The 97,095-nt window shown below is 63.6% G+C and carries 80 protein-coding genes, 2 tRNA genes and 1 riboswitch (1 of these 83 running past the window's edge); of the genes, 34 read left to right on the forward strand and 48 right to left on the reverse strand.

The window, feature by feature from the left end; all coding sequences use genetic code 11:
- The 3 genes from IQ25_RS16895 to IQ25_RS16905 form a co-directional block, all read left to right on the forward strand.
- Positions 1 to 139 carry the 3' end of a phosphoserine transaminase gene (locus IQ25_RS16895; protein WP_144907446.1) on the forward strand. It extends 1,001 nt beyond the left edge of the window, so the window shows 139 of its 1,140 coding nt (coding positions 1,002–1,140); the start codon falls outside the window, past its left edge; it ends in the stop codon at positions 137 to 139.
- Positions 140 to 253: 114 nt separating this feature from the next.
- Entirely contained in the window at positions 254 to 1,840 is a 1,587-nt protein-coding gene (serA, locus tag IQ25_RS16900) for a phosphoglycerate dehydrogenase (RefSeq protein ID WP_144907447.1), read from the forward strand.
- Positions 1,841 to 2,087: 247 nt separating this feature from the next.
- On the forward strand, positions 2,088 to 3,206 hold the full coding sequence (locus IQ25_RS16905) for an ATP phosphoribosyltransferase regulatory subunit (protein ID WP_144907448.1): 1,119 nt from the start codon (positions 2,088 to 2,090) through the stop codon (positions 3,204 to 3,206).
- Between the two features lie 577 nt (positions 3,207 to 3,783).
- Here IQ25_RS16905 and IQ25_RS16910 read toward each other — a convergent pair.
- The 14 genes from IQ25_RS16910 to IQ25_RS16975 form a co-directional block, all read right to left on the reverse strand.
- Entirely contained in the window at positions 3,784 to 4,728 is a 945-nt protein-coding gene (locus tag IQ25_RS16910; protein WP_144907449.1) for an alpha/beta hydrolase, read from the reverse strand.
- A gap of 72 nt (positions 4,729 to 4,800) precedes the next feature.
- On the reverse strand, positions 4,801 to 6,915 hold the full coding sequence (locus tag IQ25_RS16915) for a TonB-dependent receptor domain-containing protein (protein ID WP_144907450.1): 2,115 nt from the start codon (positions 6,913 to 6,915) through the stop codon (positions 4,801 to 4,803).
- A 152-nt stretch (positions 6,916 to 7,067) separates the two neighbouring features.
- Positions 7,068 to 7,871, reverse strand: coding sequence for a class I mannose-6-phosphate isomerase (locus IQ25_RS16920; RefSeq protein WP_258537059.1), 804 nt, complete (start codon positions 7,869 to 7,871; stop codon positions 7,068 to 7,070).
- Positions 7,868 to 8,908 carry a mannose-1-phosphate guanylyltransferase gene (locus IQ25_RS16925; RefSeq protein ID WP_144907451.1) on the reverse strand — a complete coding sequence of 347 codons (1,041 nt, stop codon included), beginning with the start codon at positions 8,906 to 8,908 and terminating at the stop codon, positions 7,868 to 7,870. Before IQ25_RS16925 ends, IQ25_RS16920 begins: the two co-directional genes overlap by 4 nt.
- Before the next feature lie 44 nt (positions 8,909 to 8,952).
- Entirely contained in the window at positions 8,953 to 10,245 is a 1,293-nt protein-coding gene (locus tag IQ25_RS16930; protein WP_144907523.1) for a glycoside hydrolase family 130 protein, read from the reverse strand.
- Entirely contained in the window at positions 10,232 to 12,595 is a 2,364-nt protein-coding gene (locus IQ25_RS16935) for a glycosyltransferase family 4 protein (protein WP_144907452.1), read from the reverse strand. Before IQ25_RS16935 ends, IQ25_RS16930 begins: the two co-directional genes overlap by 14 nt.
- 210 nt (positions 12,596 to 12,805) lie before the next feature.
- On the reverse strand, positions 12,806 to 13,549 hold the full coding sequence (locus IQ25_RS16940) for a TonB family protein (RefSeq protein WP_144907453.1): 744 nt from the start codon (positions 13,547 to 13,549) through the stop codon (positions 12,806 to 12,808).
- A gap of 84 nt (positions 13,550 to 13,633) precedes the next feature.
- Positions 13,634 to 14,419, reverse strand: coding sequence for a formate dehydrogenase accessory sulfurtransferase FdhD (gene fdhD / locus IQ25_RS16945; RefSeq protein ID WP_144907454.1), 786 nt, complete (start codon positions 14,417 to 14,419; stop codon positions 13,634 to 13,636).
- A complete protein-coding gene (locus tag IQ25_RS16950; protein ID WP_144907455.1) occupies positions 14,409 to 14,675 on the reverse strand; it encodes a formate dehydrogenase subunit delta in 267 nt (88 codons plus the stop codon). Before IQ25_RS16950 ends, fdhD begins: the two co-directional genes overlap by 11 nt.
- A complete protein-coding gene (gene fdhF, locus IQ25_RS16955) occupies positions 14,672 to 17,530 on the reverse strand; it encodes a formate dehydrogenase subunit alpha (protein ID WP_144907456.1) in 2,859 nt (952 codons plus the stop codon). The genes IQ25_RS16950 and fdhF overlap by 4 nt, the downstream gene beginning before the upstream one ends.
- Positions 17,520 to 18,053 (reverse strand): molybdenum cofactor guanylyltransferase, encoded by a 534-nt coding sequence (gene mobA / locus IQ25_RS16960; RefSeq protein WP_144907457.1) that lies wholly within the window; start codon positions 18,051 to 18,053, stop codon positions 17,520 to 17,522. Before mobA ends, fdhF begins: the two co-directional genes overlap by 11 nt.
- Complete coding sequence (locus IQ25_RS16965; RefSeq protein WP_144907524.1) at positions 18,050 to 19,588, reverse strand: NADH-ubiquinone oxidoreductase-F iron-sulfur binding region domain-containing protein; 1,539 nt, start codon at positions 19,586 to 19,588, stop codon at positions 18,050 to 18,052. The genes mobA and IQ25_RS16965 overlap by 4 nt, the downstream gene beginning before the upstream one ends.
- 8 nt (positions 19,589 to 19,596) lie before the next feature.
- Positions 19,597 to 20,010: an NAD(P)H-dependent oxidoreductase subunit E gene (locus IQ25_RS16970; protein ID WP_144907458.1), complete on the reverse strand. Its 414-nt coding sequence runs from the start codon at positions 20,008 to 20,010 to the stop codon at positions 19,597 to 19,599.
- 72 nt (positions 20,011 to 20,082) lie between these two features.
- Positions 20,083 to 20,970 (reverse strand): LysR family transcriptional regulator, encoded by an 888-nt coding sequence (locus tag IQ25_RS16975; protein ID WP_144907459.1) that lies wholly within the window; start codon positions 20,968 to 20,970, stop codon positions 20,083 to 20,085.
- Between the two features lie 237 nt (positions 20,971 to 21,207).
- On the opposite strand from IQ25_RS16975, the gene bioB reads away from it, so the two are divergent.
- The 3 genes from bioB to bioD are packed head-to-tail and all read left to right on the forward strand — an operon-like array spanning position 21,208 to position 24,055.
- Positions 21,208 to 22,290: a biotin synthase BioB gene (gene bioB / locus IQ25_RS16980; protein WP_144907460.1), complete on the forward strand. Its 1,083-nt coding sequence runs from the start codon at positions 21,208 to 21,210 to the stop codon at positions 22,288 to 22,290.
- Positions 22,290 to 23,438: an 8-amino-7-oxononanoate synthase gene (locus IQ25_RS16985; RefSeq protein ID WP_144907461.1), complete on the forward strand. Its 1,149-nt coding sequence runs from the start codon at positions 22,290 to 22,292 to the stop codon at positions 23,436 to 23,438. The genes bioB and IQ25_RS16985 overlap by 1 nt, the downstream gene beginning before the upstream one ends.
- The gene (gene bioD, locus IQ25_RS16990; protein WP_144907462.1) at positions 23,435 to 24,055 is read left to right on the forward strand and encodes a dethiobiotin synthase; all 621 of its coding nucleotides are present in this window, start codon (positions 23,435 to 23,437) and stop codon (positions 24,053 to 24,055) included. The genes IQ25_RS16985 and bioD overlap by 4 nt, the downstream gene beginning before the upstream one ends.
- A gap of 3 nt (positions 24,056 to 24,058) precedes the next feature.
- On the opposite strand, the gene IQ25_RS16995 is transcribed toward bioD, so the two are convergent.
- The 4 genes from IQ25_RS16995 to IQ25_RS17010 are packed head-to-tail and all read right to left on the reverse strand — an operon-like array spanning position 24,059 to position 28,065.
- Positions 24,059 to 24,850, reverse strand: a complete 792-nt coding sequence (locus IQ25_RS16995) for a cyclase family protein (RefSeq protein WP_144907463.1) — start codon at positions 24,848 to 24,850, stop codon at positions 24,059 to 24,061.
- Positions 24,847 to 26,004: an alpha/beta hydrolase family protein gene (locus tag IQ25_RS17000; RefSeq protein ID WP_144907464.1), complete on the reverse strand. Its 1,158-nt coding sequence runs from the start codon at positions 26,002 to 26,004 to the stop codon at positions 24,847 to 24,849. Before IQ25_RS17000 ends, IQ25_RS16995 begins: the two co-directional genes overlap by 4 nt.
- Positions 26,005 to 26,007: 3 nt before the next feature.
- A complete protein-coding gene (locus IQ25_RS17005) occupies positions 26,008 to 26,922 on the reverse strand; it encodes a VOC family protein (protein WP_144907465.1) in 915 nt (304 codons plus the stop codon).
- Between the two features lie 27 nt (positions 26,923 to 26,949).
- Positions 26,950 to 28,065 (reverse strand): FAD-dependent oxidoreductase, encoded by a 1,116-nt coding sequence (locus tag IQ25_RS17010; RefSeq protein ID WP_144907466.1) that lies wholly within the window; start codon positions 28,063 to 28,065, stop codon positions 26,950 to 26,952.
- Positions 28,066 to 28,306: 241 nt separating this feature from the next.
- Here IQ25_RS17010 and IQ25_RS17015 point away from each other — a divergent pair, with 241 nt between their 5' ends.
- A complete protein-coding gene (locus IQ25_RS17015; RefSeq protein WP_144907467.1) occupies positions 28,307 to 29,506 on the forward strand; it encodes an MFS transporter in 1,200 nt (399 codons plus the stop codon).
- Positions 29,507 to 29,514: 8 nt separating this feature from the next.
- On the opposite strand, the gene IQ25_RS17020 is transcribed toward IQ25_RS17015, so the two are convergent.
- Entirely contained in the window at positions 29,515 to 29,979 is a 465-nt protein-coding gene (locus IQ25_RS17020) for an Lrp/AsnC family transcriptional regulator (protein ID WP_144907468.1), read from the reverse strand.
- Positions 29,980 to 30,087: 108 nt separating this feature from the next.
- Between IQ25_RS17020 and putA the strand changes: the two genes are divergently transcribed.
- From putA to IQ25_RS17035, 3 genes are all read left to right on the forward strand, one after another.
- Positions 30,088 to 33,531, forward strand: coding sequence for a bifunctional proline dehydrogenase/L-glutamate gamma-semialdehyde dehydrogenase PutA (gene putA / locus IQ25_RS17025; protein ID WP_144907469.1), 3,444 nt, complete (start codon positions 30,088 to 30,090; stop codon positions 33,529 to 33,531).
- Positions 33,532 to 33,609: 78 nt separating this feature from the next.
- The gene (locus IQ25_RS17030; protein WP_144907470.1) at positions 33,610 to 34,515 is read left to right on the forward strand and encodes an SDR family oxidoreductase; all 906 of its coding nucleotides are present in this window, start codon (positions 33,610 to 33,612) and stop codon (positions 34,513 to 34,515) included.
- A 477-nt stretch (positions 34,516 to 34,992) separates the two neighbouring features.
- Positions 34,993 to 36,117: an AIM24 family protein gene (locus IQ25_RS17035; RefSeq protein ID WP_246415465.1), complete on the forward strand. Its 1,125-nt coding sequence runs from the start codon at positions 34,993 to 34,995 to the stop codon at positions 36,115 to 36,117.
- Between the two features lie 503 nt (positions 36,118 to 36,620).
- Here the strand turns inward: IQ25_RS17035 and IQ25_RS17040 are convergent.
- Positions 36,621 to 36,707, reverse strand: a tRNA-Leu gene (locus IQ25_RS17040).
- A gap of 131 nt (positions 36,708 to 36,838) precedes the next feature.
- Positions 36,839 to 37,678: an MJ0042-type zinc finger domain-containing protein gene (locus IQ25_RS17045; protein ID WP_144907471.1), complete on the reverse strand. Its 840-nt coding sequence runs from the start codon at positions 37,676 to 37,678 to the stop codon at positions 36,839 to 36,841.
- Between the two features lie 147 nt (positions 37,679 to 37,825).
- Here IQ25_RS17045 and ftsE point away from each other — a divergent pair, with 147 nt between their 5' ends.
- From ftsE to IQ25_RS17070, 5 genes are read left to right on the forward strand one after another with little or no spacing between them, the layout of a single operon-like run.
- Positions 37,826 to 38,575 (forward strand): cell division ATP-binding protein FtsE, encoded by a 750-nt coding sequence (ftsE, locus tag IQ25_RS17050; protein WP_144907472.1) that lies wholly within the window; start codon positions 37,826 to 37,828, stop codon positions 38,573 to 38,575.
- The gene (locus tag IQ25_RS17055; protein ID WP_144907473.1) at positions 38,572 to 39,507 is read left to right on the forward strand and encodes a cell division protein FtsX; all 936 of its coding nucleotides are present in this window, start codon (positions 38,572 to 38,574) and stop codon (positions 39,505 to 39,507) included. Before ftsE ends, IQ25_RS17055 begins: the two co-directional genes overlap by 4 nt.
- Positions 39,504 to 40,064: a YdcF family protein gene (locus IQ25_RS17060; protein WP_144907474.1), complete on the forward strand. Its 561-nt coding sequence runs from the start codon at positions 39,504 to 39,506 to the stop codon at positions 40,062 to 40,064. The genes IQ25_RS17055 and IQ25_RS17060 overlap by 4 nt, the downstream gene beginning before the upstream one ends.
- 2 nt (positions 40,065 to 40,066) lie before the next feature.
- Complete coding sequence (locus IQ25_RS17065) at positions 40,067 to 40,759, forward strand: lysophospholipid acyltransferase family protein (RefSeq protein WP_246415464.1); 693 nt, start codon at positions 40,067 to 40,069, stop codon at positions 40,757 to 40,759.
- Positions 40,756 to 42,039: an NRAMP family divalent metal transporter gene (locus IQ25_RS17070; RefSeq protein WP_144907475.1), complete on the forward strand. Its 1,284-nt coding sequence runs from the start codon at positions 40,756 to 40,758 to the stop codon at positions 42,037 to 42,039. Before IQ25_RS17065 ends, IQ25_RS17070 begins: the two co-directional genes overlap by 4 nt.
- Here IQ25_RS17070 and IQ25_RS17075 read toward each other — a convergent pair.
- From IQ25_RS17075 to IQ25_RS17110, 8 genes are all read right to left on the reverse strand, one after another.
- Positions 42,022 to 42,963 carry a prephenate/arogenate dehydrogenase family protein gene (locus IQ25_RS17075; protein ID WP_144907476.1) on the reverse strand — a complete coding sequence of 314 codons (942 nt, stop codon included), beginning with the start codon at positions 42,961 to 42,963 and terminating at the stop codon, positions 42,022 to 42,024. The two genes, IQ25_RS17070 and IQ25_RS17075, sit on opposite strands and share 18 nt — an antisense overlap.
- Positions 42,960 to 44,060: a pyridoxal phosphate-dependent aminotransferase gene (locus IQ25_RS17080; RefSeq protein WP_144907477.1), complete on the reverse strand. Its 1,101-nt coding sequence runs from the start codon at positions 44,058 to 44,060 to the stop codon at positions 42,960 to 42,962. The genes IQ25_RS17075 and IQ25_RS17080 overlap by 4 nt, the downstream gene beginning before the upstream one ends.
- Before the next feature lie 183 nt (positions 44,061 to 44,243).
- A complete protein-coding gene (locus IQ25_RS17085) occupies positions 44,244 to 45,662 on the reverse strand; it encodes an ammonium transporter (RefSeq protein WP_144907478.1) in 1,419 nt (472 codons plus the stop codon).
- Positions 45,663 to 45,697: 35 nt separating this feature from the next.
- The gene (locus IQ25_RS17090) at positions 45,698 to 46,036 is read right to left on the reverse strand and encodes a P-II family nitrogen regulator (protein WP_011444354.1); all 339 of its coding nucleotides are present in this window, start codon (positions 46,034 to 46,036) and stop codon (positions 45,698 to 45,700) included.
- Positions 46,037 to 46,262: 226 nt separating this feature from the next.
- Positions 46,263 to 46,976: an endonuclease/exonuclease/phosphatase family protein gene (locus IQ25_RS17095; protein ID WP_144907479.1), complete on the reverse strand. Its 714-nt coding sequence runs from the start codon at positions 46,974 to 46,976 to the stop codon at positions 46,263 to 46,265.
- A 7-nt stretch (positions 46,977 to 46,983) separates the two neighbouring features.
- Complete coding sequence (locus IQ25_RS17100; protein WP_144907480.1) at positions 46,984 to 47,538, reverse strand: pyridoxamine 5'-phosphate oxidase family protein; 555 nt, start codon at positions 47,536 to 47,538, stop codon at positions 46,984 to 46,986.
- Complete coding sequence (locus IQ25_RS17105; protein ID WP_144907481.1) at positions 47,538 to 48,410, reverse strand: alpha/beta fold hydrolase; 873 nt, start codon at positions 48,408 to 48,410, stop codon at positions 47,538 to 47,540. Before IQ25_RS17105 ends, IQ25_RS17100 begins: the two co-directional genes overlap by 1 nt.
- Before the next feature lie 59 nt (positions 48,411 to 48,469).
- Positions 48,470 to 49,990, reverse strand: a complete 1,521-nt coding sequence (locus IQ25_RS17110; RefSeq protein ID WP_144907482.1) for a peptide chain release factor 3 — start codon at positions 49,988 to 49,990, stop codon at positions 48,470 to 48,472.
- A 78-nt stretch (positions 49,991 to 50,068) separates the two neighbouring features.
- Here IQ25_RS17110 and IQ25_RS17115 point away from each other — a divergent pair, with 78 nt between their 5' ends.
- Entirely contained in the window at positions 50,069 to 51,613 is a 1,545-nt protein-coding gene (locus IQ25_RS17115) for a tryptophan halogenase family protein (RefSeq protein ID WP_144907483.1), read from the forward strand.
- Here the strand turns inward: IQ25_RS17115 and IQ25_RS17120 are convergent.
- From IQ25_RS17120 to IQ25_RS17150, 7 genes are all read right to left on the reverse strand, one after another.
- On the reverse strand, positions 51,610 to 52,494 hold the full coding sequence (locus tag IQ25_RS17120) for an aldose 1-epimerase family protein (protein WP_144907484.1): 885 nt from the start codon (positions 52,492 to 52,494) through the stop codon (positions 51,610 to 51,612). The genes IQ25_RS17115 and IQ25_RS17120 overlap by 4 nt on opposite strands.
- The gene (gene pheT / locus IQ25_RS17125) at positions 52,491 to 54,881 is read right to left on the reverse strand and encodes a phenylalanine--tRNA ligase subunit beta (protein ID WP_144907485.1); all 2,391 of its coding nucleotides are present in this window, start codon (positions 54,879 to 54,881) and stop codon (positions 52,491 to 52,493) included. The genes IQ25_RS17120 and pheT overlap by 4 nt, the downstream gene beginning before the upstream one ends.
- Complete coding sequence (gene pheS / locus IQ25_RS17130) at positions 54,878 to 55,978, reverse strand: phenylalanine--tRNA ligase subunit alpha (RefSeq protein ID WP_144907486.1); 1,101 nt, start codon at positions 55,976 to 55,978, stop codon at positions 54,878 to 54,880. Before pheS ends, pheT begins: the two co-directional genes overlap by 4 nt.
- Positions 55,979 to 56,049: 71 nt before the next feature.
- Entirely contained in the window at positions 56,050 to 56,898 is an 849-nt protein-coding gene (locus tag IQ25_RS17135) for an AraC family transcriptional regulator (protein WP_144907487.1), read from the reverse strand.
- A gap of 186 nt (positions 56,899 to 57,084) precedes the next feature.
- Entirely contained in the window at positions 57,085 to 57,447 is a 363-nt protein-coding gene (gene rplT / locus IQ25_RS17140; RefSeq protein ID WP_039333676.1) for a 50S ribosomal protein L20, read from the reverse strand.
- Between the two features lie 13 nt (positions 57,448 to 57,460).
- Entirely contained in the window at positions 57,461 to 57,664 is a 204-nt protein-coding gene (rpmI, locus tag IQ25_RS17145) for a 50S ribosomal protein L35 (protein WP_039333769.1), read from the reverse strand.
- A 122-nt stretch (positions 57,665 to 57,786) separates the two neighbouring features.
- Positions 57,787 to 58,695, reverse strand: coding sequence for a homoserine O-succinyltransferase (locus IQ25_RS17150; RefSeq protein WP_144907488.1), 909 nt, complete (start codon positions 58,693 to 58,695; stop codon positions 57,787 to 57,789).
- A gap of 49 nt (positions 58,696 to 58,744) precedes the next feature.
- A riboswitch (SAM-I-IV-variant riboswitch) is annotated at positions 58,745 to 58,861 on the reverse strand.
- Between the two features lie 128 nt (positions 58,862 to 58,989).
- On the opposite strand from IQ25_RS17150, the gene IQ25_RS17155 reads away from it, so the two are divergent.
- Both IQ25_RS17155 and bfr read left to right on the forward strand, forming a co-directional pair.
- Positions 58,990 to 59,166 (forward strand): (2Fe-2S)-binding protein, encoded by a 177-nt coding sequence (locus IQ25_RS17155; protein ID WP_144907489.1) that lies wholly within the window; start codon positions 58,990 to 58,992, stop codon positions 59,164 to 59,166.
- A gap of 111 nt (positions 59,167 to 59,277) precedes the next feature.
- Complete coding sequence (gene bfr, locus IQ25_RS17160) at positions 59,278 to 59,757, forward strand: bacterioferritin (RefSeq protein WP_144907490.1); 480 nt, start codon at positions 59,278 to 59,280, stop codon at positions 59,755 to 59,757.
- Between the two features lie 4 nt (positions 59,758 to 59,761).
- Here the strand turns inward: bfr and IQ25_RS17165 are convergent, their stop codons facing one another.
- Genes IQ25_RS17165 through IQ25_RS17175 form a run of 3 tightly spaced genes read right to left on the reverse strand, consistent with a single transcriptional unit; the run spans position 59,762 to position 64,866 of the window.
- Positions 59,762 to 60,322, reverse strand: a complete 561-nt coding sequence (locus IQ25_RS17165) for a YqgE/AlgH family protein (protein WP_144907491.1) — start codon at positions 60,320 to 60,322, stop codon at positions 59,762 to 59,764.
- Positions 60,323 to 60,369: 47 nt separating this feature from the next.
- Positions 60,370 to 63,114, reverse strand: coding sequence for a [protein-PII] uridylyltransferase (locus tag IQ25_RS17170; protein ID WP_144907492.1), 2,745 nt, complete (start codon positions 63,112 to 63,114; stop codon positions 60,370 to 60,372).
- 48 nt (positions 63,115 to 63,162) lie between these two features.
- Positions 63,163 to 64,866 carry a class I adenylate-forming enzyme family protein gene (locus tag IQ25_RS17175; RefSeq protein ID WP_144907493.1) on the reverse strand — a complete coding sequence of 568 codons (1,704 nt, stop codon included), beginning with the start codon at positions 64,864 to 64,866 and terminating at the stop codon, positions 63,163 to 63,165.
- A 154-nt stretch (positions 64,867 to 65,020) separates the two neighbouring features.
- Between IQ25_RS17175 and lgt the strand changes: the two genes are divergently transcribed.
- The 7 genes from lgt to IQ25_RS17210 all read left to right on the forward strand — a co-directional run bounded on the left by lgt (position 65,021) and on the right by IQ25_RS17210 (position 71,282).
- Complete coding sequence (gene lgt / locus IQ25_RS17180) at positions 65,021 to 65,920, forward strand: prolipoprotein diacylglyceryl transferase (protein WP_144907494.1); 900 nt, start codon at positions 65,021 to 65,023, stop codon at positions 65,918 to 65,920.
- Positions 65,921 to 65,976: 56 nt separating this feature from the next.
- The gene (locus tag IQ25_RS17185; RefSeq protein ID WP_181447269.1) at positions 65,977 to 66,972 is read left to right on the forward strand and encodes a class I SAM-dependent methyltransferase; all 996 of its coding nucleotides are present in this window, start codon (positions 65,977 to 65,979) and stop codon (positions 66,970 to 66,972) included.
- A 289-nt stretch (positions 66,973 to 67,261) separates the two neighbouring features.
- Positions 67,262 to 67,825 (forward strand): ubiquinol-cytochrome c reductase iron-sulfur subunit, encoded by a 564-nt coding sequence (gene petA, locus IQ25_RS17190; protein WP_144907496.1) that lies wholly within the window; start codon positions 67,262 to 67,264, stop codon positions 67,823 to 67,825.
- Positions 67,826 to 67,836: 11 nt separating this feature from the next.
- Positions 67,837 to 69,126, forward strand: a complete 1,290-nt coding sequence (locus tag IQ25_RS17195) for a cytochrome b (RefSeq protein WP_144907497.1) — start codon at positions 67,837 to 67,839, stop codon at positions 69,124 to 69,126.
- 31 nt (positions 69,127 to 69,157) lie between these two features.
- Positions 69,158 to 69,973, forward strand: coding sequence for a cytochrome c1 (locus tag IQ25_RS17200; RefSeq protein WP_144907498.1), 816 nt, complete (start codon positions 69,158 to 69,160; stop codon positions 69,971 to 69,973).
- 93 nt (positions 69,974 to 70,066) lie between these two features.
- On the forward strand, positions 70,067 to 70,603 hold the full coding sequence (locus IQ25_RS17205; protein ID WP_144907499.1) for an adenine phosphoribosyltransferase: 537 nt from the start codon (positions 70,067 to 70,069) through the stop codon (positions 70,601 to 70,603).
- A gap of 7 nt (positions 70,604 to 70,610) precedes the next feature.
- Positions 70,611 to 71,282 (forward strand): phytanoyl-CoA dioxygenase family protein, encoded by a 672-nt coding sequence (locus IQ25_RS17210; RefSeq protein WP_258537060.1) that lies wholly within the window; start codon positions 70,611 to 70,613, stop codon positions 71,280 to 71,282.
- Between the two features lie 57 nt (positions 71,283 to 71,339).
- On the opposite strand, the gene IQ25_RS17215 is transcribed toward IQ25_RS17210, so the two are convergent.
- The 3 genes from IQ25_RS17215 to IQ25_RS17225 all read right to left on the reverse strand — a co-directional run bounded on the left by IQ25_RS17215 (position 71,340) and on the right by IQ25_RS17225 (position 74,853).
- The gene (locus tag IQ25_RS17215) at positions 71,340 to 73,460 is read right to left on the reverse strand and encodes an acetate--CoA ligase family protein (protein ID WP_144907500.1); all 2,121 of its coding nucleotides are present in this window, start codon (positions 73,458 to 73,460) and stop codon (positions 71,340 to 71,342) included.
- A 62-nt stretch (positions 73,461 to 73,522) separates the two neighbouring features.
- Positions 73,523 to 74,467 carry a fumarylacetoacetate hydrolase family protein gene (locus IQ25_RS17220; RefSeq protein ID WP_144907501.1) on the reverse strand — a complete coding sequence of 315 codons (945 nt, stop codon included), beginning with the start codon at positions 74,465 to 74,467 and terminating at the stop codon, positions 73,523 to 73,525.
- A 95-nt stretch (positions 74,468 to 74,562) separates the two neighbouring features.
- Complete coding sequence (locus IQ25_RS17225) at positions 74,563 to 74,853, reverse strand: DUF2218 domain-containing protein (RefSeq protein WP_144907502.1); 291 nt, start codon at positions 74,851 to 74,853, stop codon at positions 74,563 to 74,565.
- 167 nt (positions 74,854 to 75,020) lie between these two features.
- Here IQ25_RS17225 and IQ25_RS17230 point away from each other — a divergent pair.
- Positions 75,021 to 75,094 (forward strand) — tRNA-Gly (locus tag IQ25_RS17230).
- A 261-nt stretch (positions 75,095 to 75,355) separates the two neighbouring features.
- Here IQ25_RS17230 and IQ25_RS17235 read toward each other — a convergent pair.
- Both IQ25_RS17235 and IQ25_RS17240 read right to left on the reverse strand, forming a co-directional pair.
- On the reverse strand, positions 75,356 to 76,666 hold the full coding sequence (locus IQ25_RS17235; RefSeq protein WP_338113538.1) for a sigma-54-dependent transcriptional regulator: 1,311 nt from the start codon (positions 76,664 to 76,666) through the stop codon (positions 75,356 to 75,358).
- Positions 76,663 to 78,348 (reverse strand): sensor histidine kinase, encoded by a 1,686-nt coding sequence (locus IQ25_RS17240; protein ID WP_246415463.1) that lies wholly within the window; start codon positions 78,346 to 78,348, stop codon positions 76,663 to 76,665. The genes IQ25_RS17235 and IQ25_RS17240 overlap by 4 nt, the downstream gene beginning before the upstream one ends.
- A 251-nt stretch (positions 78,349 to 78,599) precedes the next feature.
- Here IQ25_RS17240 and IQ25_RS17245 point away from each other — a divergent pair, with 251 nt between their 5' ends.
- The 5 genes from IQ25_RS17245 (at position 78,600) to IQ25_RS17265 (ending at position 86,379) form a co-directional block, all read left to right on the forward strand.
- Complete coding sequence (locus IQ25_RS17245) at positions 78,600 to 79,949, forward strand: dicarboxylate/amino acid:cation symporter (RefSeq protein ID WP_144907504.1); 1,350 nt, start codon at positions 78,600 to 78,602, stop codon at positions 79,947 to 79,949.
- A gap of 37 nt (positions 79,950 to 79,986) precedes the next feature.
- Positions 79,987 to 82,572: a TonB-dependent receptor plug domain-containing protein gene (locus IQ25_RS17250; RefSeq protein ID WP_144907505.1), complete on the forward strand. Its 2,586-nt coding sequence runs from the start codon at positions 79,987 to 79,989 to the stop codon at positions 82,570 to 82,572.
- Between the two features lie 87 nt (positions 82,573 to 82,659).
- The gene (locus tag IQ25_RS17255; protein WP_246415462.1) at positions 82,660 to 84,285 is read left to right on the forward strand and encodes an NAD-dependent malic enzyme; all 1,626 of its coding nucleotides are present in this window, start codon (positions 82,660 to 82,662) and stop codon (positions 84,283 to 84,285) included.
- 72 nt (positions 84,286 to 84,357) lie between these two features.
- On the forward strand, positions 84,358 to 85,104 hold the full coding sequence (locus IQ25_RS17260) for a sulfite exporter TauE/SafE family protein (protein WP_158637783.1): 747 nt from the start codon (positions 84,358 to 84,360) through the stop codon (positions 85,102 to 85,104).
- Positions 85,105 to 85,332: 228 nt separating this feature from the next.
- Positions 85,333 to 86,379: a LacI family DNA-binding transcriptional regulator gene (locus IQ25_RS17265; protein WP_144907508.1), complete on the forward strand. Its 1,047-nt coding sequence runs from the start codon at positions 85,333 to 85,335 to the stop codon at positions 86,377 to 86,379.
- Between the two features lie 57 nt (positions 86,380 to 86,436).
- Here IQ25_RS17265 and IQ25_RS17270 read toward each other — a convergent pair whose 3' ends face one another.
- Positions 86,437 to 88,704, reverse strand: a complete 2,268-nt coding sequence (locus IQ25_RS17270) for a TonB-dependent receptor (protein WP_258537061.1) — start codon at positions 88,702 to 88,704, stop codon at positions 86,437 to 86,439.
- Between the two features lie 354 nt (positions 88,705 to 89,058).
- On the opposite strand from IQ25_RS17270, the gene IQ25_RS17275 reads away from it, so the two are divergent.
- Together IQ25_RS17275 and IQ25_RS17280 are read left to right on the forward strand one after the other, a co-directional pair.
- Positions 89,059 to 91,215 carry a beta-glucosidase family protein gene (locus IQ25_RS17275; RefSeq protein ID WP_246415461.1) on the forward strand — a complete coding sequence of 719 codons (2,157 nt, stop codon included), beginning with the start codon at positions 89,059 to 89,061 and terminating at the stop codon, positions 91,213 to 91,215.
- Positions 91,215 to 92,579, forward strand: a complete 1,365-nt coding sequence (locus IQ25_RS17280) for an MFS transporter (protein ID WP_144907510.1) — start codon at positions 91,215 to 91,217, stop codon at positions 92,577 to 92,579. Before IQ25_RS17275 ends, IQ25_RS17280 begins: the two co-directional genes overlap by 1 nt.
- A gap of 9 nt (positions 92,580 to 92,588) precedes the next feature.
- Here IQ25_RS17280 and IQ25_RS17285 read toward each other — a convergent pair whose 3' ends face one another.
- From IQ25_RS17285 to IQ25_RS17295, 3 genes are read right to left on the reverse strand one after another with little or no spacing between them, the layout of a single operon-like run.
- Complete coding sequence (locus tag IQ25_RS17285) at positions 92,589 to 93,089, reverse strand: MarR family winged helix-turn-helix transcriptional regulator (protein ID WP_144907511.1); 501 nt, start codon at positions 93,087 to 93,089, stop codon at positions 92,589 to 92,591.
- A gap of 60 nt (positions 93,090 to 93,149) precedes the next feature.
- Entirely contained in the window at positions 93,150 to 94,853 is a 1,704-nt protein-coding gene (locus IQ25_RS17290) for a thiamine pyrophosphate-requiring protein (protein WP_144907512.1), read from the reverse strand.
- A gap of 32 nt (positions 94,854 to 94,885) precedes the next feature.
- Positions 94,886 to 95,806: a ketopantoate reductase family protein gene (locus IQ25_RS17295; RefSeq protein WP_144907513.1), complete on the reverse strand. Its 921-nt coding sequence runs from the start codon at positions 95,804 to 95,806 to the stop codon at positions 94,886 to 94,888.
- 134 nt (positions 95,807 to 95,940) lie between these two features.
- On the opposite strand from IQ25_RS17295, the gene IQ25_RS17300 reads away from it, so the two are divergent.
- Positions 95,941 to 97,095, forward strand: a 1,155-nt coding sequence (locus IQ25_RS17300) for an aldehyde dehydrogenase family protein (protein ID WP_144907514.1), incomplete at its 3' end; no start/stop codon positions are given.

The raw sequence follows: 97,095 nt of genomic DNA on the forward strand, positions 1-97,095 counted from the left end.
CATCGCCGGTTACCGCGATGCTCCGGCTGGTCTGCGCATCTGGTGCGGAGCGACCGTCAACGCCGAGGACATCGCCGACCTCGGCCCGTGGCTCGACTGGGCCTACGAGACGACCAAGGCGGAACTCGCCGCGGCCTGATTTTCCGGGAGTTGCGCCCCCGCGAAGGCGGGGGCCTCCCTCGGCACGCAATTACCCCCGCGTAACAACATCAAGGTCCCCGCCTTCGCGGGGACGCACGGATTGGATCGAAACATGACCAAGCCCAAGGTTCTCATTTCCGACAAGATGGACCCCAACGCCGCCCGCATCTTCACCGAGATGGGCTGCGACGTCGACGTGATCACCGGCGAGACGCCGGAACAGCTGATCGCGCGCATCGGCGAATACGATGGCCTTGCCATCCGTTCCTCGACCAAGGTGACCAAGGCGATTCTCGATGCCGCCACCAACCTCAAGGTCATCGGCCGCGCCGGCATCGGCGTCGACAACGTCGACATCCCTTACGCCTCCTCGAAGGGCGTGGTGGTGATGAACACCCCGTTCGGCAACTCGATCACCACCGCCGAACACGCCATCGCGATGATCTTCGCGCTCGCTCGCCAGATCCCCGAAGCCAACGCACAGACCCAGGCGGGCCTGTGGCCGAAGAATGGCTTCATGGGCGTTGAAGTCACCGGCAAGACGCTCGGCCTGATCGGCGCGGGCAACATCGGCTCGATCGTTGCCAGCCGTGCGCTTGGCCTCAAGATGAAGGTCGTCGCCTTCGACCCGTTCCTGACGCCCGAGCGCGCCGTGGAAATGGGCGTGGAAAAGGCCGATCTCGACACGCTGCTGGCCAAGGCGGACTTCATCACGCTGCACACGCCGCTGACCGACCAGACCCGCAACATCCTCTCGGCCGAGAACATCGCCAAGTGCAAGAAGGGCGTGCGCATCGTAAACTGCGCGCGTGGCGGCCTGATCGATGAAGCAGCGCTCAAGGCTGCGCTGGATTCGGGCCAGGTGGCCGGCGCCGCGCTCGACGTGTTCGAGACCGAGCCTGCCAAGGAATCGCCGCTGTTCGGCACGCCGAACTTCATCTGCACCCCGCACCTCGGCGCGAGCACGACCGAAGCGCAGGTCAACGTCGCCCTTCAGGTGGCAGAGCAGATGGCCGACTTCCTCGTGACGGGTGGCGTCACCAACGCGCTCAACATGCCTTCACTTTCGGCCGAAGAAGCACCGAAGCTCAAGCCCTACATGGCGCTGGCCGAAAAGCTCGGCAAGCTGGTGGGCCAGCTGGCGCACGACAACCTGACCAAGATCGCCATCGAGGTTGAAGGTGCCGCCGCGCAGCTCAACCAGAAGCCGATCACCGCTGCCGTGCTCGCAGGCCTGATGAGCCAGTATTCGCAGAGCGTGAACATGGTCAACGCGCCGTTCCTGGCCAAGGAGCGCGGGCTTGACGTGCGCGAAGTGCGCCATGATCGCGAAGGTGAATATCGCACGCTGGTGCGCGTCACCGTCAGCACCAGCCAAGGCGAACGCTCGGTTGCAGGCACGCTGTTCGGCAACGGCCAGCCGCGCCTTGTCGAGATCTTCGGCATCGGCATCGAAGCCGACCTCGACGGCGACATGCTCTACATCGTCAACTCCGACGCGCCGGGCTTCATCGGCCGCATCGGCACGCTGCTCGGCCAGTCGGACATCAACATCGGCACCTTCCACCTCGGCCGTCGCGAAGCCGGTGGCGAGGCCGTGCTGCTGCTCTCGCTCGACAACCCGGTGCCGCAGGACGTGCTCAAGCAGGCCTGCGACATCCAGGGCGTCCGCGTGGTCAAGGCGCTGAACTTCGTCTGATCCGACGTTCGTGTGAAATCAAAGGGCGGGTGCAGCGATGCGCCCGCCTTTTTGGTTTTCCCACTCTTCGTCATTGCGAGCGAAGCGAAGCAATCCAGAACGGTTTGCTGTGACGCTCTGGATTGCTTCGTCGGCTTCGCCTCCTCGCAATGACGAGGGCCGGTTCCAAAGTGGGGAGGAAGGCGACAACCAGCGAGGCGCCACAGGGGTTCGACATTTCCCTGCCTAGCCGCTAAGCGCCGCAACCATGACCGACGTCGATTCCAGCTTGCTGCCCGAGGGGCTTGAGGACCGCCTGCCTGCAGAGGCGGCGACCACCACGCGCGTGATGCGCAGCATTCAGGACGTGATGCACGGCCACGGCTATGACCGCGTGCTGCCGCCGATGATCGAGTTCGAAAAGAGCCTCGCCGCGCGCATGGCGGGTATCCAGTCGCGGCGCATGTTCCGCTTCACCGATCCGTCGAGCCTGCGGATGATGGGCCTGCGTTCCGACCACACCCCGCAGATCGGCCGCATCGCGCAGACGCGGCTGGCCGAAGCGGCGCGCCCCCTTCGGCTGATGTATGCAGGGCAAGTGCTGACCATCAAGAGCGACGGGCTGAACCCGGCGCGCGAGAAGCTGCAGTGCGGTGCCGAACTCGTTGGCGCGGACAATCTGGCGGCGGCGACCGAGATCGTCTCCATCGCGGTCGAGGCCCTGCAGGCGGCAGGCGCGCGCGGAGTCAGCGTCGATTTCACCCTGCCTGATCTGGTCGATACGCTCGCCGCCAAGGCCTTTCCGCTGGAAGCGGGGCAGATCGAGGCGGTGCGGCGCGAACTCGACACCAAAGATGCGGGCGGCCTGCGCGATGTGGGCGGCGAGGCCTATGTGCCGCTGCTCTACGCCACTGGCGAGTTCGACAGCGCCATCGAGAAGCTTTGCGAGATCGATGCTGGCGGCGCGCTCGCCTCACGCATCGCGTCGCTCAGGCAGATCGCCGCCAGCCTCAACGGCGCGGCGCGGCTGACGCTGGACCCGAGCGAGCGCCACGGCTTCGAATACCAGACCTGGTTCGGCTTCACCCTCTACGCCGAAGGCGCGCGTGGGCCAGTGGGCCGCGGCGGCACCTATCGCATCGCGGGCAACGGCAAGGACGAGGCCGCCACCGGCTTCTCGCTCTACCCCGACGCGCTGATCGACCTGCTCTCGGCCAGCGAAACGCCGGAGGACCGCGTGTTCCTGCCGCTTGGGCACAATCGGGACGAAGCGGCGCGGCTGCGCTCGATCGGCTGGCGCACGGTTGCGGCGCTCAGCGATGCGGACAGTGCGCAGGGGTTGGGCTGCACGCATGTGTTGGGGAAGGGTGGGCCGGAGAAGGTTTGAAAAAAGACGAACGGCAGCTTTTGCTTCATTTACACTGAAGCTACTGGTCCGGATACGCTGCCGTTGCGGAAGCTTTCTGAACCTGCAAATATCATCAGATGATACAGCATCGCTGGGAATTTGCCCTCTGGGCTCTCGTGATCCTCTCAAGCTTGGCAGGCATCGGGCTACTTCGCGCAGAAGCGCCAAGCTGGATTATCGATCTGGCGGTATGTATCGCATTTGCCGCATGCCTTCCTGGGATGTTCTTTGCTCTCCGCCGACACTGGCGAGGACTTTGAGCAGCAGCTGACCACCCAATTTCTTCGTTCAAAGCAGGGACGTCGCAAACCCAAAAACCTGTCTTCCCAGACTTGATCCGGGACTTGGCTTTTCTTCTTCAGCGCTCGGCTGCGAGGGGAAGCCAAGCCCCGTGTCGAGCACGGAGCGACGACCCAATCCTCCCTGTTTTTGCGAAGGACAAACGGGGAGGTGGCATTCGCGGCAGCGAATGACGGAGGGGCTTCTTTTCCCCTCCACCACCCTTCGGGCGGTCCCCCTCCCCATTTGTGCTTCGCAAAAACGGGGAGGATTTCGACTACCCCCCAAACACCCCCTTCAACCAGGCGTCCATCACCGGTGTTGCGGGATAATCTGGTTCGCCCAGCTTGCGGTTGATTTCGGCGTGGCCTTGCAGGCCGGTGCCGGGGAAGCTGCCGTATTCGACGTTCACGCCTGCCTTCGTCAGCGCTGCGCCGAGTTCCTGCGCCTGTGCCACGCCGTCCTTGCGCTGGACGTGGAGGAGGAGGAAGCGCGGGGCGTTGGGCGCGGCGGCGTGGTAGGTGGGGGATAGCGCCTTCTGCCGCGCGGGGTCGGTGCCGAAGGCCTGTTTGTAGGTATCGGCCATCATGCGGCCGGCCTGCTCCATCTGCTGGGGCACGTCATAGGCCGCGCCGTCGTTGGGCATCACGCCGTCGATGTCGGCGAACGAAAGCCCCGCCTTGCGCAGGTATTGCTCGTCAGTGCCGACCAGCGCGACGAGGTGTGCGCCCGCGCTGTGGCCGGTGATGACGACCTTGCTGCGGTCGATGTTCAGCTTGTCCGCCCGCGCCAGCAGGTAGGCCAGCGCCTGCGCCACGTCGCTCGCCTGCTGTTCGACCGTCGCATTGGGCACGAGGCGGTAGTTGATCGAGGCGAAGGCATAGCCCTGGTCGCGCAAGTGGCCGGGCAGGGCATTGCCCATCGCGGTGTCCTTGCTCCCGCGCTTCCATCCGCCACCGTGGACATAGAGGACAAGCGGAACCTTGGGCTTGGGGGCGATGTCGATGGTGACAGGCGCCCAGAAGTCCATGACCTGCAGGGGATCGGTGCCGTAGGAGAACGTCTGTGCGCCGGGGGCTCGGTCGCGCTTGGCCGATCCTTCGGCGCGCTGTTCCATGCGCTTGGCAATGCGTTCGCGCAAACGCTCGCCGGGGCGGGCTTCCGCCAGTCCTGCTCCGAGAATGACCAGCGCCGCCGCGCCTGCGAGTCCTATCCGCTTCATGCCGTGACCTCACCGTTTCCCTGAGCGGGAAAACTGATGGGCCACGGCTTTATCTGCGATGAACCGTTGGGATTAGAAGCTCACCCTCGCGCTGATACGTATGTCGCGGCCAGCCAGCGGGGCGAAGTCCTTGAGGACGGAGGCGTGGCGGCGGGCGTCGACATCGAAGATGTTGTTGGCCGAAAGCGCGAACGAGAGCGGGCGCGCGTTGCCCCATGGGCGGAAGTTCACCTCGGCATTGACCATGGTGAAGCTGGCGGTCGGCGTTTCGAAATTGGCGAGGCGCGGCTGGCTGTCGCTCCATTCCACTTCGCCGCGCAGGTCCAGCTTCTCGCCCTTCAGCCCGAGGCCGCCGAGGAGGCGCAAGGGGGGGATGCGCGGTGCCGGGCCGACGCCCTCGATCTGCGCATGGACATAGTCGGCCACGCCATCGGCGACGAGATCGAAGTCTCCCACCTTGGCGAGATTGACTGTGCCCTGCAGTTCGAAGCCATAGTAGCGCGCCTTGGCCTGGCTGAACTGGAACACCGGCAAACCGTCTTCCACCTCACCTGTCAGGCCCTCGTAGATGAAGTCGTCGAACCAGTTGTGATAGACCGAGGCTTCGAGCGTGTAGCCGGGGCCGGACCCGCGCAGCACGCCTTCGAGGCCCCAGGCACGCTCGGTCCGGAAGTCCGGGTTGCCGACTTCGAAGGCCTGCGTGCCGGCATGCGGGCCATTGGCGAAAAGCTCCTCCGCCGAAGGTGCGCGCACGGTGCGGCTGAGGTTGACGCCGAAGCGCCAGCCATCGGCAAAGCCATAGGACGCGCCTGCCGAGCCGGAGACGGTATCGAAAGTGCGCTTGCCGTTGAAGAACTGCGGCTGATCTGGCAGCGGCTTGGCTTCGAGCACGGTATGTTCGTACCGCGCGCCGCCTTCCAGCTTCAGCGCGCCGAGGTCGATCTGCTGCAGGGTGAACAGCCCGAGCTGCTGGGTGGAGCTCTTGGGCAGGAAGGCTTCATCGCCGATCACGTTGAAATCGCGCGAGAAGTACTGGACGCCGCTGGCGCCCTTCCACGCGCCGCGATCAGCCTGCACCAGTTCGACGCGGCCTTCGAGGCCCTTGTTGTAGAAGGCGGTGCCGATGCCGCCATCGGGCTCAAGCTCGAAGTGGCGATAGGAGGCAAACCCGGCGCGGGCCTTGATCGACTTGAGGAAGCCTCCGCCGGTCTCGACCTCGGCGCGCAGGTCCACGCGATCCTGCGAGACGTCGAGGCGGGGGGCCTCCTGCTCCTCGCCGGGGCGGATCGCATAGCGGGTGGGGACTCCATAGAGGCTGTCGTAGTGGCTGTAGGAAATGCCGAGGTTGCCGGTATCGGTGATCAGCGCCGCGCCGACGCCTGCGGTCCAGGTCTCGGCAGCGGAGTTGGGCAGACGGCCCTTTAGGGCGGCGTTGGCGGCGAAGTCGATGCCCTCGTCGATCTGGTCATCGGTTTCCGTCCCGGCATTGGCAAGCGCCACCGCGCGGGCCGAGGGGGCCAGCACATAGTCGCCCACGCGCAGGTTTCCGGTCTTGAGATAGCTGCCGTCGGCATGGACGACGAACTGCTTGCCCACCGGCACGTCTACCGCCGCGCCGATCGAACGCTCGTTCGCCGCCGAGCCATAGGTCGCCATGGCATCGACGTGCGCGATCTCGTCGGGCACGACGCGCGGAATGCGCTTGTCGATCACGTTGACGACGCCGCCGATGGCCGAGGAGCCGAACAGCAGCGTGGCGGGGCCGCGCAGCACTTCGATGCGCTCTGCCAGCAGCGGGTCGATCACCACGGCATGGTCGGCGCTGGTGTTCGAGACGTCGAAGGCGCCGATGCCGTCGGTCAGGATGCGCACGCGCTCGCCCTGCAGGCCGCGCAGCACCGGGCGCGAGGCGTTGGGGCCGAAGGAGGTGGCCGAGACCCCGGGCGTGCGATCGAGCGTTTCGCCGATGGTCGGGCGGATCGACTGGGCGAGTTCCTGCCCCTGGAGGACCGAGACGCCGGAGATGATGTCCGCCCGGTCGCGGTTGAACGCGGCGGTCACGACGATCTGCGGCGGGGTCTGCGCGTGAGTGTCACCTTGATCATCGGCTGCTGGCGCGGGGGCCTGCTGGGCCAGGGCGGGAGCAGAGAGGAATGCGGCGCCGAGGAGAAGAGCGGTAAGACGCATGGATAGTCCTTGCTGGATTGCGACCTGCCACCGGCCTTGTTGGTCGTGCGGCACTCGCGGCTCCATACAACCGCCATTCGGATGTTACAACATAACATTACATGAATCTGCCACCCTTTTTCAGGTACGTGGCCGGGATCGCGAGGCAGGAGTCAGGCGGGTCGGACGAGCAGGCAGGTGCCGGAGGACGAGAAGTCCACGCACTGAGCATCGGCGGCGAGCGCACACTGGCCTACGTCAACACTTTCGCTCGCAACTGTGATCGGAGCGTCCACCGGAATCACGAAGCATGGACCATCGTAGGCAGCACGCACATCAGGCGCAGGCTGGCCAACAACGCAATCGGCGGTGAAGTACTTGCCCGATGCGAGCATCCCGGGCTTTGCCAGCACATCATGACGGCGCAGCGACGGGTCATGCGGCTCTCCCTTGGCCACTGCCACGCTCTTGTCGAGATGCAGTTCGCGCGGGCGACCATAGTCGTAAAGGCGGTAGGTAATGTCGCTGTTCTGCTGGATCTCGATCAGGCTGACGCCCGCGCCGATCGCGTGGACGGTGCCTGCCGGGATATAGAAGAAGTCTCCGCGCTTGACCGGATACCAGTCCATCAGGCCTTCGATGCTGCCGTCGAGGGCTGCTGCGCGCATCGTTTCTGCGTCGAGCGCTCGGCCGAAACCGATGCCCAGCTTGGCGTTAGGCTCCGCGTCGAGGATCAGCCAGCATTCCTCCTTGCCGCGATCATTCTCGCCAAGCTCCTTGGCCTGCTCGTCGCTGGGATGGACCTGAACCGAAAGCTTCTCAGACGTGAAGATGTACTTGATCAGGATCGAAGGAAGTTCCGGCGGCGGTTCGAACCAGATCTCGCCAATGCTCTTGCCCGAGAAGGATTGGAAAGGCGGGGGCAGATCGTTCTTCCCCCACGGTTTCTCGACCATCCGCCTCGGCAGCAATTTCACTGGTTGGCAGCTCCGGAAAGTTTGCCCACGGCCTGCGCACCTTCCGGCGTGCAGACAAGGACCTCATCGCCATCGACGACAATCACGAGGTTCGACGCGCCCACCACCGAAACGCGGGGGCCGTCACTCATGACCAGTACGTTGCTGCAATCCTTCAGTTCCGCCCTTCCGTGGACGGCATTGCCCGCTTCGTCACGGTCCTGCGCTTCGTGGAGCGCCTGCCAGTTGCCGATATCGGACCAAGCCATGGTCGCCGGGACCATCGCGGCCCGGTCGGTGTTTTCCATGACGGCATAGTCGACAGATTCGCTCGGCACCTTGGCGAAGGCGGCGCCATCGGGATGAAAGCGCATGCCGTCGGCAGTGCCCTTGTCCACGGCTTCGCGAACGGCAGCGAGGATCTGCGGACGATGACGGCCAAGCTCTTCGAGGAAGGTCCCGACCTGGAACGCGAAAATGCCGCCGTTCCAGGCGTATTCGCCGCTGGTGAGAAACTCCATCGCACGCGCCAGATCGGGCTTCTCGACAAAGCGTTCGACCTGTCTGCCACCAGAACCTTCGATCACAAGGCCCCGCTTGAGATAGCCGAAGCCGGTCTCCGGCGCGGTAGGGACGATACCGAACGAAACAAGCCAGCCGGCGCGCGCCAGAGTTGCAGCTTCATGCGCGGCGGCGCGAAAGGCATCGCAATCGCCGATATGATGGTCGCTTGGGCAGACGAGCATCACCGCGTCTTCGGGCAGGGTCAGCGCGGCAAGCGCAATTGCTGCAGCCGTGTTGCGGGCCTCTGGCTCGACGATGATGCGGCTGTGCGCAACATCGGGGAGCTGCTCCTCGACATGGCCGAGATGGGCAGCTCCGGTGACCACCACGGGATCGCCAAAGCCATCCGCAGGTGGGCAGCGCAGCACGGTGGCCCGGAACAGGGTATCTTCGCCGACCAGCGGCAGAAAGGGCTTGGGTCTGGATTTGCGGGAGCGGGGCCATAGGCGGGTTCCACTGCCACCGCACAATATCACAGGAACTGTCTGGTTCATCGAGAGCCTTCAAATGCCGTGCTGCACCGCAGCGCGAACCTTTACTAACGGGTCGAGTCCATCCTTGCCAGCAATTCCCGAACTGAGGTCGTCGCAAAGCCAACCGCGCTGTCGGAGATGCCGTAAGGCACAAGCAACTGGTCCTCCACCAGCAGAGCGCCGCAGGTATAGACGACGTTCGGGACATAGCCGAACCGATCGGCGTCGATCGCGGTGAGCAATGGCTTGCTCGAACGGGCAATGACCTTGGACGGATCGTCCCGGTCGAGCAGAGCGCATCCGAGTGCATACTTGCGCATCGCACCGACACCGTGGGTGAGCAGGAGCCAGCCCTCATCGGTCAGGATGGGACTGCCGCAATTGCCGATCTGAACGAACTCCCATGGAAACTCAGGCTCCATCAGCAGCACGCCGTCGTCGTCCCAGCGATCGAGGCTGTCCGAGCGCAGCAGGAACAGGTTCTTCCCGTCCTGCCGCCCCACCATGCAGTACTGCCCGCCAATCTTTTGCGGGAACAGCGCCATGCCCTTGTTGCGCCCTGCCCTGCCGAAGATGGGCTCAAGCACGATGGAGCGGAAATCGCGGGTGCGCAGCAATTCCGAACGGATCGCCGAGCCCGAATAGGCAGTATAGGTCCCGATCCATTCGTAGTCACCGCCGCCGTGATCGAACCGCACAAGGCGCAAATCCTCGAGGCCGCCGCGCTGCTGCTCTGTCACCGGGAAGATCACGCTGTTCGAAAGCGTGCTTTCCATGTGGCGGTGGAGCGTGACCGCACAGTCTTCGCCTTCGCACACGGTCAGGCTGTCATCGGGAAGCATGGCCGTGGCGAAGTGGCTTTGCGGCCAGAGATCGAACGCGCCATCCGGCAAGGCAATGCCTTCGCGAAACACGATGGAACTGATGTGGCCCTCGCCCACGGCGCGCAGGCTCATGACAAAACGCACAGCACCGCCACTCATTCCCGTTTGATCGGGATGGGGCACGATGCTGGGATTCATCAGCGCTGCAGCGGCATAAGTGTATTCGTGGCAGAAGTAGGCCCCGATCAACCGCTTGCGCCGTATCGACAGGGCTGAGCCATCAAGGTTCAGCATCGACTCGATCTGGCGATAGCGCTCTTCGAACAGCTGCTCGGTTTGCCAGTGACGCTCCTCGAAATCGTGAAGGACGCGCGCATACTCCTCGTCAGCCTCCTCTGACGTCAGCGAGACGACATCGGACACGAGCTTTCGCGCCCGGGCACCGGAGCCGCCCGGCCCCTGCCACCCAAGATGAAACGGACGAAGCACGACCCGCGAAGGATCGGCGTGAAGCCTCTGTTCAAGCACCCGCAAGCTGTTGCGCACCCTTGCTGTTGATTTTCAAGGCAATGGTATCTGAAGCATTCGGTTCCTGAGTGCCAGGCATTGTTCTTGGACGACGCGCGATTGCGGCCAGCGCATAGTGCGCCAACTGGAACGCGAGGATCGATTCCGCTCCGCAGTTGAGGTTGACGCCCTGCGGGGTCACGCCATCTCGGCAGCGCCCGGTGGAGATGTCGCCAAGGACCTCGCCGCGATCGTTTCCTCCGAGGAACCAGCGATAGGCGGTCTCGGCATGGCGCAACCATCCCTCGTCGCCTGTAACCGCAAATGCCGCCGCCGCAGCGTCGACCGCAGCCCAAGCTTCCAGCGGTTGCTGGTCGAACGGCAGGTTCTGGTAGGGCTTGCCAAATGTTTCGGAACCGACCGCGCGGAAATGGCCCTGCGCCGAAATCTGCTGGCGCGCGATGAAACGCAGCGAGGAAAGACCGCTTTCGATCCAGTCGTCGCGGTTCATCACACGCCCGGCACCGATCAGCGCCTGGGACAGGCGGGGGTTGTCGTAACCGAGAACCGCTTCGAACCAGGCCCAGTCGGGACGTCGCCCGGCATCAAGCAGGTTTGCCAGCAGTTCGCCGCCGTGACGCAGGCTTTCGCGCGCGCCCGAATGGCCAGGATTGATCCGCAAGGCCTCGATGCAGCCAAGCATGACGAATGCCACGGTGCGAGGTGACTCCATCGCCGCGACGGGGGCCAGCGCGATATCGAACCATTGCGTAGCCCAATGGCGCAGGCCTTCGTCAGGCGCATTGTTCATCGCGCCACCCAGGGCCCAGACTGTCCGGCCGTTGCTGTCACCCGAGCCGACGGGCTCGCACCACGTCCGGTCGAAGTTCATGAAGTTTCGGAAGGCACGCCGGTCCGGATTCCAGGCATGCTGGATGAACGAGGCATAGACCGTGGCCCAACGCTGCCGCTCAGCCAGTGGAACGGCATCGGCCACGCCCATCAACATAAGCGCGCGCACGTTGTCGTCTAGGCAGTAGCCATGGCGGCGGTCGGGCACGGTGCCGATCGCATGCTGGAAGATACCGGTGCTGTCGCTCATCGCGGTGACGCCGAAGAACCCGGGTGTCGCGAGCAGCGGCATGTTACGGACGGGGCGGACCACGACGCTCTCAACCAGCGACCGCGCTGCTGCAGCAAAGCGTGGCCAGATCGTCTCGCGTCCCTTGGTCCAAGCGCGCTGCTGCACGGCGCGCAGCTCTTCGGGATCGTCGAGCAGGCGGTTGACGGCAGCGGCGATGACGTCTGCCTGACGGGGTTCGACCAACACGCCGACGCCCTCTGCCAACAGCTCGCGGGCGTGGACATAAGGCGTGGAGACCACGGCCTTGCCGAGTGCCACCGCATAGCTCAGCGTGCCTGAGGTCGACTGCTGCATGTTCGGATAGGGCGTCAGGTAGATGTCGCAGGCCTCGATCTGGTCGAGCAGTTCATCGAGATCGAGAAAGCGGTTGTCCCACTGAACGTTGGCCCCGACGCCAAGGTTCTCGGCAAGTGCAGCGAGGCCCTCGCGATAGCTTTCACCCTCGGTTGCGACAAGATTGGGGTGGGTTGCGCCGACGATGCGATAGACCACGTCTGGATGGTTCTCGACGATGGCAGGCAGCGCCTCGATCACCGTTTCCAGCCCCTTGCCCGGCCCCAAAAGGCCGAAGGTCATCATCACGCGACGACCTTCGAGGCCCAGACGCGCCTTGCGGTCAGACGTATTGCGCAACGGGCGGTCAGGTGCCCCGTGCGGTATCACCACGATCCGCTCCGACGGCACATGATAGAGGTCTTGCAGCAGTCCCATCGAATGCTGGGACATCACCATGACACGCGAAGCCCGACGGAGGAGATGTTCGATGACCTCGCGCTGGCGGTCCGATGGTTTGGCGAGCACGGTGTGCAGGGTAACGATCAACGGCGCTGCCACCCGGTCCACCAGTTCGAGCACCATATCGCCAGCCTCGCCGCCGAAGATGCCATATTCGTGCTGCAGCCAGACGGCATCGACGCCGTCCTCATTCATGCGGCGCGCGGCTGCGCGGTAATCATCGACGCGATCGGCGCGGATCACGCTGCGGGCACGCTCGTAAGTCAGAGGTGAGCGGGGATCGTCGATGACGTGAAGATCGACCGATACTTCACTGTGATGCGCCGCCAGTTGCTCGTAGATGTCGGTGGTGAATGTCGCGATGCCGCACTTGCGCGGCGCAAATCCGCCGATGAGAGCAACCCTGCAGGCAGGCGCACCCTGTGAGCGGCGCAAGAAGGACAGGACGCCGGGAGCCGAAGTTTCACCGGGTCCGGACGCGAAGTCGATGGTGGTCATGGCGTGCTGGTCTTCCGAATAGCTGAAGCAACCGCGAAGGCGCGGAAACTTTACTCTCGATGAACCAACGCAGTGGGGGCGATACGGTTGCATTGCGATGCAACAAGAATCTGGTCCGAATTGCGCAGCTTGCCTCAAAAGCCTGCCATTTCATCACTATCGCCGATTTAAACCAGGTTTTGGCGTGAATGCAGCGCAGCAAAAGCGTATTCAGGGCGCAAACCAGCGCTGCTCCCAGCCATATGTCGAGGCGACAGGTCGACCATCCGAATCTGTTGCTGGACGGAAGCGGAAGCGCTCGCTGGCAAGGCGGCAGGTCACCGCGTCAGCCTCGGGCACGCCGCTGGCCCGCCAGACCCGGCAACCCGTCACCCGCCCCTCGGCGCTGACATCAAGCAGAATGACGACGCGCTTGCCGATGCGCTCCTGCTGGCTCTTTGCCGGATAATCGCGGGTGGAGCGGATATCGCCGGCAATCTTCTCGGCCCTGCGGGCCAGACCTCCGCCCGAGCCGTTGCCACTGGCCCCGCTCCCCGTACCCATCCCCTCGCCACCGCCGCCGGTGCCTTGCCCCTGCGCCGCAGCGCCCGAACGGACATCATTGCCGGTGGACGCGACTGGCGGCGCGGGCTCGGGACGCGATGGGAGCCGCGAGCGGGCGACGACGGGCTTGGCTTTTGCCTTTCGGCCTTCCTCTCCCGATGCGCCCGCGGGCTCCGGCGTGGTTGGCGTAGGGCTGGGCGAGGGTTTTTCGAGAGGTACGTCAAACGTGCGCGTAGTGAAGGGATCGGCCTCGGCTCCGGTCTTCGCAGGCACGCCGCCAAAACCATGGATAACACCCCACAGCACGAGCAGATGCAGGCAAAGCGCAAACGTTGCAGGCAACGCCCGGTCACGCCCGCTCTTGCGGCGGACGGCAAAGCTTCGCGAGTCCGGCGCAGCGATGTGTTCCATAGCCCCCGAAAACCTACGACCCCGGCGTTCGATCCCGGGTCGCTCGCTTGTTAGACGTTTTGTCCGGCAGCGGAAAGGCAAGGCTCAGGATTGGAGCAGACTGTCTTTACGGGCCAATGTAACCAGACCGAGGCCGTGGGCAGCAGCCTGTTCCACGGCAAGCGTGGAGGCGGCCGAAATCGTGACAAGCAGGGGCACGCCTGCGATCACGGCCTTCTGCACCAGCTCGAAACTGCACCGCGCGGTCAGAAGGACGAAATGCGCCGAAGCGTCGAGGCCAGCACGGGCCGCTGCGCCCAGCAACTTGTCGAGCGCGTTGTGGCGACCGACGTCCTCACGCACGAGCACGATCATGCCGTCGGGCGTGCAAAGCGCGGCGGCATGGGCTGCGCCGGTTGCCCGCCCCAGCACCTGATGCTCTCGCAGCGCAGACGTGGCGCGAAACATCGCATCCGGAGCAACCTCTAGCCGCGCGGTGACCGGCGAGAGAGGTCGCATGACCTGCTCCAGGCTTTCGATGCCGCACAACCCGCAACTGCCTTCGGCCAGGCGCAGGCGGGCGCGTTCGAGCAAGGGCGCTGCGCCTGAAGCGGCGAGTTGCACGCGCAGCATCCACCCACCGGCTTCGACCGGCGCGGCATGCGCAGAAAGGAATTCGGCAGGCGATGCGATCAGCTGTTCCGAAAGACAGAAGCCCAGCGCGTAGTCTTCAAGGTCTGTCGGTGTTGCCATCATCACCGCATAGCCGATGCCGTTGATCTCTACGGCAACGGGGGCTTCGTCGATGACCGGGCGCGTGATCGTGCGCGAGGGGCTGCGATCGGCGAAGTGCTCGCGAAAGCTGACCTCGCGCGCACCGTCAACCGGCATCGGAACCGTGGACCGCCGGATCAGTTGCGCGCGTCTGAGGCGGCGGGATGCGTCCGTCCGCCACCCGCGCCATGGCCTCTACCGCCACGGGATCAAGCCCGGCAGAGCCTTGCGCGATCAGCATGTCGATCATGCGCGGCGTCCAGAACGAAACGATGTGGTCCGCCACCGCCATCACTGGCTTGTCATCATGCACCAAATTGCGCGCGATCTGGTTGGCCATGTAGGCGAGCTTCTCGACCGTATGCCCGCTCATTCGGCTGGCTCCATCGCGCCTTCATGGCCGACGATACGGCGGGAGAGCGTGGCCTGCGCTTCGTAATCCTCCTGCCAATCGGTCGGGCCGTTGGACGGCGTGATCTGCACGGCCGTTACCTTGTATTCCGGGCAGTTGGTGGCCCAGTCCGAATAGTCGGTGGTGACGACATTGGCCTGCGTGGCAGGGTGGTGGAACGTGGTATAGACCACGCCCGGCGCCACACGATCGGTCACCAATGCGCGCAGCGTGGTTTCGCCCGAACGGCTGGCGAGCTTGACCCAATCGCCCGACTTCAGGCCACGGTTTTCGGCATCGGTGGGGTGGATTTCGAGCAGGTCCTCCTCATGCCACACGACATTCGCCGTGCGCCGGGTCTGCGCGCCAACGTTGTATTGCGACAGGATGCGCCCCGTCGTCAGCAACAGCGGGAAGCGCGGGCCGGTGCGCTCGTCGGTTGGCACATAGTCGGTCACCACGAACTTGCCCTTGCCGCGGACGAAACCTTCGATGTGCATGATCGGCGAGCCATCGGGCGCCTTGTCGTTCACCGGCCACTGCAGCGAACCTTCGGCATCCAGCCGCTTGTAGTTCACGCCCGTGAAGGTCGGCGTCAGCCGTGCGATCTCGTCCATGATCTCGGATGGATGGGTGTAGTTCCAGTCAAGCCCGATGGCGCGGGCCAGTTCCTGCGTGACCTGCCAGTCCTCGTATCCGTTGAGCGGTTCCATCACCTTGCGCACCGGCTGGATGCGGCGTTCGGCATTGGTGAAGGTGCCGTTCTTCTCAAGGAAGGTCGACCCCGGCAGGAAGACGTGGGCGTAGTTCGCGGTCTCGTTCAGGAAAAGGTCGTGGACGATCACGCATTCCATCGCGGCAAGGCCCGCCGCCACGTGCTTCGTGTCCGGGTCCGACTGGAGGATGTCCTCGCCCTGGATATAGATCGCCTTGAACTGCCCGTCGGTTGCGGCATCTAACATGTTGGGGATGCGCAGGCCCGGTTCGGGATCGATCTTCACGCCCCATTCCGCCTCGAACAGATCGCGTGTCGCCTTGTCCGAGACATGGCGATAGCCCGAAAGCTCGTGCGGGAATGAACCCATATCGCACGCGCCCTGCACGTTGTTCTGCCCGCGCAGCGGATTCACGCCGACACCGCGGCGGCCGATGTTGCCGGTCGCCATAGCAAGGTTGGCGATGGCCATGACGGTGGACGAGCCTTGTGAGTGCTCGGTAACGCCAAGGCCATAGTAGATCGCGCCGTTGCCACCCGTGGCATAGAGGCGTGCCGCGCCGCGAATGGCTTCGGGATCAACACCTATAACCGGCGCGAGGAACTCGGGGCTGTTGCGCTCTGCCGAGACGAATTCGGCCCAGTGCTGGTATTCGTCCCAGTCGCAGCGTTCACGGATGAACGCTTCGTTGGCGAGGCTTTCCGTCACGATCACGTGGGCAATCGCCGTGAGGATCGCCACATTGGTGCCAGGGCGCAGCGGCAGGTGGTAGTCCGCCGCGATATGGGGGCTGCGCACCAGATCGGTGCGGCGCGGATCGATCACGATCAGCCTGGCACCCTGACGCAGGCGGCGCTTCATGCGGCTGGCGAAGACCGGGTGCCCATCGGTCGGGTTCGCGCCGATCACGAGGATCACGTCGCTGTCCTCGACGCTGTCGAAGTCCTGCGTGCCCGCCGATGTGCCGAACGTGGTCTTGAGGCCATAGCCGGTGGGCGAATGGCAGACCCGCGCGCAAGTATCGACGTTGTTGGTGCCGAAGCCCGCGCGGATCAGCTTCTGGACGAGGAAGGTTTCCTCGTTGGTGCAGCGGCTGGAAGTGATGCCGCCCAAGGCGTTGCGGCCGTAAGTCTCACGGATGCGGTTGATCTGGCCCGCCGCATAGGTCAGCGCCTCTTCCCACGAAACCTCGCGCCATGGCTGGTCGATGGATTCGCGGATCATGGGCGAGAGTATGCGCTCCTGATGCTGGGCATAGCCCCAGGCGAAGCGGCCCTTGACGCAGGAATGCCCGCGATTGGCCTTGCCATCCTTCCACGGCACCATGCGCACCAGCTGTTCGCCACGCATTTCGGCGCGGAAGGTGCAGCCGACGCCGCAATAGGCGCATGTCGTCACAACAGCGCGCTCGGGCTTGCCGATTTCCTTGACCGCCTTTTCCTGCAAGGTCGCCGTCGGGCAGGCCTGCACGCAGGCACCGCAGGATACGCATTCGGACGACAGGAAGCTGTCCGAGGCAAGGCCCGCCGAAACCTTGCTGCCAAACCCGCGCCCGTCGATCGTCAGCGCCAGCGTGCCCTGCACTTCGTCGCAGGCGCGCACGCAGCGCGAACACACGATGCACTTCGATGGATCGAAATCGAAATAGGGGTTCGATATGTCGGGCATCGCGCCCAGATGGTTCTCGCCCTCATAGCCATAGCGCACATCGCGCAGGCCCACGGCGGCGGCCTGATCCTGAAGCTCGCAATCGTTGTTGGCGCTGCAGGTCAGGCAATCGAGCGGGTGATCCGAGATGTAAAGCTCCATCACACCCTTGCGCAGCTTCTGCAGGTGCGGTGTCTGGGTGTGGACCTTCATCCCTTCGGCAACCGGGGTGGTGCATGAAGCAGGCGTGCCACGCATCCCGTCGATCTCGACAAGGCACAGGCGGCACGATCCGAACTGCTTGAGGTTGTCGGTCGCGCAGAGCTTGGGGATCGAACCGCCGGTGAGCGCGGCGGCGCGCATGACAGTGGTGCCAACGGGCACGATAACTTCGCGCCCGTCGATGGAGCAGGTTACCTGCGTGTCCGACCGGACTTCCGGGGTGCCGAAATCAGCCTGGCGTTCATAACCCATGGGATTGCTCCTCGGCGGCCATCAGATCCGCCGGTGTATTGATATTAGCAGGATTTTCGGAAAGGCGCACCGCCCGCGCGCCGACCAGTTCGGCAAAAGCGCGCATCGAATGACGGGCATCGCTGGTCAGCAGCGCATCGAGCTTGGCCGAGACGCTGGCAGGCCACAGCCCGATCACTGGCTGGCTTTCGCAATAGGCGGGCGCTGGCTGAAGTTGCGCTACCAGATCATCTCCCAGCCCCAAGCTGTCGACCGAACAGGTCAGCACTTCATCGTAACCCGCATCGCGCGCATGGTGGAGCGCAGCGGCAATTCCACCGAGCGGTCCCATGTCAGCGCGCGGCCAGTCTGGCAGCGTAGGCGCAGGCGCTTCCTCTCGCCCCACCACGACCACCGCATCGCACTGCGCCGCCAGCGCGTCCACCGCCCGCGCCAGCAGCGTGCGTCCGCCCAGCTCGGCCAGCGCCTTGTCGCTGCCAAACCGCGTGGACCTGCCACCGGCAAGGACGGCTCCCAGGATCACTCCGCCGCTTCCTTCGCCGGAACTGCGCCAAAATCTTCGGGGAAATTGCGGAGTGCCGAGAGCACCGGATAGGGTGTGAAGCCGCCGAGTGCGCAGAGCGAGCCGAACTTCATCGTCTCGCACAGGTCTTCAAGCAGCACGATCTCGTCCGCCAGCGAACGCTCCACCTTGCGGGCGTTATGCATCTGCGGCAGCGCCTCGACCTTGTCGGGACCACGCCCAGACCGTGCCCGAATGCGGTCAATCAGTTCCACTCCACGCGTCGAGCCGATGCGGCAGGGCGTGCACTTGCCGCACGATTCCGCCGCACAGAATTCCATGGCGAAGCGCGCCTGGCGGCTCATGTCTGCCGTATCGTCGAACACGGTGATCCCGGCGTGGCCGATCAGGCCATCTGCGGCAGCAAAGGCTTCGTAATCGAACGGCAGGTGGAAATCGGACGGCGCGTGATAGGCGCCGAGCGGCCCGCCCACCTGCACTGCGCGCACCGGACGACCCGAAGCCGTGCCGCCACCCACAGTCATAACCAGCTCGCCGAGCGTCACGCCAAAGCCCACCTCGAACAGCCCGCCATGCTTCACATTGCCCGCGATCTGGATCGGCATCGTGCCCTTGGACCGGCCGAAGCCAACCGCCGCATAGGCTGCCGCGCCATTTGCCATGATCCACGGCACCGCCGCCAGCGTCAGCACGTTGTTGACCACGGTTGGCTTGCCGAACAGGCCTTCCAGCGCGGGGAGAGGCGGCTTGGCCCGCACTTCGCCGCGCTTGCCTTCAAGGCTGTTAAGCAACGAGGTTTCCTCGCCGCAGACATAGGCGCCCGCGCCCACGCGCACTTCCAGTTCGAACGGGGCGACAAGATCTGCGGACGCGCGCACCGCCGCCTGCATCTTGGCAATCGCGTGCGGGTATTCGCTGCGGATATAGACGTAGCCCTTGTGTGCACCGACGGCATGGGCGGCAATGGCCATACCCTCGACCAGCATGAAGGGATCGCCCTCCATGACCATGCGGTCGGCAAACGTCGCGCTGTCGCCCTCGTCGGCGTTGCAAACGATGTATTTGCGATCGGCCTGAGCCTTGGCCACGGTCGTCCACTTGATCCCAGCCGGGAAGCCTGCCCCACCACGCCCGCGCAGGCCGGATTCGGTCACTTGCGCAATCGTTGCCTCAGGCCCGATCTCGCGCGCCTTGGCCAGGCCCTGCCAGCCGCCATTTGCGGCATAGTCTTCGAGGCTGAGGGGCCGTGTCTTGCCAGCGCGCGCGAAGGTAAAGCGCTGCTGCTTGGCAATAAAGGGATGATCCTCGATGCGACCGATGGCTTTGCCAGACGTGCCGGCAAGCACTGCCGCAACATCGCCAGGCTCCAGCGGCCCGAACCCCAGTCCATCGATCTCGGCCAACGGCTCCAGCCATTGCATGCCCCAAGAGGACACGCGCTCGACCGTGCATCCCGCTGCCTCGAACGCCGCCGCGACCTCATCTGCGCCGCAAGCCAGCGCCAGCGCATCGTCGCTGATCCTAATGATCGTCACGCCCCCGGTCATGCCAATGCCTCCACCAGCGCGCCAAGCTTGGCCGCATCAAGCCGCGCGTGGACCTTGCTGCCAACCATCGCATTCGGCCCGACCGAGCACAGACCGAGGCAATAGACGGTCTCGACCTTCACCCGCGGATTTTCCGGCAGGCCCGCCGCCAGCGCTTCGACACCGCGCGCCTGGCAGGCCTCGGCGCGGCAAAGCTTCAGCACGGGACGCGCATCGGGCTCGGCATGAAAATCATGATAGAAGCTGACCACGCCATGCACTTCGGCCCGGCTGAGATTCAGCGCGAGCGCAATCGCGCGGATCGCCTCTTCCGATACGTGACCGAATTCGGCCTGCACGTCATGCAGGATCGGCAGGAGCGGCCCTTCGGCAGATGCGTGGGCGGCGATGATCTGTTGCAGTCGTTCCATTGCAGCAAATGCCTTGATCCGATGGGAGCGAAGGTCAAATCAAAAGTTCCGAAGCTTAATAGAAGAATTCTATCAAACTTCCGCCAGCCCCCGCGCCACTTCGAGCGCTGCGCCCGCCATCGGGCTAAGCGGTACGCGGTTGACGACGACAAGCCCGATCCGCCGCGTCTCTCCGGGATCGTCAAGCGGGCTGAACCTTGCCCAGTCGAGTCCTGCCAGCAAGGTAGCATAAGTGTCGGGAACGATAGTGCAGAAACCGCCTGACCGCACCAGTTCGAACAGCGTCACGTAGCTGTCCGCCACCGCGCGCGGCGTGATGGCGATGCCCGCCGCGGCCATCCGTCCGTCAAGGATGCGCCGGAACTGCATGCCCTGGTGCAGAAGGCACAGTGGCAGCTTCGCAGCGTCCTCCCAACTGGTCGGCGTGGCTGCATCAAAGCCGGAACCGGTGCGCGCAACGAAGAGGTAACGCTCGGCATGAAGGCCGACCGAGAGCACATTGCCCGGCGGCTCGTGGTCGAGATAGGTCAAACCGGCATCGCATTCGAAGGCATTCAGCGACCGCTCGATCTCGCGCGATGTTGCCGAGCGCACCGACAGCGTCACACCTGGATGACGCGACAGCAGGGCCTCGCCGAACAGGCCGACAAGGGGCAGCGCGGCCGGGATGGCGGCAAGCGAGAACTCACCGGTCAACGCCGCCGAACTCGCCGCGACCGAGCTCGTCATGCTGGCCACCGCTCCCAGGATTTGCTCCGCCCACGGCAGCATCGCCAAACCATGGCTGGTAAGCCCGAGAAACCTGCGATCACGCTCGACCAGCCGGTGCCCCACCTCCTGCTCCAGCGCCGAAAGCCCGGCAGAAAGCGTCGGCTGCGAAACGCCGCATTCTGCCGCCGCATTGGCGAAGTGGCGCAAGCGGGCGATGGCCACGAAGTATCGCAACTGGCGTAGATGCATGCTTTCACCGATGGCGTAATAGGGTGGGTCTATCAACTCGGCGTAAGAGCGCCTGTCAATCGAACACTCGTCAGCGCACGTCGCCCAGACCTCAGGCTGGGGAGCCCCGTCGCGCCGACAGCGTTGCGCTTGGTGAAATGCAAAATACCTGTTTGCAGCTTTGCTAATTCACTTGAGCATGTTGCACTGAAATGGGCTAAGGGCGCCCGAGATCAAGACTCCGAAGGGATTCCAGCCGTGCAAGACACTCTCACCCGCCAGCGCGAAACGACTGCTTCAGCCAGCGCCGTCCGCACCGACTGGACACGGGAAGAGATCGCGGCACTGTTCGATCTGCCGTTCACCGAACTGGTGTTCCGTGCAGCAGAAGTCCATCGTGCCCACCATCGCGCAGGCGAAGTGCAGCTATGCACGCTGCTTTCGATCAAGACCGGCGGCTGTCCCGAGGATTGCGGCTATTGCTCGCAGTCGGTCAAGGCCGATAGCGGGGTCGAGGCGACCAAGCTGATGGAAGTGCAGAAGGTGCTGCAGTCCGCCGCGCAGGCCAAGGACAACGGCTCCAAGCGCTTCTGCATGGGCGCTGCCTGGCGCAATCCCAAGGACCGCGACATGCCGGCGATCATTGCCATGATCAAGGGCGTGCGCGAGATGGGCATGGAAACCTGCATGACGCTGGGCATGCTCACGCCTTCGCAGGCCGAGCAATTGGCCGAAGCTGGCCTCGATTACTACAACCACAACATCGACACCTCGCCCGAACGCTACGAGGAAGTCATCACCACCCGCACTTTCGCGGATCGACTGCAGACGCTCGACAACGTGCGCAATGCCGGGATCAACGTCTGCTCGGGCGGCATCGTCGGGCTGGGCGAGACGCGCGCCGACCGCGTCGGCTTCGTCCATGCCCTCGCCACGCTTGAACAGCATCCGGAAAGCGTGCCGGTCAACGCGCTCGTGCCGATCAAGGGCACCGTGCTTGGCGACATGCTGGCCGACACCCCGCTCGCCAAGATCGACGATATCGAGTTCGTCCGCACCGTTGCGGTTGCGCGCATCACCATGCCGCTGTCGATGGTCCGCCTGTCCGCCGGTCGCGAATCTATGTCCGAAGCAACGCAGGCGCTGTGCTTCATGGCCGGGGCAAATTCGATCTTCACAGGTGACAAGCTGCTTACCGCCGCCAACGCGGGCGACGACGCAGACGCCGCGATGTTCGCCCGCCTGGGCCTCAAGCCCATGGAAGGCGAAGAGCCGATGCGGGCCCAGAGGTCCGAAAATCTCAAGGCCGTCGGAGGCTGCTCGGGAGGCTGCGCGGCCTGATGGCTGGGAGCACGACCCGCACCGGCTCGCTCTGGTCGGCGCATACCGCCGATCTTGCAGCGCTCGGCGAAAAGGCCCGCCTGCGCAGTCTTGCGCCTCGGCGTGGGATCGATTTCGCTTCGAACGACTATCTGGCGATGTCGTCCTCGCCCCGTCTGGCTGCGGCAGTGCAGGAAGCCATCGCGCGCGGGGTTCCGCTCGGCTCGGGCGGATCGCGCCTGCTACGCGGCAACGACCCCGAGCATGAATTGCTCGAGGAAGAAGCCGCACGCTTCTTCGGCACTGAATCAGCGCTGTTCTTCTCGGCGGGCTATGCCGCCAATGTTGCCCTGCTTTCCACCCTGCCGCAGCGCGGTGACCTGATCGTCTACGACGAACTCGTTCACGCATCGATGCACGAAGGCCTGCGCCTGACTCGCGCCACGGCGGTCAGTGCCGCGCACAACGATGCGCAGAGCTTCGACGATGCCGCGCGCGCATGGCGCGGCAAGGGCAACACCGGCCGCATCTGGCTCGCCTTCGAGACGCTCTATTCGATGGATGGCGACATGGCCCCGGTGGCCGAGATGGCCCGCGTTGCCGAGCGCCATGATGCGATCATGCTGATCGACGAGGCCCATGCCACCGGCGTGTTCGGCCCCGATGGACGCGGCCTTGCTGCCAGCCTCGACGGCCGTTCGGACACGATCGTCCTGCGCACCTGCGGAAAGGCGATGGGCTGCGAGGGCGCGCTCGTACTCGGTCCCAAGGTCGTGCGCGATTTCCTCGTCAACCGCGGCCGTCCCTTCATCTTCTCAACCGCGCCATCGCCGCTGGTATGCGCCGCCGTTCGCGAGGCGATCCGGATCATGGCAGACGAACCCCACCGCCGCGAATCCCTGCGCGCGCTTGTCGCCCACGCCGAGCGGGTGCTTGCACCGCATGGCGCGACGCCATCGGGGTCGCAGATCCTGCCGCTGATCCTGCACGAGGATGCCCGGACCATGGCCGTTGCTTCCGCGCTTCAGGCCAAGGGGTTTGACGTGCGCGGCATCCGGCCGCCCACTGTTCCGCAAGGCACCAGCCGCCTGCGCATCTCGCTCACCCTAAATGCCACAAGCGATGACGTCGATGCACTGGGCAGCGCACTTGCCGAGGCTCTGCGATGAGCGCCTTCGTCGTTACCGGCACGGATACCGGCATCGGCAAGACAATCTTTTCCGCCGCGCTCACCGGGGCGCTGCAAGCGCATTACTGGAAGCCGGTGCAGGCGGGGCTGGATGACGGTGCCGATCGCGATCACGTGGCGCGGCTGGCGGGCGTGCCGCCGGAACATGTGCTGCCCGAAGCCTATCGCCTGAACACGCCCTGTTCGCCGCATCGTGCGGCAGAGATCGATGGCGTGGTGATCGACCTTGCGCAGCTATCCTTGCCGGAAGTGCGTCCGCTGATGGTCGAAGGTGCGGGCGGTGCACTTGTACCTGTCACCCGCAATACGACTTACGCCGATGTCTTTGCATGGTGGAATGTGCCGGTGATCGTCGTCGCCCGCACGGCGCTGGGCACGATCAACCATTCGTTGTTGACGTTCGAAGCGCTGCGGGCGCGGGGGGTGTCCATCCACGGCGTAGCCTTCGTTGGCGACGCCAACGAGGACAGCGAAGCCACGATCTGCACGATGGGCGAGGTGAAGCGGCTGGGCCGACTGCCAATGCTCGAAAGGCTTGATGCCGAGACGCTGTCACGGGCATTCGCCGAGGCTTTCGACCTCGGCGACTTTACCTGACCTTCAATCCTCGAAGATTGCCACGGCACGGGTCCAGCCGGCCGAAGCGCCCTTGATCTTGTGGGGAAAACAGCTGACCATGAAGCCATCGGGCGGCAGCACTTCAAGGTTGTGCAGCTTTTCAAGGTGGCAATAGCCGATGTCGCGCCCGGCCTTGTGACCTTCCCAGATCAGCGATGTGTCGCCGGTTTCCTTGACCTTCTCGGCCGTGTGGACAAACGGCGCGTCCCAGCTCCAGGCGTCGGTCCCGGTCACGCGGATGCCGCGTGAGGTGAGGTACATCGTCGCCTCGTAGCCCATGCCGCAACCGATGCTGACATAGTTGGGATCGCCAACCGCCTTGCCGGCGGCGGTGTTGACCACAACGATCTCCAGCGGCTTCAGCTCATGCCCGATGCGCCTGAGTTCGTCCTCCACATCCTGCGCGGTGACGACATAGCCATCGGGAAAGTGGCGGAAGTCCAGCTTCACGCCCGGCTGGAAACACCACTCGAGGGGCACTTCATCGATCGTCATCGAAGGCACGGGTTTGCCGTCCTTGCCATCCATCGTCGGGTGGAAGTGCCATGGCGCGTCGAGATGCGTGCCGTTGTGCGTGGTCAGCGTGACGTTCTCGACCGCTGCGAAGCCCGCACCGTCCGGCGTCTCCTCGGGAGTTACACCGGGAAAGAAGAAGCCCAGCTCCGGCATGGTCTCGCCATGCTTCTGGTATTCGATCTTCGGGCGCAGGAACGGCGGATCGGTGATCACGTCGTTCTCGAGGTAGATCGAAAGATCGACAAAACGCCGAGTCATGCGGTCACTCCACCCAAGGTCTCGGCAAACCAGTCGGCAATCAGGTCGCGGCCATAGGACATGTTGTCCGCACCGACATGTTCGACGCCGCCTTCGCGCGCGGTGAAGATCACCTTCTCGCGGCGGGGCGAATTGACGAGCTGGTCATAAAGGTCGTCGGCGTAGGACACGCTGATCTGGCGATCGTGTGCCCCGTGAGTGACGAGGAACGGCACCTTGATGCGGTCCATGTGCCCGTTGAGGTTCATGTCGGTCGACTTGGCGAGAAATTCGTCCATGTCGTTTGCGCCGAACGCCCACATCACGTGCGCCCAATAGTGCGGAACCGGGTTTTCGCCCTCGCGCTTCATGCGCTTGTCCTGCACTTCGCGCCAGTTGTGGTTGGCACCCCACACCGCACCGCTGGCAAAGCGTGGCTCGTAGGCGACTGCACGCGGAGCGAAATGTCCGCCGAGCGAAATGCCGGTCATGCCGATGCGCTTGGGATCGACATCCGCCTGCTGCTCCAGCCAATCGACCGCCTTGCTGGCCCAGCTCTCCGAATGCGGATCGACAGGCAGATCCTGCAGTCGCAAGGTTTCGCCGGATCCCGGTTGATCCACGCACAGCGTCGAAACGCCACGGCGTGCCAGCGCTTCAGGCAGACGGCTCCAGTAGAGCAGTTCCTTGCAGCTATCGAGGCCGTTGCAATAGACCACCACCGGATGCGGACCCGGCCCTTCGGCACGGGTATAGAGCGCAGGCATTGTTCCCTGCTCGAGGGGAATTTCCACGCGCTCGCGGTTGATCTTGCCCAATTCGGTCGACCTGGCAAAGGCATCGAGCGCCTTGGCATAAGTCTCCTTGCGACCCGGCGCGCCATGGCCCTGCATGCGCTCTGCCACCAGCAGGTAGAGCGATGCGCGCTCCAGCTTGTTGGACGCAGAGAACGCACGCCCCTTGGCCTCGTCCTCGGCGGCAAGCTCGATCAGCTTGTCGCCATAGGCGGCCCACTGCTTCATGAACATCGGCGTGCCGGCATCACCGCCATTGGCCGCCGCCTCGATGATCGGCTGGCACATGTCGACGATTTCGCCGATCTGTCCGCCGCTCTCCATCGCGATCGAGACGGAGAGGTTCCAGATGTAGTTCGGAAACGGTTCGTACAATGCCATGGATCAGGCCTCGCCAGCGAGTTCGGGCGTCTTGAACAGACCCGGATTGACGTGAGGATGGGGCATGGTCTGCGGGCCGCCAACGCCGATGCCCCACTGGTCCATGACCATGGGCGCAGGCTTGTGCACCTTGAACTCGTGCATATCGAAATCAACTTCCTCGAGCTCAGAAGTGTACTCGGTGACGAAGCCCCCGGGCGTGACGAAATAGCTGAAGGTGTTGTTGCCCGCCGTGTGGCGACCGGGGCCCCAGCTGATGTCGATGCCCTTGATCTTGAGACGGTGCGCGCCGCGCATCATGTCGTCCACCGAAAGCATGTCATAGGCCACGTGGTTGAGGCAGGCAGGCCCCGGCAGGATAGCAATGCGGTGGTGCGCCGAATTGCATCGCAGGAAGCACATGAAGTCGCCCAGCCAGTCCGAAACCTTGAAGCCCAGCACGTCGCAGAAGAATTTCACCGCTTCCTGATGGTTGGGCGAGTGCAGCACGATGTGACTGATCTTGACCGGCACGCCTTCCCAGTGGGCCAGCTCGCGCTTGCTGCCCTTGGCAACGTCGCTCGACACTTCGAACAGGAGTCCGTCGGGCGAGAAGAAACGGAAGCCATATCCGCCACCGGGCGAGGTAAGATCAGCAGGTTCGCTGGCGATCTGGCACCCGGCGTCGGCGACCCTGGCGCGCAGGGAATCGACATCGGCGCGGCTGTCAGCGGCCAGTGCGATCACGTCGACACGGTTTTCATCGGCACGTCGCAGCTGGACGACATGGTGCTCGTCATGCCCCTGCGCCTTGAACCAGGCGTTGTTCTGGTCCTCGCCCACCGGCTCGAGGCCCCAGACTTCGGAGTAGTAGGTCTTTTCGGCGTCGAATTCCTTCACGCCATATCCGACATAACGGATCTCGGTAACGCGGCTCATCGGGATCTTCCTTGAAAAACGTGCAAATCAGATTGGCTGCGAGACGACTGCGAACATCTCTGCAGTGGCCTTGTGATTGTCGACCGCGGGCCCCACGCCCAACTGGCCATGGCAGATGGCAAGGCTGCTCTCGACGATATAGCGGCAGCGCTCGAAACGGCGGTCACGATAGGCCTTGAGCGCCGTTTCCACGTCGTCGTGGCGCTCCAGTTCCTCGGCGATGACGATGGCATCCTCGATCGCCATGCCCGCTCCCTGCCCCAGATGCGGCGTCGTGGCGTGCACGGCATCGCCGAGCAGCCCGACACGCCCCTTGCTCCAGTCACCCCGCACCAGCATGCCTTCCAGCGGACGGTAGACCACGCCCTCGTCATCGGTGATCTGCTCGCCCAGTTCACGGATCTGCGGACTGCAGTTCGCGAGCTTGGCGCGCATGGCCGCAGCAAGGCCCTGGGTCGGATAGCGCGGGTTGCCGGGCTCAGGCGTGGTCACGTACATGTACATCACATCCGCGCTCATCGGCACGAGGCCCACGCCCGTCGGCCCGTTGTAAACCTGCAGGGCATCAAGACCCTCGGGCCGCGGGAAGTTGTAGCGCCACACCGACTGCCCGGTGAAAACCGGCTTCTCGGCCTCTGGCAGGATCGCGGCGCGTGTTTGCGAGAACACACCGTCAGCACCGATCACCGCATCATAGATGCCCGACGAGCCATCAGAAAAGGTCACGGCCACCTGCTCGCCATCATCAACCATGTCTTCAGCGGTGATGCCCAGACGAATCTCGGTTCCGAGTTCCTTCGCGCTGTCGCCCAGCACCTTCTGGAGCGCACGACGGCTGATACCGACGTTGGCAGGACGACCTTCGACAAGTCTCGGACTGGGGACACGCGCAACCTTGGTGCCATCGGGCAGGAAGATCTCGACCGCGTCAAAACCGCATGCGGCATCCATGAATCTGTCCAGCACCCCAAGCTGGTCCATCGCGCGCAGCACGTTCGACTGCTGGATGATGCCCACGCCATAGACCGACCAGTTTGGATCACGCTCGATCGCGGTCACCGAGTGCCCCTTTCGCGCGAGTGCAATCGCTGCGGAAAGTCCACCGATCCCGGCCCCAATTATCAGGATGTTCAAATTTTTCATTGCCTTAAGCTAGCTCAACGACACCGGGTCGCCAGCCCCTCTCGTTTTCATGATTGCGGTCAGTGGTCGATTTAGATTGCGCCGAACAATACACCAAGCAAGTAATTTTTATGCCGATCCATGCTCAAAATCTATTAATCCACATCAAGTCCATTAGCTTGACTTGGCCAGACCGGAGAGGATACCGTTTGAGAATAACGGTTCTAGAATGTGGCATCGCGAAATGCCGCCGGGAGATTCGATGACCAGTCCTGCAGCGCGCCAACCGGGGATTCCCCAAGGCCTCACCATCGTCCTCACCGGCTTCCTGCCGATCGTCGCGATCGTCTCGATGTTCCCGGCGGTCCCCCGGATGATCGCGCATTTCGCGGCCGATCCTTCGGCCTCGACCAAGGTGCCAGCGATGGTATCGGCCCCCGGTCTTACCGTGGCGATCCTTGCGCTGTTCGCTGGCCTGATGGTCGACAAGTTCGGTCGTCGTCGCCTGCTGCTGTGGTCTACCGGCCTCTATGGCTTCGTCGGCATGGCCCCGATGTTCCTCGACAACCTCGATCAGATCTACGCCTCGCGCCTGCTCCTCGGCGTGACCGAAGCGGCGATCCTGACGACTGCGAACACCCTTATCGGCGACTACTGGGACGAGAAGGGTCGCAGCAAGTGGCTCTCTCTGCAGGGAATCATCGGGCCATTCTTCGGCAGCGCGGTGATTTTCACCTCCGGCTACCTCGCATCGATGAGCTGGAACTCGGTGTTCATGATTTATGGCATCGGCTTCCTCGCCTTCATCGCCATGCTCGGCTTCATCTACGAGCCGCAGAACGATGATACCGCACGCAAGATGCTCGGCATCGGTGCCGAAGCAAGCACGCCTTTCCCGTGGGCCGGAGTGCTGACCTTCGGCCTCGTCACCCTGTTCGGCGGCGCGCTGTACTATGTCTTCATCATCAACGGCGGGATCGTCTGGCAGGAACTGGGTGTTTCCGACCCTTCCGAGATCGGACGCCTGACCACCATCCCCAGCCTCTTCGTGATCGTCGGCGCGGTGATCTTCTGGCTCACCGGAAGGTTCGGACCCCGCATCCAGCTGACGGTATTTCTGACCCTGCTCGGCTCGGGATTGGCCGTGATCGGCTCGGCCAGCGACTGGAAGGGCATGGTCGCAGGCATGGCCCTGCAACAGACCGGCGCGGGCATGGCCGTGCCGACGCTGATCGCCTGGGCGCAGGGCTACCTGCCGTTCGAGCACCGCGGACGCGGCATGGGCGTGTGGACCTCGACCTTCTTCCTCGGCCAGTTCGTCTCGCCCCTTCTCGTCAGCCTGGCGCGCACCTCCAGCGGCTCGATGCAGGGCGCATTCCTCATTGCGGGCCTGCTCGGCATCGGGATCGCGCTCGCCACCTGGTTCATCGTCGCACCCAAACAGACGCAAACCGCAGTCTGATCCCGGCTTCAGGCCCTGACCGACTGTTCCTTGACCGGCTCCATCACCACGAAAGTGCTGGTGTTGGAGACATGCGGCAGGGTCGAGATCTTTTCGCCGAGCACGATGCGGAAGCGGCGGATGTCTGCAGTGCGGACCTTGAGCAGATAGTCGAAGTTGCCCGCGATCATGTGCGCTTCCTCGATCTCGGGAATGGCCATCACGCCACGGTTGAAATCGGCCAGCGCCTGCTCGCGCGTATCGGACAGCTTCACTTCGGTGAAGGCAACGTGATCGAGACCGAGCCGCGCCATGTTCACCACCGCGCGAAATCCCCGGATAACCCCGTCGTCGACCAGTCGCTTCAACCGGGTCTGGCACGGCGTCTTCGACAGCCCGACCTTCTCCGCCAGTTCCGTCACCGGCATGCGCCCGTCGCGCGAAAGGATGTCGATGATCCGGCGATCGAACTGGTCAAGTTGCCTGTCTTCCATGCGTTTCAGCTTACAACAGGTGACTATTTCGCGCAATTGAAGACGATTTTCTCTAATTTGACTTAGTGATAAGTCAGAACGCCCAAGCGCTGACTGATATCATGGGCCATGAGCACGCCCCTTCCCTTCGCCCAGTTCGCTCCCCGCCTTGCCGAGCACTCGGACCTGCGCCGCGCGATCACCGCAGCCACCCGCAGGCCCGAGCGCGAGTGCATCGCCGACCTTCTCCCGCTCGCCACGCTGCCCGCGCAAGCGCGCAGCTCCGCACAGGCCCTTGCGCGCAAGCTGGTAGAAACCCTTCGCGCGAAGCCCCGCGGCAATGGCGTTGATCAATTGGTGCAGGAATATGCCCTGTCCACGCAGGAAGGCGTCGCGCTGATGTGCCTGGCCGAAGCCCTGCTACGTATCCCGGACAACGACACCCGCGACGACCTGATCCGCGACAAGATTTCAGGCGGCGACTGGCTCGCACACCTCGGCAGCGACCGCTCGCTCTTCGTCAACGCCGCCACCTGGGGTCTCGTCGTCACCGGCAAGCTCACGTCAAGCGTGGACGACACAGGCCTTGGCAGCGCGCTCACCCGGCTGATCGCCCGCGCTGGCGAGCCGGTCATCCGGCGCGGCGTCGACCTTGCCATGCGCATGATGGGCGAGCAGTTCGTGACCGGCGAAACCATTGCCGAAGCCCTCAAGCGCGCCCGCCCGCTGGAGGAACGTGGCTTCCGTAACAGCTACGACATGCTCGGCGAAGCGGCGATGACCGCAAAGGACGCCGCCCGCTACTTCGCGGACTACGAGAACGCGATCCACGCCATCGGCAAGGCCGCCGCCGGGCGGGGCATCTATGACGGCCCCGGCATTTCGATAAAGCTCTCCGCGCTCCACCCCCGCTATTCCCGCGCCCAGCAGGCGCGCGTGGTCGCCGAGCTTCTGCCCCGCGTGAAATCACTGTCTGCGCTCGCGCTACGCTATGACATCGGTCTCAATATCGATGCCGAAGAAGCAGACCGGCTCGAACTTTCGCTCGACCTGCTCGAAGCGCTCGCAACCGATCCCGAACTGGCAGGCTGGAACGGCCTCGGCTTCGTCGTCCAGGCCTATGGCAAGCGCTGCCCCTTTGTGATCGACTGGATCGTCGACCTTGCCCGCCGCTCGGGCCGCCGGATCATGGTCCGGCTGGTCAAGGGCGCATACTGGGATGCCGAGATCAAGCGCGCTCAGGTCGAGGGGCAGGCGGGCTTCCCGGTCTATACCCGCAAGGTTCACACCGACATTGCCTACATCGCCTGCGCCCGACGCCTGCTGTCCGCGCGCGATGCGGTGTTCCCGCAATTCGCCACGCACAACGCCCAGACGCTGGCCACGATCCTTTCGATGGCGGGCGAGAACTTCCGCGTCGGTGACTACGAATTCCAGTGCCTCCACGGCATGGGGGAGCCGCTCTATGATGAGGTGGTCGGCCCGGACAAGCTCGACCGGCCCTGCCGCATCTATGCCCCGGTCGGCACGCACGAAACTCTGCTCGCCTACCTCGTCCGCCGCCTGCTGGAAAACGGCGCGAACTCATCCTTTGTCAACCGCATCGCCAACCCCGACGTGCCGGTGGAAGACATCATCGCCGATCCGGTCGCCGAAGTCTCCGCAGCCGATGATCCCGGCGCGCCCCACCCGCTGATCGCCCTCCCCTCGGCTCTCTACCCTGATCGCCGCAACAGCACGGGGTTGGACCTTGCCGACGAGGCGACGCTTGAAGCCATCAGCGAACGCTTCCGCGCCGTCTCGCGCCTCGTCCGCCACGCCGCACCAACGGCAGAGCTCCCCGCCGCAGGGCCGCGCCAGGTACGCAACCCCGCCGACCATCGCGATATCGTCGGCACCGTGCGCGAAGCCCTGCCCGAAGCGGTTGCCGATGCCCACCGCCTCGCAGCCGCCTCGCGCTGGGGCGCAAGCCCGCTCGCAGCCCGCGCCGTCGTGCTCGAACGCGCGGCCGACGCGATGCAGGCACTTATGCCCGAACTCATCGCACTGATCGTGCGCGAGGCTGGCAAGTCCGTCCCCAATGCCATTGCCGAAGTGCGCGAGGCAATCGACTTCCTGCGCTATTACGCAGGGCAAGGCGCATCGCTCGCCGGATCACGCCCGCTCGGAACTGCCATCTGCATCAGCCCCTGGAACTTCCCGCTGGCGATCTTCACAGGGCAAATCGCCGCCGCGCTGATGGCGGGCAATGCCGTCCTCGCCAAGCCGGCCGAAGAGACCCCGCTGATCGCATGGGAAGCCGTGCGCATCCTCCATGAGGCAGGCGTTCCCGACGATGCCCTGATCCTCGTCCCCGGCGATGGCGCCATCGGCGCTGCCCTGATCGAAGCCCCCGGCACCAGCGCCGTCCTGTTCACCGGTTCCACCGAAGTCGGCCGCCTGATCCAGCGCCAGCTCGCCACGCGCCTTTCGCCCGATGGCCGCCCGATCCCGCTGATTGCCGAGACCGGCGGCCAGAACGCGATGATCGTCGACAGTTCGGCCCTTGCCGAGCAAGTCGTCGCCGATGTCATCGCCTCGGCCTTCGACAGCGCGGGACAGCGCTGCTCGGCCCTGCGTGTGCTCTGCCTGCAGGAAGACATTGCCGACCACGTGCTCACCATGCTGCGCGGCGCACTCGCCGAACTCTCCGTAGGTCGCACCGACGCCCTCAGTGCCGACATCGGTCCGGTAATCACCGCCGAGGCTCGCGAGGGCATCGAAGCCCACATCGCGCGTCTCGCCAGCGCAGGCTGTCCGGTCCACCGCCTGCCGCTCGGCCCCGAAGCGGCCAACGGCACTTTTGTTGCGCCAACGATCATCGAACTGTCAGACCCGGCCCTGCTCACCCGCGAAGTGTTCGGCCCGGTCCTCCACGTCATCCGCTTCGCCCGCGCGGACATGGATGCACTCGTCGATCGCATCAACGCCTGGGGCTACGGCCTGACCTTCGGCCTTCATACCCGGCTCGACGAAACCGTCGCCCGGGTGACGACGCGCGCCCATGCAGGGAACATCTACGTCAACCGCAACGTCATCGGCGCGGTGGTGGGCGTACAGCCCTTCGGCGGTCACGGCCTGTCCGGCACCGGCCCCAAGGCAGGCGGCCCGCTATACTTGCGTCGCCTCGTCGCCACTGCCCCCGCAGCGCCCGCCATCGCACTTGGCGAGCGCGAACTGGCAGGCCCGGTGGGTGAACGCAATGTCCACGCCCTGCGCCCCGTCGGCAGGGTCCTCGTCGCCGCGCAGGACGCCACGCGCCTCGCCGCCCTATCGGTGCGCGTCGCCTCCCTTGGCGGAACTCCGGTCGTCGCAGAACCGGGCTGGCAAGCCCAAGGCCCCTTCGCTCGCGCACTGGTCGATGGCGATGCGCCCTTCACCATGGCTATCCAGCAGGCCGTCGCCGCGCTCGAAGGCGCGATCGTGCCGGTGCTCTGCCCCGCCGATGGCGATGCCATGCTCGTCGGCGAAGTGTCGCTCTCGATCAACACCACGGCGGCGGGCGGCAATGCGAGCCTGATGGCCATGGCCTGATAAGTCGTTCGTTTCACTTCGCGCGGTTGCCGACAATCCTCACGATTGTTAGCCTGCCAAACGGAAGAGGAGCGACATATGACGGATTTCCGGGGCAAGACCGCATTCATTACCGGCGGCGTGAACGGCATCGGGTTCGGCATTGCCCGCGCCTTTGCGCTCGCCGGGATGGACTTGATCCTGACCTACCGCAAGGATGCTGACCGCGAGGACGCCGCCCGCTGGCTGGCCGACAATGCCCTGCCCCCTGCCCGCTTCGTCCAGCTCGACGTAACCGACCGCGCCCGCTTTGCCGAGGTCGCAGCCGAGGTTGGCAAGGTCCACGTCCTCGTCAACAATGCCGGGGTCAGCGTGTTCGGCCCGACCGACGAGGCAAGCTATGCCGATTACGACTGGATCATGGGCGTCAACTTCGGCGGCGTGGTCAACGGCCTGGTCTCGTTCCTGCCAGGCATGAAGGCCCATGGCGAAGGCGGCCACGTGGTCAACGTCGCCTCGATGGCGGCCTACGTCTCCGGCCCGCAGGCAGGGATATACACCGCCAGCAAGTTCGCCGTGCGCGGCCTGACCGAAAGCTTGCGCTACAACCTCGCCCCGCATGGCATCGGCGTCTCGCTGATGTGCCCCGGCCTCACTCGCACCAACGCCTGGACCAGCGCTCTCAAGCGGCCTGAAGGTTACGCGGATTCCGGCTTCGCCCCGGCAGACGCGGCTGAACTCGAACAGTTCGGCACCGCCTTCGAACTCGGCATGGACCCACTCGAGGTCGGGCAAAAGACCCTGCAGGGCATGATCGAGAACCGCGGCCTGATCCTCACCCACGGCGAGTTCGCCGAGGACTTCGAGGAAATCTACCGCACCTCTCTCGACGCTCTGCCCAAGGAGGACATCCCCGAAGGCCGCCTCCACATCGAACGCCTGCGCCGCGCTGCCAACAAGGCCGCGGCGGAAGGCCAGCAGATCGCGCTTTCGGATCTCACCTGACCGCACAAGAAAAACGGGGCGCCAACCTTTCGGCCAGCGCCCCGCAAGGGGTCATGCGTCTCATCCAATCACCAAACGCGGCGTAAGCGCAGCCGGTTCCGTCGCCGGAGAAAAACGGATTTCCCCAAGCGCAAGGATTGCACTTCCCTCACATCGTGCGCCGCCGCCATGCCCGCCGATCCTGCTGTCCGCCCCACGAGCCATTCGCGCTTTCACGCTGGTGCCAAACGCAGGAACAAGTCATGTTGCAATGACCATGACCCTCGCGCTCTTTGTTGTACGGCGCAGAGGCATGGCTGGACTTAGCGAGAAGCGGGGAGTATTTTGGTGAATTCTGCACCTGCCCGGTAAATTCTGTCCCCGCAATTTCCCAGAATTGAGGGTGCAGTCATTGCATTCGTATCAATCATTTTGCAACTCATCCTTGCCACAGTCTCACTGAGTAACAATCGTGGTGTATACAACAGGGTGAGCGCGATGAACGAACGACCAAGCGGATTTGGCAGACGCATTGTGCCAGCTGCAGGTCTGGCACAGGGTGCAGCGCTCCCCCCAACCGGTGGCTTTGGCATGGCGCAGCCGCGCTATGGGCACGAACGCGAAGCCGGTCTTGCCGACGACATCGATTTCCAGATTCTCGGCAATGATCTTCAGTTTGTCGAGATCGAACTTGATCCGGGCGAAAGCGTGATTGCAGAGCCAGGGGCGATGGTCTGGAAGGATTTCGACATTGAGCCATCCACCGTGCTCGATACCGATAACCGTCCGGGGCAGGGATTCGGCAGCAAGCTGCTCAATGCGGGCAAACGCATGCTCTCTGGCGAAAGTCTGTTTCTGGCAATGTTCACCAACAATGGCGTGGGCATTTCGAAACGTGCAAAGATCGCCTTCTCTTCGCCCATGCCGGGCAATATCCTCCCCCTGCGCCTTTCAGACTATGGCGGTAAGGTTATCTGCCAGCGCGAAAGCTTTCTGGCGGCAGCGCGCGGTGTCTCGGTGGGCGTCACGCTTATTCCGGGGATGCGCGGCGGGGGGCTGGCAGGCATGATACGGGGCGGGATCACCGGCATGTTCGGCGGCGAAGGCTTCATGATGCAAAAGCTCGAAGGCGATGGCTGGGCCTTCGTCCATATGGGCGGCTCGGTTATTGAACGCCAGCTTGCCGCCGGAGAGCGTATCCACGTGGATACGGGCTGTGTTGCGGCCTATACCGAAAGCGTGGACTTCCGGGTGGTCATGGCTGGTGGCGGTGTTCGCAACCGCCTGCTGGGCGGCGAAGGCTTGTTCTATGCTGCGCTTACCGGACCGGGTACGGTGTGGATACAATCTGTACCTTTCGCCCGTCTGGCGCTGAACATCATGGGGGTTGCGCAAGGCGTGGGCTATGGCGGTGAAACCAGCCTCGGGGGATTGGCTGCGGCGGGTGCGGTCGGTGTTGTGGGGGCAGTCGGACTGGCGGGCGCTGCGGCAGGTTTTGCCGGCGGAGCGATGACCGGGCAAGCAGCAGGTGGCCTCGACGATGTTGGCATGGCGGCTGCAGACGTGCTTGATGCCGACAAAGGCATACTGGGCACATTGGGCGGCTGGCTATCAGGCGACTGATCGTCGCGCAGGTCGTGCGCAACACACCATTGTGTTGATACAAAGGAAGTCTGCCAGAGGGCCGACTTTGAAATCACGGTGCCAGAAATTACGAAATTACGGTGACAGGTACAAAAATCCCCAATTACTGACGTCCGCTCGCTCAGGTGTGGAGATATGGTCCTGGTGCGTCATGCCCAGCCACGTGCACATCGTGGCCGTGCCGTCCTATGAAGACGGCCTGCGCCGCACGTTCCGCTATGTCCACCGCCATACACCGGATAAATCAACGCCCGCCTGCGCGTGACCGGCCATCTCTGGCAGGGACGGATCAGTTCTGTCGCCATGGATGAGACGTATTTCGTCGCGGCACTGCGCTATATCGCCTTCAACCCTGTCCGCGCCCGCCTTGTGCCCCGATGCGAGGACTGGTCCTGGTCGAGCACCCATGCGCTGATTGCCGGTCGGGATGGCCATGTGGCCACGGGTGCCCGAAGGCAAGGATCACACTGTTCGGATGATGATGGTGCGGTCGAGAAGACTCGAACTTCCACGGGCTTTCGCCCACAACGACCTCAACGTTGCGCGTCTACCAATTCCGCCACGACCGCAAAATCAAACGGGGTGCCCGACCTGTGATCGGCGCCCCGTGGTGGGGTAGGAGCGCGCCCCTAGCAAAGGAGTCTGGCGGGCGCAACAAGCTTCGCGCAATTTTTCGCGCAAGCGCGCAAACCGGCAGGGATCAGTCGGGCTTCCAACCGATTTCCGCGAACTTGGCGGACTGCGGCACGTCGGTGACCGCCGCGTTGATCGTCACGCTTTCACCGGGGGCAAGTTCTTCCTGCGGCGGCGGAACGTCCCAGGTCTTCACCACCTTGTCGCCCGAATCGCGCAGCACGATCAAGATTTCCGGAAGTGCGCGGACTTCCTTGCCGGTGTTGGTCACCGTGCCGCTCACGCCGAAGTACTTGGTACCGTTTGGCAGCTGTCTGCGGTCCTGCTTTTCCGGCGGGAACGACAGTTCGAGATCCGGGCGTTCGGCGCCGAAGGCCTGTCCGGTTCCCGGCAGCCATTGCGGCAGGCCGAAGTAATACGCCGCACCCCCTAGCGCCGCCACGGTCAACGCAAAGGCCACCGCCGCGATCGTCCACAACTTGGCCGGATTGCGCCGCGGTCTGAAAGGCGGCTGGTGATCGAAGGGCGACTGGTCGTCCTCGACGGGAGCTGCCCCATACGTCCGCCGCGCAGGATGCGGCAGAGGCGGCGGTGTCGGCGGCTCGGCTTCGCGCGGAGCACTCGCTGCGCCGAACGGAAGATCGGGCTCGCTCGCTGCCGCAGGTGCTGGGGATGGCGCAGGCGCCGCAGCAGGTGCAGGCGGTGGTGGTGCAGCAACGACTGCAGCATCGCCCGCAGTCACAACCCCTTCCGCCACGGCAGTCCCCTCGAGGCGTTCGGGCAGCTCAGGGCCGTTCTGGAACCACGAATGGCGGCACCGCGCGCAACGCACGGTCCTGCCGTCCACGCCGATCGCGGTGTCGGGAACGACATAGCGCGTCGAGCAGGCTGGGCACGCAATGATCATTCAGCGGGTTAAGCATGGTCGGACAGCAAGAAACAATAGCAACACCCGAGACAAAACGCGTCCACGGCCTTTTTTCCACATGGATTGCCGCGTATAGCCCTTCAGGCGTAACGACGGCGCAGAACAAACGGGTACAGTCTCCACCTCATGAGCCAGCCAGACGACGCGGAGATTGTCCATTTCGACAACGTCGGCCTGCGCTATGGCACGGGCAAGGAAGTGCTGACCGACGTCAGCTTCACTTTGTATTCCGGGCGCTTCTATTTCCTCACCGGCGCATCGGGCGCAGGCAAGACGAGCATGCTCAAGCTGCTCTACCTCGCCCAGCGCCCCTCGCGCGGGCTGATCCGCATGTTCGGGACCGATGCGATCACCCTGCCCCGCGAACGCCTGCCCGGCTTCCGCCGCCGCCTCGGCGTGGTATTTCAGGACTTCCGTCTCGTTCCCCACCTCTCGGCGTTCGACAACGTCGCGCTGCCCTTGCGCGTGGCCGGCGTGCCAGAGCGTGACATCGTCAAGCCGGTCACCGACATGCTCGAATGGGTTGGCCTCGGCGATCGCAGTCACGCCCGTCCCGCCACGCTTTCGGGTGGCGAACAGCAGCGCGTCGCCATTGCCCGCGCGGTGATCGGCCGCCCTGACATGCTTGTGGCCGACGAGCCGACCGGCAACGTCGATCCTGAAATGGCAGTCAAGCTGCTGCGCCTGTTCGAGGCGCTGAACCGCCTCGGTACCACCGTCGTCGTCGCCACCCACGATGTTCACCTGATCCAGAAGGTGCCCGAATCGCTTATCATGCGGCTCGACAAGGGCCGCCTGTCCGATCCCACGGGCGCGCTGCGCTATCCGCCGCGTCGCATGGCCAGCCCGCCCCGTCCGGACGTGCTTGGCGCATGAGCATCCTGCCCGCCATCAACAATGCCTTGGGCGCAGACTGGCGCGAACGGACCAGCGCCGAAAGCCGCCTGCTGCCCCAGGGCAAGCTTTCCGGCCCGATGCCTTGGGTCATCGCGATCATGATCGGGTTGACCGTCGTCGCTACCGCCAGCGGCCTTGCCCTGCGCAACACCGCCCGCGCCGCCCGCGCCGATGTGGCAGGCGGCGTCACCGTCCAGATCGTCCACGGCGCCCCGCGTGAGCGGGACCGCCAGGCCAATGCCGCGCTCGCCGCGTTGAAGTCTGCCCCCGGCGTCGCCGAAGCACGCCTCGTCCCCCAGAAGGAGCTCGACGCTCTGGTAGAGCCGTGGCTAGGCACCACCGCCGGAGACGATGTCAACGCGCTCCCAGTTCCGGCCCTGATCGACGTGCGCCTGTCCGGCAGCGCCGACGCCAACCGCCTCGGCGCGCTGCGCCAAGCGTTGCGCGGGAAGGCGCCGGCGGCGCGGATCGATGCGCAGGCCAGTTGGCTCGCCCCGGTGTTCGAGGCGGTTCACGCCCTGCAGTGGCTCGCAGGCGGCCTGATCGCGCTGCTTGCCTTCGCCACCATCGCCACCGTGCTACTCGCCTCGCGCAATGCACTGGGCAACCACCGCGGCACGATCGAGATCGTCCACATGCTCGGCGGGACCGACGCGCAGATCGCGCGGATATTCCAGCGCTCGATGGCGGTTGATGCGGCGGCTGGCGGCATCGGCGGGCTGCTGCTCGGCGTCGTCGTCACCAGCCTGCTCGGACGGCAGTTCGCCGCGCTCGGCTCGGGCATGATGGCCGCAGGGGGCCTCGCATGGAGCGACTGGCTGGCGATCTGCTGCATTCCCGTGGGCGGTGTCCTGCTTGCGGTGCTGACCGCGCGCCTCACCGTCCTCAGCGCCTTGAGGCGCATGCTATGACCAGCCGTGGCATCTTTCGCCGGCTATTCTCGCTGCTCGTCATCGCATGGGCACTGGGCTTCATCTGGTTCGCGGTGTTCCTGCCCCGTCCGGTGGTGGAACCCGTGCGGACCGACGGCGTCGTTGCGCTCACCGGCGGCGGCGGCCGTATCCCCCATGCACTGAGCGTGATCGAGAAGGGCCGCGCGCGCCGCCTGCTCGTCTCGGGCGTGGATCGCGAGGTCCGCCCGCGTGAGTTCGCCGTGGAATACAAAGTGCCCGAACGGCTGATGACCTGCTGCGTCGTGCTCGGCTATGACGCGGTCGATACCCGCAGCAACGCGGTCGAGACGACGCGCTGGGTCAAGGAGTACAAGCTCCGCTCGGTCCGCCTGGTGACGACCGACTGGCACATGCGCCGCGCCGCCTTCGATCTTGCCGCAGAAGCGCCCAGCAGCCTGATCATCGTCGAGGACGCGGTGCCCTCAAAGCCCAGCTTCCGCATCCTGTTCATCGAATACAACAAGCTCGTCGCCCGGGTGGTTGCCTGGGGCGTGGCGAGTCTGATCGGCTGGTAATCTTGCGCAATCTGCTTTCCATTCCCCGCAGCCTCCTGTTCTACCCGACGTTCTACATCGGATCGGTGCCCTACGTGCTTGCCGCGCTAGTACTCATGCACCGGGCGCAGGGCCCGTTCCGTGCGGTCGTGCGCGGCTGGAGTGCATGGCATCGCACCTGCTGCCGCTGGCTCCTTGGCATCCGGGTGGAACTGCAGGACCCGGTGTTCAAGCCCGGCGTGCTCTATGCCGTGCGCCATGAATCCTTCTTCGAAGCGATAGACATGCCGCGCCTGTTCCGCGTGCCGGTCGTCTTCGCCAAGGCCGAACTGCTGCGCATTCCCGGCTGGGGCAAGGCCGGCGAAAGCTTCGGCCTGATCGGGGTCGAGCGCGAGGCCGGTGCAAAGGCCCTGCGCAAGATGCTCAGCGAAGCCCGTCGCCGTGTTGCCGAGGATCGCCCGCTGATCATCTTCCCCGAAGGCACCCGCGTCCCCCACGGCCAGCGCCGCGATCTGCAGGCGGGTTTTGCCGGGATCTACAAGCTGCTCGGCCTGCCGGTCATCCCCGTCGCGGTTGACAGCGGCCCGCTCTATCACCGCACGTGGAAGCTATCGGGCACCATCCGCTACCGCTTCGCCGAGGAAATTCCGCCGGGCCTCCCGCGCGAGGAGATCGAAGCCCGCGTCGAAGCCGCCATAAACGCGCTCAACGCATGACCCGTCCGGTCACAGGCACTTCCGTTCAGAGCGCGGACGAAAAGCGCTCGATGATGGAAGTGCTCGGCCCCGGTCTCGTCACCGGCGCGGCTGACGACGATCCCTCCGGCATCGGCACCTACAGCCAGGTCGGCGCGCAGTTTGGCTATTCGCTGGCCTGGTCGATGATCCTGGCCCTGCCGCTGCTCGTCTCGATCCAGGCGATCTGCGCGAGGATCGGCGCGACGACCGGGCGCGGCATCGCACACAACCTGCGCCGCCACTATCACCCCGCGCTCCTGCGCACGATGGTCCTGCTCCTGCTCGTCGCCAACGTGATCAATCTGGGTGCAGACCTCGGCGCGATGGGCGCGGTGCTTGCCCTGCTGATCCCCGGCCCGGAGCACCTGTTCGTGCTGCTGTTCGGCGTGGCGAGCGTGCTGGCCGAAGTGCTCGTCAGCTACGAGCGCTACGCCCGCATCCTCAAATGGACCACGCTCTCGCTGTTCTCCTATATTGCCGTCGTCCTTGTCGCCGATGTCGACTGGCGCGCGGCACTGCACGGCCTGACCGTGCCCACGTTCGCGCTCGACCGCGATCACACGATGGCTCTGGTTGCCATCTTCGGCACCACGATCAGTCCGTACCTGTTCTTCTGGCAGGCAGGCCAGGAAGTGGAGGAGCGCCACCGCCGCCACACCAAGCCGCTGTGCATCACCCCGCGCGAGGCAGGACCCGAATTGCGCCGCATTCGCAACGACACGCTCACCGGCATGGGCTTTTCCAACATCACAGCCCTGTCCATCGTCTTGGCGACAGCGGCCACGCTCCACGCAAATGGCATGACCGGCGTGCAGTCGGCCGAGCAGGCCGCATCGGCCCTGCGCCCCATCGCAGGCGAGTTCGCCTTCGCCCTCTTCGCGCTTGGCATCATCGGCACCGGCCTGCTTGCCGTGCCGGTCCTTGCAGGCTCTGCCGCCTATGCGGTCAGTGAAACCTTCCGCTGGACCGAGGGCCTCGACCGCCGCCCGCGCGAGGCCAAGGCCTTCTACGGCGCCATCGCACTGGCAACGCTCGGCGGCGTGGCGCTCAACTTCATCCACATCGATCCGATGCGCGCGCTCTACTGGTCAGCCGTGGTCAACGGGTTGCTCGCCCCGCCGCTGATGGTCGTGACGATGATGATCGCGCGCAACCCGCGTATCATGGGCCGCCTCGTCATCCCCCGCCGCCTCGCCATCGGCGGCTGGCTCTCCACCGCCGTGATGTGGGCCGTGGCGCTTCTATTCCTCTTCGGCTGACTTGGTGCCGTTGTGGTCCGACCGCCCAAAGTCGGGCCGAGCATCGTCCTGGCCCATCTCGATGATGCCGCGGCGGATTGCGCGGGTGCGGGTGAAGTGGTCGAACAGGACCTCGCCATCGCCCTTGCGGATCGCCTTCTGCAACTCCGTCAGGTCCTCGGTGAAGCGCTGCAGCATCTCCAGCACCGCTTCCTTGTTCGAAAGGAACACGTCGCGCCACATCGTCGGATCGGAAGCGGCGATGCGGGTGAAGTCGCGGAAGCCGCCCGCCGAATACTTGATCACCTCGCTCTGGGTCACCTGCTCGAGGTCCGATGCGGTGCCGACGATGGTATAGGCGATCAGGTGGGGCAGGTGGCTGGTCACGGCCAGCACCTTGTCATGGTGGTCCGCGTCCATCGTCTCGACCCGCGCGCCCAGCGCTTCCCAGAACGCCAGAAGCCGCGCGGTCAGAGCCGGGTCGGCATCGACGGGCGGCGTGATGATGCACCAGCGGTTGCGGAACAGCGTCGCAAAGCCTGCATCCGGCCCGCTGCGCTCGGTACCCGCCACGGGGTGCGCGGGAATGATGTGATGGCCCGGCAGCGCCTCGGCCAGCGCAGCAGCCACGGTCTCCTTGGACGAACCAACGTCGCTGACCAACGCACCCATCGAAAGCCCCGGCGCAATCGCCCGTGCCGCTGCGCCCATCGCCCCCACCGGCACGCAGAACACGACGAGATCCGAGCCCTCGGCTGCCTGCGCTGCCTCATCGGCAATCCGGTGCGCCAGCCCCAGCGCCCGCGCCTGCTCGCGCACAGCGGGATCGGCGTCGTAGCCAACCACAGTCACGCCCGGCAGGAACGCCTGCACCGCATGGCCGATCGACCCACCGAGCAGACCGAGGCCGACGATGGTAACTTGCGCGAACGGAGCCTCGCTCACTTCGTGCCCTCGCACATCGCGCGGATGGCTTCGGCAATCTCGTCCATCTGCTGCGTCGTGCCGATAGTGATGCGCAGGCCCTGCGGCAGGCCCTGCCCCGGCAGCCAGCGCGTGATGTAACCGTGGTCCATCAGGCCAAGGTACACCTGCTCTGCCGTGACCTTGCCCTCGAACAGGATCAGCACGAAATTCGCCTTGCTCGGCAGCGGTCGCACGCCATGGTTGCCCAGTGCCTCCAGCTTCCCGACGAACCGCGCCCGCTCGGCCGCATTGTGGCGGCGCGAGGCTTCGACGAAGGCCCGGTCCTTCACCGCCGCCAGCCCCGTCGCCTGCCCGCTCAGCGAAACGTTGAACGGCCCGCGAATGCGGTTGAGCATGTCGACAATCGCAGGGTGCCCCGTCCCCCAGCCGATGCGTTCCCCGGCAAGCCCGTAAATCTTCGAAAAGGTCCGCGTGACCAGCACGTTCTGTGCGGTTGCGGCCAGTTCCAGCGCACCATCGTCGTCCGCCGGATCGAGATACTCCGCATAGGCGCCATCGAGTACCAGCAGCACGTCGGGCCGCAGCCCCGCATGCAGTCGCAACACTTCCTCGCGCGGCAGCCAGCTACCGGTCGGGTTGTTGGGATTGGCAAGGAACACCACCCGCGTCTTCTCGGTCACGCAGGCCAGCAGCGCATCGACATCGGTGCCGTAATCGGCATCGGGTGCCACCACCGGCACCGCGCCGCACCGCCGCGCCGCGATGTCATAGACCGAAAAGCCGTAGCGCACGTAGAGCACCTCGTCCCCCGGCCCGGCATAGGCCTGCGCCGCAAGGTTGAGCAGCTCGTCCGAGCCCGTCCCCATCACGATCCGCGCAGCGTCGATCCCGTGCACTTCGCCAATCGCGGCACGCAGCTCTTGGCTGTCAGGGTCCGGATAGACCGCCGGATGGCCCGCAACCCCACGTGCCTCGAGCGCCGCCACACTGCACCCCAGCGGGTTCTCGTTGGCGGAAAGCTTGGTCAGCTTCTGCCCGTCCTTGCCGGTCGACTTTCCGGGGACATAGGCGTGAATGCCGAGGATCCAGTCCTTGGGTGTGGGAGCGTTTGCCATGCCCCGCGCCTTAGTGTTTGCGCGTCTTTCCGGCAAGCGAACCGCCGGATGCAAACAAAAAAAGGGCCGGAAGCGGGCTAGCGCTTCCGGCCTTAGTCTGTTCGCAGGAGGAACAAGGTTTGGCGGAGTGGGGGTTGAGAGGGAGAGTATCTGGAGCCCCCACCCCGCCAATTCGGTAAAAACTCAGTAGTTGTAGGCCCGCTCGCCGTGTTCGGAGATGTCGAGGCCTTCGCGCTCGGCTTCTTCGGTCGGACGCAGACCGAGGGTCTTGTCGATGATGAAGAAGAGGATCGCGGAGCCAAGTCCCGAGAAGACGAGGGTGAACAGGACGGCCTTGATCTGGGTGAAGACCTGCTTGCCCATGTCGTAGCTGGCAGCATCGAAGCCGGCCGGGAACACGGTGTAGTCGAACACGCCCTGGCCGCCGAGCGAAGGAGCCGCGACGATACCGGTGGCGATGGCGCCGACGATGCCGCCCACGCCGTGCACGCCGAACACGTCAAGCGTATCGTCGTACTTCAGCTTGTTCTTGATGGTGCTGACGAAGAGGTAGCAGATCGGCGAGACGACGAGGCCGAGGACGATCGAGGTCATCGGAGCGCCAAGGCCCGAAGCCGGAGTGATCGCAACCAGACCAGCGACGGCACCCGTTGCGGCGCCCAGCATCGAGGGCTTGCCGTGGTGAAGCTGCTCGACGATCGCCCAGGAGACGGCGGCAGCAGCGGTGGCGACGAAGGTGTTGATGAAGGCAACTGCGGTCACGCCGTTGGCTTCGAGGTTGGAGCCTGCGTTGAAGCCGAACCAGCCCACCCACAGCAGCGAGGCGCCGATCATGGTCATGGTCAGCGAGTGCGGCGGGGTAGCTTCCTTGCCGAAGCCGACGCGCTTGCCGATCATGAGGCAGCCGACGAGGCCTGCGATACCGGCGTTGATGTGCACGACGGTGCCGCCAGCGAAGTCGAGCGCGCCCCAGCCCCAGAGCAGACCGGCATCGGTCGGAGCATCGACCAGGAAGTCCGGGCCAGCCCAGTACCAGACCATGTGCGCCATCGGGAAGTAGATGCAGGTCAGCCACAGGACGGTGAACACCATCAGCGCGCTGAACTTCACGCGTTCCGCAAAGGCACCGACGATCAGGGCCGGCGTGATGCAGGCGAAGGTCATCTGGAAAATGACGAACGCGTATTCGGGAATGTAGACGTTGTTCGAGAACGTCGCCGCATAGGTCGTGGCATCCACGCCCATCAGGAAGATCTTCGAGAAGCCGCCAACGAAGGCGTTACCGCTGGTGAAGGCCATCGAATAGCCCCAGCTCACCCAGACCAGGGCAGCGACCGAAACGATCATGAAAACCTGCATCAGCACCGAGAGCATGTTCTTGGTGCGGACGAGGCCGCCATAGAAAAGGGCGAGAGCCGGAACGCTCATCATCAGGACGAGTGCCGACGAAATCAGCATCCAGGTCGTGTCGCCCTTGTTGACCATACCGGCCATCTGTTCGACGGTTGGGGCCTTGATCGGCCCATCCTGTGCAAGAGCGGCAGTGGCAGCGAAGAGCGAAGCGCCCGTTCCCGCCAAGCCACAGATCATCTTACGGATCATGTTGGTTCCCCTAAGGTCGGAAATGGAAGGCCCGCTCAAAGCGCGGTATCCCCGGTTTCGCCGGTGCGAATGCGGGTTGCCGAAGCGAGGTCGAGGACGAAGACCTTCCCGTCGCCGATGGCCTCGGTGCTGGCAGCCTGCTGGATCGTCTCGACGATCTGCGGCGCGAGATCGTCGCTCGCAGCGATTTCGATCTTCACCTTCGGCAGCATGTTGGTCGAATATTCGGCGCCACGGTAGATTTCGGTCTGGCCCTTTTGCCGACCAAAGCCCTTCACCTCCGACACCGTCATCCCAGCCACGCCCAGCCCCGAGAGCGCTTCACGCACTTCGTCGAGCTTGAACGGCTTGATGATGGCGATGATGAATTTCATTCATGCCCCCTTCTGTTGCCCACTCGCCGGGCGACCTGCCGGCAAAGGAGATTAAGCAAAGGGCGTGCCAAATCCGGAAATTTACGGATTCAGCGATTTACGGGAACGAAAATGGCCGCCTGACGGTTTAACGCGCTCGAATCTTGTGCAGCCATCAACCCTTGCCTATTTTTTAGGCAGGAATCCGTGCCTCGATTCAAGGCACACAGTGCCGTGCTGCAAGATCTCAGGGCAGGCGCAGGCTCGCCCAGACAGGCAGGTGGTCCGATCCCACAGCAGCCAGTGGACTGTGATGCACACCTGCTGCGTCAACCATCAGACCCTCGCTCACCACGATCCGGTCAAGCTGCGCCACCGGGCGCCGCGAGGGGAAACTGCGCCCCGGCGCCAACACGCGCAGCGGCGGCGCAAATGCCGAAAGCGCCCCGCCCGATGGCGACCATTCGTTGAGATCGCCCATGAACACGGCGTGGCCCGGATCGTCATGCCCGTCCACATGCCCGCAGACCGCTTCCACCTGCTGGCGACGGCGCAGGCCCGAAAGATCGAGATGCATCCCCACGACGCGTACCAGCACACCATTAACACGCAACGTCGCGCAGACCGCGCCGCGCGGCTCGATCGTCGGCAGCGGCACTGCACAGGCCCCCAGCACCTCGATGTCGCGCCGGACCAGCAGCGCATTGCCGTGCCAGCCCATGCTGGCCCCGGTCCGCGCCCGGTCGTAGTGCCCCGGCTCCACCACCCGCCACGGACTGTGATCGTCGAGCGTCGAACGCGGGATCACCGCCTCGCGCAGGCCGAAGCGGCGGTCGGCTTCCTGCAAGGCGATCACGTCCGCATCGATCTCGCGCAGGATCGTGAGGATGCGATCGGGATCGCGCCGCCGGTCAAGCCCGACGCCCTTGTGGATGTTGTAACTGGCGACCTTGAGTTTCAAGTCAGGCTCAAGCCCCGATGTAGCGGTCGGTCGGGGTGACCGGCAGGCCGTCGATGCTCTGCGTCCGGCTAGCCATCTTGGCCTCCCATGCCGCTGGATCGGACTGCGCATGATACTTGACCAGCGTCTGTCGCTCCTGCTCCACCGTCATGATCGGCACGCCCCAACCGCAGCTCGTCTGCACGCTGTCGACCGCGATGTCGAAGATCTGGCGGGTTCCGGGCAGCACGGTGAAATGCGCAGCCAGTTCCTCCCAAGCAGGATCGGCGGGCAGGACCGGCTTGCCATGGCCATAGAGCCGCAGGATCAGCGCGGGCTGCTGGAAGTTCGTCATCATGACCGTTATGCGCCCGTCGGCCACGAGGTGCGCGTGGGTCTCGTTCCCCGATCCGGCAAGGTCCAGATAGGCCACCCGGTTGGGTCCGAGCACGCGAAAGCAGTCATAGCCCTTGGGCGAGAGGTTGATGCGCCCCTCAGCAGCCGCCGTCGCCACGAAGAACACCGACTGCCGCCCGATCATGTCGATATGTTCGGGCAGGATGCAGTCGGTGAACTGTGCCATCAGAGGAAATCCTTGAGCGTCGCGATGAACTTGTCGAACTGGTCGTGATGCAGCCAGTGCCCGGCGTTCTCGAACTCGATCACTTCTGCATTGCGGAAGTGATCGGCCATACCGTTCCTGGTCGGATTGCCTGCCCACGAATCCGCACCATTCAGCAGTAGCGTCGGACAGGTGATCGCTTTCCAAAGCTCGTTGCGCTGCTCGGTCGAGATGTCATAGGGCCAGCCGTCAACATTGAGGTGGGGATCGAACTTCCAGCTGAACGTCCCATCCTCGTTCCGATTGATGCCATGCAAGGTCAAGTGCCGCGCCTGCGCATCGGTCAGGTAGGGGTTCTCGCCCTTCATGCGCGCGTAGGCGTCTTCAAGCGAAGCGTAACGACGCGGCAGGCGACCGGCCGCCTTGCGCTTTTCGCCGATGAACTCGCGGACGCGACGGGCAAACGGCACATCCTTGATCAGTGCCTCGTTCTCGGGCGTCGGGAACAGGCCTTCGATCGCCACGATCCGGCGCACGTTCTCTGGAAACAGACCGGCATAGCGCAGGCTGGTATTGGCACCCCACGAATGCGAGACGATCGTCACCGGCGCCAGGTCGAGCTGGTGGATCAGCTGAGCGACGTCATAGACGAGGTCCATCGTGCGGTAGTTGCCGTCCTGCGTCCACTGGCTATCGCCATGGCCGCGATGGTCCAGCGCGATGATGTGCCAGTCCTCGCGCAGCGCCTCGGCGGTCCAGTCCCACGAACGGCAATGGTCGCGCCCGCCATGCACGAGCAGAAGCGGCGGCTTGTCCGCGTTACCCCAGTCCACATAGTGGAGGCGCAGGCGCTGCGAGATGAAGGTGTTCGATGTGGGGCCGAGTAGCTGCATGGGCCGAGTAACTGCGCCGGATGGGCTGCGGTTTCAACCCCCGGCGAACCCTGCCGGTGCTACCTTTCCTTCGTTGCCGAGAAGGTCAGCTCCGGATTGCGCTCCTGCTGGTAGCCCACGTCCCACGAAGACCGCGCCATGAAAACCGGGTCGCCGTCGCGATCCTTGGCAAGATTCGAAACGTTGAAATCGGCAAAAGATTTCAGCGCCGCATCGCTCCCCTTGAGCCACCGCGCCGTATCGAACGGCGAAGGTTCGAGCACCGCCTCGACCTTGTATTCTGCCTCAAGCCGCGAAACCAGCACGTCGAGCTGCAACTGGCCAACGACGCCGACGATCCACTGCGAACCGATCTCCGGATAGAACACCTGGATCACGCCTTCTTCCGAAAGGTCGTCCAGCGCCTTGCGCAGCTGCTTGGTCTTGGTCGGGTCCTTCAGCACCACGCGGCGCAGGATTTCGGGCGCGAAGTTGGGCAGGCCGGTAAAGCGCAGGTCGTTCTTTTCCGAAAGCGTATCGCCCACGCGCAGCGTCCCGTGGTTCGGGATGCCGATGATGTCGCCCGCCTCTGCGGTGTCGGCAATCTCGCGGTCCTGCGCGAAGAACAGGATTGGCGAATGCACTGCAATCGGCTTGCCAAGGCCCGATGGCGTCAGCTTCATGCCGCGCTTGAACGTGCCCGAGACCATGCGCATGAAAGCGATGCGGTCACGGTGCTGCGGATCCATGTTGGCCTGCACCTTGAAGATGAAGCCGGTCACGTCGGGCCGCTCCGGGTCCACCGTGCCTTCGCTCGACTTCTGCGGGCGCGGTGGCGGGGCATAGCGGGCAATCGCGTCGATCAGCTCGGCCACGCCGAAGTTCTTCAGCGCCGATCCGAAATAGACCGGCGTCAGGTCGCCATGGCGATATGCCTCGATGTCGAACTCGGGATAGCCCGCGCGGGCCAGTTCGATTTCCTCGGCGATGTCTTCGGGAATGTCCGTTGCCGGTTCGCGCTTGCCGAGGAACTCGCGGCTGTCGCCCTCGGGCCGCGCGATGGTCTCGTCGGCGAAGTTCATCACGCCCTGGAAGATGCCGCCCATGCCGATGGGCCAGGACATCGGCACCACATCGAGCGCCAAGGCATCGGCCACTTCATCGAGCGTCTCGAACACCGAACGCCCTTCGCGGTCCACCTTGTTCACGAAGGTGATGATCGGGACCGAGCGCATGCGGCAGACCTCGAACAGCTTGCGCGTCTGCGGCTCGATGCCCTTGGCCGCGTCGATCACCATGATCGCCGAATCGACCGCGGTCAGCGTGCGGTAGGTGTCTTCGGAGAAGTCCTCGTGGCCCGGCGTGTCGAGCAGGTTGAAGACAACGCCGTCCTTCTGGAACGTCATCACCGACGACGTCACCGAAATCCCGCGCTGCTGCTCGATCTTCATCCAGTCCGACCGCGCGCGACGGGCAGCGCCGCGCGCCTTGACCTCGCCCGCAAGATGGATCGCCCCGCCCTGTAGCAGCAGCTTCTCGGTCAGCGTGGTCTTGCCCGCGTCAGGGTGCGAAATGATGGCGAATGTACGGCGATTGGACATGGGCTGCGCGGTTAGCGCCCACACGCACTTTCGTCCACCTGCTTGACACGATGGGGGCGGTTCCGCTTCGCTATCGCCATGGGTCAACCAATTCGCAACATCACTATCGTTGGCGGCGGCACTACCGGCTGGCTGGCGGCGCTTTTCCTGGTCACCCGGCTGCAGGGGGCTGTCCGGCGGGGTGAGCTCGATATTCATCTGATTGAATCCGAACGCATCCCGATCATCGGCGTCGGCGAATCGCTTTCACCTTCGATGGCCACCACGCTCGAACAGCTCGGCATCCCCGAAGACGACTTCATCCGCGATACGGACGCCACCTTCAAGGTCGCGGGCTATTTCGTCGGCTGGGACGCGGCCGACGACGGTCGACCGCTCAGCTGGGTCAATCCTTTCGTGGGTTTCATGACTGCAGGCTGGGAATTCGAGCGCTACGAGCTGACCGGGGGCGCATATGGCGATGGTCCGGACTACGCACGCGTCGTATCGCCCTGCCGCGAAGCTATCGAACTGCGCAAATCACCAAAGATGCGCGGTCAGAAGCCGTTCGAGCACGTCCTGCGCTATGCCTATCACACCAACGCCGCGGCCTTCGCACCCTTCCTGCGCAAACATGCTGAAGCGCGCGGAGTCCGACGTACTGGAGCCGACGTCATCGGCGCAACGCGCGACGAGCGGGGCCATATCAGCACCATTACCCTTGAGGGTGCGCGCGAGGTTCCAGTCGAGCTTGTCATCGACGCCAGCGGTTTCAGCAGTGTCCTGCACCATAAGGTAATGGGCGTGCCATTGGTGGACTACAGCCACATTCTGCTCAATGACCGAGCGGTCGTAACCCAGCTCGCCCACGCCAATCCCGATGAGCCGCTAGAGCCTGCCACCCGGGCCACTGCGCTACCGCACGGCTGGGCCTTCCGCGTTCCGCTCTACCATCGCACCGGCAACGGCTTCATCTATTCCAGCAAGCACTGCTCCGACGAAGCGGCGGCAAACGAGTTTGCCGGCTACCTTGGAAGCGGGGCCAGGGTTGATGACATGAGGGTGATCCCCATGCGGGTCGGTCGCACCCAGCACAGCTGGGAAGGCAACTGCATCGCGCTCGGCCTTGCTGCAGGCTTCGTCGAACCGCTTGAAGCATCGGCAATTTTTACCGTCGAGACATCGGTGAAGTGGCTCCTCCACTATTTCCCCGACAGCGACTGGGAACCTGCCTTGCGAGACCGGTACAACAGCCGCGTCACCGACCTTTACGACGAGGTGGCAGACTATATCGCGCTGCACTACCGCCTATCGCGCCGCGAAGACACGTCCTACTGGCGCGCGCAGCGGCACGAGATGAAGGTGTCTGACAGGCTTGAACAGAACCTGTCCATCTGGCGCCATACCCTGCCGGTGCGCGCGGATTTCGCCAGCACCAACTACTTCGACGAGAACACCTATATCGCCGCGCTGTTTGGCAAGGGCTTCTATCGCGGTCGTGAACTGCAACCGATGCGCGAAGTAGATGCCCGCAACTGGGCGGGGCTCAAGCAGAATATCACGTCTGCTCATGCCCGCGCGCTGGGCATGCTGCCGGATCACCGCGCCGTGCTGACGGAAATCCGCACTCGCGCCAGCGGCTAGGCGGGACGGACGGTAACGTCCATGCGGAAGGTGCGGGTAGCGCCGGGATCAAGCAGGACCACGCCGGGCTTTTCGCGGAAATCGCCGGTGAAGCCTTCAGGGTCGGCGTAACCCTGCCACGGCTCGATGCAGATGTAGCGCGCGCCGGGGACCTGCCAGACGCCCATCGACGTTGTGTCGGGGAAATGGAGGTCGAGGCAGGTGCCGCCATCGACACCATAAGTGAGCGATTTGCTCTCGAACACGTCCCAGATCAGCGCGTCATTCCGGAACAGCTCTTCGTTCAGCAATAACTCGCGTGAGTTGGCCGGACTCGGGCGAGAGTTAGGGGAGAGTTCGCCAGAGTTGGGGGTGAGTTGCCGTAGAGTTGGACTTTCGGCCTTTTCGAAGACAAGCTTATGATCTTGCTTGGGAAAACCGCCCGGAAGCGGCCAGGCGAAGGCCGGATGAAAGCCGAAGCTGAAGGGCAGCGGTTCATTGTTGGGATTTTGGATGCTGACTTCGGTGTGCAGCGTCATCGCCGCGATCCGGTAGGCAACCTCCAGCACGAAGCCGAACGGATAAACCGCTCGCGTCGCCGGGGAGTCTGTCAGACGGAAGCGTGCCTCGGCCGCCTCGACATGGACCGGCGCAAAGGCGCTTCGGCGCGCAAAGCCATGTTTCGGCATGGAAAACTCGCGCCCGTCCAGCCGTAGCGTATCGCCCGAAAGCGCGCCGACGATCGGGAACAGGAACGGCGCGTGACCCGACCAGAAGGCCGGGTCCGCATCCGTCATGTACTCAGCTCCCGTCGCATCGGTCAGCGACCAAAGCTCTGCGCCCAAAGGATTGATCCGGGCGGTCAGCCCCTCGCTGCCGATGGTGACGAGATCGTCGGTCATCCGCGCAGAACACCGCCAAGCTTGGCAGCAGCAGCCACCACCTTGTCAGAAATCGCCTTGAGCGTTGCCTCGTCGAACGACTTCTCGAGCGGCTGAAGCGTGACTTCGATGGCGAGGCTCTTCTGGCCTTCGGGCACGCCCTGCCCCCGGAAGTCGTCAAAAACCCGAGCCGAAACAATCGCCTGCTTGTCCGCACCCCTGACGGCACGGAGCAGATCGCCCGCCGGAACCGCAGCACCGACAAGGAACGCGAAGTCGCGGGTGACGGCCTGCAGCGCGGGCGGCGCGAAGTGCGCGCGGGCGAACTGGCCCGGCCCCTTGCGCGGCGGGATGCGGTCAAGGAACAGCTCGACCACGGCCACCGGACCATCGAGGTCGAAGGCCTTGGCAGTCGCCGGATGCAACATGCCGAAGCGTGCCAGCACCTGCTTGGGCCCGAGGCGGAGCGTGGCGGACTGGCCGGGGTGGAACTGGGCGCCAGCCTCACCCATGACCAACAGGTTATCGACCGGCGCGCCAGCTTCGGCGAGCAAAGCCAGCGCCTCGGCCTTGGCGTCAAAGGCGTCGAAGGGCTTGGCCTTTCCGGTCGCCCAGCCGCGCGAGACGGATTCGCCTGCAAGAACAACCGCAAGGCTCAGCTTCTCGTCGCTCGCGCCGCCCTCGCCACGCAGGTAGCGGCGACCGATCTCGAACACGCGCACCGATGTAGCCCCACGGTGGAGATTGCGCTGCGCCGCAGAGAGCAGGCCCGGCAGCAGCGATGGCCGCATGACCTTGAGATCTTCGGAAATCGGGTTGGCAAGGCTCCACAGCGCTTCGCCATCGGCAAAGTGCGCGGCCTCCTTCTCGGGCAGGAACGACCACGTCACCGCTTCGTGCAAACCCCGCGAAGCCGCGGCACGGCGCACACGGCGCTCAAGCGACTGCACCGCAGTTGCTGTCGGCTTGGCCACGCCATCTGCGCGCGGCAGCGGAGTAGAGGGCACGGCGTCGAGGCCATGAACGCGGATCACTTCCTCGACGATGTCGGGCGCGCCGTCCACGTCAGGGCGCCAGGTCGGCACGGTCACGGTCCAGTCGTCGGCCACGTCGAAGCCGAGCGCGGTCAGAATGCGCTTCTGTTCACCGTTGCCGACGTCGATGCCGCCGAGGCTTCCGGCCAGCGCCGGATCATAGGCGACAGTCTTGCGCGCCAGCGGCGGTTGCCCTGCGCGGATCACTTCGCTCGCCTCGCCCCCGCAGATCTCGAGGATCAGCTTGGTCAGCAGGTCCAGCCCGGTATCGAGGAACGCCGGATCGACGCCGCGCTCGAACCGCCCGCGCGCATCCGAGGTCAGCGAGAGCGCCTGGCCCGTGCGGGCAATCGAAGCGGGATCGAAGTAAGCAACTTCAAGCAGGACGTCGGTCGTCTCGTCCGAACAGCCCGAATGCTCGCCGCCCATGATCCCGGCGATGTCGTGCACGCCGGCATCATCGGCAATCACCGTCATCCACGGCTGCAGCGCATATTCCTTGCCGTTGAGCGCCAGACAGGTCTCGCCCTCACGCGCCTTGCGGGCAACCACGGCACCTGAAAGCTTGGCCATGTCATAGGCGTGGGCCGGGCGGCCATAGCCCAGCATCACGTAGTTGGTGATGTCTACCAGCGCCGAGATCGGGCGCTGGCCCGCGCTCTTGAGGTAGTCCTGCAGCCACTTGGGACTGGGGCCATTCTTCACAGCCCGGATGACGCGGCCGTAGAAGGCGGGACAACCTTCCGGATCGTCGGTGCGCACTTCGACCGGGCAGGGGAAGCTGCCAGCGACCGGCGCGGCGTCGATCGGCTTGAGCACGCCAAGGCCCGCTGCCGCCAGATCGCGGGCGATGCCGTGAACGCCCATGCAGTCTGGCCGGTTGGGCGTGATCGCCACGTCGAACACCGGATCGGAGCCGAGGTAATCGGCGAAAGTCGTGCCCAGCGGCGCATCATCGGGCAGTTCGATGATGCCGTCATGCTCTTCGCCAAGGCCAAGCTCGCGCGTCGAGCACATCATGCCGTTGGATTCGACGCCACGGATCGCCGATTTGCGCAGTTCCATGCCATTGGCCGGAACCACGGCGCCGGGAAGGCCGAGCACGCCGACCAGCCCCGCACGCGCATTGGGCGCGCCACAGACGACCTGAAGCGGCGAACCGTCCCCCAGATCGACCGAAAGCACCTGCAGCTTGTCTGCCTGTGGGTGCTTTTCCGCCGTCAACACGCGGGCGACGCGGAAGCTCTTGAGCGCGGCCGAGGCATCTTCGACGCCTTCGATCTCCAGGCCCAGCGAGGTCAGCTTTTCGGCGATGGTGCGGGCGTCGGCCTTGGTATCGAGGACCGACTTCAACCACGAGAGCGAGAACTTCACGAACGTACTCCAACACCGCCGGAAAGGGTCGGCACGTCCAGCGCGCCGAAGCCGTAGTGGCCAAGCCACCGCACATCGCCATCAAAGAAGGCGCGCAGGTCATCCATGCCGTACTTCAGCATGGCGAGGCGATCGACGCCGGTGCCGAAGGCAAAGCCCTGCCATTCATCGGGATCGAGACCGCCGAATTCGATGACCTTGCGGTTGACCATGCCGGAGCCCAGCACTTCCATCCAGCCGCCGTTCTCGGCATCGCCGCTGCCGCCGACGACGCGCTTGCCGTTGATAAGGGTGTAGCCGACGTCGACTTCCACCGATGGCTCGGTGAAGGGGAAGTAGCTGGGGCGCAGGCGCAGGACGATGTCGTCACGCTCGAAGAAGGCCTTGAGGAAGGTCTCCAGCGTCCACTTGAGGTGGCCGAGGTGGATGCCCTTGTCGATCACCAGACCTTCGATCTGGTGGAACATCGGCGTGTGCGTCGCGTCCGAGTCAGAGCGATAGACGCGGCCCGGCGCGATGATCCGCAAGGGCGCGCCCTGCGAAATCATCGAGCGGATCTGCACCGGCGAGGTATGCGTGCGCAGCAGCATGTCTCGGCCTTCTGCATCCTTGTCGGGGAAGTAGAAGGTATCGTGCATCGCGCGCGCCGGATGGGTTTCGGGCATGTTGAGCGCGGTGAAGTTGTGCCAGTCGTCCTCGATCTCGGGACCGCTGGCCACGGCAAAGCCCATGTCAGCGAAAATCTCGGCCAGCTCGTCCATCACTTGGCTGACCGGGTGAACCGAGCCCTTGGGCAGTTGTGGCGCAGGCAGTGAAAGGTCGACCGTCTCGGCGGCAAGGCGCGCTTCGAGCGCTGCGCTTTCCAGCGCGCCCTTGCGCTCTGTCAGCGCGAGAGTGACCGATTCACGCGCGGCGTGGATCTTGGGGCCTTCGCTCTGGCGCTGTTCCGGGGTCATCCCGCCCAGCGACTTGAGCAGGGCGCTGACCCAGCCCTGCTTGCCGAGCGCGGAGACGCGGATCGCCTCCACGGCATCCGGCGTGCTGGCTTCCGCAATGGCCGAGAGCGTTTCGGCCTGCTGTTGATCGAGGTTTTCCATGGGCGAAGCCGCTAGCCGCAAATGCGCCAGAAGCAAAGTGGGGACATCGCGCGCCGCGCGCTATCCTTGGGTCAGGGTGCTGGCGTGAAGGTCGGCATAGGCGCGTGCAGTGCCTGTACCGCGGCGCCGACAAACTCCTGCCTCGCCCGCATCACTTCCTGCAGGATCGGCTTGGGGCAATGGGCATACTCGCTGGGGCTCATCCCCATGAAGCGGTGGAAGTCGCGGACGAACTGCGCCTGGTCGTGATAATGGCTGTCGATCGCGCCGATCCACCTGAGCGTCGGATCCAGCATGTATTGGACGAGGCTGCGCATGAAGCGTTGGCGGCGCAGCAGCAGGCGCGGCGGAAAGCCAAAGTGCTTTCGGCACTGCCTTTCGAGCGTGTGGGAAGGGAGGTGCGCAGCCTCGGCCATCTCGCACACGGTGCCCACGTCAGGATTGATCAGCGCGGCGTGGCAAGCAGCGATGCGGGGATCATCGGGCTGCGGGTCGTGCGCCAGCGCCCGCTCGAAAAAGCGGGTGATGTGAGCAAGTTCGGTCTGCTCGTCACGGACAGGGCCGAACACGTCGCGTGCCAGCGCCCGGAATGGCGCGAGAAACGGCTCGCGGGCGACATCGTAGATGCGGTCGGCATGGAGGTTTGCCGGTTGCCGCACGAAGCGTGCCCAGCCCAGTGGCAGGAGCCCGATGCCCCAGATGCGCGTGGTGCCGGTGGTGAATTCAAGCGCGATGCTGGTCGGGCCGGTGGCATTGGCCTGCACGCCCTTGAACGGTGGCTGGCCGGGCAGTTGCGAATCGGGAAAGTCACCCTGATAGACGCGGATGTTGGCCCATTCGGGATGGAGGTGGTCGGTCACGCGGCCGCCGCCTGCCACTTCGATTTCGGTCAGGTAAAAGGTCGTGAAATAGCGCTGCAACGGCTCTGGCGGCCGATGGAATCGAACCCGGACTGTGCAGTCCCCGGTCAAGCTGTGTGCGCCCCTGTTTTACTTTAGTTATGCGTTGTTCACCCGCACCCTGCCTCGCACTTGCGCGAATCGCAACGAAAAAGGGCGGCTCCCGAAGGAACCGCCCTTTTTGTCATGTTTGCCTTCTCGCGCCGGTCAGGCGGCGGGAAGCGCAGCCTTCGCCTGAGCGATGACGGCGGTGAAGATCGCACCTTCGTTCATCGCCAGATCGGCCATGGTCTTGCGGTCGAGTTCGATACCGGCAAGCTTGGTGCCGTGGATGAACTGCGAGTAGGTCAGGCCTTCGGCGCGGACAGCAGCGTTGATGCGCTGGATCCACAGGGCGCGGAAGGACCGCTTCTTAACCTTGCGGTCGCGATAGGCGTACTGGCCAGCCTTTTCGACGGCCTGACGGGCGACGCGGATGGTGTTCTTGCGACGGCCGCGATAGCCCTTCGCCTGATCCAGAATCCGCTTGTGCTTGGCTTTGGTGGTTACACCACGCTTGATACGGCTCATAGTTCAGCGCTCCTCAGTTCAGCCCGTAGGGCGCCCACTTCTTGATCACCTTTGCATCTGCATCGGAGATCACGTCAGTGCCGCGGTTCTGGCGGATGTACTTGGCGTTGTGGCTGATCAGGCGGTGGCGCTTGCCGGCAACGCCGTGCTTCACCTTGCCGGTGGCGGTGAGCTTGAAGCGCTTCTTCACGCCGCTCTTCGTCTTCATCTTGGGCATTTTCGTCTCCTGAGTTCGACGCGTCCGATCTGCCTTGGCAGCCCTTGTGGCCAGGCCGATCATCGAATCCGTGTCGGTTGAAGGTGGGGCCGTTAGCGGCAAGCGCCGCGAAAGGCAAGCAGTTAGCCCTTGCCGATGTCGGCCAGATCATAAGGCGTGCTCTGATACGTCTCGTTGATCCAGTTTCCGTAGAGCAGGTGGCCGTGGCCGCGCCAGGTGTTGGCGGGCATGGCCTGCGGATCATCGCCGGGGAAGTAGTGACGGGGAAGGTAGTTGCCCTCATCCCGGGCGTATTCGCCAGCGAGGGTCAATGTGTCGTATTCGAGGTGGTTGAACATGTGCAGCGTGCGCGTGGCGGGATCGTCGATCAGGCACAGCCCGGTCTCGGCGCTGTCGGCCAGCACGGTCAGGCCGCGGCCCTCTGGCAGGTCCTCGCGCCGCACTTCGCTCCAGCGGGAAACGGGCACGTCGAACACATCGGGAAGCCCGCGCATCCATGGGCTGGCCGGTGCGTGGTTGACGTGGCGGAACACGCCCGAGGCCTTGGTGGGCAAGCCGTGCTTCTCGACGCCATGGAAGTGGTGCAGTGCTGCCATCGCACCCCAGCAGATCGAAAGCGTGCGGTGAGCATTGGTCTGCGACCAATCGAAGATGCGGCGCAACTCGTCCCAGTAGCCGACCTCGTCGAACGGGATCGTCTCGACCGGCGCACCGGTGACGATCAGGCCGTCATACTTCTCGGCGCGAACTTCCTCCCACGGGCGGTAGAACGAGGAGATGTGGCCCGCAGAGGTGTTCTTGCTGACGTGGTCCGAAATGCGCACCAGTTCGAGTTCGACCTGCAGCGGCGTTGCGCCGAGCAGGCGGGCGATCTGGGTTTCGGTGGTGATCTTGTCGGGCATCAGGTTGAGCAGGGCGATCCGCATGGGGCGGATGTCCTGGCGCGCGGCCTCGGTCTCGCTCATCACGATGACGCCCTCGGCTTCGAGCGTCCTGCGGGCGGGGAGATTGTCGGCAATCCTGATCGGCACGGTCTTCGCGTCTTTCTTCAACCTGAGAGGGAAGACGCTGCAGCGGTGTCCGTGTCCGTTTGATTGCCGGATCGGCCACATCCCATCTCCATTGCTGGATCAGGTACCACCTTGCCCGGATCGGCAGGTTGGCGTTGGAGCGTCACCCCAACTCTCGATGTAGGACGACAGATAGTGCGAGGAGGAAAGCTTTGCAACGGCGCGAAGGTGCATGAGGCCACTTGCTATTGCGATCCACTCTCATTATTAATGCGAGTCATTGGCAGGAAGCTTCTGCCAAGGAGACGGGACGCAATGTTCATCTGCATCTGCAATGCCATCCGCGAAAAGGACATCCGCGCCACGGCCCGCTGCCACGCCGGCAATGCCGAGGAAATCTATGGTCGCATGGGCTTCAAACCGCAGTGCCGCCAGTGCCTCGACGATGCCGAAGACGTTATCGCCGACGAACGCTCCTGCGCGCTGGCCTGAAGCTTCACCCATCATTGCAAAGTGTTGCGCCTCCGGTGCGAGTCGTTCGCGCTTTGTTGGCACTTCTGCCCGGCGTAACATGGCGCCATCAATCGTAATGGAGCCAGCGCCATGAAGGGCGACGCCAAGGTCATCGAATTTCTCAACAAGGCCCTGCTCAACGAGCTGACCGCGATCAACCAGTACTGGCTGCACTACCGCCTGCTCGCCAACTGGGGCGTCAAGAAGCTCGCCGAGTACGAGCGCCACGAATCGATCGACGAGATGAAGCACGCCGACATGCTGGCGGACCGCATCCTGTTCCTCGATGGCCTGCCCAACTTCCAGGCGCTCGGCCGGTTGCGCGTCGGCGAATCGGTGGAGGAAATCCTCAAGGCCGACCTCGCACTGGAAATGGACGCGCTGCCCCTGCTGAAGGACGCCATCGCCCATTGCGAGAGCGTGCGCGATTTCGTCAGCCGCGACCTTTTCGCAAAAATCCTCGAGAGCGAGGAAGAGCATGTCGACGTGATCGAAAAGCAGTTCGACATGATCGAGCGGATGGGGCTGGCCAACTACATCCAGCTCAACAGCGAGGCGGCGGAAGCCTGATTGCTCAAGCGCTGCCGGTTTGCGCGACGAGGTGCGAGGGGTCGATCCCCTCGCCCTTCCAGGTCTGGAGCCAGCGACGGCCGGTGGGCGTGTTGAACAGGATTTCGCTCCGCCCCTTCGCAGCGTACCAGCCATGGCGGCGCATCTCGCCCTCCAACTGGCCTGCACCCCAGCCCGCATAGCCGAGCGCGACGAGATAGCGGCTTGGCCCGCGCCCCTCGGCAATCGCGCGCAGCACATCCATCGATGCGGACAGCTCGCACAGCGGATTGACCGTGACGCTGCCCTCGCCGCTCCAGTCGTTCGAATGGAGCACGAAGCCGCGCGCGGTTTCCACAGGGCCGCCGTTCAGCACCGGAACGTCGGGTGCGACGCCGGGGTCAATGCCGATGTCCTCGAGCAGCCCGTGCAGGGTGATGCCATCGCGCACGTGACCGATGCCTATGCCGAGCGCACCTTGCTCGTCGTGCACGCACATCGCTACCACGGCATGGTCAAAACGCTCGTCACCCATGCCCGGCATGGCGAGGAGCAGGCGTCCGGAAAGATACTCGGCTTCACTCATCCGTCACGAGATAGGGATGCCAGTGGCCGGTTGCCAGTGTCGCCCCCTCACGCAGCGGCCTTGACCTTGCGGTCCTCGGCCGCCTCGAGCAGCTTCTTTTCGACGGCATTCATGCGGCTTTCGCTGTCGATCTTCTCGCCCAGAACGTCGGTGATGTAGAAGGTGTCGACCGCGCGCTCGCCATAAGTGGCGATATGCGCCGAATGGACCACCAGCCGAGCCTCGAACAAGGCCCGCGCAAGCTGGCTGAGCAACGCCGGACGATCGCGCGCGCCCACTTCGATCACGGTGTAGCGGTTGGACGCCTTGTTGTCGAAGATCACGATGGGGCGCACGTCGAAGGCATCGGCGCGCGGACGGGCAAGCGGGCGCGCAGCAAGCTGCGGCACCATCTTGACGCGGTTGGCCAGGGCATCGGCAATCGCGTTCTTGAGCCGCGCGATCTGGCTCGCCTCGTTGAGCGGGCGGCCGAGCGGGTCCTGCACGAGGAAATTGTCGACCGCCGTGCCGTTGCGCGCGGTGTGGATGCGGGCGTCGATGATGTTGCCCCCGGCAAGGTGGATGCCGCCAGCGATGCGGTAGAACAGGCCGGGATGGTCCGCTGCCAGCACGGTCACCAGCGTTGCCCCGCGCGCCGGGTACCAGTGCGCTTCCACCGAAAGCGGCTCGCCCAGCGCGGTGTCCATCTGCTGCAGGTTGAGCGCGATGATGTCCTCGGGCTCTGCAATCCAGTAGGCATCGCCAAGCTGCTTGCCGACAGTGCCGATCAGTGCGTCGCGCTCCTTTAGGATCATCGCGACGGCCTTCTTCTTGGCCGCGATGCGCTCGGCACGGCCATGGGTCTTGTGACCCAGCCGCAGCATTTCCTCGGCCGAGACGAACAGATCACCCAGCAACTGCCGCTTCCACGAATTCCACACGCCCGGCCCCACCGCGCGAATGTCGACCACTGTCAGGATCAGCAGCAGGCGCAGGCGCTCCTGGCTCTGCACCGTGTTCGCGAAGTCAGCGATGGTCTTGTAGTCGGCAAGGTCGCGCTTGAAGGCGGTGGCGCTCATCAGCAGGTGCCAGCGCACAAGCCAGGCCACGGCCTCGGTTTCGGCGGCGGACAGGCCGAGACGCGGGCATAGCTTCATCGCAACTTCTGCGCCCAGTACGGAATGATCACCCTGCCGACCCTTGGCGATGTCGTGCAGCAGGGTGGCAACGTAAAGCACGCGGCGCGAGGCAACCTTGCTGACCACTTCGCTGGCTAGAGGATGATCTTCCCTGACCTCACCCTTCTCGATCCGGGCGAGCAGGCCGATGGCGCGGATGGTGTGCTCGTCCACCGTGTAGTGGTGGTACATGTCGAACTGCATCTGCGCGATGACGCGGCCGAAGTCAGGCACGAACCGGCCAAACACGCCCGCCTCGTTCATCCAGCGCAGCACGGTCTCGGGATCGTTGCGGCTGGTCAGGGTCTCCATGAACAGCGCATTGGCGCGCGGGTCGCGACGCATTGCGGCATCGATCAGGCTGGAATCGCGCCGGGCGATGCGCATGGTTTCGGGATGGATTTCCACCCCCTCTGCAGCCGCGCAGGAGAACAGCTCGAGCAGGCGGACGGGCTCTTCCTGAAACGTGGTGTCGGCAGGCGCGGCAAGCTTGCCAGCCTCGATCACGAACGGGCCGACCTTCTTGCGCCTGCGGCTGCGCAGCGCTGCAAGGAACCCGCGCTTCTCCTTGGCGAACTGGCCATCAAGCTGGGCAAGGAACACGCCCGTGAGCGAGCCCACCTGCTTTGCCTGCAGGAAGAAGTACTGCATGAACCGCTCGACCGCGCTTTTGCCGGGACGATCGGCGAAGTTCATTCGCATCGCCACCTCGCGCTGCAGGTCGAAAGTCAGCCGGTCTTCCGCGCGCCTGGTGATTGTGTGCAGGTGGCAGCGTACCGCCCAGAAGAAGTTCTCGGCCCGGCGGAACGCGCGATATTCCTCGGCGGTCAGCAGGCCCACGTCGACCAGTTCGGAAGCATCGCGCACCTTGTGGATGTACTTGCCGATCCAGTAGAGCGTGTGCAGGTCGCGCAGGCCGCCCTTGCCTTCCTTCACATTGGGTTCGACCACGTAGCGACTGTCGCCCAGTCGCTTGTGGCGCTGGTTGCGCTCCTCCAGCTTCTCGGCAACGAACTGCTTTTCGGTGCCGTTTACGACTTCGGCCCAGAACCGGGCAGAGGCGCTGTCGAACAGGTCACGGTCGCCCCAGACATAGCGCCCTTCCAGCAGAGCGGTGCGGATGGTCAGGTCGCTCTTGGCCATGCGCACGACTTCGTCGAGCGAGCGGCTGGAATGGCCGACCTTCAGCCCCAAGTCCCACAGGTAATAGAGCAGCGCCTCGATCACCTGCTCGCACCACGAAGTCGGCTTGATCGGGGTGACGAAGGCGATGTCGACATCCGAATGCGGCGCCATCTCACCGCGACCATAGCCGCCCACGGCGATCAGCGAGATACGCTCACCCATGGAGCGGTTGCTGGCGCGATAGATGCGGCCGACAACGTGATCATAGATGATCCGTACCAGCTGATCGACGAGGAAAGCCTGCGCCTGCGCGCATTCGGTTCCGGCAGAAGGCTTGGCCTCGAGCCGGCGCGCAATCTCGGCACGGCCATCCTCGAGCGCACCGCGCAGTAGTTCGACCACCACGGCGCGCGATTTCTCGCCCTTCTCGGCAAAGGCCGCAGCAATCGCGTCGGCCAGATGGCGGCGGTCGATAATGGCACGCTGGTTGGCGATCCGGGGGAGCATCATGCTCCCACCATTATCGCCTCAGGTCCTAGCGTCCAGTAACAAAGGCTATCAGGAACTCAGCCAGAGCTTGGTGTAGCTTTCGCGCAAGCTGCGCTTGTCGACCTTTTCGGTGCCAAGCCGCGGCAGGGCTTCGTGGACTTCCCAGAAGCGCACCGGGATCTTGAACGGCGCGATGTGCTGTTTCAGGAACTCGCGCAGTTCCTCCTCGGTCGCCGAGCAGTCTTCCTTGGCCAGATAGACCGCGGCGGGCACTTCGCCGAGCTTCTCGTCGGGCAGGCCGAACACGCTCGCCTCGGCGATGCAGGGATGGGCGTAGATCGCGCTTTCCACCTCGATGCACGAGATGTTCTCGCCGCCACGGATGATGATGTCCTTCTTGCGGTCGACGATGAACAGGTAACCCTCGGGGTCGAGATAGCCGAGATCGCCGGTGCGGAAATAGCCATCGGGGGTGATCGCCTCGCGCGTGGCTTTCTCGTTGTCCCAGTAGCCGAGGAAATTGCAGATCGAGCGGATCGACACTTCGCCGATCTGACCCTGCGGCACAGGCTTGCCGTCATCATCGAGGATGGCCAAGTCGACCAGCGGACGCGATGCAGTGCCGGTGCTTCCGGGCTTGGCGAGGTAGTTCTCGTTCAGATTGCCACACCCGACGCCGTTGGTCTCGGTCAGGCCATAGCCCAGCAGCGGATAGGCATGAGGCAGCGCCTTGCGGATGCGGTCGACATGCTCGACCGGACGCGGCGCACCGCCTGCCGCGAACGAGACGCAGGTAGACAGGTCATACCTGTCGCGATCGGGATGGGTCGCGATCTCGAAGCTCATCAGTGGCACGCCGACAAAGTAGGTGACCTTCTCGCGCTCGATCAGCTTCATCGCCTCGACAGCGTCCCACTTCGGCATCAGCACCAGCTTGCGCCCCAATGCGAAGGACTGGAGGAACACCGGAACCTCGCCCGTCACATGGAACAGCGGAACGTTGACCAGCGTGACCGGCTGCGACCCTTCCGCCGGCCCCTCACCACGCGCAGTCAGGATCGAGAGCATGGCAACCGACTGGACGACGTAGTTCATCGTCCCCTGCACCACGCCGCGATGATCCGAATAGGCGCCCTTGGCCGAGCCGGTCGAACCGGAGGTGAACAGGACCGTGGCAAGATCATCGCCGGTAAGCTCTGGCAGGATCGTCTCCATCCCGCCGCCGTTGGCCAGGAGTGTGGCAAGGCCTTCCTCATAAGGACAATCGTGGCCCATCAGCAGAATCTGTGCGCCATGGGCATGGCCTTGGAGCCGTGCGGCACGGCCTGCATCGGCGATCACGAAGCGGCACTTCACCAGATCGATGCCGTGGGCCAGTTCCTCGCCCTGCCACCAGCCGTTGAGCAGCGTGGCGCACCCCCCGGCCATCAGCACGCCCATGTAAGCGATGACCCAGTTGGCCGAATTGCGCGCGGCAATGCCGACGCGTTCGCCCTTCTGCAGCTTCAGCCCTTCGACCAGGCCGCCTGCGACATGGCGCGCAGCCTTGTAGACATCGGCAAAGCTCAGCCGCGTCTCGCCATCGACGATGAAGGTCTTCTCGCCCTGCGTGGCGCAGAAATAGGCGAAGTAGGCGGGCAGATGCGGGGGTGCGGCGGCGATCATCGGCAATTGCTGCCCGAACCGCTCTATCGGAACCGTGTGGAACATCGCCCCATCGGCAGTAAGCGCGCCAAAGGCGCCGTCCATGGCAAGGTCCAGCTCGGTCTTCATGATACCCTTTCGTCTCCTCACCCTGACGCCGTCTTGTTTCGCGCCTTTTTCGGGTTTGCCTGCAACCTTTTCCCTGTGCCAATACGTTAGCCTATTGGGCGCGTTTGACAGCACGAAAACGGGTCCGTTCACGAAGTTCTAGGGAGTTCGTTCCTTGCTGTCACTAGTGTCAACAACAACCGCGCTTGCCGTAGCGTCGGCCTCCGCAGCAGCTGGGCATGCGCCGATTCGCTGGGAGGATCTGGGTATAGGGCCGATCGCACTCGACCTCGGCTTCTTCGCGCTCAAGTGGTATTCGCTGGCCTATCTCGCCGGCATCGTGCTGGGTTACTGGCATCTGTCGAAAATGATCAGGCAGCCCGGATCGCCCATGGCCCAGCGCCATGCGGATGACCTGTTCTTCTATGCCACGCTTGGCATCATCCTCGGTGGGCGCCTTGGCTACGCGATCTTCTATGCCCCCGAACTGCTGACGAACCCCGCCAACCTTCTGAAGCTGTGGGAAGGCGGGATGAGCTTCCACGGCGGATTGATCGGTACGGTGCTCGCCATCGCCTGGGTCTCGTGGCGTGGACAGTTGAGCTTTGTCCGGGTGTGTGACTACATTTCGGTCTGCGTACCCTTCGGCCTGCTGTTCGGACGGCTGGCCAACTTCGCCAACGGAGAACTCTGGGGGCGTGAGGCCGGGCCGGACGTGCCCTGGGCGATGGTCTTCCCTGGCGGCGGGCTGGTCGCGCGCCATCCGAGCCAGCTCTACGAAGCCGGGCTCGAAGGGCTCGTGCTCATGGTGGTTCTGCTTTTTCTGTTCTGGAAGACCAAGGCGCGCTGGCGCACAGGCCTGCTCGTCGGCACCTTCACGCTCGGCTATGCGCTCTCACGCTTCACCGTCGAGTTCTTCCGCGAGCCCGACGCGCAGCTGCAGGACTTCGCGCTGCAGACCGGCCTGTCGATGGGCCAGTGGCTGACCATTCCGATGATGGCGGTGGGGCTGTTCTTCCTGCTGCGCGGACTCCTGCGCAAGCCGCTGGCTGCAGGCGGAGCCGTTCCGGCGTGAACCTTTCGCTGCTCGAAACTTTTACCCGGCTGATCGCCAACACCGGGCCGATCAGCATGGCCCACTACATGGCCGAATCCAACGCGCGCTACTATTCCAGCCGCGATCCCTTCGGCACGGCGGGCGACTTCATAACCGCACCCGAGATCAGCCAGATGTTCGGCGAACTGATCGGGCTGTGGCTCGCCGACATGTGGATCCGCGCGGGGCGACCGGAGCCGATCCACTACGTCGAACTCGGCCCCGGCCGCGGCACGCTTGCCCGCGATGCGCTGGGTGCGGCGCGGCGCTATGGCCTGAGCCCGCGCGTCCACTTCGTCGAGACCAGCACCGCGCTGAAGGCTCTGCAGCTTGAACTGCACCGCGACGCGATCTGGCATGCCGACCTTTCGACGCTACCCACCGACGGCCCGCTGCTGATCGTTGCCAACGAATTTCTCGACGCCCTGCCGGTGCGCCAGCTCGTGCGCATGGCCGAAGGCTGGCGCGAGCGCATGGTCGGCCTTGCCGACGGCCGCCTGATTCCGGTGGCGGGGAGTGCGCCAATGGAAGCGGCCGTTCCTGCAGACCGCCGCAATGCACCCGAAGGCACCATCGTCGAGACCTCGCCCGCTTGCGCTGCGGTGATGTACGAAGTTGCCGGGCGATTGGCGGCGCAGGAGGGGGCGGCGCTGTTCATAGACTATGGACATGCCTTGCCCCGCTTCGGCTCGTCGCTGCAGGCAGTGCGCGAGCATCGCAAGGTCGATGTCTTTGCCGCGCCCGGTGAAGCGGACCTGACCGCGCACGTCGATTTCTCGGCGCTCGCGCCCATCGCGCTGTCGCGCGGGGTGCGCTGGCTCGGCACGGTCGAGCAGGGCCGCTGGTTGCGCGCGCTCGGCATCGAGGCCCGCGCCGATGCACTGGCCGCCTATGCGCCCGACCACGCCGAGGCCATCCACGCCGCGCGCGAGCGGCTGACCGGCGAGGGCCAGATGGGCGTGCTGTTCAAGGTCATGGGATTCGCCGGGCCGCGCTGGCCCGACGGTGCCGGATTCGCATCACCGGCCTGATCGTCGCAATGCAACAACACACGCCTGAAAACGCCCGAAACACTTGGGGTACCACCGGGCAAAACAAGGGCTGATTCACGCACCAAAATGCCTGTTGGCAAAGCCGTGGCTTTGCGTCTATCAGGCGCGCCAAGTGGGGGCCGGGGCCGTGCATTTGCGCGTGCCCGGTTCCCGTGCGGTTCCGGTGTCCATGTGGTTAGCCCCATGGGCAATTTCCAGAGCCGCTCCAAAGGGGCAAGTTGGACCGTGCGCGATCCGCGTGCGCGGCGGCAGCAGGCAGGGAATTTCAATGGCTGAACAGGCAAGCATCGACACTTCGGCACCGGCCGAAGAAGGCGTGCGCCGGCGCGATTTCATCAATATCGCGGCGGTGAGTTTTGCGGGGGTTGGCGGCGCTGCCGTGCTGGTCCCGCTGGTGAGTCAGATGGCACCGTCGGCAGACGTTCTGGCGCAGAGCTCCACCGAAATCGACATCTCGGCAATCCAGCCGGGTCAGGCGATCAAGGCGGTGTTCCGCAAGCAGCCGGTCTTCATCCGCAACCTGACGCCGGAAGAAATCTCCGCTGCCGAAAAGGTTGACGTTGCCTCGCTGCGCGATCCGCAGTCGCTGGAAGAGCGCACCAAGGAAGGCAAGACCAACTGGCTCATCACGATGGGTGTCTGCACCCACCTCGGCTGCGTGCCTCTTGGCGCCGGCGAAGGCGAAGTGAAGGGCGAATTTGGCGGCTACTTCTGCCCGTGCCACGGTTCGTCCTATGACACCGCGGCGCGCATCCGCAAGGGCCCGGCACCGAAGAACCTCGAGGTGCCCGAGTACGCATTCACTTCCGACACTGTCGTGAAGATCGGCTGAGGACAGGAAACATGAGCTTTCCCTGGGCAAACGAATACAAGCCGGCCAACGGCCTGACGCAGTGGCTTGACGAAAAGCTGCCGCTGCCCCGCTTCGTCTACAACGCAGTCGGCGCCGGCTACCCGGTTCCGCGCAACCTGAACTACATGTGGAACTTCGGCGTTCTCGCCGGCTTCTGCCTCGTGCTTCAGATCGTGACCGGCGTCATCCTCGCGATGCACTACGCCGCCAACGCAGGCGTTGCCTTTGACAGCGTCGAGCACATCATGCGCGACGTGAACTGGGGCTGGATGCTGCGCTATGCGCACGCCAACGGCGCCTCGGCGTTCTTCGTCGTCGTCTATCTCCACATCTTCCGCGGCTTCTTCTACTCATCGTACAAGGCCCCGCGCGAGATGATCTGGCTGCTCGGCGTGGTCATCTTCCTGCTGATGATGGCAACTGCGTTCATGGGCTATGTGCTGCCCTGGGGCCAGATGTCGTTCTGGGGTGCCAAGGTCATCACCGGCCTGTTCGGCGCGATCCCGGTCGTCGGCGAACCGCTGCAGGTATGGCTGCTGGGCGGCTATGCGCCTGACAACGCCGCGCTGAACCGCTTCTTCTCGCTCCACTTCCTGCTGCCCTTCGTGATTGCCGGTGTCATCATCCTGCACATCTGGGCGCTGCACATCCCCGGCTCGTCGAACCCGACCGGCGTGGAAGTGAAGACGGAAAGCGACACCGTTCCGTTCCACCCGTACTACACGGCGAAGGACGGTTTCGGACTCGGCATCTTCCTGCTGATCTATTGCGCAGTGCTGTTCTTTGCGCCGAACATGCTGGGTCACCCGGACAACTACATCCCGGCGAACCCGCTTTCGACGCCTGCACACATCGTTCCGGAATGGTACTTCTGGCCGTTCTACGCGATCCTGCGCGCCTTCACGTCGGACTTCTTCTTCATCCCGGCAAAGCTGATGGGCGTCCTTGCGATGTTCTCGGCGATCCTGGTGTGGTTCTTCCTGCCCTGGCTGGATACCTCGCCGGTGCGTTCGGGCCACTACCGTCCGCTGTTCCGCAAGTTCTTCTGGCTCCTGCTGATCGACGTGGCCGTGCTCGGCTACTGCGGCGGCGCGCCTGCTGCGGAACCCTTCGTGATGATCTCGCAGATCGCCTCGATGTACTACTTCCTGCACTTCCTCGTCATCCTCCCGCTCGTTTCGTCGATCGAGAAGCCGGAACCGCTTCCGTTCTCGATCACCGAAGCCGTGCTCGGCAAGGATGAGAGCGCCGTGCTCAACGCCAACCCCGCTGCTGCCTGAGCCAGCCGAAGCGTTAGAGAAAGAGAACCCTATGGTCCGTCTTTTTGGCCCCCTGGTCGGCCTCTTCTTCGCGGTCGCGCTGCTCTGGTCGTTCGGCAACGGCGCCTACACCGCGATCAAGGAACCCGCTGCCGCAACGGCAGAGCACGAGTTCCATCTCCACCCCAAGGAAGTGAAGTTCGCTTCCGACGGTGCTTTCGGCAAGTTTGACAAGCAGCAGCTCCAGCGCGGCTTCCAGGTTTACAAGGAAGTCTGCTCGACCTGCCACTCGCTCAAGCATGTCGCGTTCCGTGACCTCGCTGCCCTCGGCTACTCGGAAGCTGAAGTGAAGGCGATCGCCAAGGAATGGGGCGCCAAGCAGCCGACCTTCGATCCGAAGAGCGGTGAGCGCGGCGAGCGTGACAACATCCCGTCGGACTACTTCCCTGTCGTGTACTACGCAGGTCAGGGCGTGCCGCCAGATCTTTCGCTGATCACCAAGGCCCGTCACGACGGTGGCGCCTACGTGCACTCGCTGCTGACCGGATATCAGGAACAGCCCGCCGAACTTCTCAAGAAGTTCCCGGATGCCAAGACGCCTGACGGCCTGTACTACAACCCGTACTTCGCGAACCTCAATCTCGCGATGCCGGCTCCGCTCTCGGGCGACGGACAGGTCACCTACGCGGACGGCACCAAGGCGACTGTCGACCAGATGGCGACTGACGTCTCGGCCTTCCTGATCTGGACGGCCGAACCCAAGATGGACAAGCGCAAGCAGACCGGTTGGGCAGTGCTCGGCTTCCTGCTGTTCGCCACGGTCCTCGCTTACCTCGCCAAGAAGAACGTCTGGGCTGACAAGCACTGAGTTTCAGGCACCGAGTTCTTCGCCAAGGCGGAACTAACAAAGGCCACCGGAAACGGTGGCCTTTTTCGTATCCGGCGATAGCATCGCGCAGCGATGACACCCGAAGAAATCAAAGCCCTCGTCCGCACCGTCCCGGACTTCCCTGCCCCCGGCATCCTGTTCCGCGACGTCACCACATTGATCTCGCACGGCAAAGGACTGAGTGCCTGCGTCGATCACCTTGCCGACAGGGCCCGTGCCGCAGGGGCCGAAGCGATTGCAGGGATGGAAGCACGCGGCTTCATTTTCGGTGCTGCCGTGGCGGCACGGATGGGCGTCGGCTTCATCCCGGTGCGCAAACCGGGCAAGCTCCCGGTCAACACCATCGGCATCGACTACGCGCTCGAATACGGCCGCGACCGGCTGGAGATCGACCCCACCGCGATCCCGCAAGGACAGCGCGTGGTCATCATCGACGACCTGATCGCCACCGGCGGCACCGCGCTCGCCGCCGCAGAACTTTTGCGGATGGCAAGCGCCAGCGTCACCCACGCCCTCTTCGTGATAGACCTCCCCGGCCTCCACGGCGCAGCCCGCCTGCGCGATGCAGGACTCACTGTCGAAGCCCTGATGGATTTTCCGGGGCATTGATTCGGTGGTGTTCGATCTTGACCATTTTTCATTGACGGGAGCAGTTCGGCTGCCGGGTCATGCCTGCGCCGTAATGACCAGCATTGAAGAGGCATTGAAACGCATACCGAACGACCATCCCGGTATTCGCCTGCGTGAAATTGCAGCGCTCCCTGAGCTGATCGGAGCGCAGAGCCAGATCGGGCAAACGGCACAGCGAGCCATCGGCCCCCAAGCCATGCCAGTCCGCGCGATTCTCTTCGACAAGTCATCGAATACAAACTGGTCCCTCGGTTGGCATCAGGACCGCACGATCTGCGTTGATCAAAGGATCGAGACGCCAGGATACGGGCCGTGGACGATCAAGCAGGGCATCCAGCACGTCTCCCCGCCCATCAAGCTGCTTGAAAGCATGGTGACGATGCGTATCCATCTGGACGATGTTCCCGCAAGCAATGCGCCACTCCTCATTGCGCCCGGCTCACACCGCATGGGTCGGATAGCTGAGTGCGACGTCGCCGAGACAGTAAAGCGATGTGGCACAGTCGCCTGCATCGCCGACGCAGGTGATGTCTGGCTGTACTCGACACCAATTCTGCATGCTTCCGAAGCCGCTGCCGTCCCGAGCCGCCGTCGGGTCCTGCAAATCGATTATGCTGCCGCCAAATTGCCGAACGGTCTCAACTGGGCAGGTGTCTGAAACGGAAAAAGGCGGCCCAACCGGACCGCCCTTCCCGACTTCAGCCTGCAAACTGCCTCACTCAACCAGCATCAGCGCATCGAGCGCAACCACGCCCTCGCCCTTGGGGTGCAGGATCACCGGATTGAGATCGATCTCGCGGATCGACGGCTCCGCGCGCAGCACCTGCCCGACCTTGACGATCAGCGCAGCGAGCGCTGGCACGTCGAGCGCTGGTGATCCGCGATAGCCGCTCAGCAGCGCCGCGCTCTTGAGCTTCATCAGTTCGGCCTCGACCGCCTCTTGCGTGAGATCGGCGGTCAGCAAGCGCACGTCCTGCAGGATTTCCGCCGTCACGCCGCCGAAGCCCGCCAGCACCACCGGTCCCCATTCGGGATCGTTCTTCGCGCCGACGATCATTTCCATGCCGCGCTTGCCCATGCCTTCGATCAGCACGCCATCGAGGCGGATCGACGCCGAATAAGCCGCAACATTGGCGTGGATGCGGTCCCAGGCCTCGCGCACCGCGGCATCGTCGGCAAGGTTGAGGATCACGCCGCCTGCATCGCTCTTGTGACCGAGCGCCGCGGCCTGTGCCTTCATCGCCACCGGATAGCCCACTGCCTGCGCCGCCGCGACCGCAGCATCGGCGCTCGCAGCGAAACCGCCTTTGGGGAACGACACGCCGATGGGGCCGAGCAGTTCCTTCGACTTGTATTCCGGGATCACGCCATGGACATCGGCGAGGCCCGCGAGCGGGGTTGCGGGCAGATCATTGACCGAAAGATCCTGCGCCGCCCAGTGCGTCAGGCGCGTCACCGCTCGCAGCGCCCGCTCGGTCGTCGGGAACCAGGGGATGCCTGCCGCACGCAATGCAGTTATGCGCTCGGCCGGAACTTCGGCCCCTTCATCGAGCCCAGCGAAGATCACCGGCTTGGTCAGTTTCTTGCCCTCGACGGCGGCAAGAATCGCGGGGAACTTGATCGCGCAGGTGATCGGCTCGGCCTGAATGATCCCCGCGAACACGGTGCCCACGCGATCATCGTCCAGCAACGCCTCGATGCAGCGCGTGTAGATAGCAGGTTCCGACAAACCTTGCGCGGTGATGTCCAGCGGGTTCGATACCGGCACGAAGGGCGGCAGCGCCGCGCGCAGCAGCGGCGAATCCTCGTCGTGCAGATCGGCCAGCGGCAGATCGAGCTCTTCCGCCAGATCGAGCGTCAGCGCCTTGAACGCGCCCGATTCGCCCAGCACCGCCGTCTTGCCCGAAGGCAGGACCGGACAGCGTGCGGCAATCTCGGCGATGTCGCCCAGCTCTTCCAGCGTCTCGGCAAAGATTACGCCGGCACGCGCCACCATTGCGCGCATCAGCTTATAATCGCCCGCCATCGCGCCGGTATGGGTCGCCGCAGACTCACGCGCCGCGCTCGACTTGCCGGGGTGGAGCAGCACCACCGGCTTGCCCGCCGCCTTGGCCCGCCGCGCCGCCGCCAGAAATGCTTGCGGCTTGCGGAACTGCTCGACAATCATCGCGATAGCATGGGTGTCGTTCTGGTCGACCAGCCAATCGACATAGTCCTCGACACCGCTTGCCGCCTCGTTGCCGGTCGAGACCGAGTAGGACACGCCGCAATCACGCGCGAGCAGCATGGTGCCCAGCACCGCAGCCATCGCGCCCGACTGCGAAACGATGCCGATGGCGCGCTTGCCTGCAGGCGGCACGGCATTGGTTTCTACGAAGGTCAGCGGAATGCGGTCTACGTAGTTGACGAGGCCGAGGCAGTTGGGCCCTTCGACGACCATGCCCGCCTCGCCCGCGATCCGGGCGATCTCGCGCTGTTCGGCAAGGCCTTCCTCGCCGCCTTCGGCAAAACCGGCCGAGAAGATCACCACGCCGCCGCACTTGCGCGCTGCCAGTGACTTGACCGCGCCCAGCACGCCCACGCGCGGGATTGCCAGCACCGCCACGTCTACGCCCTCGGGCAAGGCTTCGACCGAGGGGTAGCAGCGCTTGCCCATGATCTCTTCGCGCTTGGGATTCACGGGGTAGATTGCGCCGGCATAACCATTGCGATCGAGATTGGTCAGGATCGTCGCGCCCAGCGCGCCCGGCTTGTCCGAGGCCCCGATGATCGCAACGGACTTCGGGCGCAGGAAACGGTCAAGCGCAGCGTGGGACAGACTCGATTCAACGGCCATGGCATCCTCCGATTTCGCTATGCGCTATAACAATTATCGGAGCGAGGGCAAGAGTGGCGCTGTCAGGCTTTCACGACCCTTTGGTGCAGGACGCCGAACGGCGCTCGTCCTGCGGCATCGACGGCTTCCATGCGCACCGTATCGCCAAAGGCCATGAAGGCAGTCTTCGGCTCACCCTCATCCAACACCTCGATCCCGCGCCGCTCGGCAATGCAGGAGGAGCCGATCTCGCGGAAGTTTGCGTTAGAGACGGTGCCCGAACCGATCACCGTTCCCGCCACCAGATCACGCGTGCGCGCGGCATGGGCGACGAGTTCGTGGAAGCCGTAGCCCATCGCATGGCCATTCGCCGCGCCAAAGCGCTTGCCGTTCCAGTCGACCAGCAGGTCAAGACAGACGCGCCCGTCCTTCCACGCATCACCAAGCTCGTCGGGCGTCACTGCATAAGGCGCCATCGCACAGGCAGGCTTTGCCCCGACCCAGCCAAATCCGGTTTTCATTTCGGGTCCGGCGAGCGTGCGGAGTGACCAGTCGTTGATCTGCACGACAAGTCGGATGTGCCGCAGCGCCTCGGCCGCAGTGGTGCCCATCGGCACGGCGTCGACGATCACGCCGAACTCACCCTCGAAATCGATGCCGAGGTCCTCGGACGGAAACCGCGCATCGGTGCCGCTGGCCATGAAGGTGTCGGACATGCCCTGGTACATCAGCGGCACGTCGGTCTTGGGCTTGGTGATGCCGATAATCGCGTCCATCAGGTCGCCATGGCTCTGGAAGGCAGAGCCATCGAGCCACTGCCACGCGCGCGGCAGAGGGGCGAGCAGCGTCGCGCTAGCCAGCGCCTCAGGAAACTCCGCAATCGCTGCCAGCTGCGGCGTCAGTGCATCCCACTGCTCCATCAGCTCCTGAAGCGTGGCCACGGGAGCGGGCGCGTAATGATCACCCGCAGGCGATACCAGCACCAGCCGCCCGTCACGGGTTCCGTCATTCAATGTTGCGAGGCGCATGTCGTTCTCCCTTTGCGGCCGTGACCTAGCCTCGGCTCATGTCACGCGCAAAGGAATGGTTTTTATCGCCTGGCATACACACAATGAATGATGCTTCAGGCGAGCGGCTGCCAGTCGAACTGCAGTTCGCCCTCGCGATGGGCGAAGCGATTGAGATGGTCGGCCACCACCTGTTGCATCCGGGGCAGGTCGCCCTCGCCCTCGATCCGGCAGGTAACCTCCAGCACGGTGTCGGACGCGGCCAGTTCAACCGGCCCGGAGGGGAGCGCCACCTTCCCGGCGGTGGGATCGAACGAGACTTCGAACTTGTGCCCCCAGTGCTTGCACAGCTGCTGGAGATAACGGCTGGCACTGGCGGTAGGAACGACGGCACGGCTGGCAGGCATGGAAACTCGCTTTCAAGATCAACTTCGTTACGTCTAAGATATATCTTTCATTACGCCAGTCAAGCCTTTGGATGAAACTTCGCGACGATCCCCGGTTGACGAACCGGCGCCTGCCGTGGCAAGCGGCCGCCATCGCAGCCACGCAATTCAAAGCGCGCTGACCCTGAGCGGGTATAGCATAGTGGTAATGCACTAGCCTTCCAAGCTAGCTAGGCGGGTTCGATTCCCGCTACCCGCTCCAACTTCCCGTCCACTGACAGCCCCCACATCGCTGAAACTCACAGAAAACAGGTGTGTTTTCAGCGTAATCTCCTCGCTGGGAACCCCTCACGCCGGGCGTTGGTCAAGCTCTTCGGGGCCTAGCCAGCGACATAGCCTCGGACGTCATTAGGGCCTTAATGCATTCGAACGGGATTGAATCGAGGATGTCCCGATACCGACATCCGCAGTGGCGAGCTGCACGAAAATCCTCACAAGATCAGCAAGAAGCGCAAACCCCGCCTTACTTTTCTCTTTTGAGCTGTGCGAGGTCGACGCCGAGCTTCTTGATGCGGTAGTAGAATGTCTTGCGTGGCACGCCGAGCATGGAGATTGCCTGGCCGATCTCACCATTGGCATCGCGCACGGCCTTGATGATGGCATCGCGTTCAAATGCATCTACGCGTTCCGGGAGCGATTTTCCGTTGCTGATGGACGACTGTTCCGCCCTTTGATCCAGCAGACCGAGGACGAAGCGCTCGGCATAGTGTGCGAGTTCACGCACGTTTCCCGGCCAGGGATGAACAGAGAGAAATTCGCTGACAACGGGCGTGAGGTCTGGAATCTGCTTGCGCAATCGGGCGCTGACCTGTGCGACGTGGTGGGCGAAGAGAGTGCGAACATCATCGCGTCGATCCCGCAGAGGCGGCATCTGCAGCCTGACCGCGGCCACACGATAGAAAAGCGCGGGCGCGATCCTCTCTTCCGCGCGGTCCGCAGTTGTCCCGGCCGTGGCAACGATGCGGATGTCGAGAGGGATAGGATCGCGGCTGCCGCGAGCCCGCAGAACCCTTTCCTCGGCCAGTTGAACCAGCCTTGCCTGCAAGCTTGACGAGGCCAGATCGAGGTTGTCCAGCACGACCGTGCCGCGGTTGGCCGAGGCAAGGCTCGATGCCCCGACGGGCGCGAAGAGTTCGTCTTCGAGGTCTGCAGGCAGACTGGCGCAGTTCAGGGTCAGGAGCCGATGGCGCGACCGCTTGCCCGCACGGTGAAGCAGCCGGGCATAGAGCTCCTTGCCTGTTCCGGTCTCGCCTTCGATCAGGATGTCGAGATCGCTGTCCGCCAGTGCCGGGATCATGCTGCGCAGACGCGTGATGGCAGGCGAACTGCCTACCAGAAGCGAGGAGTACTCCGTCACCGCCTCGGCCTTTAGCCTGCGATTCTCCAGCGCCAGAGTTCTTGCACGCAAGGCGCGCTCCACGGCGGCGAGCAGTTCATCGGGCGAGAAGGGCTTTGTCAGGAAATCCCAAGCGCCGGATTTCAAGGTCTCGACTGCCATGGCGATATCGCCGTGGCCGGTGACAAGAATGACCGGAAGTTCAGGGTCGCGTTGCTGCAAGGTGCGGAACAGTTCGATCCCCGACATGCCGGGCATGCGTATGTCCGTGACGACGACGCCCTCCCAGCCGGCGTCCACCACGCCCAGCGCCGCATCTGCGCGTTCAAACGCCACGACATCGAAGTCTGCAAGGGACAGGAGCTGGGCCGTAGCCAATCGCAGGTCGTCGTCATCCTCGACAAGCGCCACCTTGCCGCGTGCACTCGCCATCGTCATGGGACTCGCACCATGCGCACCTCGAAGCATGCGCCGCCATCGCTTTCCACAAGCGACAGCGTGCCGCCCAGTTCCTCGATGATGTCCTTGGCGATCACCAGACCCAGGCCCAGCCCAGTGGTCCTGCTTGTCGAGAATGGCGTGAACAGGGTGTCGGCGATGGTTGCGTCGATGCCCGGACCATTGTCGCTCACGCGCAGACGCACGCAGTCGCCGTCAGCCAGGACTTCCAGCGTGATCCGCGGCTCCGCAACGGCGTCAAGAGCTTCTGCCGCGTTCTGCAGCAGGTTCACGAGTACCTGTTCAAGCCGGACCCGCTCGCCTTTTACACATACCTTCCGACGTCGTCCGCGAATCTGGACATCGATCGGAGCCAGTTGCTCTTTCAGGATCAGGCGCGCACCTTCGATCACTTCGTCGAGAGGCACTTCGCCGACGATCCCGGCGCCTTTCCGGGCAAAACCCCGCAGATGCGACGTTACCGAGCCGATCCGTTCAGCCAGCCTGCTGATCGCGGCGAGATTTTGCCGGACCCCGTCACCATCGCCGCGTTCGAGCATGATCGCGCTGTTTGCAGCATAGTTGCGGATCGCAGCTACAGGCTGGGCGGTTTCGTGTGCCACGCTGGCGGTGATCTGGCCGAGGGTTGCGAGGCGATTGGCTTGTCGCAACCCTTCGCGCAGTTGTGCCGCGCGTTGCTCGGCCGCCGTGCGTTCGGCCATCTCGTCGCGCAAGGCAGCGGTGCGTTCGGCAACGGCCGCTTCCAGCTGCTGCGTGCGGACGCGCCTTTGCCGGTTGCGTTCCACCAGCAATGCCACGGCACCAAACACGATCAGGGCAGCAAGCCCGGAGATGAACTGTGCGCTGCGCACTGCGCTGTCGACCGTGGGTTTGAGGGGGAGGGCAAGATTGACTCGCCAGCCACTTGCATCGGGCTTCGTGGTCGCCAGCAAATATGCCCGACCGTTCTCCAGCAGAATGCGGTTCATTCCAGATGTGACGAACGGCGGTCCGCCGATGGTCCTCACGCCGCTGGTCTGCTCTTCCTCGAGCCGCACCGACTTCGAGAGACTGCGGGTTGCTGCAAACCGCCATTCCGGACGGCTGGACACCAGGATGACGCCGTTCCGGTCAGTCACGAAGGTCACGCCTTCGGCGCGTGACCACTGCGTCTCGATGGTATCGAATTCCAGCTTCACGACGACGACGCCGTTGTTCACCGAGCGGTTCGCAAGATAGAGGCCGGGCTTGCGGCTGGTATTGCCCAAGGCAAACTGCTCGCCCGTGCCGCTCTTGAGCGCATCGCGGAAATAGGGCCTGAAGAGATAGGATTTGCCCACGAAGCTTTCGGGATGTCTCCAGTTGCTTGCGCCAAGTGTGATCGCGTCCGCGCCAATCACATAGATCACCGGTGCAGCGATTTCGTGTGCCAGTTGCTCAAGCTTGAGGTTCAGAGCCTGCCTGACCGACGGCGTCGGACTGTCGATCGCCGCGACGACGCCACGATCGTCCGAAAGCACGCGTGGCAACAGGCGGAACCTAGCAATCTCGCTCGACAGCAATGCCTGCCGCAGGCTGGCGTCGGACATTGCGCGCTGTTCGAACCGCGCAAGCGCAATCCGCTCGCTTATTGCGCCGCCAAGAAGGCCCACGCCCAGCGCGCCGAAGACAACCAACGCCAAGCTGATCTTTCCCGAGTGCCTTTCCATGACTCGATCCTACGCAATGTGCCGAAAATTGCACCTTCATTTCTAACTTGTGCAATAAATGACACACTGAGATGTCGGGCAGCCCGGATAAACGATTGAATCTAAATTATAAAAATTTCCCGCAATAAAGCTTTTAGCCGCGCAAGCTTTGCCACCAGTATCCGGGACGAAACAAGGATCTGCGCGGCGATGCAGATTCCCAGAGAGGAAAGCCCGGCACTTCCATGCAGCATGCAATCGACACGTCGCAAGGCACTGCTCCCCCGCCACGGTGGTTCGCGCGCCTTTACGTGCAGGTGCTGCTGGCCATTGCCGCTGGCATTACCGTCGGGTTCGTCTGGCCGGAAACCGGAGCCGCACTTCAGCCTCTGGGCGATGGCTTCGTCAAACTGGTCAAGATGATCATTGCTCCCGTGATCTTCCTGACCATCGTCACCGGGATCGGCGGCATGCGCCATGCGGGTGACATCGGACGGGTTGCCGGGAAGGCCTTTGCATACTTTCTGGCCGTGTCATCGCTGGCCCTGATCGTTGGCCTCATCGTGGCAAATGTCGTGCAGCCCGGTGCAGGCATGAATATCGATGTTGCCTCACTCGATGCCTCTGCGGTCCACGGCTATGCAGACAAGGCGCACGACGCCACAATTCCGGCCTTTCTTCTCTCCGTGATACCCACAACGTTCGTTTCTGCACTGACCGAGGGTTCGATCCTTCAGGTCCTGCTCGTGGCGATCCTGTTCGGCATAGCCCTCAGCCTCAGCGGCGAGAGCGGGACGGCGATCCATCGCATTGCCGAGCAGTTGAGCGAAGTCGTCTTCCAGCTGGTTGCAATCCTGATGCGTGCTGCCCCGGTCGGAGCCTTCGGCGCCATGGCCTTTACCGTGGGAAAGTACGGTGTTGGAGCGCTGCTTGGCCTCGGCAAGCTGGTCGGGACTTTCTATCTTACGTCCGCGCTGTTCGTCGTCATCGTACTTGGCCTGATCGCGCGGTTCAGTGGCTTCTCGATCTTCAGGCTCCTGCGATACCTGCGCGCGGAACTCCTGCTTGTGCTCGGCACCTCCTCTTCCGAGGCGGCACTTCCGAACCTGATGCAGAAGCTGGAGCAGGCTGGCTGCGCAAAGTCGGTCGTCGGAATCGTCGTGCCTACCGGCTATTCGTTCAATCTCGATGGCACCAATATCTACATGACCCTGGCTGCGCTGTTCATTGCGCAGGCAACCGGCGTCGATCTTTCGCTGGGCGATCAGATCGCGTTGCTGCTGGTGGCGATGATCAGTTCGAAGGGCGCTGCCGGTGTGACTGGCGCCGGGTTCATCACCCTTGCCGCTACGCTTTCGATAATCCCGACCGTTCCGGTTGCCGGCATGGCCCTGATCCTCGGCGTCGACCGCTTCATGAGCGAATGCCGCGCACTGACCAACTGCATCGGCAACGCTATCGCAGCAATCGTCGTGGCCAAGTGGGAAGGCGCGCTTGACCACCACCAGTTGCGCGCGGCGCTGAGCGGCAACGCGGATCAAGCTGGGCAACACGGCGGGCCCGTCTTCTCACCAGAAGAAGCGCCAGCAGACTGAAAATAGACACCAATCCAAAAAATGGGAGGGCTTACACATGGCAAAGAGAGGAAAGTTCACACCGGCGCTGATGGGAGTTTCGCTGATTGCGATGCTCGCCCCTGCAACGGCACAGGCTCAGGACACGCAGGCTGCAGCTGACCAGCAGGCGGCTGACGAGGGCTCAGCACCGCAAGGCGAGCCCGCCGCGATCACAGTGATCGGTTCGCGCGGCAAGGCCAGAACAGACGTCGAGCGGCCGGTCGCAGTCGACGTAGTCTCAGGTTCTGAATTGCGCAGCACGGGCCAGGTCGATCTCGGCCAGCAAGTGCAGTTCACCTCTCCCTCGTTCAACTCGACCAAGTTCGGCGTCAACGGTGCGACCAACTTTGCGGACCCTGCATCGTTGCGTGGCATGTCGCCGGATCAGGTGCTGCTGCTGGTCAATGGCAAACGACGCCATCAGTTTTCGGCACTCAACCTCAATGTCTCTCCCGGGCTCGGGACGGTTGTGTCCGACCTCAACTCGATCCCGAGCGGCGCGATCCAGCGGATCGAGGTGCTGCGTGACGGTGCCGCCGCGCAGTACGGCTCCGATGCGATTGCCGGCGTGATCAACCTGACGCTCAACAATGCGAGCGAAGGCGGCAACGTCAATGTGACCAGCGGCCTCAACAAGGAAGGCGACGGCTTCACGATCCGCACGATGCTCAACCAGGGGTTGAAGCTGGGCGGCGATGGCGGATTCATCAATTATACGCTGGAATACTTCAGCACCGAAGGCACCAATCGTTCCGATCCTTATGACGGCGTGCTCTACCCGGCGACACCGGCCAACTACACCGGCCCGACTGCAAACTTTCCCTATACCACGGCCAACCCGCGCGCCGATCGTGGCGTCTATCCGCAGGGGCCGTTCGTGGTCGGCAACTATGGCTCCAACCAGAACCGGACGTATCAGGGCTTCGTCAATTCCGAACTGCCGCTGTCGGACAACATCAAGGCCTATCTGTTCGGAGGATATTCGCGCAAGGACATCCGCGCGTTCGGCTTCTTCCGCGCCCCGGCCACTTTTGCCAACTCCAACCTTACCATCTATCCCGATGGCTACGTGCCGATCCTTCCGGGACGCTCGATCGACTGGTCGGTCAACGGTGGTCTGAAAGGCGAGCTTGCCGGTTGGGACCTCGATCTCAGCTACGGCTTCGGTCACAATCATCTCGACCAGTGGGCGCGTGACACTGTCAATGCCTCGCTCGGAGCTGCCAGCCCCACCAGCTTTTACATCGGCCGTTCCGAATTCAACCAGCAGGTTGTCGAATTCACCGGCTCAAAGGACCTCGGCGCAGTCCTCGGCATGGACTCGCTCAACGTTGCAATGGGGCTGCAATGGCGTCGCGACAACTTCAAGGTGCAGCGTGGCGACCTTGCCTCCTACGTTGTCGGGCCACTTGCGGTCTCGGGCAAGACTCCGGGCACCAACGGCCGTCCCGGCTATGCGCCGCAAGACGAGAACGATCTCAGCCGTCGCAACATTGGCGCCTTCGTCGACGTCGAGGCGGACATCACATCGCGCTTCCTCATCGCTGCAGCACTTCGCTATGAGGACTACAGCGACTTCGGAGGCAACCTTTCGGGCAAGTTCGCCGGTCGCTTCAAGCTGAATGACAACCTGGGTATCCGCGCATCGTACAATCGCGGATTCCGTGCGCCGTCGCTGGCCCAGATCGGCAACCGGGTAAACACCTCGACCGTGCAGAACGGATTGATCCTTCAGACACAGCAGATCTCGAGCGACAATCCCCGCCTTGCGCAACTTGGCATCCCCGATCCCAAGGCCGAGATTTCGGACAGCTTTGCGGCAGGAATCACCGGGGATTTCGCTCGACTGACTGTCACGGTCGACGCATTCCAGATCAACATCAAGGACCGCATCGCCATTACCGACGGCATCCTGACCGCCAATTACCCTTCGGTTGCCGCCCTCTTCCCCGGTGTGCGTGAAATCCGCTTCTTCACCAACCAGATTGACACCCGCACGCGCGGCATCGATGTCGTCGCGACCTATCGCATGCCGCTTGGTGGAGGGAACAAGCTGAGCGTGACGCTGGCAGGAACCCATTCGCAGACCAAAGTTCTGCGGCAGCGTGAAACACCGGCAGCTCTGATTGCAGGGGCTTCGGCAGCCAACCGGGCCGCTCCGCTCATCGGCCTTACGGCGATCGAGCTTATCGAAGTGGCTTTGCCACGGACCAAGGTCCTGTTTTCTTCGAACCTCGATGTCGGCAACTTCACCCTGGGTGCGCGTGCCAGCTACTTCGGATCGGTCAAGGCCTTCAGCACCGGACTCAACAAGGCGGATTCGAACGTCAAGTGCGATGCCAACAACCGTTGCGTCCAGACTTTTGGCGGCAAGACGCTGGTGGACCTGAACGTTACCTACAGGTTCTCCGAGAACTTCTCGCTGACTGCAGGCGGCAACAACATCTTCGATACCTACCCGGACAAGTGGAACGCCAAGCGTGACGGCTTCACCGGCGAGGCCGCGTCCTATTCCAACGGCCAGACGCCCTACACGCGCAACGCCGGGCAGTTCGGCTTCAACGGGGCGTACTACTATCTGTCTGCCAATCTGAACTTCTGATCCACCCTGACTGAGCCGGCGGCATTCACATATGGCCGCCGGCTCCTCTTTCCCGGTCTGGAGAGCTGTCGAGAGGAACGAGAGATTTTGACTGCAGCGTGCCATCGGGTCGCCCGAAGCCTTCTGGCCGATCCCCTGACCAACAAGGGGACGGCCTTTACCGACGAAGAACGCACGGCCAATGGCCTGCACGGATTGCTGCCGCCGCATATCGGCACGCTCGAGAGCCAGATCGCACGACGCAGGCTGGCGCTTGCCGGCATGAGCGACGACTTTCAGCGCTATGTTTTTCTTCGCGATCTGCAGGACACGAACGAGGTTCTGTTCCACGCGCTGGTCCAGAGCGATCTCGAAGGATTGCTGCCGATCATCTATACACCGACGGTAGGCGAGGGCTGCCAGCGCTTCAGCGAAGTCTGGCGCAAGCCGCGCGGCGTTTTCCTGTCTTGGCCGAACCGGGAGCGGATGGCCGACATTCTGGCCGACCCGCGCTTCGACCGCGTGAAGGTCATCGTGGTGAGCGATGGGGAGCGTATCCTTGGGCTTGGCGATCAGGGCGCTGGCGGGATGGGCATCCCGATTGGCAAGCTGGCACTCTACACAGCCTGCGCGGGCATAAATCCCGCGCAAGTCCTGCCGATCCTGCTTGATGTCGGCACCGACAACCAGGAGCGCCGGGAAGATCCGCTCTATGTCGGCTGGCGCGCGCCGCGCGTCAGGGGCGCCGATTACGACGCCTTTCTCGAAGACTTCGTCAGCACGATCGAGAGGCGCTTTCCCGGCGCACTGCTCCAGTGGGAAGACTTTTCCGGCAAGAATGCCTTTGATCTGCTGGCCCGCTACCGCCACCGTCTGCTCAGCTTCAACGACGACATCCAGGGCACCGCCGCAACAGCAGCAGGCACGCTGCTGGCCGCCGTCCGGCGCACGGGTATCCCGCTTGCACAGAACCGGTTCGTCATCTTCGGCTTCGGTGCTGCGGGCAGCGGCATCGCCGAATTGCTCGTCCGGATGCTGCGTGCAGAAGGTGATGACGAACAAACCGCCCGACGGCGTATATGGGCGATCGACCAACAGGGTCTGATTACCGATGCACTGTCGGATCTTCCACCTCAGCAGGCACCATTTGCCCGCCCGGCGGCCGAGACCGCGAACTGGACACGATCCAACACCGGCGCCTTTCCCGCTCTTTACGACACCATCGTCAACGTGCAGCCCACTGTCCTGATCGGTACTTCGGGTCAGAAGAATGCATTCGATGCGCCAACCATACATCGGCTCGCGCAAGACTGCGCAATGCCCGTGGTGTTTCCTCTGTCCAATCCCCGCAGCAGGGCGGAGGCAGAACCCGAAGACCTCATCGCCTGGACCGGGGGGCGCGGCATCATCGGCACGGGCAGTCCGTTCGCCGTGCCGGGCGTTGCGCAAGTGAACAATGTCTACGTCTTTCCCGGCGTCGGCCTTGGTGCACTGGCGAGCGGGGCACGGGAAGTGACGAACGCGATGTTCCTGGCAGCTGCACGCGGCCTTGGAGAGCTTGCGCCCAGCGATGGGCCTCTCCTCCCACCGGTCACGGCGCTGCGCGAAGTGGCAGTACGGATCGCGACGATTGTTGCGGAACAGGCCGTGCTGGATGGCGTGGCCACCCGTCCGCCTGCGGCTTTGACGGCCGAGAAGATAGCTGGAATGATGTGGCATCCATCGTACGCCTGACGTGCACTTGCACTTCAGGATGTTCGCCAGGCGCTGCCGACAGGAGAAATGGCTTTGGAAAGCGCGTGGCATTTGGCCCTCTTGGTTGTTGCAGGAGCCATCGCCGGCGCGGTGAACGCCATTGCCGGGGGTGGGCCGATCCTGACGCTGGCCGGCATGATGGCCTTGGGGATCGATCCCAGACTGGCCAACCTCACGTCCACCGTCGCACTCAGTCCCGGACAGGCAGCTGCCGGCTTCATGGCGTGGAAGACGCTGCGCGTGCGTTCATCGGTGGCGCACCATCTGGGCGGCAGCTTCGTTTTATCAATCGTGCTCGCCATCGCAGGCGGTGCAGTGGGTGCCCTGCTGCTTCTGTCGACCGATCCGGCCGGCTTCCGCAAGCTCGTCGTCTGGCTCGTGCTTCTGGCAACCGCAATCTATGCATGGGCCGGACGCGGAAAGGCCACTGCTGGGGCCGGATCGGTGCTTTCTCCCTGGCTGTATTGGCCGATCCTTGCGATCCTGGCAGTCTATGGTGGCTACTTCGGCGGAGGGAACAGCTTTCTCGTGCTGGCACTTCTCGCCTTCAGCGGATTGGCTGGCGTCGAGGGCGGGGCGGCGAAAAACATCATCGTTGCAGCGTTGAACGCAGGTGCGGTGGTCATCTTCGTCGCATCCGGCAGCACACAGTGGCTGCTTGCGCTGCCTCTGGCCGTGGGAGGCCTCATCGGCAGTGTTGGCGGAGCCCACCTGCTCGGCCGCCTCCGGGCAAGCCAGATTCGTCCGATCGTGATCGGCAGTGGGCTGTTCCTTGCCGCATGGCTGGCGATCAGGTGATCATACAGGTGCGGCCCGCCTCCTCGATCCGAACGACAGCCGCGTCTATGGTCTCCTCTGGACGGTGTCGAACGTCGCCAGACAGGACCCCGCCATGCCGGTCGGTGCCGACCACATTCCGCGCGACTGCCCCCAGTTCGTCCGATTGGAGCTTGGCATAAGCGGTTGTGACCGTTTGCGCTGGCGATTAGGTAGTGTCGAAATGGTTCGAGATGTGTACTTCGACTGATGAAATCTAAAAGTGATGCCAGCGAGCCGAAGCGGTCAGCCAAACCGACGATCGTCGATGTTGCAAGGCTTGCCGGTGTCTCTTTCAAAACCGTCTCGCGCGTGATCAATGACGAGAAGTACGTGGGTGACGATCTGCGCGTGAAAGTGCAGGCGGCGATCGAAACGCTGGGCTTCGTACCCAACATCGGTGCCAGGACAATTCGCGGCGGGCGGCACATGATCATCGCGCTGCTGTTCCCGGACCGCAAGTCACAATACCAGCTCGAAATTCAGGATGCAGCATTGTCGGCCTGCCGCGCGGCAGGATATCACATGATTGCCGAGCCGCTCTCTGCCGATGTTCTTTCAGACAGGGACCTGATTCGACGGCAGATGGCCGGAGTGAAGGTGGATGGCTACATCATCCTCCCGCCTTTGGGAGACAATGCAGACCTGCTTGCCGTACTGCAGGAATCCGGAAAGCCGTTCTCCAGGCTTGCCCCTGCCGAACACGCGGAGGTGGGCGCTGAGGTCGTGGTCGACGATAGTGCAGCGGTGCGATCAATGGTCGATCATCTATGGGCCTTGGGTCATCGCCGCATCGGTTTCGTGATCGGTACCGCCAGTCATTCCTCTGCCAGGACCCGCCTTACAGCTTTCGTCGATCACGTGACGCGCCTTTCTGGCACGGTGCCGCTCGATCTGATCCTGCAGGGTGACTTCACCGCAGAGACCGGAAGAGACGCCGCCGAGAAGCTGTTGAACCTGCCGGTGCCGCCCACAGCCATATTTGCTTCGAACGACGAGATGGCAACTGGCGTGATCAGCCACGCGCTCGGCAGGGGCATCAGGATTCCCGATGATCTTTCGGTGTGCGGTTTCGACGACAGTCCGATTGCGCGGCTGATCTGGCCTGCGCTTACCACAATACACCAGCCTTTGGCGGACATGGTGCAGATGGCGGTTCAGCAACTGATAAAGCCACGCTCGTCCCGGCGCGTCACGCTGCCGCTCACGCTCGTGCAGCGGCAGTCGACCGGGCCTGTACCTCAGAACGCTGCCTGAACACGAAAAAGGGACGCATTGCTGCGCCCCCTTCTCGATTACCGGAAGAGCTTCGGCTTAAAACTTGAAGCCTGCGCGAACGCCGTAGGTGCGTGGCTGCTCAAACTGGACATTCGCGAGGCGACCGCCCTGAGCTTGCGAAATCGTGAGTTCGTTCTCGATGTTCTTGACGAAACCCTGCACGTAGTAGCGCTTTTCCGGCGCGTTATACGTCAGGGTAATGTCGGTCTTCGTGAACGACGGCTGCCTGAACTGCGAAAGCGTGCCCAGGTTGGTGATGTAGTAGCTGGAATTGATCAGCGAGCGGACGCCAAACTCCACTTCTGCCTCATTGCCCAGCACGAATGTGTGGGTGTAGCCGAGGTTGGCCGTCCACTTGGGTGCATGGTCTAGATGCTTGCCCGCAAAGCTGAGCGGGTTTGCCGCAGTCGGGAAAGTGACGTCCGGGATGAAGGTTGCAAAGCGCGCATTGAGATAGTTCACGCCGACAGTGAATTGCCCCCCGGCATATGGCGATGCAATTGCTTCCAGTTCAACGCCATCGACCTTGGCCTTGGCCGCGTTGCTGGTCCGGTTGCCAGGTACCGGCGTCACGACGACCTGGCTGATCTGCAGGCCCGAGTAATCGTAGTGGAACACCGATCCATTCAGGCGCAGACCTTCGGCAAGCTTGAGCTTTGCGCCCACTTCATAGGCCGTGAGGTTTTCGGGATCGTAGTAAAGGGTCGACGGGGTAAGAATGCAGCCGGTGCCACCCACCGTGCCTGCAAGGCAGCCGTCGTTGAAACCGCCAGCCTTGTAGCCGGTAGAGACGCTGGCGAATACGAGGCCGAGCGGCGTATCGTAGTCGACACCGACTTTCCAAGTGGTCTTGCTCCAGTCAGCAGCGGCGATGTTGGTGTTGAGCGTGCAACGCAGCGTGCCGCATGGCGAGGCCGCCAGCGTCGGGTAGTCCGCCACAGTCAGGCCGTTGCGTGACTTCTCGTCCTTCGTGTAGCGGATGCCGCCGGTGACATGCAGTTCGGGCGTGACGTCGTACGTCACCGTGCCGAACACGCCCTTCGAAGTCGACTGCGTCGGGCCCTGAACGAAACCGAACCCGACTGCTCCGACGCGGCCGCCCGAAGATGCTTCCGGATTGCCCAGGATCAGCGAGAGGTTGCTGCGCTCGCGGAAGTAATAGAGACCGACCTGCCCATGCAACGGGCTGCCTTGGCCAAACGCAGCACGCAATTCGTGTGACTGCTGGTTGAACCGGCCGCGATAGACTGCCGGGTTGCTGGCAAAGCTGCCCACGATGTAGTTCCGCCGATCGTCGCGGTGGGTCTCGCGATAGGAGCCGAGGTAGGTCAGCTCAACCGGGCCGAAGTCGTAGGAGAATTCGCCCGTGATACCGCCGAAGCGATAATTGCGTTGGTCGGGGCCTGCCAGCGGGAACGGAAAGGTGAGGCGCTGCTCGTTGCTCAGGCCTTCGACATAAGGCTGGTCGACACCCTTGGGCGAGGTTCCGAACGCGTTGGCGAGCGGCAACACGTTGAGCATGCTGCCATTTGCATTCGAGTAGTCGCCGCGAACGACGAAACGGAAATCTTCGGCCAGCGTCCCGCCAAACGAGAGACGGGTTGAAAAGGTGTCGCGCGCAGGCAGGAGCGTTCCACCGCTGGTGTTCGCGAGACGGATGACATTGTCCATCCGGTCATAGTTCACAGCCCCGCGAATTCCGAGGGTTTCACCGACCGGCACATTGAGCATCGCGGTGACGCCACGCTGGCCATAGTTGCCGAAATAGGCATCGCCCGACGCTTCGAACTCGGCCTTCGGCTTCGCTGAAATGACGTTGATGACACCGGCGGTGGTGTTACGGCCATAGAGGGTGCCCTGCGGACCACGCAGAACTTCTACGCGTTCAAGATCATAGAAGCTGCCAAGGATGTCGGCAGAGCGCGCGATGTAGACGCCGTCGAGCAGGAACGCGGCCGATGGATCACCCTTTTCGGTTGTGTCCGTGGAAGTGACGCCACGGATCGCGACGCGCGCATTGTCACGGTCAGTGCTGATACGCACGTTGGGGACGGCCTGGCCGAGCGAACGCGCATCCACGATGCCGGCATCGCGCAACCCGTCCTGCGAGATCGCCGTCATGGCGATCGGCGTCTTGGACAGGCGCGATTCCGTACGGTTGGCCGTGACGATGATGTCACCGCTATCGGCGCTGCCCGAATCCTCCTGGGCCACCTGAGCAGCGGTTTCGGCCTGTTGCGCCAGCGCGGATGCGGACGGCAGTGCGAACAAGATGGCCGAACCGGCCAGCAAGGTGTGTCTCACGATTTTCCTCCCCCAGGGATTGATGTCTGGAAGCCTGCAAATGACACACCCGACAGGGCTCGTCAAGACAACATTGTCATACATCATTTGCACCTTTCTCGACAGATCGGAAACCCGCATCCACAAGGAGATCGAAACCGCTGAAACCCGCCATAACTTAACAGTTATAGGGAGATATTGCATCTACACCCACGCCTTTCGGCTGCCCACGCGAATGCTTCACGATCGACGACCTGCGCCAGAACGTCATTTCGATTTGACGATTCGATATCAGATATGGCAATGTTGTCACAACAGGGATGGCCCTTCCCATCCCCAACGGCGAATTGTGAATCCGAGAGGTCCAGAGGCAGCATGAGTTCAAGTCAGTCGTTCTGCGTTCCCGAAATGCCTGCCATCGAAGGGGCGGACGAGCGTGCTGCGCAATTGCTCGCCCGGATGACTCTCGAGGAAAAGCTGCGCATCGTTCACGGCCCCATGGGGCGTGTGCGCATGGGCATTCCGGCGCCTGAGCGGGCGCTCGGATCGGCCGGCTTCATTCCCGGCGTCGCGCGTCTGGGCATACCCGATCTGCAAGAGACGGATGCAAGCGTCGGCGTAACCAATCCTGACAATTGCCGTCCGGGCGATGGCGCCACGGCGCTCCCTTCTACGATCGCGCTGGCATCGACCTGGGATCGGACACTCGCACACGCTTGCGGGCGGATTCTTGGGAACGAGAGCCGTAACAAGGGCTTCAACGTGATGCTGGCTGGCGGTGTGAACATCGCACGCGAGCCGCGCAATGGACGAAACTTCGAGTACTTCGGCGAGGACCCGCTGCTGAGCGGCATTCTGGCGGGGGAAAGCATCCGCGGCATTCAGGACGAAAACGTCGTCTCGACCGTCAAGCACTTCGCCCTGAACAATCAGGAGACTGGCCGATTCAGTGCGGATGTTCGCATCAGCGAGGCCGCGGCTCGTGAGAGCGATCTTCTCGCTTTTGAAATCGCCATCGAAATCGGACAGCCCGGTTCGGTGATGTGCGCCTATAACCTGGTCAATGGCGAGTACTGCAGCGACAGCAGCTGGCTGCTAAACACCGTATTGAAAGGCGACTGGCGCTATCCTGGCTGGGTCATGTCGGATTGGGGTGCTGTGCGCAGCGTCGATTGCGCCATGGCCGGGCTCGACCAGCAGTCGGGAGATCAGCTGGACGCCGAGGTGTTCTTCGATCAGCCGCTCCGGGAAAAGGTGCAGCAGGATCCGAAGTGGGCCGCCAGGCTGGACGACATGGTCCACCGCATCTTGCGATCGCTGTTCGCAGTGGGTCTGATGGATCGCCCGGTCCAGGCCGGACCGATTGACTACGCCGCCCACGCCAACCTTTCGCGCCAGACCGCTGAAGACGGCATCGTCATGCTGCGGAATGAGAACAACGCGCTGCCATTGTCGTCCCCGCGGTCGATTGCGATCATTGGCGGGATGTCCGAATTCGGCGTTCTGGCCGGCGGTGGTTCGTCCTACGTGACGGCGATTGACGGACCGGGCATACAGATCCCCGCGATGGGGGTGTCTGCCGTGGGCGTTCCGCGCACGATGATCTACCACCCCTCATCACCTTATGCTGCCTTGAGAGCCGCGCTGCCCGATGCGGAATTTCAGATCAACGACGGCGCTTATCCTGCTGCTGCGGCCGAGATTGCAAGTCGCGCCGAAGTCGCGATCGTCTTTGCCACCCAATGGACAACGGAATCGGTCGATGTTCCGGACCTGTCATTGCCGAACGGTCAGGACGAACTCATCCGTGCGGTCGCGCGCGCAAATCCGCGCACAGTCGTCGTCCTCGAAACCGGCGGCCCGGTCCTGATGCCCTGGCTGGAAGATGTCCCGGCAGTGATCGAGGCCTGGTACTCCGGCAACCGGGGAGGCGAGGCGATTGCCAATGTCCTGACCGGCAAGGCAAGTCCGTCTGGACGGCTGCCGATAACCTTCCCGGCGTCGACCGAACAACTGCCTCGCCCGCAGCTCTTCGGTCTCGGCATGTCAGCTTTCGATGCGGCAAATGCACGGGAAGTGTTCCCCCTGCCCTACGAGGAAGGTTCCTGCGTGGGATATCGCTGGTTCGCACGCGAGGGCCATGTGCCGCTTTTTCCCTTCGGCTTCGGGCTGACCTACACGCGTTTCGCCTACTCCAACCTGCATGTGACCTGGATCGGTGAAAGCGCCGAGGCGACTTTCACCGTCACCAACATTGGCGACCTTGCCGGCACGGATGTCCCGCAACTCTATCTGACGCATATCGACGGGGTTGTGGACCAGCGACTGTGTGGATGGGAGAAGGTGCGCCTCGATCCTGGGGCGAGCCAAACCTTTACGACGACAATTGATCCCCGATTGCTGGCACGCTTCGACGAGATCGATCGTCGTTGGCACATACCTGCAGCGACGTTCCGCCTTGCAGTCGGCGCAAGTGCGATTGACTTGAGAACTTCGGCCGATCTGCTTGTTTCAGAAGCGAGGAGTTTCTGATGTCACATTCGACCGGCCGCATGTCACTCCCCCGGAAGCTCGGCTACGCGGTCGGCAATTTCGGTCTGAACATATACTGGCAGAGCCTCACGTACTTCCTGCTCTACTTCTACACTGATGTGGTCGGCCTGAGCGGCGCGACGGCGGGAGCCATCTACATGGTTGCGTCGATGTTCGACGCTGCGATCGATCCCGTTGCAGGCGTCCTGATGGATCGTACCCGCACCCGGTGGGGGCGCTATCGGCCATGGATTGCGATCGGAGCGGTACCGCTCGCCCTGTCGTTCATGCTTCTGTATCTTTCGCCCAGCCTGGAAGGGAGCCTGCTGGTAGTGGCAGTGACGGCCAGCCACCTCCTGTTCCGGATATGCTATACGACAGTCGCGGTGCCGTTCAATTCGCTCACGGCACGCATCACGCAGGATCAGGCCGAACGCACCCAGTTGACGGCCCTCAATGTTCTGTTCGCATCTGCAGCCGGTTCGGTGGTCGCATTGCTCACACAGCCATTGGTACAGTTGGCTGGTGGCGCGCAGAACAACGGATTCTTCTGGGCTGCTACGCTCGGTGGGGTCGTCGCCACGGCGATCTTTGCCTTCGTGGCCATGGTCACACGTGAGCCAGCCGAGCAGGAGGAGAGCGAGGGTTCGCTTTCGCTGACGGTCGGTGTTGATCGTGCAGCGCTTGGCACCGTTTTCAAGAACCGTGCATTTCTGCTGCTGGTATCGGGCCTTCTCTTCGCCACTTTCAATACGACCGTGCTCAGCAAGTCCATGATATACTACTTCAAGTATGTCGTTGGCGATGAGAGCGCGTCACGGGGTGCCCTTACGTTTGCCACAACCGCAGCATTTGTGCTTGTACCGATCTGGGCGACCTTGGGGCGTTTCTTTGGCAAGCGTGCGGTCTGGTTGTTGGCAGTAGCTGTCGGACTGGTGGGAGCGGCGTTCCTGGGTTTGGTCCAGCCGGTTGCATCCCTCACGACCACGGCAGCGTTCGCCATAATGCAAACCGGCACGGTCGGCATTGCCGTCGCATACTGGGCCCTGCTTCCAGATACGGTTGAATACGGCGAATGGGCTGGCGGGGTGCGGCTCGAATCGTTCCTCTTCGGGCTTTTCATGTTCGTGCAGAAAATGGGACTGGGTGCCGCCGCAGGGCTGTTCGGATTCTGCCTCTCGCAGTTGGGTTATGATCCCGGGTCGCCAAACGGGGGCGGCCTGGGACCGGCACTTCCGTCAATGATCGCAATCCTGTGCGGCTTGAGCCTGGCAAGCAGCGGGACGTGCGCCTTCTTCTCTCCGCTGCGCAAGGGGGTTCACGAAGACATCGTGGCCGAAGTGCGACGCCGGCGGGCAGCCTGAGCGGTACTGTTACTCCGCCGAGAGGTTGTCGGCCAGATCGCGCAGCATTTGCAACAGGATCGTCCTGTTCCTGGAGCCGATGATCCGATCGAGGCGCTTGTTGTGCGCATCCGCGTGGAATTCCAGTTCAGCGAGGTGACGCTGGCCGGCGGCGGTCAGCGCGATACGGAATGATCGTTGATCGGCCTCGTCACGTGTCTTCTCGATCAGGCCTGCCTTGCCCAGTTCCCGCAAGGATGCGGTAAGCGTTGACTTGTCGCGGCCAACTGCATGGCTCAGGTCACGCTGGTTAATGCCGGGATTGTCGTTGATCACGACCAGCAGGGCATACCATCCCGGCCAAATGCCAGCCTCCCCGACGCGTGCTGCAAATGCGGCGAACGATGCCTCTTGCGCACGCCGCAACTGATAGGCCAGGACCTCATCGAGATTGCGCGTCAAACGCTCTGATGGGCCTGAGCCAGCCATCTCTAGTGCAGTTTCGGCTGTCGGCGCGCGCTTGCGGGACATGTGCTCCAGACAGTCAAGTGGACGAAGGCTTGTGGGTATGGCTCAAGCTGCGCAGCTTGGCTATCCCAAGCGCGCCTCGACCAGCACGGAACGTCTTTCATTGCGCAGGATTGCAAACGCTCTTGCCATGACCTCGTCCAGATCGCTCTCGCGATCAACCATGATCGGCTCGGCATTTCCCGCCGCCTTGGCGATGCCACCGTAGTCAGGAGCAGGGGAGAAACTCAGATCGAGAGTTTCGGCCCTGCTGGCGTAGCCGTCCGGATGAACAGCAAGAGCCGAATGCCGCGGGGCATTCCAGCCATCGTTGTTGAGCACGATCTGCAGAAATGGCGCATCATAGCGCCGTGCGATCCAGTGCACCGACGACGGGACCGTAAACATGTAGGTGCCATCACCGCTGATGGCGACAACCGTTGCGTCCGGTGATGCCAGCTTGGCTCCGATCGCCGCGCCGCCATTGTATCCGAGCGATCCGCCACCGCTGGCGAACATGGTGCCGGGCTCGTTTGGCGCAATGTGATCGAAGACCGGTTGGTAGTTCGTAATGCCTTCGTTGATCACGATCGCATGATTGCCGAGATGTGTGCGCACGCTGGCCATCAGCCTAGCAGTCGTAAGAGCACCGGTTTCAGCCTCTTCAGACGCAAGCCGCGCCCGACGTTTGGCACTCAACCTTGCATAGTGCGCGCGACGCTCTCCGATCAGGCCCTGGTCGATCGCCAGATTGGACAGCGCTTCGGAGATCTCGGCCAGTGCCGTTTCAGCATCGGCACGATAAGCGCCATGCGGCTCGATGTACCACAGCGGCATCTGTTCCTTGAGTGGGTCGATATCGATGTGCAGGATTCTGGCATGGGCTGAAGGGCGGTTCTTTGCCGGGATCCATGGCACATCGCTGTCGATCACAAGCACGAGATCGGCCTCGGCAAGTGCCTCGTTTTGCCGTGGATCGTTCCAGTAGCTGCCAAGAAAGCAATCATGGCCATGCGGCACGTTTACATAGCTTGGCACTGACTCAACGACCCCGATGCCATAGCGATCGCAAAGGCTGGCCAGCTGACGGGCCGCAGCTGGATTTCGGCCGAGATAGGACGTGACGACGAGCGGGCGGCGAGCCTTGGCAATATCGCCTGCGATTGAGCGAGCGTTCCTGTCTCCCAGCGCAGGAGCCGAAACTGGCCCCCAGCGTGCAATATCAATATCCACCTGTTCGCAGGAGGCCTCAAGCACTTCGCGTGCTGCCATGAGATAGACCGGTCCTTTTGGATCGGTCCGGGCAAACTGCATGGCACGGTGCACGACCTGCTTTACATTCGCCCCCGTTCGGATTTCGTTGTCGTATCGCATGTATCCGCGCACCAGGCCGCGCTGATCATGCACATCCTGAATCCATTGGATAAACTCGTTGCGGCTGCCAAGCAGTTCGCCGTCCTGGGTGAATGGCGAAGAGCCTGCAAAGATGAGTACCGGGATACGAGCTTTTGCAGCGTTATGGACAGCACCTGCCAACGCCTGCGTGCCGCATTCGACATGGATGACCACCGCCTGAGGCCGCCCGGTTACCTGCGTGAAGCCGTGGGCAATCGTCAGCGCGACCATCTCGTTAGGGCACGTAATCACGCGCGGCACCGGTCGGCCCTCGGCGCGGGCCTTGGCAATTGCTTCCACCAAGCCCGGATGATCGCTCCCCAGATTGACGAACATGTACTCGATGCCTTGTTCGACCAGTGCATCGATGAAAGCTGTGGCAGTGGTATACATGATGAGATTGCGTCCTTTACGAGCGCGGGGAATCAGCGCCCGGCACGAAGAGCACTTGCGTGGTTGAGGCCGCGCAGCAGGCTTGCACATGCGTTGAGCAAAGGTGCGTCGACCCCGGACGACCGGGCTGCAGCCAGCAGGCCGCCCTGAATTGAATCGACCTCCATCGGCCGCCCGGCCTCCACATCCTGCAACATTGAAGGCTTGTGATCACAGTGATGAAGCATCGCGAATTCAACGTTGGCATGCACCGCCTTGCCGTCGGCCTGGATACCGACAGCCTTCGCGATCTTGATGCCCTCGGTCACGATCCCGATGGCCATGTCGCAGGAAGGTCCATGCGCGCCTATCTGTCCGACGGTAAGGCGCGTTAGTGCGGCTACGCCGTTAAGAGCGGCATTGAAGATTACCTTTTCCCAGACATGGCGCTGAACGTCGACATCGGCGGTAGCGGCAAGTCCCGCGTTGTTGAGAGCTGAGGTGACTGTGGCGATTGCCGGTCGCTCCGAGCCATCCAAGCTCCACAGCTTCACGCTTCCTTCACCGCCGACGTGGATCCGCCCGTGCCCAAGCAGATCGGCAGGCCAGTTCGTGATGCCGCAGAGCACTTTTTCAGGGCCGACGAGTTCAGCGATGCACTCACCGTTCCCGAGGCCGTTCTGCAATGTCAGAACGCTGGTCGTATCCCCGATCAGATTCAGATTCTGCTGAACCGCAACCTTGGTGAACATGGACTTGGTGAAGACAATCACCAGATCGGCAACCCCGCTGGCTGAGCCCGGCAATACCGCTCGTGCGGGGATGGCCACCCCATTCTCTGACACCCCTCCGTGATTGATGGCATCAACGCGAGCACTGTCGGCGTCGATGAATGTCACGTCGTGCCCGGCAGCCAGCAGTCTCGCGCCGAACAATGTGCCCATTGCACCCGTCCCGATCACAAACACGCGCATCGCATTCTCCTGTCCCGCAGCGCACGGCAGGTAACGATTCTCGTTCGCCGTCAGCGTCAGCTAGAGCATTTTTAGTTGGACATCAAACTATATTGACCTATGCAGGCATCAGCGAGCGAGAGAGGAGAGCAGACATGCAATTCGAACGCATCAACCCCATGACTGGTGCTGTCGCGTCAACCGCCGAGGCGATGCAGGCATCTGACATTCCGGCGATTGCAGCCAGGGCGGGAGCTGCCTTTCCTGCCTGGGCCGGGATGGGGCCGAACGCCCGCCGCGCCGTGCTGATGAAGGCGGCAAGCGCGCTTGAGGCGAAGGCCGATGCCTTTGTCGAGGCGATGATGGGTGAAATTGGAGCGACCAAGGGCTGGGCGCTGTTCAATCTCGGCCTTGCGGCATCGATGGTTCGAGAAGCCGCTGCGCTCACCACCCAGATTTCCGGCGAGGTCATTCCTTCCGACAAGCCGGGGTGCCTGGCCATGGCCCTGCGCGAACCGGTTGGCGTGATCCTTGGCATTGCGCCGTGGAATGCGCCGATCATCCTTGGCGTGCGTGCGATCGCCGTGCCGCTGGCCTGCGGCAATGCCGTGATCCTCAAGGCTTCCGAGCAATGCCCGCGCACCCATGCGCTGATCATCGAGGCTTTTGCCGAAGCGGGCTTCCCCGAAGGCGTGGTCAATGTCGTGACCAATGCGCCGAAGGATGCGGCTGAGGTTGTGGGCGCGCTGATCGATGCGGGCGAGGTAAGGCGGATCAATTTCACCGGCTCCACCGCTGTTGGCCGGATCATTGCCAAGCGCGCTGCCGAGCACCTCAAGCCCTGCCTGCTCGAACTGGGCGGCAAGGCGCCGCTGATCGTGCTGGATGATGCTGATCTGGATGAGGCGGTGAAGGCAGCAGCATTTGGCGCCTTCATGAACCAGGGCCAGATCTGCATGTCGACCGAGCGGATCATCGTCGTCGATGCCGTCGCCGACGCCTTCGCCGAGAAGTTCAAGGCCAAGGTCGCGACGCTGGCCGTGGGCGACCCTCGCGAGGGGACAACGCCGCTTGGTGCCGTCGTGGACGCCAAGACTGTGGCACACTGCCAGAGCCTGATCGACGATGCCGTGGCCAAGGGCGCAAAGGTTCTGACGGGCGGCGAAACCACGCACAACGTGCTGATGCCCGCCCACGTCGTCGATGGCGTGACGCAGGACATGAAGCTGTTCCGCGATGAAAGCTTCGGCCCGGTTGTCGGCGTGATCCGGGCCCGCGATGAGGCCCATGCGATCGAACTGGCCAACGAC

It is taken from the genome of Novosphingobium taihuense (assembly GCF_007830315.1).
GTDB lineage: Bacteria > Pseudomonadota > Alphaproteobacteria > Sphingomonadales > Sphingomonadaceae > Novosphingobium > Novosphingobium taihuense.

Coding starts and splice junctions, on each gene's coding strand:
- IQ25_RS16915 (WP_144907450.1), bottom strand. CDS start 6,915: ATGCGTCTTACCGCTCTTCTCCTCGGCGCCGCATTCCTCTCTGCTCCC.
- IQ25_RS17215 (WP_144907500.1), bottom strand. CDS start 73,460: ATGGCCGTTGAATCGAGTCTGTCCCACGCTGCGCTTGACCGTTTCCTG.
- IQ25_RS17010 (WP_144907466.1), bottom strand. CDS start 28,065: ATGAAAAATTTGAACATCCTGATAATTGGGGCCGGGATCGGTGGACTT.
- IQ25_RS17090 (WP_011444354.1), bottom strand. CDS start 46,036: ATGAAATTCATCATCGCCATCATCAAGCCGTTCAAGCTCGACGAAGTG.
- ftsE (WP_144907472.1), top strand. CDS start 37,826: ATGAGCCAGCCAGACGACGCGGAGATTGTCCATTTCGACAACGTCGGC.
- IQ25_RS17290 (WP_144907512.1), bottom strand. CDS start 94,853: ATGTATACCACTGCCACAGCTTTCATCGATGCACTGGTCGAACAAGGC.
- IQ25_RS17070 (WP_144907475.1), top strand. CDS start 40,756: ATGACCCGTCCGGTCACAGGCACTTCCGTTCAGAGCGCGGACGAAAAG.
- IQ25_RS17170 (WP_144907492.1), bottom strand. CDS start 63,114: ATGATGCTCCCCCGGATCGCCAACCAGCGTGCCATTATCGACCGCCGC.
- IQ25_RS16975 (WP_144907459.1), bottom strand. CDS start 20,970: ATGCATCTACGCCAGTTGCGATACTTCGTGGCCATCGCCCGCTTGCGC.
- IQ25_RS17045 (WP_144907471.1), bottom strand. CDS start 37,678: ATGATCATTGCGTGCCCAGCCTGCTCGACGCGCTATGTCGTTCCCGAC.
- pheS (WP_144907486.1), bottom strand. CDS start 55,978: ATGGAAAACCTCGATCAACAGCAGGCCGAAACGCTCTCGGCCATTGCG.
- IQ25_RS17030 (WP_144907470.1), top strand. CDS start 33,610: ATGACGGATTTCCGGGGCAAGACCGCATTCATTACCGGCGGCGTGAAC.
- IQ25_RS16985 (WP_144907461.1), top strand. CDS start 22,290: ATGGCTGGGAGCACGACCCGCACCGGCTCGCTCTGGTCGGCGCATACC.
- IQ25_RS16950 (WP_144907455.1), bottom strand. CDS start 14,675: ATGAGCGGGCATACGGTCGAGAAGCTCGCCTACATGGCCAACCAGATC.
- IQ25_RS17005 (WP_144907465.1), bottom strand. CDS start 26,922: ATGAGCCGCGTTACCGAGATCCGTTATGTCGGATATGGCGTGAAGGAA.
- IQ25_RS17205 (WP_144907499.1), top strand. CDS start 70,067: ATGACACCCGAAGAAATCAAAGCCCTCGTCCGCACCGTCCCGGACTTC.
- IQ25_RS17280 (WP_144907510.1), top strand. CDS start 91,215: ATGTCACATTCGACCGGCCGCATGTCACTCCCCCGGAAGCTCGGCTAC.
- IQ25_RS17225 (WP_144907502.1), bottom strand. CDS start 74,853: ATGCCTGCCAGCCGTGCCGTCGTTCCTACCGCCAGTGCCAGCCGTTAT.
- IQ25_RS17285 (WP_144907511.1), bottom strand. CDS start 93,089: ATGTCCCGCAAGCGCGCGCCGACAGCCGAAACTGCACTAGAGATGGCT.
- rplT (WP_039333676.1), bottom strand. CDS start 57,447: ATGAGCCGTATCAAGCGTGGTGTAACCACCAAAGCCAAGCACAAGCGG.
- IQ25_RS17275 (WP_246415461.1), top strand. CDS start 89,059: ATGAGTTCAAGTCAGTCGTTCTGCGTTCCCGAAATGCCTGCCATCGAA.
- bioD (WP_144907462.1), top strand. CDS start 23,435: ATGAGCGCCTTCGTCGTTACCGGCACGGATACCGGCATCGGCAAGACA.
- IQ25_RS17015 (WP_144907467.1), top strand. CDS start 28,307: ATGACCAGTCCTGCAGCGCGCCAACCGGGGATTCCCCAAGGCCTCACC.
- IQ25_RS17245 (WP_144907504.1), top strand. CDS start 78,600: ATGCAGCATGCAATCGACACGTCGCAAGGCACTGCTCCCCCGCCACGG.
- IQ25_RS17195 (WP_144907497.1), top strand. CDS start 67,837: ATGAGCTTTCCCTGGGCAAACGAATACAAGCCGGCCAACGGCCTGACG.
- IQ25_RS16995 (WP_144907463.1), bottom strand. CDS start 24,850: ATGACTCGGCGTTTTGTCGATCTTTCGATCTACCTCGAGAACGACGTG.
- petA (WP_144907496.1), top strand. CDS start 67,262: ATGGCTGAACAGGCAAGCATCGACACTTCGGCACCGGCCGAAGAAGGC.
- IQ25_RS17185 (WP_181447269.1), top strand. CDS start 65,977: ATGGCCCACTACATGGCCGAATCCAACGCGCGCTACTATTCCAGCCGC.
- fdhD (WP_144907454.1), bottom strand. CDS start 14,419: ATGCCGGTTGACGGTGCGCGCGAGGTCAGCTTTCGCGAGCACTTCGCC.
- serA (WP_144907447.1), top strand. CDS start 254: ATGACCAAGCCCAAGGTTCTCATTTCCGACAAGATGGACCCCAACGCC.
- IQ25_RS17055 (WP_144907473.1), top strand. CDS start 38,572: ATGAGCATCCTGCCCGCCATCAACAATGCCTTGGGCGCAGACTGGCGC.
- IQ25_RS17250 (WP_144907505.1), top strand. CDS start 79,987: ATGGCAAAGAGAGGAAAGTTCACACCGGCGCTGATGGGAGTTTCGCTG.
- IQ25_RS17220 (WP_144907501.1), bottom strand. CDS start 74,467: ATGCGCCTCGCAACATTGAATGACGGAACCCGTGACGGGCGGCTGGTG.
- IQ25_RS16925 (WP_144907451.1), bottom strand. CDS start 8,908: ATGAACCAGACAGTTCCTGTGATATTGTGCGGTGGCAGTGGAACCCGC.
- fdhF (WP_144907456.1), bottom strand. CDS start 17,530: ATGGGTTATGAACGCCAGGCTGATTTCGGCACCCCGGAAGTCCGGTCG.
- IQ25_RS17265 (WP_144907508.1), top strand. CDS start 85,333: ATGAAATCTAAAAGTGATGCCAGCGAGCCGAAGCGGTCAGCCAAACCG.
- IQ25_RS17020 (WP_144907468.1), bottom strand. CDS start 29,979: ATGGAAGACAGGCAACTTGACCAGTTCGATCGCCGGATCATCGACATC.
- IQ25_RS17295 (WP_144907513.1), bottom strand. CDS start 95,806: ATGCGCGTGTTTGTGATCGGGACGGGTGCAATGGGCACATTGTTCGGC.
- IQ25_RS17105 (WP_144907481.1), bottom strand. CDS start 48,410: ATGCAGCTACTCGGCCCCACATCGAACACCTTCATCTCGCAGCGCCTG.
- IQ25_RS16935 (WP_144907452.1), bottom strand. CDS start 12,595: ATGACCACCATCGACTTCGCGTCCGGACCCGGTGAAACTTCGGCTCCC.
- IQ25_RS17235 (WP_338113538.1), bottom strand. CDS start 76,666: ATGACGATGGCGAGTGCACGCGGCAAGGTGGCGCTTGTCGAGGATGAC.
- IQ25_RS17080 (WP_144907477.1), bottom strand. CDS start 44,060: ATGGCAAACGCTCCCACACCCAAGGACTGGATCCTCGGCATTCACGCC.
- IQ25_RS17175 (WP_144907493.1), bottom strand. CDS start 64,866: ATGAAGACCGAGCTGGACCTTGCCATGGACGGCGCCTTTGGCGCGCTT.
- IQ25_RS17200 (WP_144907498.1), top strand. CDS start 69,158: ATGGTCCGTCTTTTTGGCCCCCTGGTCGGCCTCTTCTTCGCGGTCGCG.
- IQ25_RS17120 (WP_144907484.1), bottom strand. CDS start 52,494: ATGACCGACGATCTCGTCACCATCGGCAGCGAGGGGCTGACCGCCCGG.
- IQ25_RS17100 (WP_144907480.1), bottom strand. CDS start 47,538: ATGGCACAGTTCACCGACTGCATCCTGCCCGAACATATCGACATGATC.
- IQ25_RS16970 (WP_144907458.1), bottom strand. CDS start 20,010: ATGGAACGACTGCAACAGATCATCGCCGCCCACGCATCTGCCGAAGGG.
- IQ25_RS17085 (WP_144907478.1), bottom strand. CDS start 45,662: ATGATCCGTAAGATGATCTGTGGCTTGGCGGGAACGGGCGCTTCGCTC.
- IQ25_RS16910 (WP_144907449.1), bottom strand. CDS start 4,728: ATGAAGCGGATAGGACTCGCAGGCGCGGCGGCGCTGGTCATTCTCGGA.
- bfr (WP_144907490.1), top strand. CDS start 59,278: ATGAAGGGCGACGCCAAGGTCATCGAATTTCTCAACAAGGCCCTGCTC.
- putA (WP_144907469.1), top strand. CDS start 30,088: ATGAGCACGCCCCTTCCCTTCGCCCAGTTCGCTCCCCGCCTTGCCGAG.
- IQ25_RS17110 (WP_144907482.1), bottom strand. CDS start 49,990: ATGTCCAATCGCCGTACATTCGCCATCATTTCGCACCCTGACGCGGGC.
- IQ25_RS17155 (WP_144907489.1), top strand. CDS start 58,990: ATGTTCATCTGCATCTGCAATGCCATCCGCGAAAAGGACATCCGCGCC.
- IQ25_RS17035 (WP_246415465.1), top strand. CDS start 34,993: ATGAACGAACGACCAAGCGGATTTGGCAGACGCATTGTGCCAGCTGCA.
- IQ25_RS17000 (WP_144907464.1), bottom strand. CDS start 26,004: ATGGCATTGTACGAACCGTTTCCGAACTACATCTGGAACCTCTCCGTC.
- IQ25_RS16940 (WP_144907453.1), bottom strand. CDS start 13,549: ATGGAACACATCGCTGCGCCGGACTCGCGAAGCTTTGCCGTCCGCCGC.
- IQ25_RS17165 (WP_144907491.1), bottom strand. CDS start 60,322: ATGAGTGAAGCCGAGTATCTTTCCGGACGCCTGCTCCTCGCCATGCCG.
- IQ25_RS17115 (WP_144907483.1), top strand. CDS start 50,069: ATGGGTCAACCAATTCGCAACATCACTATCGTTGGCGGCGGCACTACC.
- IQ25_RS16905 (WP_144907448.1), top strand. CDS start 2,088: ATGACCGACGTCGATTCCAGCTTGCTGCCCGAGGGGCTTGAGGACCGC.
- IQ25_RS17060 (WP_144907474.1), top strand. CDS start 39,504: ATGACCAGCCGTGGCATCTTTCGCCGGCTATTCTCGCTGCTCGTCATC.
- rpmI (WP_039333769.1), bottom strand. CDS start 57,664: ATGCCCAAGATGAAGACGAAGAGCGGCGTGAAGAAGCGCTTCAAGCTC.